Origin of the sequence: Novosphingobium album (ex Liu et al. 2023) (assembly GCF_029076845.1) — a bacterium.
Taxonomy (GTDB): Bacteria; Pseudomonadota; Alphaproteobacteria; order Sphingomonadales; family Sphingomonadaceae; genus Novosphingobium.
Genome location: NZ_JARESE010000001.1, coordinates 115344 through 227002, shown reverse-complemented (window position 1 = coordinate 227002; position 111659 = coordinate 115344). Strand labels below are relative to the sequence as shown.

Below are 111659 nucleotides of genomic sequence, written 5' to 3'. Positions count from 1 at the left end.
TCGAACCGTAAGGTGTCAGTCGCTCAGTCATGGAAAACTCCTCTTGAACCATTGCTCCCGCAGGCTGGAGACTGCCTGATCGCCACGAGCCTGACAAGCTTCGATCCGCCCTGCCCGTGCCGACGGCGCGGGACGATCAGCCCCGCGCGTTGCGGCGCACGACGCGAAGGCCGATGGTACCACCGCCGCCAGTGCCGGGATCGCCACCCATGCCCACTTTCGCGACCAGCTCGGGCGAAGGCATACGCCCGGCCAGGCTGCGCGGTGTCTTGCTCTTGCCGACCTTGGCGATGTTGCCGGCGTTTTCGGCCGAGCCGTAAGGTGTCAATCGTTCAGTCATGCGGAAAGCCTCCTCTTGATCCGTCACCCCGCAAGGACCGATGCTGCCCCATCGGATTCCCCGTGGCAAGCTTCGTGTACGAACGGAACGGTTCAGCGGGCCTCATCGGGCAGCGCGCTCCCGGCCGGTGCGGCCATCGCCCGATGCGGCAGGCTTTCGCATAATGCACGCCGGCCCGCGCGGTCTGTCGAGAAACCGGCGGAAGCCCGGCATAATCGCCGATGTTCAGGAGAAGATGGCCCGAGAGGAAAGCCGCGATGTCCTTCGAACTCAACCGGAAGCTTGCCGCCCCGCGCGATCCGCTGCCGACCACGGCGACGATCGACCAGGTGACGGCCGATATCATTCGCGGCGCTTTCGAGACCGTCTGCTTCGAATCCGCCACGTTCCTGGGCCGCGCCGCCTCGTCCCCGATCATCAACCAGTCGAACGAGCGCAATGCCGCGATCGTCGATGCGCATGGCCGGCTGGCGATGGGGGCGGTGGGCACGCCGCACCTTACGTTCGTCAACCAGATGGAGACGCGCTGGGGGCTGATGAACCTCGATCGTTACGACTGGGGGCCGGGCGACGTGTTCCTGGCCAACGATCCCGATCACGGCGGCGGCCACTTGCCCGATTATTGCGTCTATGGCCCGGTCTATGACGACAAGGGCGAACTGATCTGCATCCAGACGTTGCAGGCCCACCAGGGCGATACCGGCGGCAAGGACCCCGGCGGCTTCTCGCTCGATGCCACCGACGTCTTCACCGAAGGGGTGATCTATCCCTGCCTCAAGCTGGTCCACCGGGGCGAGCTGCGCCAGGACGTGTTCGACTTCGTGGTGCGCAACAACCGCTTCGCCACCTTCGCGGGCGACATCGCGGCGATGATCGGCGGCGTCCAGCACGCGGTGCGGATGCTCGACGGGCTGATCGGCAAGTGGGGCGCCGAAACGGTGAAGGCCGCAATCAACCATTCGATCGAGCATACCGAGCGCCGCGTGCGCGAGGAAGTCTCGCGCTGGCCCGACGGCACTTACGAGGCGACCGTCCTGATCGACCATGACACCGCCGGCACGCGCGACATCAAGGTCCACGTCGCCTGCACCATCGCGGGCGACCAGCTCACCGTCGATCTTGCCGGCACCGACGACCGGCCGAACCTGGTGGGCGTGTGGAACACCTTCGCCAATTCCCGCAGCTATGTGATGACCCAGGTGGTCGCCGCGATGGACCCCACGATCGTCAAGAACGAAGGTTTCTTCAACGCGGTCGACATCGTCATTCCCGAAGGCTGCATCGCCCAGCCGCCCGCGAACAAGCCGGCCGCGCTGGGATCGTTCCACCCGGCCTGCGAGATCACCGAGGCGGTGTGCCTGGCGCTGAGCGCGGTCGCGCCCGAGCGATCGCAGCCCCAGCTCTACAAGATCGGGATGCCCAACGCGGTGATCGGCTTCGATGACAACGGCATGATGTGGATGGACCAGGGTGTCGATTGCCGGTCGATGGATACCAGCGCGGTGCAAGGCATCGATGGCTGGGGATCGTGCCCCAATGCGCTGGGCAGCCTGATCCTGTCCGAAGCGGAAGACGCCGAAAGCCGCTTTCCCATCCTCAACATCAGCCGCGAGATGACCACCGACGGCGGCGGCGCCGGCCAGTGGCGCGGATCGCCCGGATCGCTCAACGTCAAGCAGGTGCTGAAGCCGACGACGGCGATGGCCTGGATGGTTTCGGCCGACCACCCGTTGCGCGGCATGTGCGGCGGCGATGACGCGATCCCCTATACCAACCACTTCGAGGTCGGATCGCCCAACGAGCGGCAAGTGGCCCACACCGCGCAGGACCTGCTGCCCGAAGGCGCGGTGATCGCTTACCAGCACGGCGGCGGCGCGGGCTTTGGCCCGGCCCTGCTGCGCGATCCCGAAGCGGTGAAGGAAGACGTGCTGGACGAATACGTCAGCCCCGAGGCGGCGCGCGCGAAGTACGGCGTGGTGCTGACCGGGAGCCTGGCCGACTACACGCTGGCGGTCGACCATGCCGCGACCGAGGCGCTGCGGGCCGACATGCGCGCCATGGCCCAGGCGGCGGAATAAGCCCGGTTCATCATCATTGTCCACGCGATGCAGGCTGAATCCCCGCCTTCGCGGGGATGACGATCAGGGAGAGGTGCGCGAAGCCGCACCGGGAAAAGGCGAAGAGACATGACTTATCGCGTTGGTATCGACATCGGGGGCACCTTCACCGATTTCGCGCTCCTCAAGGGCGAGGACGTCATCCTCCACAAGAACCTCTCGACGCCCGAGGACCGCTCGGTCGGGGTAATGGAAGGGCTCGGCGCGCTGGCGGCCAGGGAAGGGCTTTCGCTGGGCGACTTCCTCGGCGCGTGCGAGGCGATCGTCCACGGCACGACCGTGGCCGACAACACCCTGATCGAGATGAACGGCGCGCTCACCGGCCTCATCACCACCGAGGGCTTTCGCGACGAGATCGAATACCGGCGCGGCTTCAAGGAAGATATCTGGGACGTTCGCCTCGAACCACCCCGGCAGATCACCCCGCGTCGCCGCCGCCTGACCGTGCCCGAGCGCATCCTGCACGACGGCACGGTGCACCAGCCGCTCGACGAGGAGGCGCTGCGCGAAGCCTGCCGCAAGCTGCGGCTGCAGAACGTGGAAGCGGTGGCGATCTCGTTCCTGTTCTCGTTCGTCAACCCGGAGCATGAGCGCCGGGCCAAGGAGATCGTCACGCGCGAGATCCAGAACGCCTATATCTCGGCCAGCCACGAAGTGCTGCCGCGCGCGCCGGAATACGATCGCACCTCCACAACCATCGTCAACGCCTATGTCGGCCCGCGCGTGACCGCCTATCTGGAACGGCTGGTCACGCGGCTGGCCGAAGGCGGATACCGGAACCAGCTCATGGTCATGCAGGCTTCGGGCGGGGTGATGACCAAGGACTATATCGACGGCGCGCCGATCCGCGTGCTGGCCTCCGGGCCGGCCGGGGGCGTCATCGGCTCGGCCCATTGCGGCAAGGCCAAGGGGCATCCGAACCTGCTGTGCGTCGACATGGGCGGCACGTCCTATGACATGTCGGTGGTGGTCGCTGGCGAGGCCCCGGCCGAGGCGGGGTGGAACATGCACCACCGCTATCTGATCGGCGTGCCGATGGTGAAAGTGGAAACGCTGGGCGCGGGCGGCGGCTCGATCTGCCACGTCAATGCCGGCGCGCTGGAAGTCGGGCCGAAATCGGCTGGGTCGGAGCCCGGCCCGATCTGCTATGGCCGGGGCGGCACGCGGCCGACCGTGACCGACGCGCTGGTCATGCTCGGCATCCTGTCCACCGACGAGGGCTTTGCCGGCGGCAGCTTCCGCCTGACGCGCGACGGCGTGGACGCGGCGTTCCAGGCGGTCGGCGACGAGATGGGCTATGGCGCCGAGGACGCCGCGTTCGATTGCTGGCGCGTGGTCAATGCCAACATGAGCCAGGGCGTGCGCCGCACCACCGCCGGCAAGGGCATCGATCCCAAGGATCTGGTGATGCTGGCCTATGGCGGCAACGGCCCGGCCTTCGCCGCGATCCAGGCCGAGGATCTGGGCATCACCAAAGTGCTGGTGCCCAAGGCATCGCCCACCTTCTCGGCGCTGGGCACGCTGGTGGCCAATCCGACGATCGACGAGGAGCGCTCCTACATCGCCTCGGCGCACGCGCTCGATCTCGATCGCGTGCGCCAGCTCTGGCATGACCTGTCGGAACGGGCGCGCAGGTATTTCACCGCCGCGCGCTTCACGCCCGAACAGATGCGGGTGAACTACCAGCTCAACATGCGCTATCCGGGGCAGAACTTCTCGCTCTCCTTCGATTTCCGGGCGGACGCGAAGCTGGGCGACCTTTCGTTCATGGACGATGGCTTCGGCGAACGGGCGATCGCGCTGTTCAACCAGCGCCACATGGCCGAATACAATCATATCCGGGAGCACGAAGTCCCCGAAGTCTCGGGCGTGCGCCTGGCCGCCCATGTGACGACGCCTTCGCCCAGAGTCACCGCCGGCTTCACCGCGAGCGCCGGGGCGCCCGTCCCGGCCAAGCACCGCCGCGCCAATCTGGGCCAGGGCTTTGGCGAAACGCCGGTGTACCTTGGCCGCGATCTCAGGCCCGGCATGGCCGTGCCCAGCCCGGCGATCATCGAGGAGACCTTCACCACGATCGTCGTCTACCCCGGCTGGACCGCGCGGGTGGACGACGCGGGCGACTACGAACTGGTGAAGGGCTGACGCCCCCTCAATACGGCCCGTCCCCGTCATGGCGCATCCCCGTCATGGCTTGAGCGCCCGTGCGCGCCGTGTAGTCTCGCGCGAAACCGACGAGAGAGGATTCGCGATGCCCCTGCCCATGGCCGTTCACACGCAAGACCGGCTGCTGTCGCTCAATATCCACCGGGAACCGGGCATCGACCTTGGCCACCTGATCCCCGGCATGAAGCTGTGGCCGCTGTTCCTCGATCCCGACAACGCGACCTGGGTGCTCTATGCGAAGTACGCGCCGGGCACGAGCCTGCCCCGGCACTTCCACACCGGCGCGGTGCACTTCTTCACCACCAGGGGCACCTGGGGCTACCACGAATACCCGGAGGACGCACAGACCGCCGGCTCCTATCTCTATGAGCCGCCCGGCACGATGCACACGTTCCACATCCCCGAGGATGCCGCCCAGGACGTCGAAGGCTTCATGGTGGTGACGGGCGTGAACGTGGTGTTCGACGATGCCGGCAATTACCTTTCGACCGACCATGCCGGCTCGATGGAGCAAATCATCCTGGAATGCGCCCGGCGGCAAGGGATCGCCATGCCGCGTTATATCCGGCCTTCGGGCCCAGCCGCCTACACCGTCTGAGGCCCCGCGATGGACGATCTGGCCACGCGCCTGCTCCCGCTCGAAGGCGGAATCAATTTCCGCGACATGGGCGGCTATGCCACGCGCGATGGCCAGCGGGTGAAGTGGCGCCATCTCTACCGTTCGGGCACGATGGCGCGGCTGACCCCGGCCGATCGCGCGCATCTGGACGGGCTCGGCATCCGCGCCGTCGTCGATTTCCGCAGCCTGCGCGAGCAGGCCGACGAACCCAATGCCTGGTGCGCCGAGGCTGGCGTGGCCTATTGGTCGCGCCCGCACAAGGAAGTGTTCGGGCGCCTGCACGAAATGGTCGAACGCGGGATCGAGAACGAGGACGAGGCGATGGCGGTGATGACGGGCGGCTTTCGCCATCTCCCCTTCCAGCAGGCCCCCGCCTATGCCGAACTGATCCGCCGCATCGCCGCCGCCGAAGTGCCGATCGCGTTCAACTGCACCGCCGGCAAGGATCGCACCGGCGGCGCGGCGGCGCTGGTGCTGGCGACGCTGGGCGTGCCGCGCGAGACGATCATCGCCGATTTCATCCTGACCGAGCGCGCGGTGGACTTGCGCAAGGCCTTCGGTGCCCGCCCGCAAGACCGTCATTCGCCTTACGCCAGGCTGTCGCAGCCGGTGATGGCCGCGCTCGCCGGCGCACGGCCGCACTACATCGCCGCGTTCCTCGACGCGCTGGACGAGACGTGCGGATCGGTGGAAGGCTACCTTGCCGAACTGGGCTTCACGCCGGACGATATCGCGCAAGTGCGCGCGCGCCTGCTGGAGCCGGCGTGAAGCCGCCGCCGGGGGGATTTCGACCGGGCGTTTCACTAACTTGCCATTCAGCCCTTCGCGCCTACATTGGCGGGATCGCAAAGGACGGTTTCCCGCAGTATGAACGACGATCAGCCCAATGGTAATCCCTGGTTGAAAAGCCTGCTTGTTTGGGGCGGCATTTTCCTCGCGCTGCTGATGGTGGTGTCGATGTTCGGCACGCGCACGGACGCGGGCCAGTCGATCCGCTATTCCGACTTCCGCGCCAAGGTCGCCGAAGGCACCGTGGCCGATGTGCAGATCGGCGAGGATCACATCGTCGGCAAGTTCAAGAACGGCGACAGCTTCAGCACGATCCCCATCCCCAACGACACCAGCCTGCCCCAGCTCCTCCAGGCCAATGGCGTCAACTATGCCGGCAAGGCGCCCGAAGAGCCGAACTGGATCGCCTATGTGCTGATCCAGGCGCTGCCTTTCGTGCTGATCCTGGGCATTGCCTTCTTCGCGCTGCGCCAGGTGCAGAAGGGCGGCGGATCGGGCGCGATGGGCTTCGGCAAGTCCAAGGCCAAGCTGCTGACCGAGCGGCAGGGCCGCGTCACTTTCACCGACGTCGCCGGTATCGACGAAGCGCGCGAGGAGTTGGAGGAAATCGTCGAGTTCCTGCGCGATCCGCAGCGCTTTTCCAAGCTGGGCGGCCAGATTCCCAAGGGCGCGCTGCTGGTCGGCTCGCCCGGCACCGGCAAGACCCTGCTGGCCCGCGCCATCGCGGGTGAGGCGGGCGTGCCGTTCTTCACCATCTCGGGCTCCGATTTCGTCGAGATGTTCGTGGGCGTCGGCGCCAGCCGCGTGCGCGACATGTTCGAGCAGGCGAAGAAGAACGCGCCGTGCATCGTCTTCATCGACGAGATCGATGCGGTCGGCCGCCATCGCGGCCATGGCCTGGGCAATTCGAACGACGAGCGCGAGCAGACGCTGAACCAGCTGCTGGTCGAGATGGACGGCTTCGAGGCCAACGAAGGCATCATCATCATCGCCGCCACCAACCGTCCCGACGTGCTCGACCCGGCCCTGCTGCGCCCCGGCCGCTTCGACCGGCAAGTCGTGGTGCCGATCCCCGATATCGACGGGCGCGAGAAGATCCTTTCAGTCCACATGAAGAAAGTGCCGCTGGCGCCCGACGTCAATCCGCGCGTGATCGCGCGCGGCACCCCGGGCTTCTCGGGCGCGGACTTGGCCAACCTGGTCAACGAGGCCGCCCTGCTCGCCGCGCGCCGCAACAAGCGGCTGGTGGCGATGCAGGAGTTCGAGGACGCCAAGGACAAGGTCATGATGGGCGCCGAGCGCCGATCCATGGTCATGACCGAGGACGAGAAGAAGATGACCGCCTATCACGAGGCGGGCCATGCCATCGTCTCGCTGAACGAGCCGGCGTCGGACCCGATCCACAAGGCGACGATCATCCCGCGCGGCCGGGCACTGGGCATGGTCATGCGCCTGCCCGAGCGCGACAGCTATTCCTATCACCGCGACAAGATGCTGGCGAACCTCTCGGTCTCGATGGGCGGCCGCGTTGCCGAGGAACTGATCTTCGGGCACGACAAGGTGTCCAGCGGCGCCTCCTCGGACATCCAGTACGCCACCGGCCTTGCCCGCAACATGGTGACGAAGTGGGGCATGTCGGACAAGCTGGGCCCGCTGCAATACGAAGAGCAGCACGAAGGCTATCTCGGCATGGGCGGATCGCAACGGCTGATGGCCTCCGACGAGACCAACCGGCTGATCGACAGCGAGATTCGCGATCTGGTCGATACCGCGCATGCCCGCGCCACCGATATCCTCAAGGCCGAGAGCGAGCACTTGCACCTGCTCGCCCAGGCGCTGCTCGAATACGAGACGCTTACCGGCGAGGAGATCAAGCACCTGCTCGAAACCGGCAAGCTCGACCGGCCGGACGAACCGCGCGGCGGCGTCGCCACCGGCGCGCCGATCCGCGGCTCGTCGATCCCCAAGGCGGGCAAGCGCTTCTCCGGCGGCACCGCCCCGCAAGGCGCCTGAGCCGGCGTTTCCGCGATCCTTCCAATAACCCTCTCCCCTTTAGGGGAGAGGGCTGGGTGAGGGGCGCGTCAGGGCTCCCATCCCCTTCTCAACTCCGGCTAGCTCGCTTCGCGCAAGCCTGCGTATCGTTCCCCTGAGGGGGAGAGAACAGCGGGATTTCCCGCCTCTATTCCACCTTGCCCATGATGGCGTCCAGCGCCTCGCTCGCTTCCAGCCAGCGCGCTTCGGCTTCTTCCAGTTCCCCCGCCAGCGTGACCCGGCGCTTGCCCAGATCGCCGATCGTCAGCTTCGCCAGATCGCCTTTCGCGCCGGCTGGATCGGCCAGCGCGGCATCGAGCGCGGTGAGCTGCGCGTGCAGGCGGGCGAGCCGCGTTTCCGCCTCGGTCACGCGCTTGCGTGCGGCCTTCAACTCGTCGCGGGCGATCGCGCCGGACTTGCGCTCGGCCTTGGTCGGCCCCTTGCCGTCATCGCCGCGCGGCTGGTTTCGCCCGAGCACGAAGTCGATGTAATCGCTCATCGAACCGGCATAGTCCTGCGCCAGCCCGCCATCGACCAGCACCAGCCGGTCGGCGGCCAGTTCCACCATGTGCCGGTCATGGCTGACCAGGATCACCGCGCCTTCGTAGGCGTTGAGCGCCTGCACCAGCGCCTCGCGCGCATCGACATCGAGGTGGTTGGTCGGCTCGTCCAGGATCAGCAGATGCGGCGCGTCGCGCGTCACCAGCGCGAGCGCCAGACGCGCCCGCTCGCCACCCGAAAGCGTGTGCGTCCTGGCCGTCGCGCGATCGCCGGAAAAGCCGAAGCGGCCAAGCTGGCCGCGCACCGCCAGCGGCGGCTTGCCTTCCATCGCCCGCGTCATCAGTTCCAGCGGGGTCGATCCCGCGGGCAGTTCCTCCACCTGATACTGGGTGAAATAGCCGATGCGGATCTTGCCCGAGAAATGGACCGATCCCTCCATCGGCTCCAGCTGGCGGGCGATCAGCCGCGCCAGCGTGGTCTTGCCGTTGCCGTTGCGGCCCAGCAGGGCGATGCGGTCTTCCGGGTCGATCCTGAGGTTCAGCCGGTGCAGCACCGGCTCGCCCGGGGCATAGCCCACCGCCGCGAGATCGAGCGTCACCAGCGGTGGGCGCAGTTCCTCGGGGCTGGGGAAATCGAAGCTCAGCGAAGGGTCCTCGATCATCGCCGCGATCGGCTGCATCCGCGCCAGCATCTTGGCGCGCGACTGCGCCTGCTTGGCGGTGGAGGCCCGCGCGCTGTTGCGCGCCACGTAATCGGCCAGCTTCTTGCGCTGCGCCTCCTGCTGCGCGCGCGCGGCGGCGACTTGCGCGGCACGCTCGGCCCGCTGGCGCTCGAAGCTGTCGTAGGAACCGGGATACAGCGTCAGCCGCCCGCCCTGCAGGTGCAGGATGTGATCGACCACGGTGTTGAGCAGGTCGCGCTCATGGCTGATGACGATCAGCGTGCCGGGATAGGACTGGAGGAAGTTCTCCAGCCATAGCGAGGCTTCCAGGTCGAGGTGGTTCGAAGGCTCGTCCAGCAGCAGCACGTCAGGCGCGGAAAACAGCAGGCCGGCCAGCGCCACGCGCATTTTCCAGCCGCCCGAGAAGCTGTCGAGCGGGCGCGCCTGCGCCGCCTCGTCGAAACCCAGCCCCACCAGGATGCGCGCCGCGCGCGCCGGGGCGCTGTAGGCGTCGATCGCCAGCAGGCGGTCATGCACATCGCCCAGCCGGTGCGGATCGGTGCAGGTCTCGGCCTCTTCCAGCAGCGCCTTGCGCTCGACATCGGCGTCGAGCACCGCCTCGAACGGGGTGCGTTCGCCGCTGGGCGCTTCCTGCGCGATATAGCCCAGCCGCGCGCGGCGCGGCATCTCGATGCCGCCGCCATCGGGCTCGATCTCGCCGATGATCGCCTTGACCAGCGTGGACTTGCCCGCGCCGTTGCGCCCGATCAGGCCGACCTTGCCGCCGGAGGGAATCGTCGCGGCGGCACGGTCAAGGATGACGCGCCCGCCAAGGCGCACGGTGATGTCGCGGATCGTCAGCATGGCGCGCGCCTAGCAGGTGCGGCGGCAAAGCCCAAACGTTGCGAACGCCCATGGCCCTCGCCCGTTCGGCGGAGAGGGTTGGGGGAGCGGCAGTGGCAGGCCCCGCCCCTCTCAACTTCGGCTAATCCCCGCCTTCGCGGGGACAAGCCTGCGTATCTCTCCCCGGCGGGGAGAGAAGGGCGTGGAAGCGTGCTATGGGCCTTTTACATATCCTCGTCGCGCAGCCAGTGCTCGGTCGGCGGCGCGAGGTAATGGGCCATGCGATCGAGCAGGGCTTCGGGTTCCTTCTCGATCAGCATCATCGCGCGGTGCCGGGGCTGGAGGAAGCCTTCGGCCACGACATGGTCGATGAAGGCCGACATGCGGCTGTAGAAGCCGTTGACGTCGAGCAGGCCGCAAGGCTTCTCATGATAGCCGAGCTGCGACCAGCACCAGGCCTCGAACATCTCCTCGAACGTGCCGATCCCGCCGGGCAGCGTGACGAAGCCGTCGGAAAGCTTGGCCATCAGCGCCTTGCGCTCGTGCATGGTCTGGACGACGTGCAGTTCGGTGATGCCCTGGTGATCGTGCTCGCGCGCGCGCAGCGCCTCGGGGATCACGCCGATCACCTCGCCGCCCGCCGCGCTGGCCGCATCGGCGATCACGCCCATCAGGCCGACCGTGCCGCCGCCATAGACGAGGCCAATGCCGCGCCGCGCCAGCAGGGTGCCGAACTGCTCGGCGGCTTCGCGATAGACCGGCCGGTGCCCCGGCGACGAGCCGAGGAAGACGCAGATGCGCATGGTTCCCGGCGCGCCCCGGCCCGTTTCGCCGCCGCCCGCGCTCAGGACAGCCGCTCGGGCACCGAGAGCGCTTCCTCCACGATGGATTCGCGCGTGCCGACCGCTTCCCACGGGAAGACGAACCAGCGCTTGTCCTCGTCACGGTCGATCATCTCGGCCCAGAGATCGACTTCGACCCTGGAGCGCTGGTTGTTGATGATCACCGCGAAGCGCAAGTTGCCGTTGGCGCAGCCGCGCGCTTCCAGCAGGTCGCGGATGTACTGGATAGTGCCGCCGCTGTCGTTGATGTCGTCCACGAACAGCAGGCGCGTGCCCGCCGCGCTCATCGCCGCGACTTTCGCCAGCAGCTCATCGGCAAAGCCGGGCACTTTGGCCGAATGGTCGATCGACAGCATCGGCAATTCAAGCTGGTGCGAGATATAGACCGCCGGCACCAGCCCGCCCCGCCCCACGCCGATGACGAATTCGGGGAGCCAGCCGGATTGCTCGATCTGCCGCGACAGCAGGCGGACTTTCGCCAGGAAGTCCTCGTAGTATTCGAGGTAGTGGAGTTGGGGCTCTGCGGTCTGGCTCATGCGTCGCGAATCCTGTGCGGAATGCGGGAAAGCCTATCGGTTATCGGGTTCGCCGCGCTTGGGCAATCGGGCTCGGCACATCATTCCCCGTCTTCCCCGCCGCCCTGCATCGATGCGGGATAGCTCAGCCGGGCAAAGCCGTTCTCGATCTCGTTGAGCACGATCCCCGCCGCATAGGACGGCGTGCGGGCCGAGGCGGTGCACAGCGCCAGCGTCATCGGCCGCAGCAAGGGGTCGGAAATCCGGGTGAACGCAAGCAGGCCGCGCTGCACTTCGGTGATGACGTCGAGCGAGGTGAGGATGCCGATGCCCAGGCCCTGCAGCACCAGCGACGTGACCATCTGGATGTTGTCCGATGTCGCCTTGCGGTGCAGCTCGATGCCGGTGGCGCCTTCCAGCACGGCGATCTGCTGGCACACCGCCAGCGGCTCGGCCGGAACGATCAGCGGCGATCCGGCGCAGACGGAAAAGCGCACCTCGCTTTGCCGGCCCAGCGCATGGCCCGCCGGCGTGATGAAGCCCAGCACCACCTCGACGAAGGCACGCACCGTCAGGTCGCGATAGGACTGCGGCTCGAACAGGATGCCGAAATCGACTTCGCCGGCCGCGACCGCGCGACGCACCAGATCGTTCTCCAGCACTTTCACGCCGATGGTGATGCCCGGATAGCGGCTCTGGATCGCGGCGATCGCGGCGGGGATATAGCCCTTGGCCAGCGCATCGATGATCGCCATCTCGACATGCCCGCGCTTGAGCCCGCGCAAATCCTCGATCTGGGCGCGCACATCGACCATGTTCTTGTGCCAGCGCGATCCGGCCGCCATCATGATCTCGCCCGCGGCGGTCAGCCGCAGGCCGGTGGGCAGCCGCTCGAACAGCGGCATGCCGATGTCCGCCTCGACATTGAGGATCTGGCGGTCGATCGCCGAGGCCGAGACGTTCAGCTCGTCGGCCGCCTTGCGGATCGAGCCGAGCCGGCCGACCGCCATGAAGTAGCGAAGGAAACGCGAAAAGGCGGGCATACGTGCTCTAATTTTTGCAACGGTGCGTGGGATTCATTGCGTTTGATCGCATCAAGTCAAGTCCTTACCACGGATCGAACACCGAATGCATGAGGGCAGGCGGCGTCTTCGAGGGTCGCAAGGAATGCGTAACGATGCCCGATCGCGCGGTGGCGGCGCATTCCGGATTGGGTTTCGCGGGGGAAGACCGGGGCATGATCGCCCGGCGCCGGCGCGGAAGCGCGGGGTGCCCGCCTGGACGGGGCCGGATACGATGACGTCGCGAATTGGCACGCACCTGGGCCGCGCGCGGGCTGCGCCATGGTGAAGCGCGCCCTCCTTGCCGGGCTGGCCGCTTTCGCCGCGTTCTGCGCCAGCGCCGCCCATGCCGACGCGGCGAGCGAGGCGGCCGCATCGGCGGTGTTTGACGATCTGGCCAGCAATCCGGCGCGGCTGCGCGTGTTCCTTCAGGCCATGCCCAAGGGCGGCGACCTGCACAACCATCTGGGCGGCACGCCCTATGCCGAGGACTATCTGGAAGTGGCCGCGCGCGCGGGCCTGTGCGTGGACGACACCGGGCTGCTGCTGGTCGCCCCGCCCTGCCCGGCCGAGCGCACGGTCAAGGCGCTGGGCGAGCGCCGGCCTTTCGCGTTCGCGCGGCTGATCGATTCGCTTTCGACGCGCGGCGTGCAGCACGGCGTCGGCGCGAACGAGGCATCGGGCCACACCCAGTTCTTTTCCAGCTTCGACAGGTTCGGTCCGGTCTATGCCGCCGATGTCGGCCAGTGGATGGCGGTCGCCCGGCGCGGCGCGGCGCGCGACAAGGTCAGCTATCTGGAACTGATGCACAATCCGCGCGCGCTGGTGGAATACGCGCTTTCCGCCAGCGACGAACCGCTCGACGAAGCGGGGCTGGCCCCGTTCTACGCGCGCGAAAGCGGCACGCTAGGCCCCCTGCTCGACCGGGCCGTGACCGAGCTGGACCGCGACGAGGCCGCCGCCGCCGCGACGCTCGCCTGCGGCACCGGCAAGGCCGATCCGGCTTGCGGGGTCGCGGTGCATTACCTGACGTTCGCCTGGCGCGGCGTGCCGCCCCGGCAGGCGTTCCGTTCGCTGATCGCCGGCTTCGCGCTCGCCCGCAAGGACAAGCGCTTCGTCGGCATCAACATCGTCCAGCCCGAGGACGATCCGATCGCGCTGCGCGACTATGACCTGCACATGGCGATGTTCCGCTTCCTGGAAGCGAAATATCCCGACGTGCCGGTGACGATGCACGCCGGCGAGCTGACGCTGGGCCTCGTCCGCCCGCAGGATCTGCGCGATCACATCGCCAGAGCCGTGGCCTCCGGCGCGCGGCGGATCGGCCACGGCACCGACATCGCGTTCGAGGACGACGCCATCGCGACGATGACGCGCATGGCGCGCGAGCGCATCGCGGTGGAAGTCAATTTGTCGAGCGCGGCCGTGATCCTGGGGATCAAGGGCGGCGACCATCCGCTGCGCCTCTATCGCAGCATGGGCGTGCCGATGGTGCTTTCGACCGACGACATGGGCGTGCTGCGCTCCGACATGACCAACGAATACCAGCGCGCCGCCAGCGAGCAGGGTCTGCGCTATCCCGACCTCAAGGCGCTGGCGCGCGCGAGCCTGGAATATGCCTTCGTACCCGGCGCCAGCCTGTGGCGCGACGGGCGAACGGGCATACCGGCACCGGACGCCGCAGCCCTGGTGAAGACGAGCGAGAAGGCGCGCCTCCAGGCCGATCTGGAAGCGCGGTTCGACAGGTTTGAGCAAAGCGTGGGACAGTTCCCGAGGGGGGCCATGCCCTGAGGGCCTATGCGCCATTTCCGCTTCGCGGCGATGACGCCATATGTCATGCTGCAGTGCAGCAGGCTTATAACGAATGTTGGAGAGGGCAACGACAGCAAGGACCGGGACCGGCTCAGGGCAGCCGGGCTTCGGTTCAATCAGGGGGTTATCGCATGACAAAGAAGAGCATCGCCGATCCGGGTTTTCAGATTGCAGCGCGCCATGGGCGGTTGAAGAGATCGTTGATGGCAGGCGTGGCGGGGCTGCTGGGCTGCACCGCGCTGACCGCGCCGGCCTTCGCGCAGGAAAGCGAGGATCCGAAGGAGGACATCGTCGTCACCGGCTCGCTCGACGCGCTGCCGCTCAAGGACGTGGGCACCGTGTTCGGCTTCGACAAGACGCTGACCGAGACGCCGCGTTCGGTCTCCACCGTCAGCCAGGCGCAGATCGAGCGTTTCGGCGTCACCAGCATCTATGATCTGATCGCGCAGGCGCCGGGCACCTTCACCAACTCGTTCTTCGGCGTCGGCGGCTCGCTCGACATCCGCGGCACGCCCGGCGAAGTCTATTTCCGCGGCCTGCGCCGGCTCGACAACCCGGGCAACTATCCCACGCCGATCGGCGCCGCGGACCGCATCGACATCGTGCGCGGCCCCGCCTCGCCGATCATGGGGCCGGCCAAGACCGGCGGCTACATCAACTTCGTGCCCAAGAGCGCGCGCGCCGGCAATGGCTCCTACCTTGCCGAGCCGAAAGCCGAATTCACCTACACGCGCGGCAGCTGGAACAACAACATGCTCTCGGCCAGCGTCGTCGGACCGGGCAGCATCGGCCAGCATGAGTTCGGCTACAGCCTTTACGGCGAGCTGACCGACTCGGACAGCTACTATGACTATATCAAGACGCGCCAGACGCTGATCCAGGCCTCGTTCGACACCGACATCACGCCCGATCTGCGGATCGAGTTCGGCGGCATGTACGACAATTACAAGGGCACGCAGAACGGCGGCTGGAACCGCGTGACGCAGGAGCTTATCGACAACGGCACCTATATCACCGGGCAGGCCAAGCCGCTCGACACCGATGGCGACGGCAAGATCTCCCCGGCCGAGGCGCGCGCGGCGAACGGCGGCCTGGGCCTGGGCACGTTCGGCGGCGCCTTCTGCACCGATCCGCCGTTCGACGTTCCCTTCGCCTTCGGCCTCAACAACACCTGCCTGGCGACGCTCTATCCCGATTCCGGCCTGACCAATGTCGGCACCACCAAGCTGAGCCGCCGGAAGACGCTGACCGGCCCGAACGACTTCCTCAACAACGTCGCCAAGACGCTTTACGCCGACCTGATCTGGGACGGCGGCAACGACCTGGAGATCAAGAACCAACTGTTCTACGATGGCTACAAGAACAGCAACGAGAACGCCTATGGCTTCTCGCAGTTCGCCGATTCCTATGTGATCGAGGACAAGATCGTCATCTCGAAGAAGTTCACCAGCAACGCTGGCACTTTCTCGATCCAGGCCGCTCCGTCGATCCGCTACACCAAGTTCAAGCACGCGGACGACTTCGGCTATGAATACTTCGGCCGTGTCGATCTGACCGAAGGCTATACGCCGCTTTCCACCCGGCTGCTTTCGACGCAGACCGATTCGGAATATTCGAGCTATTTCCAGGGCCACTATACCGACGCCGCGTTCAGCCTGCTGGCCGACCTCGATTTCGCCTTCGGCCTCGATGTGACGCTGGGCGGCCGCTATGACCGCATGAGCGTATCGTCCACCGCGGTCCTGCCGAAAATCGATCCGACCCAGTTCGGCGTCAACATCCCGCTCGAAGCGGTCAACACGCCCAACCGGGCCGACGGCACCAATCTCCAGAAGGACACCAAGGGCGTATGGTCGTGGACGGCCAGCGCGAACTACAAGCTGCCCTTCGGCCTGATCCCTTATGCCACGATCGCCAAGCAGTCGGTCATCATCACGGGCCAGGGCGCGGAAGTCGATCCTTCCAATGTCTATGGCGATAGCTGGATCACTTCCTCGAAGCTCTACGAGGGCGGCATCAAGGGCAGCTGGCTCGACAATCGGCTCTATGCGGCCCTGTCGATCTACAAGCAGAACCGCACCGACTATTCGATCCAGTCGCTCACCGTGAACCAGGCGATCAAGACCACCGGCATCGAGGCCGAGATGCGCTGGTCCGTCAACCGGCACCTGCTGCTGACCACGGCCTATACCCATACCAAGGTGGTCAACCAGGCGTTCCTCAACGGCGGCGGCGTGTTCTTCTACTACTACGGCGCCGATCTGCTGGCCGCAAACGGCATCGACCCGACGCTGATCCTGGGCGCCGCGCCCAACGGCCTCGTCCCGCTTGCCGACAAGAGCATGGCCGAGCGTCCCACACCCCGGAACATCTATTCGGGCACGGCCAGCTATGCCTTCGACAACGGCATCGCGCTGACGGCAAGCGCCTATCACGTCGGTTCGATGTGGGCGGACTATCCGCACACGCTGCGGCTGCCGGCCTATACGCTGGTCGACCTTGGCGTTTCCTATGAGACCGATCACTGGCTGTTCCAGTTCAACCTCAAGAACGCGCTGAACGAGCGGTACTTCCGCGCCAACTTCGTCGAGCTTTACGCCTCGCAGAACATCAAGCCGGAACTGCCGCGCAGCTGGCAGGCTTCGATCAAGTACAAGTTCTGATCCCTCGGCGCGGGGTGCCCGATCACCGGCACCCCGCGCCCCCGCAACAGTGAGGGAGCCGATCACAATGCATCTTCTGATCCGGGCGTCGATCACGATAGCGGCCATGGCGGCATCGCTTGCGCCCCTGGACGGAGCGGCGGCGAAAGCGCCCGCTCCCGATATTGCCGCCTGCCAGCCGGGCGGGCCCTGCGCGCATCCGCTGCCGGTCAAGGTGGTGGTGGTGACGCTGTTCGAGATCGGCGCGGACAGCGGCGATGCCGCCGGCGAGTTCCAGCTGTGGAAGGAGCGCCGTCATCTCGACATGCGCATCCCCTTCCCGCAATCCTACCATGACCTCTACTATGACCCGAAGACCCAGGTGCTGGCGATGGTCACGGGCATCGGCACCGCCCGGTCGAGCGCGGCGACGATGGCGCTCGGGCTCGATCCGCGCTTCGACCTGACCCATGCCTACTGGCTGGTCGCCGGCATCGCCGGGATCGACCCGCAGGATGCCTCGATCGGCTCGGCCGCCTGGGCGCGTTGGGTGGTCGATGGCGATCTGGCGCATGAGATCGACGCGCGCGAAATCCCGAAAGACTGGAAGACCGGCTATTTCCCGCGCCACACCAAGGGGCCCAACGATACCGCGACCCCGCCCGATCCCTCGGGCGGAGAGATGTTCGCACTCAATCCCGCGCTGGTGTCCTGGGCCTATCGGCTGACCAGGGACGTCAAGCTGCCCGATTCGCCCGCCATCGCGGCCGAGCGCGCGCGCTTTGCCGGCTATCCCAACGCGCAAAGACCGCCTTTCGTGCTGGAGGGGGAGCAGCTTTCGGCCATGACCTTCTGGCACGGCAAGCTGCTGACCGACTGGGCCAATGGCTGGGTCGATTACTGGACATCGGGCAAGGGCGAATTCGTCACGTCCGCCATGGAAGACACCGGCGTGGTCCAGTCGCTGACCTATCTCGATCGGATCGGTCGGGCCGACAAGGACCGCGTGCTGGTGCTGCGCGCGGGCAGCAACTACACGATGCCGCCGCCCGGCGAGGACGCGGCCACTTACCTGCTGCATGAGAACGAAGGCTATGCCGGGCTGCAGGCCGCGGTCGAAAGCCTGTACCTGGTCGGCTCGAAAGTGATCGACGAACTGCTGGCCGACTGGGGCCGCTATAAGGACAGCGAACCGCGATGACGGCGCGGCCGCCGACGCGGACGGGCCGCTAGCGCCCCATGCGCCTGACCGTCATCCGCGACGCCGACCGGATCGTCTGCATGGACGATGCGCGCCGCGAGATCGCCGGCGGCGCGATCGCCTTTCGCGGCGGGGTGATCGCGGCGGTGGGCACCACCCGGGAGCTTGCGGCCCTGATCGCCGAGGCGGATGAGGTGATCGGCGCGGCCGGCTGCGTGGTGACGCCGGGCCTCGTCAACACGCATCACCACCTTTACCAGACGCTGACCCGCGCGCTGCCCGGCGCGATGAGCGTCTCGCTGTTCCACTGGCTCCAGCGGCTCTACCCGATCTGGGGGCGCTACCGGCCCGAGGACGTCTTCGCCGCCACGCAGCTGGGCCTGGCTGAACTGGCGCTTTCGGGCTGCACGCTCAGTTCCGATCACCACTACCTGTTTCCCGACGGCGTGACGCTCGACGATTCGATCGCGGCCGCAGGCACCGTCGGCATCCGCTTCCACGCGACGCGCGGTGCGATGAGCGTGGGGGAGAGCGACGGGGGCCTGCCGCCCGACAGTCTGGTGGAACACGAACCGGCGATCCTGACCGATGCCATCCGGCTGATCGACCGCTATCACGATGCCGCCGACGGCGCGATGATCCGCATCGGCGTCGCGCCCTGCTCGCCCTTTTCGGTCAGCCAGGGGCTGATGCGCGATGCCGCGCTGCTGGCGCGCGACAAGGGCGTGATGCTGCACACCCATCTGGCCGAGGACGCCGACGATGTCGCCTTCTCGCTCGCCCGCTTCGGCTGCCGTCCCGGCCAGTATGCGCAGGACCTGGGCTGGACCGGCGAGGACGTGTGGCACGCGCACTGCGTCCAGCTCGACGGGGAGGAGATCGCCCTGTTCGCCCGCACCCGCACCGGCGTCGCGCATTGCCCCGGCTCGAACTGCCGCCTCGGCTCGGGCATCGCGCCGGTGCGCGCGATGCTGGCGCAGGGCGTGCCGCTGGGGCTGGGGGTGGACGGATCGGCCTCGAACGACAGCGGCAACCTGCTCATGGAAGCACGCCAGGCGATGCTGCTCCAGCGCGTGACGGGCGGCCCGGACGCGCTCGACCCGCGCGAGGCGCTTTACATCGCCACGCGCGGCGGCGCGCACATGCTGGGGCGGCGCGATTGCGGCTCGCTCGAACCGGGCAAGCGGGCCGACCTTGCGGTATGGGACATGACCGGCCCCGGCTCGCTCGGCGCGTGGGACAAGGTCGCCGCGCTGGTGCTCGCCCCGCCGCCCGGCGCGCGCGACGTCTTCGTCGAAGGACGCGCGGTGGTGCGCGATGGCGATCTTGCGCAAGTCTCGCGCGACGAAGTGCTGCGGTCGGCGGGCGCGTCGCTTACCCGCTTGATGAGCCTGGCCTGAAACGAAAGGTTGCGATGACCGCTGCGCCCCTCTCCTCCGCCGAAGCCGCCCTTCCCGGCGCGCTCACGCCTGAACAGGCGCGCGACCCGGACTATTTCCCCGGCATGGCCGTGGCGATCCCGCTGGGCATCCAGCATGTGCTGGCGATGTTCGTCAGCAACATGACGCCGGCGATCATCGTCGCGGGCGCGGCGGGCTTCGGCTATGGCTCGGCCGATACCGGCGAGATGATCTACATGATCCAGATGGCGATGCTGTTCGCCGGGATCGCCACCTTGCTCCAGACCATCGGCTTCGGGCCCATCGGCGCACGGCTGCCGCTGGTGCAGGGCACCAGCTTCGCCTTCATCCCGATCATGATCCCGATCGTCGCGGGCAAGGGGGTGGAGGCCATGGCCGCGCTGACCACGGCGGCGCTGTTCGGCGGGCTGCTGCACGCCGGGCTCAGCTTTTTCGTCGGGCGCATCCGCTTTGCCCTGCCGCCGATGATCACCGGCCTCGTCGTGCTGATGATCGGCCTCTCCTTGATGCGGATCGGGGTGCAATACGCGGCCGGCGGCGTGCCGGCGGTGGGAACGCCCGCGTTCGGCGCGTGGCAAAGCTGGCTGCTGGCGGGCGTGGTTGTGGTGACGACGCTGGGGCTGAACTTCTTCGGGCGCGGCATCTGGTCGAACGCGGCGGTGCTGCTGGGCCTTGCCGCCGGATACGGCGTGGCGCTGGCCATGGGGCGGGTCAGCTTCGATCCGGTCGCGACGGCGGGCTGGGTCATGCTGCCCACGCCGTTCCATTTCGGCTTTGCCGTCTCGGCCTCGGCGATCGTGGGCTTTTGCCTGACGGGCTTTGTCTCCTCGATCGAATCGATCGGCGATGTCGATGCGATCTGCGAAGGCAGCGCCGGCCGCCCGGCGACCGACCGCGAGCTTTCGGGCGCGGTCTGCGCCGATGGCGTCGGCACCGCGCTCGCAGCCGTGTTCGGGGCAATGCCCAACACCACCTTCAGCCAGAACGTCGGGCTGATCGCGATCACCGGGGTGATGAGCCGCCACGTCGTCACCGTGGGCGCGCTGTTCCTGATCGTCTGCGGGCTCGCGCCCAAGATCGGCGCGCTCATCACCACGATCCCGATCGAGGTGCTGGGCGGCGGCGTGATCGTGATGTTCGGCATGGTCGCCTCGGCCGCGACCGCGATGCTTTCGGGCGTCGCATGGACCCAGCGCAACATGCTGATCTTCGGCGTCTCGCTCTCGCTGGCGCTGGGGCTCCAGCTTGAACCCGAAGCCTTGCAGCATGTGCCCGAAACCCTGCGCATCCTGCTGACCTCGGGCGTCCTGCCGGCGGCCTGCACGGCGGTGGCGCTGAACCTGATCGTGCCGGGCCGCACCGGCAAGGCGCGGGCGTAAACCCTCCGTCAAGCACGGCGGGCTATCGGCGGGGTACGACTTGCCGCTATGGGAGGCATCATGGCATCGGACACCCCCGCAATTCTCGTCACCGGCGCCGCCGGCTTCATCGGCGCGGCGCTGGCCGAGGCGCTGATGGCGCGCGGGCAGCCGGTGATCGGCATCGACAATCTCAACGATTACTATCAGGTCTCGCTCAAGCGCGCGCGGCTGGGCCGTCTGGCGGAGCGCTTCGGCAACCTGTTCACTTTCGAGCAGCTCGATTTCTCCGACATGGCCGCGCTGGACCGGACGCTGGGCGCGCGCGAATTCGCCAGCATCGTCCACCTGGGCGCGCAGGCCGGCGTGCGCTATTCGCTGGAGAACCCGCAAGCCTACGTGCAATCGAACCTGGCCGGCCACGTCAACATGCTGGAACTGGCGCGCGCGCGGGGCGTGGCGCACATGGTCTATGCCAGCTCCAGCTCGGTCTATGGCGGCAACGCGAAGCTGCCTTTCGTGGTGGAGGACCGCACCGACCATCCCGTCTCGCTCTATGCCGCCACCAAGCGCGCGGACGAGCTGATGAGCGAGACTTACGCGCACCTGTTCCGCATCCCGCTCACCGGCCTGCGGTTCTTCACCGTCTATGGCCCCTGGGGCCGGCCCGACATGGCGATGTGGAAGTTCACCGACCGCATCCTCTCCGGCCGGCCGATCGAGGTCTACAACCATGGCGAGATGCACCGCGACTTCACCTATATCGACGATATCGTCGCCGGCGTCATCGCCTGCCTTGACCGGCCGCCCGCCGATGACGGCGCGGCCAAGCCCGGCGGCAGCGTCAAGCCGCACGCGCTCTACAACATCGGCAACAACCGCTCCGAGCACCTGATGCGCCTGATCGCGGTGCTGGAGGATGCCTGCGGCCGCAAGGCCGAGCTGGAGATGCTGCCGATGCAGCCGGGCGACGTGCCCGCCACTTACGCCGATATCACCGCGATCGCGCGTGACACCGGCTATGCCCCGACCACGCCGATCGAAGTGGGCGTGCCGCGCTTCGTCACCTGGTTTCGCGATTATCATGGGCTCGGGCGCGGGGTTTGAATCGGCCGCGCCCCGCGTGTAGGGGCTGTTTCCGCGTCAATTGACCGGATGAGGACAGCATGAAGATCGCGATGGTGGGTTCGGGCTATGTTGGCCTGGTATCTGGGGCGTGCTTTGCCGATTTCGGTCACGATGTGGTGTGCATCGACAAGGACCAGTCGAAGATCGACCGTCTTCGGGCTGGGGTGATGCCGATCTACGAGCCGGGTCTGGAAGCGCTGGTGGAAAGCAACGTCAAGGCCGGGCGGCTGACCTTCACCACCGACCTGGGCGAGGGGATCGCGGGGGCGAGCGCGATCTTCATCGCGGTGGGCACGCCCTCGCGGCGGGGCGATGGCCATGCCGACCTGTCGTTCGTCCACGCGGTGGCGCGCGAGGTGGGTGAGCGGCTGGCGAACGACGCGGTGATCGTGACGAAGTCGACCGTGCCGGTGGGCACGGGGGACGAGGTGGAGCGGATCCTGGCCGAAAGCGGCACGCCGTGGCGCGTCGCGGTGGTCTCGAACCCGGAGTTCCTGCGCGAAGGCGCGGCGATCGGCGATTTCAAGCGGCCGGACCGGATCGTCATCGGCGCCGAGGACGATTTCGGGCGCGAGGTGATGCGCGGGGTCTATCGCCCGCTGTTCCTCAACGAATCGCCGATCCTGTTCACCAGCCGCCGCTCGGCCGAGATCATCAAGTACGCGGCCAACGCGTTCCTGGCGACCAAGATCACCTTCATCAACGAGATGGCCGACTTGTGCGAGAAAGTGGGCGGCAACGTGCAGGACGTGGCGCGCGGCATCGGGCTGGACGGGCGGATCGGCGGCAAGTTCCTGCACGCGGGGCCGGGCTATGGCGGCTCGTGCTTTCCCAAGGACACGCTGGCGCTGCTCAAGACGGCGGAGGACTATGACAGCCCGCTGCGCATCGTCGAGGCGGTGGCCAAGGTCAACGACAGCCGCAAGCGGGCGATGGGCCGCAAGGTGATCGAGGCGCTGGGCGGGGCGGACAAGGCGCGGGGCAAGCGCGCGGCGCTGCTGGGGCTGACGTTCAAGCCCAACACCGACGACATGCGCGATTCGCCGGCGATCGCGATCGCGCAGACGCTGGAGGACGCGGGCGTGTCGGTGGCCGCGTTCGATCCCGAGGGGATGGAACAGGCGCGCCCGCTGCTGCCCCGAGTGGAGATGAAGAGCGATCCCTATGCCGCGATCGCCGGGGCGGACGCGGTGGTGATCGTCACCGAATGGGACGCCTTCCGCGCGCTGGACCTTGGCCGGGTGAAGGCGCTGGCGAACGCGCCGGTGCTGGTGGACTTGCGCAACATCTACAAGCCCGAGGACGTGCGCGCCGAAGGCTTCAGCTACACGTCCGTCGGCAGGGCCTGACGCCCGTTCGCCGGCAGGCGGGCAAAGTCCTCCCCGTTTGAGGGGGGCGCCCCGCGAGGCTGACGGAGGGGGGGTTCCCCGCTGGCGGTGATACCCCTCCGCCACCGCTGCGCCCCCCTCCCCCTACAGGGGAAGGATATGGCGGGGTCGGTGGTCGGCCTCAGCCGCAGTTGAAGTGATGGACGATCTTGCGATCGAGCGGTTCCTTGAAGCGCGCGGCGCTGTGGCCGTTGTCGCGCGGGATCGCGGTCGCTTCGAAGGGCCCCACGGCACCGATCCACAGCGCGCAGTCGCCAAGCACGGGCGTGCCGGAATCCGGGAACAGGTCGCATCCCGTATCGTCCAGATCCGATATCGTAACCGCGGCTCTCGAATGAGCGCCGATACACTCGCCATAAATGGCCATCTGAAGTCCGTTCCGCGCCGGTTCCGGCAATCACTGTCTCGCGTCAAGGGCCTGAAAGCTTGCGCCCCAGAGCCCTGAGGGGCCGCCGCCACTCTCCCAAATCCTATAAACGCCATAGATTATATAACGGTTGCACGCGAGATACGTTTTAATGACAAGTGATGAATAATCGCTGGGGATTTGGCTTGAAGCGCGCTTTCTGGCGCATGGCGCCGCCGATCCCGCCCATACGAAATGCGTTCTTCCACGCATTTCTGCATCGGCTCATCCCGGTGAGAGCCAGGCCCATCACGCGACTTTTTCCTTGCTGTACAGCGCGTTGACGAAATCCTCGCGCCAGCGCGCGACGTTCTCCTCGCGCACCGATTTGAGCAGGGCCTTGTGGCGGCGCTTGCGCTCGGCCAGCGGCATGGCCAGCGCGCGCTTGATCGCCTCGCTCACGTCCTCGGCGCTGTGCGGATTGACCAGCAGGGCATCGGCCATTTGCAGCGCCGCGCCCGCGAACTGCGACAGGATCAGCACGCCCGGGTTGTCGGGGTCTTGCGCCGCGACATATTCCTTGGCGACCAGGTTCATCCCGTCGCGCAAGGGGGTGACGATGCCGATGTCGGCGGCGCGATAGAACCCGGCCAGTTCGTCGCGCGGATAGCCCCGGTTGACATAGCGGATCGGCACCCAGGCGACATCGGCGTGGGCGCCGTTGATGTGCCCCGCCTTGCGCTCCAGATCGTGGCGGATCTGCTGGTAACTGGCGACCAGCTCGCGCGAGGGGGGCGCGATCTGCAGCAGCACCACGTCCTTGGCCATCTCGGGATTGTCGGTGAGGAAGCGGCCGAAGGAATCGAACCGTTCGCCCAGCCCCTTGGAATAATCGAGCCGGTCCACCCCGATCAGCATCTTGCGATCGCCCGCGCTGGCCCGCAGCCGGTCATGCGCCTCCCGGGCGGCGGCGCTTTGCGCCCCTTCGACGAATTCGTCGAAATCGATGCCGATGGGGAACGCCTGCGCCTGCACGTTGCGGCCTTCGTAGTCGATCGAGCCGTCCGGGTTGATCGTCAGGCCCAGCTCCTTCTCGATATAGTGGAGGAAGCTTTCCAGCCATTCGTGCGTCTGGAAGCCGATCAGATCGTATTGCAGCATGGATGTGACCAGCTGCTCGTGGTTGGGCAGCGAGACGAGCAGGCGGGCCGGCGGCCACGGCGTGTGCAGGAACAGGCCGATCCGGTTCGTCACGCCCTTGGCGCGCAGCAGCGAGCCGAGCGGCAGCAAGTGGTAATCGTGCACCCAGACCAGATCGTCCGGCTCGATCAGCGGCAGCACGCTGTCGGCGAAGCGATTGTTCACCCGCTGATACCCCTCGCCGAAGCTGCGATCGTATTCGGTCAGGTCGATGCGGTAGTGGAACAGCGGCCAGAGCGTGCGGTTGGCATAGCCGTTGTAGTATTCGTCGATGTCCTGGGGCTCCAGGTCGATCGTCGCGGTGGTGACGTCGTCGTTGCGCTGCATGTCGAGGTGGCCGGTGAATTCCTCGGTCTCCTGCCCGGACCAGCCGAACCAGATGCCGCGATGCTCGCGCAAGGCGGCGTTGAGCGCGACGGCAAGGCCGCCCTGGGCCCCGGCCGCGCCTTGGGAATTGGGCACCGAGACCCGGTTCGAAACGACAATCAGCCTGCTCATTGTACTCCCCCTCAGCGCCAGTCCCCCCAGGATCGCGAGAGCAATCCGGCGCAGTTGATGATACCAACCAGCGAATAGGTCTGCGGAAAGTTCCCCCACAGCTCGCCGGTTTCGAAGTCCATGTCCTCGGACAACAGGCCCGAGCGCGTGCGGTGGGCCAGCATCGCCTCGAACAGCGCCTTGGCCTCTTCGTCGCGGCCATCGAGGTGCAGCGCTTCGATCAGCCAGAACGTGCAGATGTTGAACGCGGTCTCGGGCAGGCCGAAATCGTCCTCGCTGGCATAGCGCAGCATGTGCTCGCCCCGGCGCAGGGTCTTTTCCACGGCCTTGAGCGTCGCCTGGAAGCGCGGATCGGCGGCATGGACATAGCGCAGCTCGACCAGTTGCAGCAGGCTGGCGTCAAGCTCTTGCCCGCCGAAGCTGGCGGCATAATGGCCGCCCTCGGCGAACCAGGCCTGCTGGTCGATATGCGCGCGGATCGCGTCGGCGCGCGTGCGCCAGAGCGCCTCGCGATCGTTGAGGCCAAGCAGTTCGGCCGCGTTCGCCAGCCGGTCGCAGGCGGCCCAGCTCATCACGCTGGAATAAGTATGGACGGCGGTGCGGGTGCGCAGTTCCCACAGGCCGGCATCGGGCTGGTCGTGCAGCTGCCACGCCATCTCGCCGACTTTTTCCAGGCTGGTGAAATCCTCCGCATTGGCCATGCGCAGCAGGCGATGGTCGGAAAAGGCCTGGATGTTGGGGATGATGATCTGGCCATAGCAGTCGTTCTGCAGCTGGTAATAGGCGGCATTGCCGATGCGCACCGGCCCCATGCCGCGATAGCCGGGCAGGCATTCGGCTTCCCATTCGATGATCTCGCGCGCGCCGCTGACCGAATAGAGCGGCTGGATCACCCCGGCGTGGGCATCGTCGACCAGGTTGCGCAGGTAGGCGAGGTACTTTTCCAGCACGTCGAGCGCGCCCAGCCGGTTGAGCGCCTGCACCGTGTAATAGGCATCGCGAATCCAGCAGTAGCGATAGTCCCAGTTGCGCCGCGAGTTCGGCGCCTCGGGGATCGAGGTGGTGAGCGCGGCGACGATCGCGCCGGTCTCCTCATGCTGGCACAGCTTCAGCGTGATCGCCGCGCGGATCACCGCCTGCTGCCAGTCGAGCGGAGTGGCCAGGCCCCGCACCCACAGCCGCCAATAGGCCTCGGTCTGCTGCAGCATGGCTTCCACCTCGCGCCCGACATTGCCGACGAAGGGCTCGTCCGGGCCGAGGTAGAAATGCAGCGCGCTCTCGACGCGGAAATGCCGCTCGTCCAGCACGTAGCCGACCGGGGCGTCGGTAGTCAGCCGCAACGCATGGCGATCGTTGAGGTAGCGGATATGGTTGGTGCCGTGGGTGATCGGCGCCTGCGCGGCGCCATAGCCGTTCATCGGCGTCAACAGCACGCGCAGCCGGGGCGATCCCGCGACCGGGCGCACGATCCGCGCGAAGGCGACGGGGCGGAACATGCGGCCGAGGCGCTCGAAACGCGGGCAGAAGTCGAATATGTCGACCTTGCCGCCCAGTTCATCTTCCAGCCGCGTGCGCAGGATCGGCGTGTTGCGCAGGTATTCCTGCTCCACCTTGCACTGCCCTTCGAGCATGAAGCGCCAGGTGCCCAGCTCATGCCCGTCCTCGCCGCGCAGCAGCGCGCAGAAGGTGGGATCGCCATCGACGCGCGGCACGCAGCCCCAGACGATGCTGCCGGTCTCGTCGATCAGGCCGCTGACCTGGCAATTGCCGATCGGCCAGAGTTCGAGCGAGGTCATCGCGGCTCCTCCCCCAGCGCGGCGGCCAGCCAGGCGTGCGTCTCGCGCACGCCGTCGAGGCGCCAGCGCGCCGCCGTGTGCCGCATCGGCCCCACCAGGATGCCGCCGCCAGCGAGCCGGGCGACGGCGGCGAAGGCATCCTCGTCGGTCGTGTCGTCGCCGGCGAAGAGCGGGCGGGCGCCGGCAAAGCCGGGCAGGGCCATGTAGCGCGCGACGGCGCTGCCCTTGTCCGATCCGGGCATGATCAGTTCGGCCACCATCTTGCCGTGCTTCAGCGCCAGCCCTTCGGCTCGCGCCAGTTCGCGTGCTGCGGCGAGCACCGCGCTTTCGGCTTCGGGCCGGTCGCGGTAATGGATCGCGGCGCTGAACGGCTTTTGCTCCACCAGCAGGCCACCCAGTGCTGCGGCCACGGCGTGCAGGCGCGCGACCACGGCCGTGGGGACCGGTTCGGCCAGCGCGATCGCCGCGCGCGCGCCGGCTTCGCGGAATTCGCCGCCGTGCGATCCGGCCATGGCCACCGCGATCGGCCCGAGGGCGCGGTCCAGGCTCGCGAGCGAGCGGCCACTGACGATGGCGAGCCGGCCCTCCAGTCGGATGCGCAGGCTTTCGATCAGCGCGGGCAATCCGGGCGCCACCCTGACCGCGTCGGGGTGCGCGGCGATCTCCACCAGCGTGCCGTCGAAATCGAGGAACAGCGCATCGCCCGCCCCCGGCAGCGGCGGCGGAGCAAGGGGCGCGGGGACAAGGGGCGCGGGGACAAGGGGGTGTTCGGGGCCAGCCTTCATGCGGCACACAATGCACGGGATCGGCTCTGGTGCCCAAGCGCGATTGAATTGCAGGTGCATCCTGCCCTATCGCCGGGGATGGACAGCGCGTGCGGCCGGGCGGGCCAGCGCGGCGGGGAATCGCAAGGCACGTGGCTAGCTTCTATTTCACTCTTCTGGCGGTGCTGCTTTCGGGCATCGGCGCGCGCGATCAGGTCACGGTTGCCGGGCTGGTGCTGCGGCAGGGCGCGCGGCCTGGCGTGCTGGTGACGGGCGCGCTGGTCTGCATCGCCTCGGCAAGCTTCGCCGCATGGGCGGCCACTTACGTGATTCCGCTGCTCGGGCCGCAAGCCCGGCCGATCCTGGCGGCGATCGCGCTGGGCCTGGCGGGGCTCGAATCGATGATCCTCGCCCCGCGGGCCAGCCCGCGCGAGCCGACCCATTCGCTGGGCGCGCTGGCGCTGGTGCTGGCCGCGCACCAGTTCACCGACGCGGCGCGGTTCCTGGTGTTCGGCGTGGCGGTGGGTACCGGCGCGGCGATCCCGGCGGGCATGGCCGGGTCGATCGGCGGCATCGCGCTGGTCGCCGCCGGCTGGGCGTTGCCCGAGGTGGTGACGTCCAGAGGCGCGCGGATCGGGCGGCGCATCGTCGGGCTCGTCCTGCTGCTGGCCGCTCTTATCGTGCTGATGCGCGCAAGGGGGATGCTCTGATCGGAAAAACCGATCGCCAACCCCCTTCTCATCTGCGCCGTCCATCACGATACTGGGTTCAACTCAACGGAAAGGGACTCACCATGACCAGCAAAGACAACTCCACGGGTGCCTTGATCGACAGCCTCAATGGCCTGCTCGCCGATACGTTCGCGCTCTATGTGAAGACCAAGAATTTCCATTGGCATGTGCGCGGCCCGCAGTTCCACGATCTGCACTTGCTGTTCGACACCCAGGCCACCGAGATCTTCGCGCTGACCGACCTCCTCGCCGAACGCGTGCGCAAGCTGGGCGGCACGACGATGACGTCGATCGGCGCGATCGCCGCCAAGACCCAGATCGCCGACGAGGACGATACCTCGCTTGATGCCATGGCGATGGTGAAGCAGCTTCTGGCCGACAACCTTTCCTATGTCGCCAAGCTGCGCGAAGTGAAGGCCGCCGCCGGCGAGGCGGGCGACAACGCCACCGAGGGCGCGGTCGACGACTGGACCGATCAGGCCGAACAGCGCGCCTGGTTCCTGCGCGAAATCGCCGCCTGAGCCGATGATCCGCCATACCGCCCGTCGCGCCGCGCGCGCGGCGGGTTCGGCGCGGCGAAACAGGTGCAAGGCCCGGCGGCTGGTGATAGGCTGGCCACCATGGCCGAACCTGACATCATCGCCGATGCCGACGACGCGGCGATCGCCCGCTGGCTGGAACAGCGCATCGCTGCCGCGCTTGCCGCCGCCCCGGGCGAGATCGCGCTGACCGTGCCTGGCGGCTCAACGCCGTTTCCGATCCTGGCCCGGCTTGCCGAGGCGCCGCTCGACTGGTCGCGCATCGCGGTCTGGCCGGGCGATGACCGCCTGGTTCCCGAGGATCATCCGGCCAGCAACGTCGGCCGCATCCGTGAGCGGCTGGAGCCGGCGGGCGCCCGGATCGTGCCCCTGACGCCCGACGCGCGGCCGCCGCGTTTCGCGCTGGCCTGGCTGGGCATGGGCGCGGACGGACATATCGCCTCGCTGTTTCCCAATACCGATCCCCAGGTCGATGATCCGCTGCGCGTGCGCCGGATCACGCCCGATCCGCTGCCGCCCGAAGCGCCGTTCGACCGGGTGAGCCTGACCATGCCCGCGCTGCTCGACAGCGACGGGATCGTCTTCGTGATTCGCGGCGCGGACAAGCGCGCGCTGTTCGAACAGGCCGCGTCCGGCGGCAACGACTTGCCCGTGGCGCGGCTCCTGGCGGCGGCGGCACGGGTGACATGCTTCACCTGATTCCGCCGCCGCTGCACCGCGCGCTCTATCGCTTCGCTTTCCTGCTTCGCGCGGTCTATTGGCGGCTGCTGCGCCCGACGGTGGAGGGCTGCCGGATCGTCGCGCTCGATGGCGAGGGGCGCGTGCTGCTGATCCGCCAGTCCTACGGTACCTCGCAATGGCAGGCGCCCAGCGGCGGCATGGCGCGCGGCGAAGATCCGCTGGAAACCGCATCGCGCGAATTGTTCGAGGAAGCGGGTTGCACGCTCGAACGCGCGCGCGAGGTCGCCCGGCTGATCGAGCATCCGCACGGCGCGCACAATATCGTCCACGTCGTCGTCGGCCGCTGCGTCGGCACGCCGCGCCCGGATCATCGCGAGGTGTGCGAAGCCGGTTTCTTCGCGCTCGCCGCCTTGCCCGCCGATCTGGCGCCGCGCAGCGGGAAGGGCCTGCACGGCTGGGTGGCGGCGTGGCAGGAGCAGGAAGCCTGAGAGTCTGTTTGGAAATGCGCGGAAGATCGCATTTCAAGGCCGGTGCGGCCTTGCGCCGAATGGCGCATTTCCAAACAGGCTCTGAGCGGGCGGGCGCTGCATCCCGGCCTGGGCATCAACTCCTAAAACAGCGGAAGCTGGCCGTCGCGCTCCGGCGGCGCCGCGCGCTCCTCGCCTTCGAGCGCGGACAGCGTCAGGCCCATCAGCCGGATCGGCTGGGGCAGGGGCATCAGCTCGGCCAGCAGGGCGTGGCCGATGCGGGCGAACTCGTCCTTGCCGGCGATCCGCTGCGCCACCGACCGCGCGCGCGTGATCGTGCGGAAATCGGCGTAGCGCAGCTTGAGCGTCACCGTGCGGCCATGCGCCCCGGCGCGCTCGATCCGGTCCCACACCACGTCGACGATGTGGCCCATCGTCTCGCGCAAGGTCTCGGCATCCTCGATATCTTCGAAAAAGGTGCGTTCGCCGCCCACCGATTTGCGTGGGCGGTTGGCGCGCACTTGCCTGAGGTCGATGCCGCGCGCGGCGCGGAACAGGTATTCGGCGAAGCTGCCGAAGTGCTGGCGCAGGAAAGCGATATCCTTCGCGCGCAAGTCCGCGCCTGTCTCGATGCCCAGCCGCGCCATCTTCTCGGCGCCGCGCGGGCCGACGCCGTGGAAGCGCCGCACCGGCAGCGTCGCGACGAATTGCGCGCCTTCGCCGGGGCGGATCACGCACAGGCCGTCGGGCTTGTTCTGGTCGCTGGCCAGCTTGGCCAGGAACTTGTTGTAGGAAACCCCGGCGCTGGCGGTCAGCCCGGTTTCCTCGCGGATGCGGCGGCGGATCGCCTCGGCAATGCGCGTGGCCGAGCCGATGCCCCGAAGATCGGCGGTCACGTCAAGGTAGGCTTCGTCGAGCGAGAGCGGTTCGACATGCGGCGTGTAATCGCGAAAGATCGCCCGGATCGCGTCGGACACCTGCTTGTAGACCTCGAAGCGCGGCTTGCGGAAGATCAGTTCCGGGCACAGCCGCGCCGCCCGGCTGGAGGGCATGGCCGAGCGGACGCCGAAGGCGCGCGCCTCATAACTTGTCGCCGCGACCACGCCGCGTCCCGACGATCCGCCCACCGCCACCGGCTTGCCGCGCAGCGTCGGATCGTCGCGCTGTTCGACGCTGGCATAGAAGGCATCCATGTCGACATGGATGATCTTGCGGATGCCGGCGTTGTCTTCATCGGCATCGCCGGGATGGTCGTCGGGCGAAGACATGCGCGTGCCATAGCCCAGCGCGAGACGAAAAGCCGCATCGCGCGCGCGAAATGGCCCTAGCCACTGCCCCTGCTTTGCGTCATTAGGCCGCCAATGCACTCCCCCCAGCCCGAAACCGTGCGGTTCCCCATGCGGGAGATCGAGTTCGTCGGCCTGATGGCGGCGCTGCAGGCGCTGCAGGCGCTGGCGATCGACGTGATGCTGCCGGCGCTGGGGCACATCGCGCGCGATCTGGGGCAGGCCGATCCCAACCAGCGGCAATTGATCGTCGGTGTGTTTCTGCTGTGCAGCGGGCTGGGCTCGCTGTTCCCCGGCTCGATTTCCGATCGCTTCGGCCGCAAGCCGGTCGTCATGGTGTGCCTGGCGGCCTATTTCTGCATCTCGCTGGCTTGCGCGCTGGTCACCGATTTCGCCACGCTGCTGATCCTGCGCGGTTTCCTGGGCCTGTTTACCTCGGGCCTGATGGTGCTGCCGATGGCGGTGATTCGCGATCGCTATTCGGGCGATCGCATGGCGCGCACGCAATCGCTTGTCGCCATGGTGTTCATGGTGGTGCCGATGATCGCGCCGATGCTGGGGCAGGGGCTGCTGTTGTTCGCGAACTGGCGCTGGATCTTCGGGCTGATGGCCGGGCTGGCCGGGCTCGTCGCGTTCTGGGCCTGGATGCGCCTGCCCGAAACGCTGCATCCCGAATTCCGCCAGGGCATCGCGCCGCGCGCGATCCTGGGCAACATGCGCGCCGCGCTGCTGTGCCGCGCGGCGGCGGGCTATTTCCTGGGTGCCGCGCTCGTGCAGGGCGCGATGTTCGGCTACATCAATTCCGCGCAGCAGCTTATCGCCGAACATTTCGGCGCGGGCACGGCTTTCCCGGTGGTGTTCGGGGTGATGGCGCTGATCATGTCGGGCACCAACTTCATCAATTCGCGGATCGTCGAGCGGTTCGGCGCGCGGCGCGTTTCGCACACCGCGATGTTCGGCTTCATCCTCATCGCCACGATCCATTTCGCCATCGCGCTGAGGGGGGAGACGCTGTGGGTCTTCGCCCCGCTGATGACGGTGAGCTTCTGCCTGATGTCGTTCATCGGCGCCAATTTCCAGTCGATCGCGCTCCAGCCCTTCGCGCGCACCGCCGGGGCGGCGGCATCGGTGATGACTTTCGTGCGGATGGTGCTCGGCGCGGCGTTCGGCAGCCTGATCGGGCAGGCTTATGACGGCACCGCGCGCCCGCTGCTGGGCGCCATGGTCGCGGCCGGCATCGGCGCGCTGGGCTTCGTGCTCTTTTCGGAGCGGGGGCGGCTGTTCCGCCGGCTGAACTACCCGCCCGGTCTCAAGCCGGCGCGCTAGCCGCTGATTCGGCATGGCTGAATCAGAGCGGCACCGGCCCGGTGCCGCTCCGACGTCAGGGGATCAAACTCCACCGCCGGAATTCACCGTGGTCAGGTGGCGCGGCCGCCGCGGAACAGGTGGACCAGCCCGACGACGAGGGCGATGATCAGCAGCACGTGGATCAGCGCGCTCGATACGTGGAAGACGACGAAGCCGAAGACCCACAGCAGGATCAGGATGGCGGCGATGGCAAGCAGCATGGCGTTTCACTCCGTGGATGATGCGAAGGAAACGCTCGAGATCGCCGCAGGCTCCCTCGCCGTGCCGCCCGGCGCGGCCGGGCCGCGTCAGAGCCGGGCGAGGGCAGCCAGTTCGCGGCGGGAAGGGCTGGCCTTTGGCGTCGGTCGCGGTGCCCGCAGCGCCTGGGTGAAAGCGCGCGCCACGAAGCCCAGCTTGGCCATGCGCGAGGTGTGCACGCGCTGGTCCCAGGCGCGCGGGCCGCGCCGCTCCACCTCGCGCCCGATCGCGCCATAGATGTTCGCCGCCGCCAGCACCGCCCAGCGCTGGCGGAAGCCGAGCCGGGCCGCGCCGATCCGCGCCGAAGCCTCATAGCCACGCGCCAGCGCGCAGGCGCGCGCCACCAGCGGGGCAAGCGCCTCGCCGCTCGCGCCGCCGCCTGCGATATGCGCCGCGGCCAGCCAGTCGCCCGGCAGGTAGCAGCGCCCCGCCGCCGCGTCCTCGCGGATATCGCGCACGATGTTGGCAAGCTGGAACGCGATGCCAAGGTCACAGGCGCGGTCCAGCGTGTCGTCGTCGCTCGCGGCAACGTCCATCACCGCCGCCATCATCACGCCCACCGCGCCGGCGACGTGAAAGCAATAGCGCAGCATGTCCGCCTCGCCGCGCGGCCGCCAGTCCGCCGCGTCGAGCGCGAAGCCGGCGATCACGTCATCGGCCATGGCGCGGGTGATCGGGGTTTCGCGCGCCAGCAGGCCCAGCGCGTCGAAGGCCGGATCGCCGGTGGGCTCGCCCGCCAGCGCCAGCCCGGTCAGCGCGCGGATCGTCGCGAGGCGCGATGCCGCGTCGGCGGGCGGGCCCAGCGCATGGCCATGGTCCTGCGCGTCGGCCAGATCGTCGCAGGCGCGGCACCAGGCATAAAGCAGCCAGACCCGTTCGCGCGTCTCGCGGTCGAACAGGCGGCTGGCGGCGGCAAAGCTCTTCGATCCGCGCCGGATCGAGCCCCGCGCATGGGCGATCAGCGCGGCGCGGTCATAGTTCGGCAAGAAGCGGATGTCCCGGTGCCGGCGGCATCACAGCGTCCCCGGGTTCATCGCGATGATCGGGATGATCGGCTCATGCGCGCGCATCCGTTCGAGCAGCAGGTCCAGATCGTGCTCGGCCATGATGATGCCCTGGTGCGCCGGGCGGATGAAGCCCACTTCGGCCATGTGCCGGTTGAACGCCAGCAGCCCGTCGTAAAAGCCGAAGGCGTTGAGGATGCCGATCGGCTTGGCGTGATAGCCAAGCTGCGCCCAGCTGACCGCTTCCCACAGCTCGTCCATCGTGCCGACCCCGCCGGGTAGCACCAGAAAGCCATCCGAATAGCGAGTGAAGGCGGCCTTGCGCTCATGCATGTTGGCCACGATGTGCAAGTCCGTGCAATCGTAATTGGCCACTTCGCCGCGCACCAGCGCTTCGGGGATCACGCCGATCACTTCGCCGCCCGCCAGCAGCGCCGCGCCGGCCACCGCGCCCATCAGGCCAAGCCGCCCGCCGCCATAGACCACGCCGATGCCTTGCGCCGCCAGCGTGTTGCCCACTTGCCGGGCAAGCTCGATGTAGCGGGGATCGGCGGGCGTGGCCGAACCGCAATAGACCGCCAGCCGCTTCATGCCGGGGCCCTCGTCCGCGCGGGAAGAGCGATCCTCATGGTCATGCCTGCAAATCCTCCAGCATCAGTTTCGCCGTCGCCTTGGCGCTGCCGACAACGCCGGGAATGCCCGCGCCCGGATGCGTGCCCGCGCCCACCAGGTAGAAGTTCTTCAGCTTGTCGTCGCGGTTGTGGCCGCGAAACCACGCGCTTTGCGTCAGGATCGGCTCCAGGCTGAAGGCGCTGCCGTGATAGGCGGAAAGATCCCGCGCGAAATCGGTGGGGGCGTAGTGGAAGCTGGTCACGATCCGGTCATGGATATCGGGCACCAGCCGCCGCCCCACCTCGTCGAGGACGCGCTTTTCCAGCAGCGGGCCCACTTCGTCCCAGCGGATCGGCAGCTTGCCCATGTGGGCCACGGGGATGAGGGCGTAGAACGTGCTCTTGCCCTCGGGCGCCATGGCCGGATCGGTCACGGTGGGGTGATGCAGGTAGATCGAGAAGTCCTGCGGCAGCACGCCGTGCTCATAGATGTCTTCGAGCAGGCCCTTGTAGCGCGGGCCGAACAAGATGGTGTGGTGGGGAATGCCCGGCCAGGTGCCTTCCAGCCCGAAATGGACCAGGAACAGGCTGGGCGAGAAGCGCTTGTCGACCAGCTTCCTCGCCATTTCCGGGCCGCGCCGGCTGCCCGCCAGCAAATCGCGATAGGTGTGCACGATATCGCCATTGCTGGCGATCGCGTCGAAGCGCTCCTTCCAGCCGCTGGCGGTTTCCACTTCGGTCACGCGATCGCCCAGGGTGTGGACCTGCACGACCTTGTCGGACAGGCGCAGCGTGCCGCCCAGCCGCTGGAAATGCCTGGCCATGCCGGCGGCCAGGCGATGGGTGCCGCCCTTGGCCCACCACACGCCGCCATCCTTTTCCAGCTTGTGGATCAGCGCATAGATCGCGCTGGTGGTCATCGGATTGCCGCCGACCAGCAGCGAGTGGAACGACAGCGCCTCGCGCAGCTTGGGGTGCTTCACATAGTGCGAGACCATCGAATAGACCGATCGCCACGCCTGATAGCGCGCCAGCGCCGGCGCCGCCTTGATCATGCTGGCGAAATCGAGGAACGCCTCGTGCCCCAGCTTGACATAGCCTTCCTGATAGACCCCGGCCGAATAGCGCAGGAAATCGTCATATCCGGCCAGATCCTCCGGCGCGACGCGGGCGATCTCGCGGCGCAGCGCGGTCTCGTCGTTCGAATAGTCGAACGTGACGCCATCGGGCCAGTTGAGCCGGTAGAACGGCATGACCGGCAGCAGTTCGACATCGTCGCGCATGTCGAGGCCGGAAAGCGCCCACAATTCCTTCAGGCAGGCCGGATCGGTGATGACCGTGGGCCCCGCATCGAAGGTGAAGCCATCGCGTTCCCAGACATAGGCCCGCCCGCCGACCTTGTCGCGCGCCTCGACCAGCGTGGTTGCCACGCCCAGCGATTGCAGCCGGATGGCCAGCGCCAGCCCGCCGAAGCCCGCGCCGATGATGCAGGCGCGCTTCACGCCCGTTCGCCGAGCGGCGCCAGCGGGCGGCCGCCGCCGACAAGGCTGGCCAGGGCCGCGCCGATCGGCACTGGCGGCTTGCCGGCCAGGATGCGCAGCGCGTCGGCGGCGGTCGAACGGCCGGCATAGAAGCGCTCGATCAGCGGGGCGGGCAGACCATAGAACCGCTCCAGCACGCGAAAACGCTGGGAAGGCACGGCGGCGCCGAAAAGCATGCGAGTCAACATCCGGTAGAAGCGTCCCTGTCGCCAGTGCTCGCGAGCCCATGCATACGAAACCCTTCCTAGGGCCTCGCCCGAGAGGTTGTCGAGGGTGCATAGCCGATCGGCGAAGCGTACCGCGATCGGCAGCGAATAGCTCGTCAGCGGATGGACCAGCGCGGCCCGGGCGCCGGCTCTGGCCAAAGCGGGGGCCAGCGCGGGGTCCGACGCGTGCCAGAACGCCTCGAAATCGCCGGTGGCGATCACCGGCAGCACGCCGGTTTCCTCGTAAGTCACCGCCTCGACGCGCCACTGCCGGGCCTGGGCATAAGCGGCGATGCGCTGGCGCATCGCGGGCAGATCCAGCTCCGGGCCATCGGCATAATAGGTATCCTCGACGAAGATGTCCCGGTCCGAGAAGGGCAGGCAATAGACGAAGCGGTAGCCGTCGACCTGTTCGACTCGCGCGTCCATCACGATCGGCCGGGTCAGGCCGTGCGGTGCGGCCAGGCGCAGCAGTTGCCCGGCGAACTTCTGCCAGCCGCCCGCCATGTGCGGCAGCGTGCCGGCGCCGCGCGCGTCGATCACACCGCCGCAGGCAATGTGCCGCCCATCGGCCAGCGTCACCGAAGTGGGCGTGGCGGCGGCGATCGCGGTGCCGGTCAGCAGCGCTTCGCCCGGCAGGCGGGCCCGCAGCGCGGCGTCGAGCGTTTCGCCGGTGACGCTATGGTAAGGCGTTGAAAGATCGCGCGAACGCCGGGGGAAATGCACGCAGTAGCCATCCCAGCGCGCGGCGATCAGCGGCTCTACCAGCCAGGTCTGCGCGGGCGCGATATCGCTGGCGAAGAACGACCAGACATGGTTTCCGCCGAAGCGTTCGCCCCGCTCGATCAGCAGCAGGTTCAGGTCCGGCCGCCGCGCCGCCAGCGCCAGCGCGATCAGGCCGCCGGCCAGCCCTCCTCCCAGTATGGAGATATCGATTGCGTGCCGGTTCATCGCCGCCTCGTTTAAGGGCAGGATATGCAAGCCGCAACTTGGCTTCGCTGCGGCTTTGCTGCATGTTTCACTTTGATGAATCACGAAATCACTCTCGGCGACGCTTCGCTGGACGATGCTCCCGCCATTGCGGAAATCTATTCCCATTACGTTCTGGAAAGCACGGCCAGCTTCGAAACCGAACCGCCCGATACGGATGAAATGGCCGGCCGCATCGAACAGACCCTGGCCGCCGGCTATCCCTGGCTGGTGGTGCGCGATCTTGTCGGCAAAGTGCTGGGCTATGCCCATGCGCACCGTTTCGGCCCGCGCAACGGCTATGCCTATAGCTGCGAGACCAACATCTACGTGCGGCAGGACAGCATTGGCCAGGGCGTGGGCACCACGCTGATCAACGCGCTGCTGGCGGCTTGCGAGGCGCGCGGATACCGGCAGGCCTTCGCGATGATCGCGGGGACGGAGCCGGCATCGGTGGTGCTGCACGCGCGCGCCGGCTTCCTGCCGGTGGGCACGCTGACCAGCGCCGGCTGGAAGCATGGCAAGTGGATCGACGTCTTCATCATGCAGCGCAAGCTGGGCGAGGGGGACGAAAGCCTGCCTGAAAGCGCCTGATCCGCCGGGGCGATCGGGCCGGGCAACCCCTGCGCCGCTGGCGCGTTGCAACCGGGTGAAGACGGCATTTGCCCAATACGGGAACCGCAATGAGAACGCTTGCCCTCCTTGCCCTTGCGGCGGTGCTACAGCCCGCCACCGCTTTCGCCCAGGCCGATCCGGCGGGCGAGGACGACGTCCTGTCCGGCGATCACGTGACCATCGGCGTCGGCGCGATCTATGGCCCCAGCTATGACGGGTCGAACGATGCGGTGGTCTCGCCCGTGCCGCTGGTGCAGGGCCGCTTCGAAGGCGTCACGCTGACGCCGCGCGCGGGCGGCCTGGCGCTGGACGTGATTCCCGATGCCGATGATGCCCGGTTCGGCTTTTCGCTGGGCCCGGTGGTCAGCTATTCGGCCAACCGCGCGCGCCAGATCAAGGACCCGGTGGTCCGCGCCGCCGGCAAGCTGGACGAGGCGGTGGAAGTGGGCGTCAACGGCGGCGTCACCGCGTACCGCGTGCTCAACGGCTATGACGCGCTGACGCTGTCGGGCGATGTGAAGTGGGACGTGGCCGGCGCCTACAAGGGCATGACGTGGAGCCCCGGCATCACCTATCTCACCCCGATCAGCCGCGCCGCGCTGGTGACGCTGTCGCTGAGCGCGCGCCATGTCGATGACGATTACGCGCGCTATTACTATTCGGTCACGCCGGCGCAGGGCGCGGCCAGCGGCTTGCCGGTGTTCGCCGCCAGCGGTGGGTGGGACAGCGCCACGCTGGGCCTGCTGGGCGGCTATGACCTGGACGGCAACATGCTGAACGGCGGCCTCGCGGTGTTTGGCCTCGCGGCCTATTCACGCATGTTCGGCGATGCCAAGGACACGCCTTATACCGCGCTTCGCGGCGATGCCGATCAGTGGACCTTCGGCGGCGGCCTGGCGTATACATTCTAGGGCCGCGCGCCATTTGCAGGCCGTCAGCGCGGTCGCCCGCCGTCCGCCTAGGCGCCGGTGGCGAAGGCGATCGTCACGCGCAAGGTGCCCACTACCGCCACGGGCACGCCGCGGATCGCGCTGGGGTGGCCGATGATCTGGACATCGGGTTGCAGCGTGACGAATTCGGTCAGCTTATCGGCATAAGTCGCTTCGATGGCGAATTCGCCGCCTGCCGCGCGATGGCCGTCGCAGCGCACCGACCGGCGGAATTCGCGGTTGGCGCGCGCGAAATGCGTGCCCAGCGAAAAGGCGCTGTCGGGCCGGGCGCCCAGCGCCGGGGCCAGCAGCACGCCTGCCTGGACGCCATAGGCGTAAGGCGTGGTGTGCCCGTCGGAAAATCCGGCGCGCGCGAAACCGTCAAGGCGCCGCTCGCCCCAGGTAGCGAGCGGCGCCTCCAGCCCGGCATAGGCGCCCCATGAGCGATGGCGCACGGGATCGCCGGCCGGGCCGATGGCGAAATAGCTGTCGCGCTTGCGGGTATAGGCCCACACGCCGCCGGAGAGCCTGGCCGGGCCCAGCGCGTGGCCCGCTTCGCCGATCAGCAGCAGCCCGTCATCGAAGCTGAAATCGACCCCGCCGTGATCGCCCAGCGTGGAGGCATGGGCATTGATCGCGGCGGCCTCGACATAGCCCGCATCCTCGCCGATCGGCGCGCGCAGCCGCAGGCTGAGCGCGGTGGAGGGGAAGATCGAGGGGCCGTTGGGGCCGGCCGCCGCCAGTTCGGACCCAATGCCGAAAGGCGGGGCGATCAGCAGGCCGGCGGTGTCGCTGGCATAGAATTCGCTGTTGAGATCATAGAGCCCGGCGCGCAGCGATGCCTTGCCGATGTCCTGCTCGATCCATGCCTCGTACAGCCGCGGCGCCGCCTTGCCGACTTCGATGTTGTCCACGCCTTGCAGCGTGCCCGCGCCATCGTTGGGCCGCTTGCCCATGTTGTTGAGCACATGGACATGCGCGCGCGCGCCCTGCCAGTCCAGCAGGGTGTCCAGATCGGTGTCGGCGGTGATATCCAGATTGTCGAGATAGCGCGCGCGGTGATCGGCCCCGCCCGAAAGCGTCGCGCCGATATCGGCGGTGTAGGTGGCCGAAAGCGCCACCGGCGCATCGGCCCGAGCCGGGGCGCCGATCAGCGCCAGCGCCGCGATCCCGCCCAGCGCGGCGGCGTGGGCGGCCCCGGACTTTCGGGCGCAAGGCGGTGCGTGCACGGGCGGTTTCTCCGGCCGGGCGCGCGTGGCGGAATGCCGGCCCGGTCCCCGGGTTCATGCCACCGTGCCTGCTCGCTTGGGGTTGCCGCGCGCTTCAGGGCAAAAACGGAGCACGCCGCCGGGCGCTGGACAGCGGCGGCGAAGCATCATAAGTTGCGCAGACCCCGGGGAGCCAAGCGGCTGAGAGGTGGGATTTGCGCCCCACGACCCGCAGAACCTGACCCCGTTAGCACGGGCGGAGGGAGGGACGAAAAGGCGCAATCGCGGGCTTTACGCCGGCGCGGCGCCGGTTCATTCTTCTCCCCGAACGGAAAAATGGGTGAGGAGAATGACGATGGTGGACCATTCCTTGATGCCGGAACTGGCGCTGGTGCCGGCATGGACCGCGCTGTTCTTGGGCGTCTTCGCGCTGTTCGCGGGGATCGGCGAATTGCGCAAGCCGGGCCACTGGGAACGGATGCTGGGCGAGATCGCCGGCTCCCCCGCGCTGCAACTGATCACCGCGCTGCTGGAACTGTTCCTGGGCGCGGTCGTCTATCTGGCCAATCCCTGGGCCTCGCCGGACTGGCTTTCCAGCGCGCTGAGCGTGCTGGGCGGCTTGATGTGCGTGGAGGCGCTGGCTATCCTGGCCTTCTCTGATGTATACATGGCATTCTGGCTGCGCCGCTTCGGCCCGCTGTCGAAGCTGTGGACCTGGGCCTCGATTCTGTTCGGCGTGGCGCTGATCGCGGTGGCCATCGAGCATTTCTCGAGATCTTCGCTCTAACCCCCCAAACCGAAAGACTTGAAGCATGGCAGATATCAATTCGAAGCTTGAGATCGGCGTTACCACCGGGCCGATTCGCGGATCGAAAAAGATCCATGTGGGCAAGAACCGCGTCGCCATGCGCGAGATCAGCCTGGAAGCTTCGAGCGGCGAGTTGCCCGTGCGTGTATACGATACGTCCGGCCCCTATACCGATCCCGACGCGGTGATCGATATCCAGGCCGGCCTGCCGCAACTGCGCCGTCCCTGGCAACTCGCGCGCGGCGATGTCGAGGAATACGACGGGCGCGCGGTGAAGCCCGAGGACAACGGCCAGCTTGGGCCGGATCGTTCGGGCGGCGTGCCCGCGTTTCCCAACGTGGTTCGCCGGCCGCTGCGCGCCAGGGCGGGCATGAACCTGTCGCAGATGCACTATGCCCGGCGCGGGATCATCACGCCCGAGATGGAATACGTCGCGACGCGCGAGAACCTGGGCCGCGAGATGGCGCGCGACCTGGTGCGTGACGGGCAGGATTGGGGCGCGGCCATTCCCGACTATGTCACGCCCGAATTCGTGCGTGACGAAGTGGCGCGCGGCCGGGCGATCATCCCCAGCAACGTCAACCACCCCGAATGCGAGCCGATGGCGATCGGCCGCAACTTCCTGGTCAAGATCAACGCCAACATCGGCAATTCCGCCGTCGCTTCCGACGTGGCGCAGGAAGTGGAGAAAATGGTCTGGTCGATCCGCTGGGGCGCGGACACCGTGATGGACCTGTCCACCGGGCGCAACATCCACGACACGCGCGAATGGATCATCCGCAACAGCCCCGTGCCGATCGGCACCGTGCCGATCTACCAGGCGCTGGAAAAGGTCGGCGGCGTTGCCGAGGACCTGACCTGGGAGATCTTCCGCGACACGCTGATCGAGCAGGCCGAGCAGGGCGTCGATTATTTCACGATCCACGCCGGCGTGCGGCTGCCCTATATCCCGATGACCGCCAGGCGCGTGACCGGCATCGTCAGCCGGGGCGGTTCGATCATGGCCAAGTGGTGCCTCTCGCACCACAAGGAATCGTTCCTTTACGAGCATTTCGACGAGATCACCGAGATCTGCAAAGCCTATGACATCGCCTATTCGCTGGGCGACGGCCTGCGCCCCGGTTCGATCGCCGATGCCAACGACGAGGCGCAGTTCTCCGAGCTTTATACCCTCGGTGAACTGACCAAGCGGGCCTGGGCGCAGGACGTGCAGGTCATGATCGAAGGGCCGGGCCACGTGCCGATGCACAAGATCAAGGAGAACATGGACAAGCAGCTCGCCGCTTGTGGCGAAGCGCCGTTCTACACGCTCGGGCCGCTCGTTACCGATATCGCGCCGGGATACGACCACATCACCAGCGGCATCGGCGCGGCGATGATCGGCTGGTATGGCACGGCGATGCTCTGCTACGTCACGCCCAAGGAGCACCTTGGCCTGCCCGATCGCGACGACGTGAAGGTCGGCGTGGTGACATACAAGCTGGCCGCCCACGCCGCCGATCTCGCCAAGGGGCATCCCGCCGCCAAGGTCCGCGACGATGCGCTGAGCCGGGCGCGGTTCGAGTTCCGCTGGCGCGACCAGTTCAACCTCAGCCTCGATCCCGACACCGCCGAGCAGTATCATGACCAGACGCTGCCGGCTGAGGGCGCCAAGACCGCGCATTTCTGCTCGATGTGCGGGCCCAAGTTCTGCTCGATGAAGATCACGCAGGAAGTGCGCGATTTCGCGGCGAAGCAGAACCAGCCGAGCGATGCCTTCATCGCCGCCGAGGAAGCGGAGAAGGGCATGGAGGAAATGGCCGGCAAGTATCGCCAGGGCGGCGATCTCTACATGCCGGCCGATCCGGCGGAATAAGCCTTCATGCTGCTGCCGCGCCGTGCCGGTGCGGCAGCAGCATGGCCAGCGACAGCTCGCCGCGCCACGCGCGTTCGTGGAAGAAGAACACCACCGCGTTCACGCAAGGCTCGATCAGCGCGATCCCGCCCGCCATGGCGACCGAGCCGGTCACCGCGAACGCGACCGTGAAGCCCACCAGCAAGTGCAGGGCAAGAAAGCTGGTCGTCTTGGCAAGATCGTGAGTCATCGGGGCGTCCTTTCGCGCCCGATTTAATGCGAATTGTTTGCAATAGTAAGCGAGCACTGCCGATGGCTGTGATCGGCCGGGGTGATCGGCGGAGGTGCCCTGCCGATCTGGCCTCGCGCGCGCGGGAATGGCACAAGCGCGTCATGACCGTCTTGCCCGCCAGCGCCGCCGAACTTGCCATCCGCGCCCGCCGCGCCGCCTTCAACCGCGCCATCGCCGAAGGCGACGCCGCCGCGATCCAGCCGATCCTGGCGCGCGATTGCGTGATGATCACCGGCACCGACAGCGCGGCGATCGCGGGCCGCATGGCGCAAGTGAAAGTCTGGCGCCGCGAATTCGCCGCGCCCGCGCGCATGGTCTACGCGCGCACGCCGGCCGAGATCGTCGTCTCCCCGGTGGAGCCGATCGCGCTGGAGCGGGGAACCTGGCAAGGCGTGGTTTCGGGTTCGGGCACAGTCGCGGCTTCGGGGATCTACTCGGCGAAGTGGCGCGAGGTGGGCGGCGCCTGGGTGATCGAGGCGGAGATATACGCGACGCTGGCATGAGCGCCGGCATGGGGCAGGGGAGTTGCCCCGGCCGCCGGGATGGCCCATCCTCCCTGGCGAACGGGAGGAGAGCAGGGCATGGAAACGATGGAACAAGCGCTGATCAAGGCGTACGGGCCCAATTCGCGGCGGGCGGTCACTTATTCCTATGTGATGAAGCGCATTCTCGATAGCGCCAAGGCGCCCGGCTTTGGCGATGAGGCATGGGCACCGCTGGGCGAACTGGTCGACATCGCCGCTTTCGCGCGCATGGGCAATTTCATGGAAGTGGTCGACTGGAACCAGTACGTGCCGCTGCTCTCGATGTGGTCGAAGGCGACCGACTGGACCTTCCATGTCCGCCGCGTGACCGAGGGTGAGGATTACGCGGTGCTCGAATTGCATGAGACCGCCGGCTATCCCGATCGGGATGAGGATTACAATTCGATCTCGGTCTATCAGTTCGGCCAGGACGGCCGGCTGGTCCATCTCGACGTCTATCTGCAGAAGCGCGAAGCGCCCGAGGCTTCGCGGCGGCATAGCTGGGATCTCGCAAAAGTCGGCGCGCGGACCTAGGCGGCGCGTGCCATGACCGCCCTTGCCTATGTCGGCGCCGCGATGGCCGAGATCGCGGGATGCTTCGCCTTCTGGGCATGGCTGCGCATGGGCAAGTCGGCGTGGTGGCTGCTTCCCGGCATGGCTTCGCTGGCGCTGTTCGCCTGGCTGCTGACGCTGGTGGACACCGATCACGCCGGCCGCGCCTATGCCGCTTATGGCGGGGTCTATATCGTTTCGGCGATCCTGTGGCTGTGGATCGTGGAAGGTGCGCGGCCCGACCGATGGGATCTGGCCGGCGCGCTGGTGTGCCTGGGCGGCGCGGCGGTGATCCTGTTCGGCCCGCGCGGCGGCTGAACCGCGCCCGGTTCCGGGGGCAGGGCGGCGATCGGTGCGAAGCGGCTTGCGGGACGGGGCGGGATTGTGTTATAACGCCCGTATGAACGCCACGCTCAAGATCACCCGCATCGGCAATTCGGCCGGAGTCATCCTGCCCAAGGAGGTGCTGGCGCACCTCAATGCTGAGGTGGGTGAGACGCTGTCGGTGGTCGTCACGCCACGCGGCATCGAATTGTCGCTGGCCGAGCCCGATTTCGAGGCCCAGATGGCGGCCGCGCGCGAAGTCATGGCGCGGCGCAAGCGTGCGCTGCGGGAACTCGCCAAGTAATCCGCGATGGCTCAGGGCTGGATCTGGCTTGCCGATGCGGTGGCGCTCGCGGCTCATGCCGAGCAGATTGCCGAGCATGGCGGCGGCGAAGGCGTGCGCGACAAGGGCGGGCTTGAAAGCGCCATGGCGCGGCCGTGCAACCTGGCCGAATATGGCGATCCCGACGCGGCCGCGCTCGCCGCGTCCTATGCTTTCGGGATCGCGCGCAATCATCCTTTCGTCGATGGCAACAAGCGCACCGCGGCAGTGGTGAGCGAAACGTTCCTGGCCTTGAACGGGCACGGGTTGACTGCCAGCGATGCGGAACTGGTGGTCGCCTTCGTCGCGCTCGCGGCCGACGAATTGTCCGAAGACGAACTGGCCGACTGGTTTCGCGCCCATCTGGCCTGATCCGCTTTGACACTTGGCCAAAGATGGCGCTGGCGCGGGGGCCGGGCGCGGGTTAGCATCGCTTTTGCCAGGCACGGAACGGAGCGCGTCGCTCGGGGGTTGTTCCGCTGCTTGCGCGGGGGATCTGATGACAGCACTTTCATGCAAGGCCGGCCTTGCCTTGTCGCTTACCGTGGTTTCCGGGCTGGCGTTGACGCCGTTGCGCGCGGAAACCGCCGATCATCGCGCGGCGCCTGCGACCACGTTCGATCCGGTGGCCTTCTTCACCGGGGCGACCGTGGGCAAGGGGTCGCTCAAGAAGATGATGTCATCGCCGCAGGATTCGCACGTTTCCAGCTTCGGCGCGATGCGGCGGGACGGCGTGCTGGTGCTCGATCAGACGGTGCGGATCGAAGGCGAGGCGGTGAAGACCCGGCACTGGCAGCTTCGCCCGGCCGGGCCGGGCCGCTTTACCGGCACGATCAGCGATGCGAAAGGCGCGGTCACCGCGCAAGTCTCCGGCGATCGGCTGACCATCCGGTACACGATGACCGACGGCATGACCGTCGATCAGGTGCTGACCATCGCGCCGGGCGGCCAGAGCGCGCGCAACGCGATGAAATTCCGCAAGTTCGGGATCGTCGCCGCCACGCTGAACGAGACCATCCGCCGCGAATGAGGCCGGATGGGGCAGCGCGGCGGCGTCCGGTCCCGCGCGTTATGCCACCAGTTCGCGGTCCAGCGTGATCTCGCAGTTGAGCAGCTTGCTGATCGGGCAGCCGGCCTTGGCCTCGTCGGCGATCCTGCCGAAGTCCTCGGCCGAGATGCCGGGCACCGATGCCTTCATCGTCAGTTCCGATTTCTTCACCGCGAAGCCATCGCCCTCCTTGTCGAGCGTCACGGTGCAGTCGGTGTCGAGCGTGCCGTCGGCATAGCCGGCGCGGGCCAGCGCGAAGCTGGTCGCCATGGTGAAGCAGGCGGCGTGGGCGGCGGCGATCAGTTCCTCGGGATTGGTGCCGGGCGCGCCTTCGAAGCGCGTGGCAAAGCCATAGGGCTGGTCCTTGAGCACGCCGGATTTCGTGGTGATTGCGCCCTTGCCATCCTTGCCGAGCCCTTCGTAGCGGGCCGATGCGGTGTTCTTCGTCATGTGGGTGCCTTTCTCTTGCGGTTTCGGGCTGGCGGGGCGGTTTCCGCCGCCACCCGCGCGCCCGGTCGGGGAGGACCGAGCTACACTGCCCGCAATTGCCCTGTCATGACAGGGGCATGGTGCTTTCCGGCTTGACAGCATCAGCGATCTTTCGAACATATCAGGAACAACTGTGAGGGTGAGGCGTCATGGCGGAAGGCGGGATTCGTGTGGGCATCGGCGGCTGGACTTATGAGCCGTGGCGCGGCACGTTCTATCCGGCGGGGCTGCCGCAGGCGCGCGAACTGGCCTATGCCGCCGGCCGGCTCACCGCGATCGAGATCAACGGCACGTTCTACAGCTCGCAGAAACCCGCCACTTTCGCCAAGTGGCGCGATGCGGCGCCCGCCGGTTTCGTCTATTCGCTCAAGGCCGCGCGCTTTTGCACCCAGCGCAAGGACTTGTCGCAATCGGGCGAGAGCATCGAGAAGTTCCTGGGCCAGGGGTTGACCGAACTGGGCGACCGGCTCGGCCCGATCCTCTGGCAATTGCCCGCGACCAAGCGGTTCGAGCCCGATCAGATCGCCGCCTTCCTGGCGCTGCTTCCGGCCGCGCGGGATGGCGTGCGCTTGCGCCACGCGATCGAGCCGCGTCATGAGACGTTCGATGATCCGGCCTTTTTCGCGCTGGCGCGCGCGGCGGGCGTCGCCGTGGTCTTCGCCGATTCGCCCCGGTATCCCTGCTTTGCCGAACAGACCGGCGCATTCAGCTATGCGCGCCTGCAGGACGCGCGCGAGGATTGCCTGACCGGCTATGACGCGGCGGCGCTGGACGGATGGGAAGCCCAGGCCCGTGCCTGGGCCGCCGATGGGCGCGATGTCTTCATGTTCTTCATCAACGGCGCCAAAGTGCGCGCGCCAGCGGCAGCCGAAGCGCTTATCGCGCGATTGCGGCGGGGCGGCGAAGGGGATATCGCGCGGGCATGAACCGCATTCCCGCCTTGCTCGGCCTCGCCCTGCTGTCGATGCTGGGCGCTTGTCATTCCGGCGGTGCCGGCCATGCCGAAGTGCCGGGCGACAGCTCTTCGCGCGAACCGTTTCGCGGCATCGCGGCCGATGAAGCGCTGCGTTTCACCGGGACCGAGCCGTTCTGGGGCGGCCAGTTGCAGGGCGGTCGGCTGACCTACACCACGCCGGGCAACCCGGCGGGCGTGGAGATCGCGATCCAGCGCTTCGGCGGGCGCAACGGCATGGGGCTGAGCGGTACGCTGGACGGCAAGCCTTTCGACATGACGGTCACGCCCGGAACCTGCAACGATGGCATGTCCGATCGCAGCTATCCCTTCGTGGCGACGCTGCGAGTCGCCGGCGAGACGCGGGAAGGTTGCGCCTGGTCGGATGCGCATCCGTTCAGCGGGCCGGAACATCCCTGATCCGCGTAACGCGACGGGCCCTCTTCCGATCGGCTGGCGATGATGCGAAAGTCATGGTTTCCGCATCGGTGCGGGCATGGGGGAACGGGGCTATGAAGAAATCGACGCGCGCGCTTGTCGGCATGGTGCTGATCGATGCGCTGGTCATGCTCGGCGCGGCCTATATGGTCGTGCAGACGCGCACTGGCGCCTGGCACGCGCCGGACCCGGCGGCGGCGATCTCCACGATCACTTCTGTCGCCGGCGGCGTGGTGGGGGTGGTGACGGCGGTGCTGCTGGTCGCGTTCTTCACGCACCGCCGCAAGGGCAATTGACCTGCGGGAGCGGGGTTCGGCTCTCCCGGCCGCGTCTCAGCGCTTCTTCACGAACTCGGCGCGCAGCACCAGGCCCTTGATGCCGGGATAGCGGCAGTCGATCTCCTGCGGGTCGCCGGTCAGGCGGATCGACTTGATCAGCGTGCCCTGCTTCAGCGTCTGGCCCGCGCCCTTGACTTCCAGATCCTTGATCAGCGTGACCTGATCGCCATCGGCCAGCAGGTTGCCCACCGCGTCGCGCACTTCGACAGTGTCGGCCGCCGCCCGTTTCGCGGCGAGTTCGGAGGCCGGCAGCCATTCGCCGCTGTCCTCGTCGTAGATGTAGTCCTCGTCTTCGCCTGCCATGTCGGTTCCTTCGCTTGTCCGGGTGCCTTGGCAGGCGGGAAGGGGCGATGTCCAGCCCCGCTATGGACAGGTGCCCGGCGCAACCCGCATAATCGCGCGGCAATGGCGCGAAGGGGAAAGCCATGGACTATGTGAAAGTCGCGGCGGTGGCCGATGTGGCGGCGGGGCGGATCGTGCCGGTGGAGGCCGGCGGGCTCAAGCTGCTGCTGACCCAGGTGGACGGCACGTTCTATGCGGCGCAGCGCAAGTGCCCGCACCTGGGCTTCAACTTGTGCCGGGGCGCGATCGAGGGCCGCGCGATCGTCTGCCCGCTGCACAAGGCCAGGTTCGATCTGGCGACCGGCGCGATCGAGCGCGATCCCAGGCTGCTGTTCATCGGCATGAAGGCCCGGACGGACCTGGCGACCTATCCGGTCAGGGTCGAAGGCGGGGAGGTGTTCGTCGGCCTGCCCGATCAGGACGGGCGAAAGCCGTAGCCACGGCCCATGCGGACCGGCTTGATCGGCTCGCTGAAGATGGCGCCCGCTGAAACGCGGCTGCCGCGAATGACCAGGATCACCGTGTCGCCCGCCTCGATCCGCACGTCCTCGGCCGGATGGACGAAGCTGTGGCCGCCCGCCCGGTCGATCTGGACGACGAAATAGGCGCCGTGCCCGCGCCGTTCGGCTTCGCCCACCGTCTCTCCGGCCATGGCCGAGCGTTCCTGCACGGTGACGGCTTCTATCTCCAGGCCGAATTCGTGGAGCCCGCGCTTGAGGTCGCGCACTTGCGGCGATTCGCCCAGGAAGCGCGCGGTGGTGGGATAGACGATCATCTCGGCGATGCGCTCGGCGCCGATATGGGTGGGCAGCACCACCTTGTCTGCGCCGGCGTGGATCAGCTTGCCCTCGGTGGAGGGAAACTCGCCGCGCGCGATGATCTCCAGCCGCGCGTTGAGATTGCGCGCCGACAGCGTGATGAAGACGTTGAGCGCGTCATCGGGCAGCACGGTGGCCAGCACGCGCGCGCGCTCGATCCCGGCGGCCTTGAGCGCGGCCTCGTCGGTGGCGTCGCCCGCCAGCGCGAGGTGGCCCGCCGCCTCGGCCTCGGCGATGCGCGCGGCGCCGCGATCCAGCACGATGTAGGGCGTGCGGCTGCGCGCCAGCTCAAGCGCGAGCTGCTGGCCGATACGGCCATAGCCGCAGATGATGGCATGGTCGGTCAGGCGGTCGATCTGGCTTTGCATACGGTCGATCCCGAGAAGGTTGCGGAGCTGGAAATGGGCGAAGACCTGCACCAGCGCGCCGGTGAGCACGATCATGCCGGTGCAGCCGAGCACGATCGTCGCCATGGCGAGCGCGCGCAGCCACGGCGTGTCGATCGGATGGACCTCGCCATAGCCGACCGAGAAGATGGTGAGCGTGACCATGTAGGCCGCATCGCCCACCGACCAGCCGGCGGCGACGAAGCCGGCGGTGGAAAACACGAAGACCACGGCGACGAAAGCCAGCGAACGGACGAGATTGTCGACCGGCGAGCCCAGCACCCGGCTGGCCGCTTGCTCGATGCTGTGATCCCTGCCGTTCATCGCGTTATGGCCAAGTCCCTTGTGCGCGCGAACCTGTCGGGGAACGGGCCGGTTGTCCAGCCGTGTGGCGCCCGGACATGATCGGTCCCGGATGCGTCGGCATCTTCGGGACGCGGGGTCATGCCGTCATCTTGGCGGCCAGGATCACGGCCCAGAGCGCCAGCGTGACGATGCCGCCAGCGACCGAGGCGATCACCGCGCGGCGCAGCAGGCCCTTTTGCGTGTCGATCGAATGGACGAACGTGGCCAGCAGGCGCTGGCGCAGCGCATCCTCGTCGCCCAGGCCATCGGCGTCGAACTCCTCGTCGTGGGTGATCGCCCGCAGCGCGAAATAGCACGATACCACCATGGGCGAGAGGCCGATGGCGCTGGCGATGGTCAGCAGCGGATGGCTGGCCGCGTCCAGGCTCAGCGGCGCGCCGGGGCTGGCCGAAAGCGGGTGCGTGCCCACGGTGATCAGCAGGATGTTGAACGCCAGCACCGCGCCAAGCTTGACCGAGAGATCGAGATCGCGGTTTTCGAGGAATTCCAGATCGGCGACGAAACCCGGATCGGGCGGATCGCCCCGCATGATCCTGAAGGCGCGCAGGCGCGATCGGAACGAGGAAAGCGCCATCTTCGCGTCTACTCCGGGCTGCGCGCGGCTTCGAGCACCATTTCCGCGCCCTTTTCGGCGATCATCATGACGGGCGCGTTGGTGTTGCCCGAAGTGATCGTGGGCATGACCGAGGCATCGATCACGCGCAGCCCGGCGATGCCCTGGACTTTCAGCCGGTGGTCGACCACGCTGCCCATGGCCGCCGTGCCCACCGGGTGGAAGATGGTGGTGCCGATCTCGCCGGCGGCGCGCACCAGATCGGCCTCGGTCTGGTAAGCGGGGCCGGGGCGCACTTCCCGGGGGCCATAGGCGGCAAGCGCGGGCTGGGCGACGATGGCGCGGGTGATGCGGATTGCCTCGGCGGCGACGCGGCGGTCTTCCTCAGCGGCCAGGTAATTGGGCCGGATGCTGGGCGCGGCCGCGGCATCGGCCGAGGCGATGCGCGTCGTCCCCCGGCTTTCGGGCCGCAAGTTGCAGACGCTGGCGGTGAAGGCGGGAAACGCATCCAGCGCGCCGCCGAACGCTTCGAGGCTGAGCGGCTGGACGTGGTATTCCAGGTTGGCGGTGGCGAAGCGCGGATCGCTCTTCGCGAAGACGCCAAGCTGGCTGGGTGCCATCGCCATCGGGCCGCTGCGACGCAGCGCATATTCCAGCCCGATCAGCGCCTTGCCCAGCAGGTTGCCGGCCCGCTGGTTCAGCGTAGGCACGCCGGCCACGCGATAGGCGCAGCGCAATTGCAGGTGATCCTGCAAGTTGGCGCCCACTTCCGGGCGATCGAGCACCGGGGCGATGCCGATCCCGGCCAGGCGCCGCGCATCGCCGATGCCGCTGCGTTCGAGAATCGCCGGAGAGCCGATCGCGCCGGCCGCCAGCAGCACTTCGCCGCGCGCCCGGGCGGCATGCGACGTGCTGGCCAGGCGCCAGGCGACGCCCACGGCGCGCCCTTGCGCGATCAGCACGCGATCGACCAGCGCGCCGGTGACGACTTTCAGGTTGGCGCGGGTGCGCACAGGCTTGAGGAAGGCATCGGCCGCGCTCCAGCGCCAGCCCTTGCGCTGCGTCACCTGGAAGAAGCTCGATCCCAGGTTGTCGCCGGTGTTGAAATCGTCGATCGCGGGCAGGCCGTATTGCGTCGCCGCCTCGCGGAAGGCTTCCAGGATATCCCAGCGCAGGCGCTGCCGTTCCACGCGGATCTCGCCGCCGGCGCCGTGGAAATCGCTGGCGCCGTCATAATGGTCCTCGGCCCGCTTGAAATAGGGCAGGACATCGTCCCAACCCCAGCCGGGATTGCCGGACTGGCGCCAGCCGTCATAATCGGCGGCCTGCCCGCGCATGTAGATCATGCCGTTGATCGACGAGCAGCCGCCCAGCACCTTGCCGCGCGGATATTTCAGCGCGCGGCCGTTCAAGCCTGCCTCGGCATCGGTGGACATGCACCAGTCGGTGCGCGGATTGCCGATGCAGTAGAGATAGCCCACCGGCACGCGAATCCAGATGTAATCGTCCTTGCCGCCCGCTTCGAGCAGCAGCACGCGGTTGCGCGGATCGGCGCTCAGGCGATTGGCCAGCACGCAGCCGGCGCTGCCGCCGCCGACGACGATATAATCGAATTCTTCCATCGCCGCATCGGCTAGGCCCGGCCGCGCCCGCGATCAAGCCTCCGCTCCGACGATGATGCGCACCCGTGCGTCGCAACCCGCTTGAAGCGCCTTGCCGGGGGGCCAGATTGCAGGCATTTCCGCAAGCGGGACATCGTTCGGGAGAGTGACGGATGCAGCCAGGATATCGCCACGCGCCGGCCGCCGGGCAGGTGGGGGCATGAGCGTGCCCGCTGTCGGCAAGGTTGGCATCTGGTCGCTCGAACTGCGCTTCGGCGACAAGGCGCAGGCGAACGAGGCCGCCGCCGAGCTGGATGAGCTGGGTTTTGGCGCGCTGTGGATTCCCGGTGGGGTCGATGATGGCGTGCCGGCCGATGTCGAACGCCTGCTGGGCGTGACCAGCCGCGCCACGATCGCCACCGGGATCATCAACATGTGGCGGCACCGGCCGGCCGATCTGGCGGCCTGGTTCGCCGCGCTGCCCGATGCGCACAAGGCCCGCACGCTGCTGGGGCTCGGCGTCAGCCATGGCCCGATCATCGGCGAGCAGTGGGGCAAGCCGCTGGAAGTGGCCCGCGCCTTCCTCGATGGGCTCGCCGCCGCCGGGATGGCGATGGACCAGACCTGCCTGGCCGCGCTGGGCCCCAGGATGGTCGCGCTTTCGGGCGAGCGGACGGCGGGCGCGCATCCCTATCTGGTCAGCCCGGAACACACCGCGCAGGCGCGCGCGATCCTGGGCCCCGGCAAGCTGCTGGCGCCCGAGCAGGGCGTGATCCTGGAAAGCGATCCGGCCAAGGCGCGCGAGCTGGCGGTGGGCGCGCTGGCGCAATACCGGCGGCTGCCCAATTACCGGAACAACTGGCAGCGGCTGGCCTTTTCCGAGGCCGAGATCGACAACCTGGACGACCGGCTGCTCCACGCGCTGTTCGCGATCGGCGATGCCGGCGTGGCGGCGGCGCGCGTGGCCGAACATCTCAAGGCCGGCGCGGACCATGTCTGCCTTCAGGTGATCGCGGGTGGGCCGGTGGGCGATTTCGCCGTGCTCCGGCCGCAGTGGCGCGATCTGGCCAAGGCGCTGCTGTAATGACCGCGCCGCCGCGCGATGACGATGATTTCGCGGGCGCGGGCGCGGCTCCCGGCCGGATCAAGGGACGCTGCGTGGGCCATCGCGTCACGATCGAGGCGCCGCCCGAGCTGGTCTGGGATTTCATCGCCGATTTCGAGGGCTGGGGAAGCTGGAACCCGCTCTACACGCAGACCGCCGGCGCGGCCGAGCCGGGCGCGACGATCCGCTTCACCGTCGCCGTGCCGGGGCTGAAGCCGCACAAGGGCAGTGCCGAGGTCTATGCCGTGCGGCAGAACGAGCTGCTCGAATACGGGGTGTCGTCGCTGGGCGGGATGCTCAAGGCACTCCGCTTCGTCGAACTGGACGAGATCTCGCCGACGCGGTGCGCGGTGGCCAATGCCGAGATCATGGGCGGGCCAGTGGGGCTGCTGCTCTCCCGCACGGTGGGGGAGCGGGTGCGGCAAGGGCTGGAAGCGATGAACCTCGCGCTCAAGGCGGTGGCCGAACGCAAGTGGCGCGGGCGCCCGGCCTGAGTTGAGCCTAAGCCCGCCGAGTCGGGATTGCTGACAGGCGTCTGCCCGGCAGCGCTTGTCCCGGCGAAGCGCGGAAACCCGGTCATTTAAGAATCGCGCAACCCTTTCAGCCTATCCCGACGGGCCTGGGGAACGGCGGCCATGTCGCCGTATCCGACTGGAGCCGCCGGCGCTGGCGCGACGATGAAGGGGATCGTCAGGCCGGGCCAGGGGGCTGGCTTGTACCGGGCCGCGTGGGCGGCCGTGGCACCAGCCGGCGGTTCCCGTCTTGCCGCTGGCAATTTTCCCTTTCCTACACGCCGCGCAGCCGTCACAAGACGGGCGGGCTGTTAGGAACATATCATGAACAGAAAGCCGATCTTCGATGCCGTTCGCGCCATCCTGGGGCGCGGGTTCACCCAGGCCGAAGTGGGCGCGATCGATCGGGCGATCGACCGGGCGCTGGAACCGACCGACGCCGCGCCCCGGCTCGGCGCACTGTCCGCCCGCTTCGAAAGCGGCACGCGCGGGCCGGGCACGGTTTCCAGCGGAACCGGCGATCCGGGCGGCGTATCCTATGGCCTCTACCAGCTTTCCAGCCGGGCCGGCACGGTCACGGCGTTCCTGGGCGGCGAGGGCGCGCTCTGGCAGGGGGACTTCGCCGGCCTCGCGCCGGGCTCGCCCGCCTTCGCGGCGGCCTGGCAAGCCGTGGCGGCGCGGGAGCCCGATGCTTTCGCCGAGGCACAGCACGCCTTTATCGAGCGCACGCATTACCGGCCGGTGGTGGCTGCCGTGCTGCGGCGCACCGGGCTCGATCTCGATTCGCGCCATGTGGCGGTGCGCGATGCTACCTGGTCGGCCGCCGTGCAGCATGGCGGCGCGGCCGGGGTGCTGGCCGAAGCGGTCGAGCGCGTGGACACCGCTTTCGCGCGCGAGGATCCCACTTATGACCGCGCGCTGGTGGAAGCGATGTACCGCCAGCGCGCGGACTATGTCTCCCGCGTTGCCGAGCGCAGCGCGGGCTCAGCCCGCCGCCTGCTGCTCTCGATCGTGGCGAAGCGCTATCCGGCCGAGCGCGAGGCGGCGCTGGCGATGTTCGGCTGAGCGCCGGGCCGTGGCCCGCTGCCGCGTCCGGTCAGTGCGCGTCGATCCGCCCGAGCATTCGGAAGAAGAACGCGGTGGACCAGCCCATCAGGAACATGCCCAGAATGCTTTCGAATGCGCCCAGCAGGCGCCAGCGCTCGGCGATGTGCAGATCGCTATAGCCCACGGTGGAATAGGAAATCGTCGAGAAATAGAGCGAGCGCTCCAGGCCCGGCACGGCATCCACGATCATGTAGAGGAAAGCGAAAGCCCAGATCTCGATCCCGTGCAGCGCCAGCATGGCAATGACGATGGCCAGCGTGAAAGCCGCGCCGCGCCGCGAAAGCGGATTGATGCGGCGCAGGCGCTCGATCGCCGCTTCGCTGTGCAGCCTGCGGTTGAGCGTGAACAGCCCCAGCCCGTGGACCGCCACGCAAAGCACCACCATCGCCGTGGAAATCGCGAATTCATTCAGAAGCTGGCCCATGGGCGCCAGCCATGCCCTTATTGGCCCAGCAGGGCCAGCGTCCTTTCGTCGCGCGCGCCGCCGTGGAACGCGGCGATGGCGCGCGCAAAGCGGACATCGCCGCCCGCCGCTTCGAACAGCGTCATCGAACTGGCGAACTTCAGCGCGTCGATCGGCCCCAGGATCGCTGCGGCATCGCGCTGGCCCGCCCAGCCGAGCATGGCATCGGTGCATTCGCCCAGCCTTGGCCCGAGCACGTCATGCGCCAGATAGGCGCGCGCCTCGGCCCGGTCGGCGATGGCGAAGAAGCGCGCGGTGGCCGAGTGGCCCAGGCCGGCGATCTGCGGGAAGATGAACCACATCCAGTGGCCGCGCTTCTCGCCCGCGCGCAATTCGGCCAGCGCTTGCCGATAGACCGGGGCCTGCGCCGCGACGAAACGCGCCAGGCCGCTCACATTATCCGCGCATTTCGGCCGCCGGGGCGGGGTTGGCCGCTTCGCCCGAAGTCTGCGGGCCGGTCAGCGCGCCAGTGATCCAGATGGTCGAAAGCGCGATGATCGCCAGCCCCATGCTGACGATCAGGACATAACGCACGATGTGCGGCGTGCTGCCGCCACGCGCGGCTTCCTCGTCGATGTGAATTTCCTGTCCGTGCTGCTCCATGACGCTTCTCCTCGATCCGCCGCGTTACGCGAGGGATAAGGATAGAACGCCCCAGGCGCGGCGCCGTTCCGCCGCGCGGCGCGGCAGGCACCCGGTCAGTCGCGCAGCAGCTCGTTGATCCCGGTCTTGGAACGGGTCTGCGCGTCCACCGTCTTGACGATGACGGCGCAATAGAGCGACGGGCCGGGCGTTCCGTCGGGCAGGGGCTTGCCGGGCAATGATCCGGGCACGACCACCGAATAGGGCGGCACGCGACCCATGTGCACGGCGCCCGTGGCGCGATCGACGATCTTGGTCGAAGCGCCGATGAACACACCCATCGACAGCACCGATCCTTCGCCCACCACCACGCCTTCGGCCACTTCCGCGCGCGCGCCCACGAAGCAATTGTCCTCGATCACCACCGGGCCGGCCTGCAGCGGCTCCAGCACGCCGCCGATGCCCGCGCCGCCCGAGATGTGCACGTTGCGGCCGATCTGCGCGCAGCTTCCCACTGTTGCCCAGGTGTCGATCATCGCGTTTTCGCCCACATAGGCGCCGATGTTGACGAAGCTGGGCATCAGCACCACGCCTTTGCCGATGAAGCTGCCTTGCCGCGCCACCGCGCCGGGCACGACGCGGAAGCCGGCGGCGCGGAAGCGCGCCTCGTCCCAGCCGGCGAACTTGGACGGCACCTTGTCGAACGCGGGGGCGCCGGCCGATCCTTCGGGCACGAGCACGTTGTCGTTGAGCCGGAACGAGAGCAGCACCGCCTTCTTGAGCCACTGGTTCACTGTCCAGCCGCCCGCGCCGTCCGGTTCGGCCACGCGCGCCTCGCCGGTTTCGAGCAGCGCCAGCGCCGCCTCGACCAGCTTGCGCACGTCCGCGCTTGCCGGGGTCACGCCGTCGCGGGCTTCCCAGGCGGCTTCGATCGCGGCTTCGAGTTCGGACATTTCGGGCTCCCCGGAAAAAAGGCGTGATTGCGCGCGGCAGCGCCTATCGCCTGTGCCGCGCGAGGACAAGGGGCGGTTGCGCCGGGTGGGTGTGGGTGGCCGGTTCTCAGAGTCTATTGGGAAATGCGCGGAAGAGCGCATTTCTTGCGGCCCCAGCCCGCTCCTCCATCCGGCCTCCCATCGGAATGATACTCTGTGGGAGGCCGGATGGAGGAGCGGGCTGGGGCCGCCATGCGCCGGGAGGCGCATTTCCCGTCCAGCCTCTCAGGGCACCGGATGCATCAGTTCGCGCACGAAACCGATCAGCCCGGTCTGGCGCGCGCGGCGCATCCGCTCGGCGGCAAGGATCTGCGTCACCTTGGCGAAGCAGGTGTCGATATCGTCGTTCACCACGACATAATCATAGCCGTCCCAGTGGCTGATCTCCGCCTGTGCGCGGGCCATGCGGCCGGCGATCACTTCGGCGCTGTCGGTCCCGCGCGAGGTCAGCCGGCGGCGCAGCTCGCCGATGCTGGGAGGCAGCAGGAACACGCGCACCACGTCGGTCTCCAGCTTCTGGTAAAGCTGCTGCGTGCCTTGCCAGTCGATATCGAACAGAAAATCGTGCCCTTGCCGCAGGCCCGCCTTCACTTCGGCCTTGGGCGTGCCATAGCAATGCCCGAAAACGAAAGCCCATTCGAGGAAGGCGCCGTCTTCCACCATCCGGTCGAATTCGGCCTGGCCGACGAAGTAATAGTCCTTGCCATCCACTTCGCCGGGGCGGGGCGGGCGGGTCGTGACCGAAACCGACATGCGGATGTGGCCGTCATGTTCCAGCAACATGCGCGAAACCGTGGTCTTCCCCGCGCCGGAGGGCGAGGACATGATCAACATCAGCCCGCGCCGCTGGAGCGTGTCGGGCTTCTGGGAGAGTGTGCTGGCCATGCCCGCTGATGACGACGCGGCGCGGTCAAATCAAGGGGGCTGGGCGCTCAATCCTCAGCGTCGTTGTCGCTGCCGGGGGTGATCGCTTGCGCGGCGCCGCGCTCGGCCATGTCCTGCAGCGCCGCTTCGCCTTCCCGCTTCGCCTTGCGCGCCTTGCCGCGATCGTAGAGCGTCTTGGCCAGCAGACCGCCGCCCACCAGCAGCGCGCCGGGGATAGAACTGGTCGCCACTCTCGCCACCGCCGTGTGCAGCAGCGTTTCGGACATGGTGCGGCCCTTGAGAATCGCCTTGGCCTTGTTCGGCGCGTATTTCGTGCCCAGCAGCCCGCGCTCGATCGCCCGGCGGGCCAGCATCGTGCCGCCGCGCAAGGCGATGTCGGCGATCACCAGGTTGGTGTGCGGGTTGGGGCTGGGCCCGTGCAGGTCGCTGGCGCTGTCCTTGATCTTCGCGGCAGCGCTGGCCTTGCCCTTGGCGACAACCGCCTTTCCCTTCGCGGCGGCGGTCTTGCCCTTGGCGGCAATGTCCTTCGCCACCGCGACCGCGGCATCAGGTACCGCCGCGACCGCGGCATCGGGTTTCAGCTTGAGCCTTGCTTTCGCCATCGGTTCACCCGTTTCCGGGTCCACCGCCCGGTTACTTCTTCTTGCCGAAGTCGACCGAAACCACGTTCGATCCATCCTCGCTGGGGGAAATGCGCGAAACGACATCGCGTTCCGCGCCGTCGTTTTCCGCGGCGCTTTTCGCGCTGGCCGTCTCATCATCGACCATGGCCTGGAACTGCAGCCCGAAATCGACCGCCGGATCGACGAAAGCGGTGATCGCGGCGAACGGGACCACCAGCTTGGCCGGGATCTGGTTGAAGCTCAGCCCCACGGAAAAGCCGGTGTCGCTGACGTTGAGATCCCAGAACTTGTTCTGCAGGACGATCGTCATCTCGTCGGGAAAGCGCTCGCGCAGTTCCTTGGGCACCGAAACGCCGGGCGCGGCCGTCTTGAAGGTGATGTAGAAGTGGTGGCTGCCCGGCAGCGTGCCGCTCGACGCCTCGACCTGGCCCAGCACGCGCCCCACCACCGCGCGCAGGGCTTCCTGCACGATTTCATCGTAAGGGATCAGGCTGTCGGGCGTGGTGTCGGTCATCGGGCCCTAGGTGCGCATCGCATATGTTCCGGTCAAGCTGATTTGCCGTTCAATTTTGACGATTCCCTGCACTTTTCCATAGTCACGTTAACTTAACCGCCGGCCAGGGGGCAAAATTCGCCCGATCTCTCGCCAAGATTGATTCCGGCACGCGCCGCACTATAGGCCACCCCATGCGCACTGGCCGGATCAACCGCAAAACCCACGAAACCGACATCGCCGTCGAAGTGAACCTCGACGGGACCGGCGCCTTTTCGGTCTCCACCGGCATCGGCTTTCTCGATCATATGATCGAGCAGTTCTCGCGCCACTCGCTGGTCGACATCGCCTGCACGATCAAGGGCGATCTCCATGTCGACCAGCACCATACCACGGAAGACAGCGCCATCGCCATCGGCCAGGCGATCGACCAGGCCCTGGGCGACAAGGCCGGGATCGGCCGTTACGGCTCGGCCTATTCGCCGATGGACGAGACGCTGGCGCGCGTCGCGCTCGACATTTCGGGCCGGCCCTACCTCGTGTGGCACGCGAAGTTCACGCAGGAACGCCTTGGCGAGATGGATACCGAGCTGTTCGAGCACTGGTTCCACTCGATCGCGCACGCTGCCGGCATCACGCTGCATATCGAACTGCTCTATGGCCAGAACAACCACCACATCTGCGAGGCGATCTACAAGGGCTTTGCCCGCGCGATGCGCGCGGCGGTCACGCTCGATCCGCGCAAGGGCGGGGCGATCCCCTCGACCAAGGGCCAGCTCGGTGGCTGAGTCGCGCCGTGGCTGAGGTTCTCGCCCTGATCGATTACGGCGCGGGCAATCTGCATTCGGTGGCCAATGCGCTCAAGGCGGCGGGCGCGCCGCACGTCACCGTCACCGCCAATCCCGACGTGGTGCGCGCGGCCGACCGGATCGTGCTGCCCGGCGTCGGCTCGTTCAAGGCTTGCGCTGCCGGGCTCTGGGGCATTCCCCACATGGTCGAGGGGATGACCGAGCGCGTGCATGTCGGCGGGGCACCATTCCTGGGCATCTGCGTCGGGATGCAGCTTCTCGCCACGCGCGGGCTGGAGCACGGCGAGACCGAGGGGCTGGACTGGATCGCGGGCGAAGTGCGCCTGATCGAGCGGACCGATCCGGCGATCAAGGTGCCGCACATGGGCTGGAACGACGTTTCGCCCGGCCTGCACGATCCGGCAAGCGGGCTGGTGGAAGCGGGCGAGGCCTATTTCCTCCACTCCTACCACTTCGCCCCGGATGATGGCCGCACGGTCGCGGCGATGACCGATCATGGCGGCGGCCTTGTCGCGGCGGTGGCGCGCGACAATGTGGTGGGCGTGCAGTTTCACCCGGAAAAGAGCCAGGCCTATGGCCTCGCGCTGCTGTCCCGTTTCCTCGAATGGAAGCCGTGAGATGATCGTTTTTCCCGCCATCGACCTCAAGCAGGGCCAGGTCGTGCGGCTGGCCGAAGGCGATATGGCGCGCGCCACCGTCTATGGCGACAACCCGGCGGCGCAGGCCATGCTGTTCGCCGAGGCGGGATCGCAATACCTGCATGTCGTCGATCTGGACGGCGCTTTTGCCGGCGCGGCGCAGAACCGCGAGGCGGTCGAGGCGATCCTCGCGGTGTTTCCCGGCTATGTCCAGCTTGGCGGCGGCATCCGCACGCCCGAGGCGGTGGAAGGCTGGTTCAACCTCGGCGTCGCGCGCGTGGTGATCGGCACCGCCGCGCTGAAAGACCCGCAATTCGTGCGCGACATGGCGAAGGAATGGGAAAACGGCATCGTCGTCGCGGTCGACGCGCGCGACGGCATGGTCGCGACCGAGGGCTGGGCCGAAGTCTCCGATGTCTCGATCGTCGATATGGCGCGCCGGTTCGAGGATGCGGGCGTCGCCAGCCTGCTGTTCACCGATATCGGCCGCGACGGGCTGCTGAAGGGCTGCAACATCGACGCGACGGTGGAACTGGCGCGCCACACCGACTTGCCGGTGATCGCCTCGGGCGGGGTCAAGGGGCTTGACGATATCCGCCTGCTGGCGCTGCACGCCGGGGACGGGATCGAAGGCGTCATCACCGGCCGCGCGCTCTATGACGGGCGGCTGGACCTGGCGACCGCGATTCGCATGGCCGAAGCGGCGTAGCGCTGCTCTCTCCCCTGAAGGGGAGAGGGCTTGTATGGAGGCAACCTTTTCCCTGAAAGGGAGGGGGTGTTTGTGGAGATTGCATGACGGTCCGCATCCGCGTGATTCCCTGCCTCGATGTCGCCGACGGGCGCGTGGTCAAGGGTGTCAATTTCGTCGATCTCAAGGACGCGGGCGATCCGGTGGAGCAGGCGCGCGCCTATGACGCGGCCGGCGCGGACGAGCTGTGCTTCCTCGACATTTCCGCCAGTCATGAAGGGCGCGGCACGCTGCTCGACATCGTTCGGCGCTCGGCCGAGGTGTGCTTCATGCCGCTGACCGTGGGCGGCGGCGTGCGCACGGCGGAAGACGCGCGGGCGCTGCTGCTGGCGGGCGCCGACAAGGTCGCGGTCAATTCGGCCGCCGTCGCCCGGCCCGAAGTGGTGGGCGAGATCGCCGAGCGCTTCGGCAGCCAGTGCATCGTCGCCTCGGTCGATGCGCGCCGGCAGGGCGATCACTGGGAGATCTTCACCCACGGCGGACGGCGCCCTACCGGGATCGACGCGGTCGAGCACGCGATCAGGCTGGCGGCGCTCGGCGCGGGCGAACTGCTGGTCACGTCGATGGACGGCGATGGCACGCAAAGCGGCTATGACCTTGCGCTCACCCGAACGATCGCCGACGCGGTCCCGGTTCCGGTGATCGCCAGCGGCGGCGTCGGCACGCTTGACCATCTGGTCGCCGGGGTGACGCAGGGCCATGCCAGCGCGGTGCTGGCCGCCTCGATCTTCCATTTCGGCAAGCATTCGATCGCCGAGGCCCATGCCGCGCTGCGCGCCGCCGGACTGCCCGCGCGCGGCTGAGTGTCGGAATTTCTGACAAGGCGGCTGGCTCCGCCTTGCGCGTTAACTAACGCATCCGTGTTGCAGCGCGGCATTCGCCTATATGGCACGGGGTTTGCGTTAACCTTGATGGCATGATGGTCCGAACGTTCTCTTTTCCTCTGGTCCGCGGCGTGCCGGCGCTGCTGGTCGCGGCCCTGACGGCTTCGCCCGCTTATGCGGCCGGCGTCACGGCCTTGCCCGAACCCAATTCGATCGTGCTGCTGTCGCTGGGCATCACCGGGCTGGTGGTCGGCCGCCGCATCGCGAGCAAGCGCGACAAGGATTGAAGGGGCGGCGCTGCCAGGAAATGCGCTCTTCCGCGCATTTCGCGACCACCGCCCAACCCGGGCTTGACCGGCGCGCGCGGGCAACGCATGGCCGTGGGCGATGACGGCTCCCGATACTCTGGCCCGCCTCGAAGCGACCATTGCCGCGCGGCGCGGTGCCGATCCGCAATCGAGCTATGTCGCCCGGCTCCATGCCAAGGGGCTGGGCAAGATCGCGCAGAAGCTGGGCGAGGAAGCTACCGAGACAGTGATCGCCGCGCTGACCGAGAGCCGCGAATCGCTGGTCGGCGAAGCGGCGGACCTGCTGTTCCACCTCATGGTGCTGCTGGGCGCGAAGGACGTGGCGCTCGCCGATGTCATGGCCGAGCTGGAACGGCGCGAGGGCACCTCCGGCATCGCCGAAAAAGCCGCGCGAAACCCCTGACAGCAGAAAGGCCGACCATGCCGATCGACCCCCGCGAGCCTTATGACGCGAACAACATCTTCGCGAAGATCCTGCGCGGCGAGCTGCCGTGCAGCAAGGTCTACGAGGATGAGCACGCGCTCGCCTTCAACGATATCCGTCCGCAAGCGCCGATCCACGTGTTGGTCATCCCCAAGGGTGCCTACGTGAGCTGGGACGATTTCACCGCCAAGGCCTCCGATGCCGAAATCGCCGGCTTCATGCGCTCGGTCGGCGCGGTCACGCGCCAGCTCGAACTGGATGGGCCGGGCTATCGGCTGATGATCAACATGGGCGGGCATGGCCATCAGGAAGTGCCGCACCTGCATGTCCACATCTTCGGCGGGCGCCAGTTCTTCCAGATGATCGCGGATTGAACGGCCCGCCGCGGCGCGGCCGAGCCGTGGCGCAAACGCCGTGGACGGCGCACGCCGGCTAGGCAGGCCGGCGCGCGGTCGTTAAACACGGCCGTCCATGACGTCATTTCCCGAACCCCCGGCAGGTATCCTTGAAGGCCAGGTCCATCGCTATGCCCTCAGGGTGTTCTATGAAGACACCGATGCCGGCGGCGTGGTCTATCACGCCAACTACCTGCGCTGGTTCGAGCGGGCGCGGTCGGACATCCTCGAACTCCTGGGGATCGACCAGCGCGCCGCGCTCGACACGGGCGTGGGGGGCTATACGGTGAGCGAGGTGACGATCCGCTATCTCGCGCCGGCCCGGCTGGGCGATGCCGTCATGATCGAGACGCGGGCCGAGGCGATCGGCCGGGCCTCGTGCGTCATGCTGCAATCGGCCTGGCGCAAGGACACGCGGCTGTGCGAGGCGCGGCTGCGGCTTGGCTTCATCGGGCCGGACGGCCGGCCGCGCCGCCAGCCCGATGCCTGGCGGCAGGCTTTCGCCGCCCTTGTTCCGCCTTCGGGCGATGTTTCACCTTCGGGAAGATAATCCATGACTTTCGATCTGCTCATGGCCGCGATCGGCGCGGCCGGCGCGCCGGACCGGCTCAATCCGGTCAAGCTGTTCCTCGATGCCGATATCGTCGTGCAAGTGGTCATGGTCGGCCTGCTGCTGTCGAGCGTGTGGACCTGGATGATCATCATCTCCTTCTCGCTGCGGATGGGCGGCGTGCGCCGCCGGTCCGACGCCTATGAGGAGGATTTCTGGGACGCGCCCAATTTCGAGGCGTTCCAGAAGGAGCGCGGGCGCGCCAACGTGCCGCTGGGCAAGGTCGCCGGCGAAGGGCTGGCCGAATGGCGGCGCAACGCCGGCATGAAATCGGTCGATCCCGAAGGCGCGCGCCAGCGCATCGGCATGGCGATGAACTCCACGGTGGCCGAAGAGGCCGACAAGCTGGCCGATCGGCTCAACTTCCTGGCCACGGTGGGCTCTGTGGCGCCGTTCGTCGGCCTGTTCGGCACGGTCTGGGGCATCATGAACAGCTTCTTCCAGATCGGCCAGCAGCAGAACTCGTCGCTGGCGGTGGTGGCGCCGGGCATTTCCGAAGCGCTGTTCGCCACGGCCATCGGCCTGTTCGCGGCCATTCCGGCGGTGATCGCCTATAACCGCTTCTCGCACCGGGTGAACGCGTTCGAGGCGCGGATGCAGCGCTTTGCCGATCGCTTCCTGTCGGCGCTGACGCGCCAGCTGGAGCAGGGCTGATGGCGATGGGCTTCACCGGCGGCCGTGGCGGCCGGCGCCGCGCGCGCGGCGGCCGCGCGCCGATGGCGGAAATCAACGTGACGCCGCTGGTGGACGTCATGCTGGTGCTGCTGATCATCTTCATGGTGACGGCGCCGCTGCTGAAGGCGGCGGTGCCGATCGAGCTGCCCGAAAGCCGGGCCAAGGCCATGGCCGAGGAAGCGCGCCAGATCACCATCACGCTACGCCGCGACGGGGCGATCTTCGTCGATACCGCGCAGCTTGCGCCCGGCGAGCTGGCCGACCGGCTGGCCAACGTACCGCCCGGCCCGGACGGCAAGCCGCCGCTGGTCACGCTGCGGGCCGACAAGGCGCTGGATTATGGCACGGTCATGGGCGTGATGGGGGAACTGAACCGTGCCGGCTTCACCTCGATCTCGCTGGTGACCGATGTCAGCGGCGGTTCAGGCGGCCAGCGCTAGCCCGGCAAGGATGGCAGTGCTCGCGCTTCGCAGAGAGGAAAGCCTGGGTCTGGGCATCGCGCTTCTGGCGCACGGCGCGCTTGTGGCCGTTCTCCTGCTGCGTCCCCAAGGCGCGCTGGTGGTGCCCCCGCCCGAGCGCATCGAAGTGACCATCAGCGACGATGCGGGCCTGACTTCCACGTCGCCCAATCCGTTAGCGCAGGCCGCGCCCGATGTCGCGCCCGAGATCGGCGAGGCGGCGCCCGCGCCCGAAGCGGCCGAACCCGCGCCGGCCGAGCCCAAGCCCGAGCCGCCGGCGCCCCGCGCGGTCGAGCGGCCGGAACCGCGCCCCGAACCCCGCCCCGAACCCAGGCCGCAGCCCCGGCCGGTGGTGAAGCCCGTGGCCAAGCCCGTCCCCCGGCCAACCGCGCGCCCCGCGCCGCCCAGGCCGGTCGCCAAGCCCGCGCCCAGGCCGGTGGCCAAGCCGGCGGCGAAGCCCGCTGCGGCGCCTGCGGCCAAGCCGGCCCAGAAGCCCGTGGCCAAGCCGGCCACGCGGCCCGGCGCGAACACCGCGACCAGGCCCGTGGCCAGGCCGGGCGGCAGCCGCATTGGCAACGATTTCCTGGAAGGCGTGCCGGGCGCCCAGTCCGCCACGCGTTCGAACAGCACGCCGGCCGCCGCGATCGGCCCGGCGGTGCGATCTTCGCTGGCGGGTGCCATCTCGCGCCAGCTCAAGCCGCACTGGCAAGCGCCGCAAGGGCCGGAGGCGGAGGAACTGGTGACGATCCTGGCCTTCACGCTCAACAAGGATGGCACGCTGGCCGGAACGCCGCGCGTCGTGCGCCAGCTTGGCATCAACGAGGTCAATCGCGCGCAGGCGCAGCGCCATGCCGAACAGGCGGTGCGCGCCGTCCAGCTTGCCGCTCCTTTCAATCTCCCGGCCGAATACTACGATGCGTGGAAGCGCGTATCGGAATTCCGCTTCGACAAAAGGCTTTCGCAATGACCGCCCGAACTCTTTCGCTCGTCCTCCTGCTGGCGCTTGCCGGGGCGGTGCCGGCCACGGCGCAGGATGCGCCCGCCGCCGCCACCTCGCCGGCCGCGACGGCAAGCCCGGATGCCGGCCCCGACACCGGCGTCGCCGTGGCCGAGGACGGCGGGTTGACCGGATCGGTCTCGGACGAGAGCGAGTGGCAGGATCTGGGCATCGCCATCACCACGTTCGCCACCGACGCGGACGTGCCCACGCGCACCAATGCCGGCACCACCGCCGATCTGGGCCGCGCGCTTTCGCAGATCATCGCGGCGAACCTGAAGAACAACGGGCTGTTCAAACCTTCCGGGCCGCAGGGCCTGCCGCAGCCGGCCTATGCGCAAGTGCAGGCGCCCGACTATCCGGTGTGGTCCATGCGCAGCGCCGACATGCTGGTGCAGGGCTATGTCCGCGCCAATGCCGACGGGCAGATCACGGTGGGCTGCTATCTCTATGACGTCGCGCTGAAGCAGCCGCTGGCCAAGGGCGGCTGGGTGGTCGCGCCGGCGGACTGGCGGCGCGCGGCGCACAAGTGCTCCGACCTTGTCTATTCGCGCCTCTCGGGCGAGAGCCCGTTCTTCGACAGCCGCATCGCCTATATCGCCGAAACCGGGCCCAAGGGGCATCGGATGAAGCGGCTGGCGGTGATGGATTCGGACGGGGCCAATCACCGCTATCTCACCAGCGGGCAGGCCACCGCGCTGACGCCGCGCTATTCGCCCGATTATCGCAAGATCCTCTACCTGTCGTACCTCAACGGCCAGCCGAGCATCTATGTCTATGACCTGGCGAGCGATACGCAGCAGCTCATCACCCGCAACACCAATCCCACGTTCGCCCCGCGCTGGTCGCCCGATGGCAAGTGGATCCTCTATTCGATGGCCACCAGCGGCAATACCGACATCTATCGCATCTCGTCCGCCGGCGGCGGCGCGGCCCAGCGGCTGACCGATACGCCCGGCATCGACATCGGCGGCAGCTATTCGCCCGATGGCGGCCAGATCGTGTTCGAAAGCGATCGTTCGGGCAGCCAGCAGGTCTATGTGATGAACGCGGATGGATCGAACCAGCGCCGCATCAGCTTCTTCGGCGGCCGTTCGGCCACGCCCGAATGGAGCCCCCGCGGCGATCAGATCGCCTTCACCCACATCGCCGGCAACTTGCGCGTGGCGGTGATGCGGCCCGATGGCGGCGGAATGCGCTATCTGACCGATAGCTGGCAGGACGAGGCACCGACCTGGTCGCCCAACGGGCGCATCATCCAGTTCTTCCGCACCACGCGCGATTCCGGCCTGACCTCGATCTGGCAAGTCGATCTCACCGGCCGCAACGAACGCAAGCTGCCCACGCCGGTCGGCGCATCCGACCCGGCATGGGGGCCGATCCGGCCCTGAGCCGCCACCAGGCTTGACCCTGGGGACGTTTGCCCGGAACCTGGCGGCGCCCCGTTGATTTCACGTTTCGCTAGCCGAGGAGATTGCCATGCATACCCCCCTGAAGACTGGACCGTCTCTTGCGATTCTCGCGGGCGCGCTCGCGCTGTCCGCCTGTGCCAGCAAGGCCCCCAAGGAACTGCCGCCCGAGCCCGGCCCGGCGACCAGCACCGATGCGGGCACCGGCACGCTGGGGCCCGTGCCCGGCAGCCAGGCCGATTTCGTGCAAGTGATGATGGGCGCCGATACGATCTATTTCGATACCGATCGCTATGACGTCGATTCGGCCGATCAGGTGGCCCTGGCCAAGCAGGCGCAGTGGCTGGCCCGCTATCCGGCCAAGCGCGCGACGATCGAGGGGCATTGCGACGAGCGCGGCACCCGCGATTACAACCTGGCGCTGGGTGAGCGGCGCGCCAACGCGGCGAAGAACTATCTGGTCAGCCTGGGCATCGACGCGGGCCGGCTTTCGACCGTCAGCTATGGCAAGGAACGCCCGATCGCGCTGGGGTCCAACGAGCAGGCCTGGGCGCAGAACCGCCGCGCCGTGACTGTCACCATCGATTGATCGCGGCGCCTGAGCGGGTTGCCTGTTCGGGTTGGGCGCTGGCCGGCCGCGTGCCGGTCAGCGCCAGCTTGCCAGGACCCGCCCCGCATCGCCGGGCCATGCCGGCGCGCTGGGTGAGGGGCCATGGCTGGTGGGGCTCAGCGGCACGCGCTGCGCCTCGGCGCCGAACAGCACGTAGATCGCCATCATCAGCACCGAAAAGGTGGCCGAAATCGCCAGGCGGTCACTCATCGCGGATCCTCAAAAAGCTAAGTCAGGTTACTATAAGTATGGCTGGTAGATATTGCAACGCAGCAATATGGCGATCGCAGTTAATCCGTCGTGAACGATTTGCAAGGGTTGCATCGCCTTCGAGTCGCGGACTATCGCAGAAAGGATGACCCGCGTTCGCCGATCCAATGACTGGGGTTTTCCACGCTGGCGCGGCTACGAAGGCGCGCGCGAGGCGGCGCAAGTGCGCCTGTGCGATCGGCACGGCTGCACCGAACCGGGTTCGTGCCCCGCACCCAAATCGCCCAACAGCCCGGAACGGTGGTATTTCTGCCAGAAACATGCCGCCGAATACAATGCCGGCTGGGACTATTTCGCCGGCCTTTCGGCCGAGGAAGCGGCCGAGCGCGAGACGACCGAGCGGGCCGAGGCGGGCGGCTACAAGGAATCGGCGCATTACGGCTGGGCCGGTTCCGGCGACGGTTCGCGCAGCCGTGACGAGATGCGCGCGCTCGAAGTGCTGGGGCTCGATCCCGATGCCGATTTCGAGACGGTGAAGAAGGCCTGGCGCAACAAGGCCAAGGAAGTCCACCCCGATGTCCGCCCCGGCGATGCCGATGCGGCCAAGGCGTTCCAGACCTTCCAGGTTGCCTACGAAGTCCTGCGCGCGGCCGAGGAACGCCGCGAGTGGCGCGGCTGAGCCATATCGTTCTGATCCTCCCCCGGCAGGAGGAGGATCTTGCGATGACAAAGTCGCATCTCGTTACGAACTTCCGCCCGACAGCATCGCCACGGCCCAGACCACGCCCACCAGCAAGGGCACACCGGCCAGATCGAGCAGGAAGCCGGCGCGCAGCATCCGGGGCAGGGAAATGCGCTCGGTCGCCCAGGCGATCGCGTTGGGGCCAGTGCCCGCCGGCAGCATGAAGCCCCAGCTTGCGGCCAGCGCGGCCGGCATGGCCAGCAGCAGCGGATCGGCGCCCAGGGCCACGCTGAGGCTGGCGACGACCGGCATGATGCCGCTGGCGGTGGCGACATTGCTGGCGAATTCGGTGATCAGGATCACCATGGCGACGATCGCCAGCGCGACCACCGGCAGGGGCACCGCGGAAAGCGGCAGCAGCGCCTGGCCCAGCCAGTCGGCGAGGCCCGATTCGCCCATGCCCTCGGCCAGCGCCAGCCCGCCGCCGAACATCATGATCACGTCCCATGGCGCGCGATTGGCTTCCTGCCAGGTCAGCAACATGCGCCCGGTGCCGTCGGGCACGATGAACAGCAGCAGGCCCACCGCCACCGCGATCGTGCCGTCGGTCAACGATCCCTTGGGCAGTTCCGGCGCGAGCAGCGGCGTGAAGATCCACAGCAGGAAGGCCAGCGTGACCAGCGGGATCAGCCGGCGTTCGGGCCGGGTCCATTCCTCGGCGACATGGATCGCCCGTCGGGCCGCCGCCACATCGAAGCGATGGCGCGAAACCTGCTGGGTGCGCGCGATGATCCAGGCGGCTAGCGGGATGCCCAGCAATACCACCGGCACGCCGATCGCGCTCCATTGCGCGAAGCTGATGTGCAGGCCGATCATCGTGTCGAGCAGGGCCACGGCAATCGCGTTGGTCGGCGAGCCGACGATCGTGCCGAGCCCGCCGATCGAGGCGGCAAAGGCGATGCCCATCGGCAAGGCGCCGGACAGGCCGCCATGCTCTTCCTCATGGATGCCGCCGGCTTCCAGCACGGCGATCGCCATCGGCATCATGATGAGCGCGGTGGACGTATTGGAAATCGCCATCGACAGAATGCCGGAGGCCAGCATGAAGGCGAACAGCAGCCGGCCCGATCCGCCGGCCGATCCGATCCGGTCCAGCAGCGCCAGCGCAAGCCGGCGGTGCAGGCCGGTGCGTTCGATGGCCAGCGCGATGAACGCGCCGCCCAGGATCAGGAACAGCGTGGGCGAGTAATAGCTCGACGCGGTCTCGTTCGCGGTCATCACCCCGGCGAAAGGCAGGACGACGAAAGGCAGCAGCGCGGTCGCGGTCAGCGGGATCGCCTCGGTCATCCACCAGGCCGCCATCCACACGACCAGCCCGGCAACGATCCAGGCCGGTTCGGGCATCCCCGTCGGCGCGGGCAGGGCCAGAGTCACGGCAAAGCCCGCCAGTCCGGCGAAAAGCCCGATCCATCTTGCCGTCATGCGCGCCCCTCTTGTGTCACCCGCGCGAGAACCTAGTCTGCGGGCAGGCAAGGGCAAGCACGGAGTGGCGGCGATGGGCGATGGAGCGCAAGGGCGCGTGCTCGGCATTGGGGGCGTATTCGTGCGCGCGCGCGATCCGGCCGCGCTGGCGGCGTGGTATCGCGATCATCTGGGTATTGCCGCGACCTGCTCTGGCGAGCCCGGCCCCGACGGGAGCTGGAGCTGGCGCCAGGATGCGGGCGAAACCGTGTTCGCCATGTTCGCCGCCGGCAGCGACTATTTCGCCGCCGACCGGCAAGTGATGCTCAATTTCCGCGTCACCGGGCTGGATGACCTCGCCGCGCGTCTGGAAGCGGCCGGAATCGCGGTGGAGCGGCGCGCGGAGTGGGATCACCCGGATGTCGGACGCTTTGCCCGGATCGGCGATCCCGAAGGCAATCCGATCGAATTGTGGGAACCGCCCGCCGCCGCATGAGGGCCTGAGGACGGGCGGGAGGGCAGGGCAGGCGCGGCGCGATTGCCCCGCGCCGCCGCCATTGCCTGATTTGCCTGGCCCCTTTGCGCCTTACTTGGGCGCCAGCACCATCAGCATCTGGCGGCCTTCCATGCGCGGATAGGCCTCCACCTTGGCGATTTCCTCGACATCGACCTGGACGCGCTTGAGCAGGTCCATGCCGAGCTGCTGGTGCGAAAGCTCGCGGCCACGAAAGCGCAGCGTGACTTTCACCTTGTCGCCATCGATGATGAAGCGGTGGATGTTGCGCATCTTCACATCGTAATCGTGATCGTCGATGTTCGGACGCATCTTGATTTCCTTGATGTCCTGCGTCTTCTGCGTCTTGCGCGCGGCGTTGGCCTTCTTCTGCGCTTCGTAGCGGTACTTGCCGACATCAAGGAACTTGCAGACCGGCGGGTCCGCGCTGGGCGAGACTTCGACGAGATCGAGGCCGACTTCGGCTGCCTGTTCGATCGCCTCCCGGGTGTACATGACGCCGAGGTTTTCGCCGTTCTCGTCGATCACGCGAACTTTATCGACCTGGATGAGACCGTTGTAGCGCGGTCCGCTCTTGGTAGGCGGCGCCATCATGCGCCGGGGTGGGGGTGCTATATGCGTTCTCCTGTATCGTTTCTGTTACGGTGCGATTGCGCGGGTCAATAGTGCGAATCAAGGGCACAAGCAAAGCGCGAATTGATGTTCGCCGGCTTGACGCGCGGTGAGCCTGCAAAGGCTTGCGGCCAATGTAGGGCTTCAGGCCGCCGCGCGCCAGAGCGGATAGCGGATCAGCCGGCCCGTGGCGGGCACGATCGCATCGATCGCGGCGGCCGGCTGCATCGCCGCCAGGATCGCCGGATCGGCCGCGTTCAGCCCGCCGGTCAACGCGCCGAACGCGGGCAGGATCATCCGCCGCTCGCTGCCCACCGCGCAAGGCCGGGCGATCCGCCGGCCGCGCGCGCTGATCGTCAGGCGCGGGTGGAAATGGCCGGAAATCTCCGGCTCGCACGCGCCGGGGCGGGCGATGTGGCGCAGTGCCACGCCCGCCACCACGATCTCCCCGATCACTTCGCCGCCGATGCCGCCGGCCAGGTCCGCATCGTGGTTGCCGGTGATCCAGACCCAGTCGACCGCGCGGGTGAGCGCGGCCAGCATCCCGGCCGCGTGCGGCTCGATCCGGTCCGTGCCGTGGCTGTCATGGAAATTGTCGCCCAGCGCGAAGACGCGCCGCGCGCCGGTCTGCCGGATCGCCAGCGCCAGCCGTTCCAGCGTTTCGCGGCTGTCATAGGGCGGCAGCATCTGGCCGGCGCGCGCGAAGAAGCTGGCCTTTTCCAGATGCATGTCGGCCACCAGCAGTGCCTGCTCGCGCGGCCAGTAAAGCGCGCGGCCGCCAACGAGGTGCATTTCCTGACTCGAGAACGAAAAGGGAACCATGGCTTCCCCTTGCCGCAGGCCGCCCGATTTGGCAAGCGGCCAGGCCATGACTGACTGGACTTCCCACACCGCCCGCGCGCGCGACTGGTTCGAACACTTGCGTGATGCGATCTGCGCCGAATTCGAAAGCATCGAGCGCGAGGCGGGGAGCGACGCCGCCTTCGCCTATACCCCGTGGAAGCGGCAGGCGGTGGATGGCGAGGCGGGCGAGACCGGCGGCGGCACGCGCGGGCTGATGAAAGGCGCGGTGTTCGAGAAAGTGGGCGTCAATGTCTCGACCGTGGCGGGCGGGCTGGCGAAGGACTTCGCCGCCTCGGTCAATGGCGCCAGTGCCGAGCGCAACGGCTTTTCCGCCACGGGCATCAGCCTGGTGGCGCACATGGCCAATCCGCACGTGCCCGCCGTGCACATGAACACGCGCTTCCTCACCACGACCAGGGCCTGGTTCGGCGGCGGCGCCGATCTCAACCCGCCGCTGCCTTATGACGAGGATACCGCCGAGTTCCACGCCGCGCTGCGGGCCGCCTGCGATGCCCATGGCGCGGATTACTACGATCGCTTCAAGGCCTGGGCGGACGAGTATTTCTATATCCCCCACCGCAAGGTGCATCGCGGCGTCGGCGGGATCTTCTACGATCACCTCGAATGCGCCGATGAAGCGGCGTGGGAAGCGCACTTCGCTTTCACCCGCGCAGTGGGCGAGGCGTTCCTGGCCGTCTTCCCGCGCCTCGTGCGGCGGCGCATGGGGCTGGCCTTCACGCCGCGGGACAGGGCCAGCCAGCTCGAATGGCGCGGGCGCTATGCCGAATTCAACCTGGTCTATGACCGGGGCACCGCCTTCGGCCTCAAGACCGGCGGCAATATCGACGCGATCCTGATGAGCCTGCCGCCCGAAGCCACCTGGAGCTGAAAGGTTGTCGGGAAATGCGCGGAAGAGCGCGTTTCGTTGCGGCACCGGCCCACGCCCCACCCGGCCTCCCATCAAGTATACTTCCGTGGGAGGCCGGGTGGGGGCGTGGGCCGGTGCCGCAAGGCGCCGAAAGGCGTATTTACCCACGTACGCGGCCGGGCCCGCGCCCGGCCGGTCCGCCAAGTCGCGATCAGCCGAAGTGGCTGGTCGAACTGAGCAGCGCCGCGGAATCTGGGGCGACGATGTGGATTTCCAGCGCGTTCGTCCCGGTCGTGGTGTTGCCGGCCAGGTCGGTCACTTTCGCGGTGATCGCGTGATCGCCGATGGCAAGATTGATGTCCTTGGCGAAGGAGCCGTCGGCCCCGGCGAAGAACGTGCCAACACTGGTCGACCCGTCGAACAGCTCGACTCGCGCGCCGGCCTCGGTCGTGCCCGAAATCGTCAGGTTGGTCGTCTTGGACGTGATGTTGTCGCTGTTCGAAGCGCCGTTGTCGTCATCGGCCGCGAGATCGAGGAGCGAGGGGGGCAGCGGCGCGGTGTTGTCAACATTGATGGTGATCGCGCCCGAGGCATCGCTCAGGTTGCCGGCGGCATCGGTGGTCTTGGCGGTCACGGTGTGGACGCCTTCGTCCAGCGCGATGTCGATGCTGAACTTGCCGTCGGTGCCGGCGGTGATCTTGCCCAGGCTGGTGGCGCCGTCGAACAGTTCGACCACGCCATTGGCCGAGGCGGTTCCGGTTACCGTCAGCCCCTCGCCCTTGGTGGTGATGCCGTCGGTCGAAGAGCTGCCGGTGTCATCGGCGGCGGCCAGCGCCAGCGCGGTCGGCGCGGCGGGCGGGGTGGTGTCGACCACCAGCGTGAACGTGCCGGAAAGCTTGCCGATATTGCCCGCCTGATCCTGCGCGATGGCGGTGATGGCGTGCGATCCCTCGGCCAGATCGGCATCGAGCGAGAACGTGCCGGTGGCGCTGGCGGTGGCGAAGCCCAGGCTCTTCACCCCGTCGAACACTTCCACCTTCGATCCCGATTCCGCGTTGCCGGTGATGGTCAGCCCGGTGGTGTTCTTGGTGATGCCGTCGGTGGTGGAGGTGCCGGTATCGTCCGCCGCCGCCAGGGCCAGGCCGGTGGGCGCGGCCGGGCCGATCGTGTCCTTGGTGCCGCCACCGCCGCCGCTCGACAGCGCGAAGGCGCCCACGGCCAGGCCGCCGCCGACAAGGCCGCCGATGATCAGCGTGTCCTTGCTGTAGCCCATGATCTGCCCTTCATGCTTGTTCGCATCGGTGGCATACCACTGGTCGGTCGCCGGCGCGGCGCTCGCGGTCGAGGCATCGGCGGCGTATTCGGTGGTCGGCTGCTGGGCCATGGTGTTGAGCCAGTCCTCGGCCACCGACCATTCCTGCACGGTTTCCACCGTGACCTGATCGTGGCCCGGCTGGCCATCCTTCGCGCCGCGATCGTCGCCCGAATGGGCGTTGATATACTGGCCGAGCGACATGCGCTGGCCGCTGTCCTTGTCGATGACATCGACATGCGCGCCGGCGGGAACCTTGATATGCGCAGGTAGCGCGGGAAGCACCTTGGCGATGACCTTCTTGCCGTCTGCCGAAGTGATGCGAACGATGATTGCCACTATACGATCCTTGTGATTTGGGCCTTAGTGATTCGGCTCAGGATGGCTGGCCCGTGACGGTTCCCGCCCGTGGACCGCCCCGGCCCCTCGGATCAGGCTTGATTCGCCAACGCGGTTTTGCGCCTCCCGGTCCATGCTCCGCAGTCCCACTCGGCGTGTGCAGCACTTTAATCACCCGAAGACAAGGCTCCGCCCCGATTTACCGTGGAAGGAGCCGGATGGATGCGCTCCTGTTGGCGCGAAAGCCTGTCTGCAAGCTTAACGGGCGGGCCGGCGCGGGCCGCGCGGCCGGGCGGGTTTTGCCGAACGCTTCACGCGCGGGGCTGTGTGAAGCGCCAAACCCATCGAATATCGGGCAAATCCGCCGATGGCCGCGCGCATAGACCTTGAACTTGGCGATGGAACAAGGCCATCTAGGCAGCGATGCTCCGCCAGTACGAACTCGTCGAACGCGTCAAGGCGTACAATCCCGACGCGGATGAGGCGATCCTCAACCGCGCCTATGTCTATACCGTGCAGAAGCACGGCTCGCAGAAGCGCGCCTCGGGCGATCCCTATTTCAGCCACCCGATCGAGGTGGCCGGCCTGATGACCGAGCTGAAGCTGGATCAGGAAACCATCGTCACCGCGTTGCTGCACGACACGGTCGAGGATACGCTGGCGACGATCGCCGAGGTGGAGGAATTCTTCGGGCCGGAAATCGCCCGGCTGGTCGACGGCGTGACCAAGCTTTCCAAGATCGAGACGCTGACCGAGAACGAGCGCGCGGCCGAGAACCTGCGCAAGTTCTTCCTGGCGATGAGCGAGGACTTGCGCGTCCTGCTGGTCAAGCTGGCCGACCGGCTGCACAACATGCGCACGCTCCACTTCATCAAGAGCGAGGAAAAGCGCCGCCGCATCGCGCGCGAGACCATGGATATCTATGCCCCGCTGGCCGAGCGCGTGGGCATGTACGAATACATGCGCGAGATGCAGCTGCTCGCCTTCGAGCAGCTTGAGCCCGAGGCCTATGCCACGATCACCGGCCGGCTCGCCCAGATCCGCAACGAGGGCGGCGGGCAAGTGGATGCCATCGCCTTCGACATCAAGCAGGCGCTGGCCGAGGCGGGGCTGCAAGTCGAAGTGGTGGGGCGCGAGAAGCACCCCTATTCGATCTGGCGCAAGATGTCGGAACGGCACGTCACGTTCGAGCAGATCACCGATATCATGGCGTTCCGCGTCATCACCGAAACGGTCGACGATTGCTACAAGGCGCTGGGCGTGCTGCACCAGACCTGGCAGATGATCCCCGGCCGGTTCAAGGACTATATCTCCACGCCCAAGACCAACGGCTATCGCAGCCTGCACACCGCGCTGATCTATGCCAATTCGATGCGCATGGAAGTGCAGATCCGCACGCACGACATGCACCGCACCAACGGCTTCGGCCTGGCTGCCCACTGGGCCTACAAGCAGGGCGGGGTGAAGCCCGACGGGCAAGTGGCCTGGCTGCGCGACCTGATCGAGATCGTCGATGCCAGCCACGATGCGGACGAACTGCTCGAACACACCAAGCTGGCGATCTATCAGGACCGGATCTTTGCCTTCACGCCCAAAGGCGCGCTGCACCAGTTGCCCAAGGGGGCGACGGCGGTCGATTTCGCCTATGCCGTGCACACCGATCTGGGCAATGCGGCGGTCGGCGCCAAGATCAACGGCCGGCACGTGCCGCTGCGCACCCAGCTTGCCAATGGCGATGTGGTGGAGATCATCAAGAGCAAGCGTTCCGGGCCGCAACTGCCCTGGCTGGGCTTCGTCGTCACCGGCAAGGCGCGGGCGGCGATCCGGCGCGGCGTGCGCGCCAAGGAACGCCAGGAAGTCGCCACGATCGGTTCCAAGCTGTTCGACGAGATCGCCGGCCGCATCCCCGGCCGGATCGGCCGCAAGGCGATCGGCGCGGCGGTGCGCCGGCTGAACCTGAAGGACGAGGAGGATCTGATGTTCGCCATCGGCTCCGCCCGCCTGACCGACCGGCAAGTGATGGAAGCGCTGGTGCCCGGCAGCACCGATGAACTGCCCGACGATCAGGACTGGCCGCGCCAGGAACAGGCGATCTCGATCCGGGGGCTGACGCCGGGCGTGGGCTTCGAACTGGCCGAATGCTGCCATCCCGTGCCCGGAGACCGCATCGTCGGCCTGCGCCGGCCCGACCAGAAAGTGGAAGTACACACCATCGATTGCATGAGCCTGGCCAATGGCGTGGACGCGGACTGGCTCGACCTGTCCTGGGGAGAGCGCACCACCGGCGCGATCGGCCGGCTGCGGCTGGTGCTCTACAACCGCCCCGGCACGCTGGCCGAAGTGACCCAGATCTTCGCGCGCAACCGCGCCAATGTGGCCAACCTGCAGATGATCCAGCGCGACGAGCCTTTCGGCACTTACGAGGTCGATCTGGAAGTCAGCGACCTGGCTCACCTCACCCGCATCGCCGGCTCGCTGCGCGCCAGCGAAGCCGTGGCCGACGCCGAGCGCATCTGAGGCACAACGCTTTCCCGCCGTATTCGCGGTTGGGCGGGGGAGCGGGCTGGTGCCGCCATGCGTCCATGGGCCCATTCCCGGACGCGCTCTCAAACTTCCAGCACGATCTCCACCGTGTCGCCCTCGGCGATGCCTTCCGCCTTGCGCACCGCGGCCTTGACCGGCAGCATCCAGCCTTCAGGATTGGACGGGAACACCGATGTGGCAAACCGGCTCCCGCCGATCGTGGCGACAACCCTGAGCGAGCCGAAACCGCGCGCCGTCCCTTCCAGCCGGCGCATCAGCGCCGTGGTGGAAAGCGCCTCGCCCGCCGCGCCGTCGATCGTCACGAAATGCCACGAGGCCGCGCCTGTCGCCCGGGTCCAGCGCCAGAGCGCGCCCCGGTGCGCGATGTGCTCGCTCACCGCGCGCGGCGCACCGGCACCGGCACGTTGCACACGTCAACGCCGCCCGCCGGCCGGATGAAGAAGTCATCCTTGCGGTTGGCGCGGGCGCGCGCATAGCGGGCGAAGCTCTCGCTGTCGGTGGCCAGGTATTCGTAGGCGGGCAGGCCCGGCACCTCGCTGCCCAGCCGCATCGCGACGATCGGCACGCGCTCCGCAGCCGTTTCGTAGAACCCCAGTTCCCCGGTGCCGCGCGGCAGCGAGGACAAGTGCTCGATCCCCTCGATCACCCGGCCCACCACCGCGATGTTGCGATCGAGCTGGCGCGGCGCATGGCCGATCACCGTGTAAAGCTCCGCCCCCGTTCCGGTATCGGGCGAAACGCTGCGGCCTACACCCACCGAGCCATAGCAATGCACCGGCCATGCCTCTCCCACCATGCGTCCGGTCGCGCCGCCCGCGCCGTCCTCATGCGGGCCGCGGGGCAGGTAGGCGATCGGCCAGCCCCCGGAAAACCCCGTCAGCCCCGCCGGCGAGGCGGGGGCGGCACCTTGCACGTAGGGATCGCTGGCCCAGCTGCCGCCGTCCGGGATGGCAAGCGCCGGATCGGTCTTGCCCGCGCCGGCGGAGCGCACCGGCACGACATAGTCGCGCTCCGCCATCGCCCGCAGCCCCGCCGGCAAGGGCCTGGCCTTGCGCGGATCGTCGCCATCGGGATCACCCCACTGGACGACATAGTTATCCTGCACGCGCACGATCGCCAGCCCATCCCACCAGTGCGCCGCAGCCAGCTTGCGGATATTCTCCACCCAGCCTTGCGAGAACGGCGGCGCGATCAGCTGGATCACCACCCGCCGGGGCGCCGATGCCCCCGCCGGACCCGCCGCCAGCGGCGCAAGGTCCATCACCACCAGATCGCCCGGCGCGATCCGCCGCCACTCCCCGGCCGCCGCCGCCGCGACCACGGCGCCGGGCGTCACCCCCGCCTCGGGCACGGCCGGCGGTGCCGCCAGGGCGGGCAGGGGAGCAAGGACAAGGGCGATGCCGGAAAGGAGTCGTTTCATCTTACCACCCTGCCATCCCGCCACGCCTTGCGAAAGCGCCCGCGTACCGCTAGGGGGCTTGCCTTGCCCGGCGGCTGAGCCACCTGGCATACGGAGCGGTGGCCGAGCGGTCGAAGGCGCACGCCTGGAAAGTGTGTATACGGTAACCCGTATCGAGGGTTCGAATCCCTCCCGCTCCGCCACATCTCACCGTATGTTATTGATTTAGAGAGATAATATACGCCGATTCGGCGTCGATCCTCGTTTCTACCTACAATCACTCGTTTCTACCTACAATCAGAAGGTGGCTTGCGCGAGCCGTGCCAAAATCTTCGTACCGTTCGGATGGCTACGATTTGCCACGCAGCTTGACAGATGGCTGGCGCTACGACAAAATTTCAACAGCTTCACGCGAATGGGCGTTGCGCCCTGTCCGGCGTTTCGCCAGACATGCATGGATTGAACGGTATTGTCGGCTCGGTTAGGCCTAGGCGGGATCGACATTCATGATTCCCAAAAGGTCTGAAGGCTGATTCATAGGGCTCCGTGTTGAGGCGCGGAGAGTATGATGGCAGTCAAGCGATACGAGTTGAACGATGGTCAGTGGGCGAAGGTGGCGCCCTTGCTGCCGGGCAAGGCGAGCGATCCGGGTCGGACAGGATCAGATAACCGCTTGTTCGTGAACGGATGTTTGTGGGTTCTACGCTCAGGGGCTCACTGGTGCGACCTGCCGGGGCGCAGGCCGATCTTGCGCCGGATGTTCGAGATGTGGGTATCGACGGTTCGCGTCTGGAGCGTCTTGTTACCACCCCAAACCGTCTCGAACACATAGGAACGCGACAGTGTTCTGTTCAGGTTGCGGAACAGCAGCAGGGCCAGGCTGAATTCCAGAGCGGTGAGCTGGACAGGATCGCCGTGAATGCTCAGCGTTTCCGTTCTCGTGTTGAACGCGAACTGTCCGTATTGCTCGAGATTGCTTAAGCCGGATTTCGGATAGGCAAGACGCAGCAAGGCGCGCACGCGCGCCAGCAGTACCGCCGGCGATACCGGCTTTGCGATATATTCATCGACGCCGGCATTGAGCGCGCGCACGATGTCGTCCTCGTCGATGCGGCTTGTCAGCATGATGACCGGGACATGGGTCGTATCGCGATGTCTTAACCACTTGACCAGGTCAATTCCGGATATTTCCGGCACATTCCAATCAATGATAAGCACGTCGAAACTGTCACGTACCAGGAAGCGCATGAGTTCTTGGCCGGTAAAAAAGGATCGGCAGCAATAGCCATCTTCAATTAGAATATTTTCGATTTGTTTTAATAGGGTAACATCATCTTCAAGGATGCCGATGCGCATGTTATGGTCTCAACAACACGATGCGGACCATTGCTCAATTTGAGTCATGGCCTGCCGTGCTATCCCCTCTCGTTGGATGTCCATGGTCGAGTAGTGCACAGGTCCGGGGCCTAACAGGGCGCCTTACATTCTTTGACATTTCCGGCCGCAACGAGCCCTGCGGCCAGCTTGCGGAACGAATGTCGGCAGACGTCAGGCGTTACTGCCGAGGCTCCGGGCACAACAGCGCTGCACACTTGCGAGCACAGACCGGCAATTTTCAAGCGCGCGGTGGTTTCGGTGTCCTTCACCGGGGCCGCTGGTCATGCCCCTGACGAGCATGTGCGGCGGGAGACCGATGAACCGGCCAACCTCCTCGCTTGCTTGGCGATCAGGCTTCGGGAGCCTGATGCTCAGGCCGCGCTCGGGGCCAGGCGGCCCGATGGCGCTGGCCAAAGAACGTCGACATGAACGCAATGCTTTGCAGACTCATTCGCGGCCGCTCATATGACGAATATGAGCGGTGCCTTACGCGTCAGTGGAGGCGGTCCGGGATCGCGCCAAGGCGCCCATCGGGCCATCCTAACCTCGCCGATCATGCAAACCTGGCATTGTTCTTCGGGCGTTTATGGCAAGCCATCCCCATGCATCCCTTCCCTTGTTCCCGACCGGTGCTCCCGATAGGGCGACTTTTGCGAACGCGAAACCTAAAGGCCCCGATTCTCGCGATAAAGCCGCCTATCCTGACTTCATATGTTAAAAAAGCTGAACAATTGGCTTCTCGCGGCGGAAGCGAGCTACCTCAGCCAGTCGGCCACGCACCAGCCAACCCCCAGGAAAACCACCCATAAGGCGATGGACAGCGGCAAGGCGTTGATCAGCCCGATCAGGAATGGTGAAGCGCAGTCGTCGGTCGCTTCCGATGTCTCGGGCTCAAGATCGGCGTCTGGCCTCCGCCACGGCGTTGGCCTGTTCGCCCCGACCGAATCCGCACTGTCGTACCGAGTTTCCAATCTGTCCAGTTTGTGAGTTCTCTTCACCGATGTTGTCCCATCCACGGGCGAATAGGCGTCGGAGGCTTCGGCCAATTACCCTGCAGCCATTCGACCCCGGCTTCCCGAGCCATTTGGTATTGTTCGGCTGTCTCAACGCCTTCGGCCACGACGAAGGCGGCGATCGCCTGTGCCAGTTCGACAATTCTCTGAAAGATCTGCCGGTCGCGGTCGGACAGGCCCGCGCGCCGCAGGAAGTAGCCATCGAGCTTGACGATATCGGCCGGCAAAGCAAGCAGGTTGCGGATCGAGGCAATGCCCGTGCCGAAGCCTGTCAGAACGACGCGGCACCCCAGCCGATGCATCCGGTCGGCAAAGCCGATGGCCCGGGAGATCAGCGTCGGCGAGATTTCCGGCAGTTCAATGAAGAGCCGGCGCGTAAGATCGGGTTTGCCTCTCAAGCTGCCTTCGATTTGCGCGGCCCAACGTTCTGCCACAAGGCTGGCCAGTGACACGCTCATGCCAAAAGCCATCGTCGAAGGCGCGGCATCGAGTTCGTCGAGCAACCGATCAAGGATATGCAGGTCAAGAAGCGGGGCGAAGCCCAGACGATCAAGCGCTCCCAGCGCTTCGTGCGGGACAAAAGGGGCCGTCGCCCTCTCGTCGACCGTGTACGGGGATGCCTTGTAATACAGGACGTTGGAACGGTCCGAGAAATGTTCGATAGCCTGCCAGGCCAGCAGCAGTTCCCGTTTGGCGGTCTTTGCCAGGAGCGCGGCCACCGACGCCATGTCAGCCCGATATTGACGGCGCCATTCCGTATCATAAGCCGCATGGACCGCCGCCGGGTCTGACGCGGCAAGGGCGTGCGGTGCGAAGGGCCCGGCGTGGCCATCGTGTTGCGGCGACACGTGCCAGGACGGCAATACGTGGACTTTTCGGCCGTCACAATCGAACGCCTGCATCGACAGTTCCGCGCAAAGGCTCGGCGCAAGGCGCTGCCAGGCCAGTTCCGGCGTTGCCCCTTGCGCGATCAGTGATGCGGGCAGGCATATCTCCAGCCAGTCGTCGTCGGTCGGAACGGCTTTTGCCTCAATGACTTGGTCCCGATCGCCGGGGCGTTGCGCCAGTTTCGCGATGACCAGTCGACGCACCTTGTCCGCCGCGTGGGATCCAAAGGCGGCCTTGATCTGATGCAGGTTATCGAGCCGCAGATAAGGGCGCGGATCCCCTGGGCAGATGACAGGATTGTGTTCAGCGTCCGAAGTCCGCTTGCTTTCGGGCTGTAACGGAAACTGCCCCAAGATTGTCCCCTACACGAAGTCTTCACGATCAGCGCGAAGGCGCGAACCAATGGCGTGCCCCTGGACGATAGCGTCCTCATCCACTGGGCCGTTCAGCCTATAGACGCTCTCTCCGGGGTTAACTGCAAATAATTGTCAGGATTAAGGGAGGGGAGATACTGGAACTCCCCGATAACTGAAATATAATGCCAAAATATTGAAACTTGATTTCCGATATTATTGGCAAATTTCCGTCATATCCGGCCTTTTAGGAGATAAATTTACAATATTTAACAGTCTTGCGGATTGTAACGACCTATCAGCGGGGAATGAATGCTGAGACTCGAATGAGCCTTGGGCACTTTGTGGTTGCATGATGGGGCAGGAACTATGAACAAGACATCGACCCGTGGGGGAATGGCCGGCGATCAAAGGACGGCCGCCTCAGCGCACTTCGGCGCGATCGTCGGGGTGGTCGGAGCAGGGTGGACGTTGCGCCGCCGGATCATGGCAATCCTTCGTCTTTCCTGCCTGACGCTGGGCATGGACCGTCGGCGATCGGGCATCGGTCCGCTCGGCTTCGGTGGCAAAGTCTCGCGCGTCCATGTCACGGGGCTGTCCGTCATTCGCTGGGCCGGCGCACGGCAATCGGGCTTTCAACCCCTGGTTCTGGCGGGAAGCCTGCTGCCGATACTGGCTCTGGCGGTGACGACACCGGCCAGCGCGCAATCGCAGGTCGTCATCAAGGGGGAAGGTTCGGGCATTGCGCTGTGCCCGAACGGGTCCTCGCCGTTGGGCGCGGCTGGCATCGGCACTTTCCAGCCCAATTGCGGTGTGCCCGGCCAGGAGGCGAATGTCAGGATCGGCAGCAGTGAAACCGGCGCGGCCATGCCGGACAGCCAGCGAGCCGTCTTGATCGGCACGGCGGCGGGTCAATACGTGACGGGTTCCGATGCTATCGCCATCGGAACCAATGCCGGGGGAGGTAGCGGTTCGGCTCATTCCCCCGCGATCGCCGCGATAAGCATTGGCGCCGATGCGGCGGCGACGGGTGACTATGCGCTTGCGGCAGGCGTCGGTGCATCGGCCACGAGCAATCGGAGCATCGCGATCGGGCCGGAAGCGGTGGCCACCAAGAACAGCGCAATCGCTCTCGGCAATGGTGCCATGGCGGGCGGGGTCAACACGATCTCGATCGGTACCGGTAATGTCGTGTCTGGCGACAATTCGGTGGCGATCGGCGACCCCACCACGATCACCGGCACCGGCACTTTCAGTGTGGGTAACAACAACGGCACGATCGCGGCCAATTACAGTGGCGTGTTCGGCAACAACAACGCGATCAATGGTGCGCTGAGCGACGTGCGCGTGATCGGGAACAGCAACACCGTCTCCGCCGACGGCGCCATGATCTTGGGCAATGGTGCCGAGGTGACGGGCGGCAGTGGCCTCGCGCTGGGCAACGGCGCGCAGGTCACCGTGGCCAACGGTGTCGCGCTGGGTTCGGGCTCGATCGCGACTACGGGCCCCGGCGTGGGCGGCTATGTTCCCACGGGCGCTAGCGTGGCCCATGCCGCTGCGGTCGCCGCCACTACCAGTTCTCTTGGCGCGGTGAGCGTGGGCGATGTCGATCAATACCGCCAGATCACCAATGTCGCGGCGGGCACCGCCGCCACCGATGCAGTGAACGTCGCTCAGCTTCAGGCCGCGCAGGACGCGGCGACGACCCACTACTACAGCGTCAATGACGCGGGCACGCAGCGGGCCAATTACGCCAACGATGGTGCCACGGGCATTGACAGTATGGCGGCCGGCGTGGGCGCCAGTGCCGCTGGGGTCAACGACACCGCTGTCGGAGCTTACGCGGGCGCCAATGTTACCGGCGGCATGTCTGGCACATACCTGGGCACAGCCGCAGGCATCCGTTCGACCGGTGGGCTCAACACCTATGTCGGCTTCAACGCCGCCGCCGATGCGCAAGGCAGCCAGAATGTGGCGTTGGGCTCCTCGGCAGGTGGCCTGGTGAACGGCGACGGCAACGCGGCCGTCGGCTATGGCGCGGGCGTCGGGGTTCAAGGCGATGGCAATTTCGCGCTGGGCTATCTTGCGGGCGGCGCGATGACTGGCGACGGCAACGCCGCCATCGGACGGTTCGCCGGACTGGCAGCCGTGGGCAATCGCAACTACATCTCCGGTGAGTCGGCCGGTATCGCCACCGAAGGCAGCGACAACATTGCAATCGGCACGTCGGCGGGCACCGGCTTCTCTATTGATCCAGCTTCCGGCGTCGTCACCGATCACGATGGCAATCCAGTCGGCAGCGCCGACCCTGTCCATGTCGCGCTGAACGACACCGTAGCGTTGGGTAACCGCGCCTATGTCGCGGCTGACCGGACGATCGCCATCGGTGCCAACAGTGAAGCGACTGCCGAGGATGCGCTGGCGCTGGGCACCAATGCGGCAGCGACCGGGGTTGATGCCATCGCCATTGGCCGGGATGCATTGGCCACGGGTTCGGTGGCCATGGGTGCCGGTTCCAAGGCGGGCGGTGGCGGCGCGGCCTTCGGCGACAATGCCGATGCGGGCGGCACCCCGCTCAGCGTGGCGACGGCCATCACCAAGGGGACGGCGCTGGGCAATGGCGCGGTGGTGACGCAGAGCGAGGGCGTCGCCCTGGGCTCGGGCTCGATCGCCGGCACGGCCGCAGGGGTCGCGGGCTATGTTCCGGCCGGGACCAACGCAACCCGGGCGGCGGCGATCAACGCCACCACCAGCACGCTGGCGGCGGTTTCGGTGGGTGACGCGGCGAACGGCCAGTTCCGCCAGATTACTGGCGTCGCGGCCGGCACTGCCGCCAGCGACGCGGTGAACGTCGCGCAGCTTCAGGCCGCGCGGGACGCGGCGACGACGCATTACTACAGCGTCAATGACGGCGGCACGCAGCAGGCCAACTACAACAACGATGGCGCGACGGGCCTCGACAGTCTGGCCGCCGGCGTCAACAGCACCGCCGCCGGCATCTATGGCGTCGCGCTTGGTGCCGGTTCCGAAGCGGCATCCGGCAACAACGTGTCCGTTGGGCGTGGCGCGGGCCAGGGTGCGAGCGGGAAGAACAACACTGCGCTGGGTGTCTTCGCCGGTCAGAACAACTCCGGTGAAGAGAATATTTCCATCGGCTTGGCCGCAGGCTCAGGTGGTGCGGGTAACGGCCAGATCAGCATCGGGACATTCTCCACACCGGGCATCGGTGCCGATCGTGCCGTTGCAATCGGCTATGGCGCGAGCACGGCTGCGAATGCAGTAGATGCCGTGGCGATTGGTTCAGCACAGGCGAACGTCGCGGGCTCGATCGCGCTCGGTTCGGGCTCGGTCGCGAGTACGGCTGCGGGCGTGGCGGGCTACGTGCCCACCGGCGCGAGCGGAGCGCAGACCGCCGCGATCAACGCCACCACCAGCACGCTGGCGGCGGTTTCGGTGGGTGACGCGGCGAACGGCCAGTTCCGCCAGATCACGGGCGTCGCGGCGGGCACGGCCGATAGCGACGCGGTCAACGTGGCACAGCTTCAGGCAGTGGCCGCCGACGCGGCGGCCGGCCAGTCGCATTACTACAGCGTCAACGACGGCGGCACGGCGGGCGGCAACTACAACAACGATGGCGCGACCGGCTTAGGCTCCCTCGCCGCCGGCATCGGTGCCGTCGCCACCGACAGCAATGATATCGCGGTCGGCTTCGGGAGCGCCGCGACGGGGAACGAGAGCCTCGCCGTGGGCAGCAGTGCCGCTGCGTCCGCCCAGGGAACCGTTGCGATCGGCAATCTTACTACCGCTTCGGGTGACTATGGCGTCGCGGTCGGCGCAGGCAGCAGCGCCTCGGGCGTCTCAAGTTCCGCGTTCGGCTCCACCGCCTATGCTTCCGGTTATTCCGCCACTGCGCTGGGCGCTATCGCCAATGCATCGGGCGACTACGCGGTTGCGCTGGGCACCGGCACCTCGGCGTCCGGTTACGGCAGCATCGCCAACGGTCTCTTCAGTTCGGCTACCGTGGACAACGGGGTTGCGCTGGGTTCGAATTCCGTTGCCAACACGGCGGCCGGGATCTCGGGCTATGTGCCCACGGGGGCCAACGCCGCGCAGGCGGCAGCGATCGCGGCCACCACCAGCACGCTGGGCGCGGTCTCGGTTGGCAATGCGGCGAACGGCCAGTTCCGCCAGATCACTGGTGTCGCGGCCGGCACCGCGGATAGCGACGCGGTCAACGTCGCCCAGCTCAACGCCGTCCAGGCGGTTGCTGGCGCGGGATTCAACGTGACGACGGGGGCGTCGGGCACCGGCACGGTATCGGGCACGTCGGTGGCGAATGTAGCGCCGGGGGCGACGCAGACGATTACGGCGGGCAACAACATCTCGATCGCCCAGAACGGCACCGGCCTGACGATCGCGACCAATCCCGATCTGATCTCGAACAGCCTGACCACCGGCAATACCACGGTCAACAACGCCGGCGTGGCGATCGCGGGCGGGCCGAACGGCACTGTGGCGCTCGCCAACACCGGCCTCGATAACGGCGGCAACACGATCACCAACGTTGCGGCGGGCGTGAACGCGACCGACGCCGTGAACGTCAGCCAGCTGCAAGCCGTTCAGGCGACAGCCGGGGCAGGGTGGAACGTGACCACGGCGGCGACGGGCACCGGTACGGTAACGGGCACGTCGGTGGCGAACGTGTCGCCCGGAGCGACGCAGACGATCACGGCGGGCAACAACATCTCGATCACCCAGAATGGTACCGGCCTGACGATCGCCACCAATCCTGACCTCATCTCGAACAGCCTGACCACGGGGAATACCACGGTCAACAACACCGGCGTGGCGATCGCGGGCGGGCCGAACGGCACCGTGGCGCTCGCCAACACCGGCCTCGATAACGGTGGCAACACGATCACCAATGTCGCCGCCGGCGTGAACGCCACCGACGCGGTGAACGTCAGCCAGCTCCAGAGCGCCGTGGCGGCGAGCCAGACGCATTACTACAGCGTCAACGATGGCGGCGCGGCGCAAGGCAATTACGCGAATGACGGCGCGACGGGCTCCGGCGCGCTGGCGGCGGGCGTTAACACCACGGCGAGCGGCGATCACGCGACGGCTATGGGCCAGAATTCGTCGGCCTCGGGCACAAACTCGCTGGCTCTGGGCACAACGGCGAACGCCAGCGCCGAGCACGCAACGGCGATCGGCAACAACGCCATGGCAACGGCGCAGGGCGCGATCGGTATCGGCTGGACCGATGGCGTCAACGGCGGCGCCAACGGAGTGGATTCGGTTGCCATCGGTTCCGGCAGCTCGGCGGCGCAGGAGAACAGCACCGCGCTGGGTGCCTATGCCGACGCAGCGGGTACCAACAGCCTGGCGCTTGGCGCCCATTCGAGCGCAACCGTTGACGATGCCGTCGCGATCGGCGCGAATTCGACAGCGAGCCTCGCCGGCGGCGTCGCGCTGGGCTCGGGCTCGGTGGCGGATACGGCGGCGGGCGTGGCGGGCTATGTTCCGACCGGGGCTAACGCCGCTCAGGCCCAGGCCGTCACCGATACGACCAGCACGCTGGCGGCGGTCTCGGTCGGCGATGCGGCGAATGGCCAGTTCCGCCAGATCACCGGCGTCGCGGCCGGCACGGCCGATAGCGACGCGGTGAACGTCGCCCAGCTCAAGGCGGTCGAGGCGGTTGCCGGGGCGGGGTGGAACGTGACCACGGCGGCTACGGGCACCGGCACCGTTTCAGGGACGTCGGTAGCGAACGTGGCGCCCGGAGCGACGCAGACGATCACGGCGGGCAACAACATCTCGATCACCCAGAACGGGATCGGCCTGACGATCGCGACCAATCCCGACCTCATCTCGAACAGCCTGACCACCGGAAACACGACGGTCAACACCAACGGGCTGACAATCGCGGGCGGGCCGAGCGTCACCACCACGGGGATCAATGCCGCCAATACCGTGATCACGAATGTCGCCGCCGGCGCGGTGAACGCCACCAGCACCGACGCGGTGAACGGCAGCCAACTCTATCAGGTACAGCAGGTCGCCAGCGCCGGGTGGAACATCAGCGCGCAGGGGGCAAATTCCAGCAACGTTGGGCCCGGTGGTTCGGTGGACCTGCGCAACTCGGATGGCAACATCGTCGTATCGAAGTCGTCGAGCAGCAACGATGTGACGTTCAATCTCGCCAAGGACATCACGGTCGATACCATCACGGTCAATGAAGGCGCGAACATCGCCAATACGCTGAACGTGACAAACAATAACGTGACGATCGCTGGGGGAACCACGATCAACGTCGGTGGCAACACGATCAACAATGTCGCGAATGCCACGCAGAACGACCAGGCGGTGAATCTCGGCCAGCTCAACGACGCGGTGGACAATGTTCACCTCGGTTTCTCGGGCAACGAAGGGGGCACGGTGACCCGTTACAACGGCGAGGTGCTTGCCATCCGGGGCGGCGCCACCACGGCCGGCACCTATTCCGCCGGCAATATGAAAACCGTCACCGATGCCGCGACAGGCACGGTGACCGTCCAGATTGCCGACAGCCCGAAGTTCGGCAACGTCGTCATCAACGACGGCGCGACCGGGAAGATCACGGGCGTGACGGCGGCAACGCTTTCGGAGACGAGCAAGGACGCGGTCAATGGCAGCCAGCTCGTCGCCCTGGGCAACAGCGTGGCCGATGCGCTCAGCCCGTCGTCCAGCTACAACCCGACGACCAACACCATCAACACCTCGATCTCGGTCGGTGGCACCACCTACACCAATGTCGAGGCGGCGATCCAGTTCGCGGGGCAGGGGTGGAACGTCACCACGGGCGCCGTGGGTACGGGCGTGGCCACCGGCACGAGCGTGGCCAATGTCGCGCCCGGCGCCACGGCCGCGATCATCGCGGGCGACAACGTCGTCGTCCATCAGGATGGGAGCAACGTGCAGGTCGCCCTCAATCCCGACATCAAGGTCAACAGCGTCAGCGTGGCTGGAGGCCCGACGATCAACTCGGGCGGGATCTCGCTGGCGCCCGGCGACACGCTCGACATGGGTGGAAACAAGATCGTGAATGTCGCGGCGGGGACCGCGCCCACCGACGCCGTCAACGTCAGCCAGCTTGCCACGGTGCTGGATCAGGCGAACGACTATACCGACGATGCCATCGCCGGTGTCCGATTCGATCTGTCGCGCTTCCGCAGGGATGCGAACGGGGGAACCGCCTCGGCCATGGCGATGTCGCAGGTACCGCAGGCCTTCGAACCCGGAATGGGGATCGCCGGCGTGGGTGTCTCGACCTGGCAGGGAGAGCAGGCGGTAGCCTTCGGGCTGTCGAAGGCATCGGACAATGGCCGTGTGATCATCAAGGCCACGGGCACCTACAACACGCGAGGCCAGGGCGGCGGTGCGGTCGGGATGGGCTTCCAGTTCTGACTCGGCCTGCTCGGGAGGCGAGCCGCGCCTCCTGGTTGTCAGCACTTCATCCCGTGAAAGGATTTCTGATGATAGTTCGTAAATCACTCGTTGCCCTGGTTGTCGCGGGCGCTTTGCCGGCCGCCGTTCAGGCAGAGACGCCCATGGGTCTGCCGGAATCTCTTCCCGGCACGGATTCGGCGGCGGTGTTTCCCGATCCGACCCATGCGACGCGCAAGGCCGGCGCTTTCGTCCCGCCTCGCAATGTGGCGATGGTCGTTGCCGGCCTGACTAAGCAGCAGGTCTATACCCTGCTGGACGTTCCTCACTTTCATGAGGGACTGTTCGGTGTTCGCCGGTGGAACTACATCCTCAACTTCTACACGGGTTCGGGCAACGACCATCGCTCGTGCCAGTACCAGATCCGGTTCGATGCCAAGGCACGCGTCGAGGCGGCCTATTTCCACGATCAGTCCTGCGCCGATCTGCTGGCGAGCACTTTCAGGGCGCCTGCCAAGGCCGTGACGGCGGCCTCTGCGGTCGAAGAGCACTGATCGTGCGAATGACCAGCGTGTTCCAGCAAGGGATTTCCCAGATGCGTTATCTATTGGCCTTTCTGTGCCTTCTCTTCGCGGTTCCCGCTACCGCCCAGGACGGCGCGCGGGACGTGTCCCATTTCCTCAATGCCGCGGTCGCGACATCGCAGAGCGCGGGGCAGGGCGGAGGAGCGCAACTCTGGGAAGGCGCATCGCCGATCCTGAAACGCTCGGTGACGCGCGACGCTTTCGCCAAGGCCCTTGCCAAGCGGACCGCCTTTGGCGCCGTGCGTGCCATGGACTGGAGCAATGTTTCCCATGTCCGCGTGACTGAGCCAGGCAGGAACTTGCCGATGGGCGAATACGTCACGGTATCGCTGGTCTGGGTTAATGCCACAAATACGGTGCTGAAAGAGCAAGTCTCCTTCGTGCTCGACACAGACAAGGTCTGGCGTCTTTGTGGATATTTTCTTGAATAGCTGAAAGTACCGCAATCTTGATGACGATCTCTCGCGAAGACATTCCGTGCCAATTTCAAGAAGCGACAACGGGTGTCGAGGGCGTCGGTCACAGGCCACTGCCCAGTGGGCTTGTCGATCCGATGGTGTCAACTGGCCGGGCCGCCGTTTTCAGCGTTCCCCCGTGCGGCCCGGCCCCTTGCTTCGCATTGAGGCCGCAAACAGCCTCTCGGATATGGTCCGCACGATCCGACGCCTCCGCAATTTCCCTTTCAGTTATTATTGTCAGCGCAACGAATTTGGGGTTTTGCTTATGAGCAGGGGGCGCTCTCGCGGTGAAACGGCCGCGATGGCAGGCGCGTTGCTGATCGCCGTGTTCGGCCAGGCCCGGATCGCTTTCGCCGGTTCAGGTCAATATCTCCAGTGCGTGCCCTATGCGCGAGCGACATCGGGAATCCAGATCCATGGCGATGCCTGGACCTGGTGGGAACAGGCGCAGAGCCGGTATGAACGCGGGACGAATCCGCGCGTGGGCGCCGTCATGGCGTTCGAACCCTATCGGAACATGAACCTGGGGCATGTTGCGGTCGTGAGCCGGATTGTCGATCAGCGAACCGTGCTGGTCCGGCATGCCAACTGGTCACCGATCAACGGCATGAGGGGGCAGATCGAAAACGATGTCGTCGTGCTGGATGTGTCGCGGCGGAACGACTGGAGCACGGTGCGCGTGTGGTATGCGCCGCTTCAAGGCCTTGGCAACACCGATTGGCCGGTATCCGGATTTATCTATCCCAGGCGGCCGGCCAAGCTGCCTCACGCCGATGCGATGCGCCGGCCGGACCCGATTGGCGAAATCATCGCGAAGTTCGAACGGGAGGAAGGCGCGGATCGAAAAGTCATTCGCGGGAACAACGATAATTGATCAATCGTCGTTGTCCATCCGGTCGCGAATATAGCCGTAATTTCGGCGAGAAATTCGGCTTCGAGGGTGAAAGGACCAAGGGTTGTTGATCGATTATCGCGGGCTGGGAGATTTTCTCGCGGCGGCCGGCGGCGATCCCGAAAGGGCCGAACGTATAGTCCAGGAACTGCTTCTCCACCAAAAGGGAACGCGGATCGAAGTGTCATACCTTGAGCAGATGCGCCAGCTTCGCGCATCTCTGGACCTGCGTCTTGCGGACTTTGCCGTGAAGCAGGCTAAGGATTCGGAAATCTTTAATTGCGGAATGATGCTCTTCCGCAATGATGTGGCTCTATATCACGCTGCTTTCGCCGCAAATGTTAAGTCAATGCGTCTGTATATGAAAGTTATTGCCGGAATTCAGCTTACTATCCTGCTTGTAATGGCTCTTCTTGTGAAACAGAGCTTTTGCTGGAGTTAACTGCTTCAGGGTGCGGCAGGCCGTACCGTTGCGATCGACTGGGCAAGCGCCGTGTAGAGCGCGTGGCTTTGGGCCTCGTTCAGCGCCTTTCGCACGGTTTTGCGCGCGCTGGCCTGGGCCAGAACTTCGTTCCCGCTGGCCTCCTCCGCCTTGACCTGAAGTACATATTCAACCCCCTTTCGCGGTCTGGTCGTCGGTGGTGAGGATGTGGTTTCGGGCGCCGGCGGAACCGCCACGGTGCGCGCATCGTGCTCGGCCAGGGCGATCTGCACCACGACCTGTGGCGGTGTGTCGGTCTTGCCGAAATTGCATTCAGGCAGGACGATTCCAGCAAGGCTGGGGGTGAACTGCGGATCGGCATCCGGCAGGCCGGAGCCGATGATGCTGCACGTAATCGCACCGGGGACGGGCCTTACGAAACCGGCGACCCGGACAGAGCCGTGGTGGCTGCAGCCGGCTAGCAATGCCGCGAATGCGCCAGCTCTGAGCGCGGTGCGCAACGCCCGCATTTTCTTCATAATTGGTCCGTGTTGCGGGAGCGTCATGCGGTTTCGTTGAACCGCGTGAACTGCGCTGTCAAATTCACGATATGTACGGTCGAAAGGGGCGACGAGGGCCTTTGTCAAACGAACGTGGTGTCGATGAGAAGTGGCGGCGGTGTTGTCAAAGGGGTGGCGGACAGCGGATCGGGATGAGCACGGCGCCAGTCGCCCCGTGCCGATATCTCTACTCATCGCCGGGCGCCATATGCGCGATAGCGGCCAATACGACTGGCGCGGAAGCAGATCACCGCATTGTCGCGGGCGTCATCCTATCGACTTCACCTGCCTGCGGTGAACCGGATCAGGACTGCAAGCACGGGTTTTTCAGCACAATCCGCCCAGTTGTGGACGATCCCACACGCGCGGAAGCGGAATGCGGCTTCCGAAGGGCGTTACACCGATGCGATGCGTCAGCCGGCGCGGGCCGGATGCACGAGGCGTGGGGCGGTTTCACGCGATGTGAGGAGGGCCGGCAAGCTCAACGCGGCCACGCCCATCATGATGAATGCCGGAACAAGCTCGTTTCCGGTAAGTCCGATGAGCCATTCGGCAAACAGCGGGGACGCGCCCCCGAACAAGGCGGCGCCGATGTTGAAGGGGAGGGCAAATCCGCTGTAGCGGATGTCGGTGGGGAAAGCCTCGATGAAGAAGGCGCCGAAGGTCGAATCGTTGAGGGCCAGGAACGTCGCCATCAGAAGCTGGACGACAAGGGCGACCGCGAACCCTCCATGCGGCAGGGCCAGGAACAGGGGATAGCTGAACAGCAGCAGCAGGACCGAGCCGGCGAGCAATATCGGCCGCCGGCCAAATCTGTCCGAAGCCGCGGAAAATACATACAGCAGAGGCAGATAGGCGATCAGGGCGATCGTCGTGATCGCTCCGGCCTGCGCCGAGGGCATGTCCATCTGCACCTCGAAGTACGTCGCCATGTAGGAGAGGATGATGTAATAGCCGGCGTGGTTGACCGAGATCACCATCAGCAGTGCGACAATAACCCGCCAGTGCCGCGCCATCAGCGTCTTTATCGGCGCTTCGGAAACAGCGTGCGCTTCCTGCAGCTGCGCGAAGTCCGGCGTCTCTTCCAGGCTCTGGCGTATTCCCAGGGCGATCAGCGTCAGTATGCCGCCCACCAGGAACGGCAGTCGCCAGCCCCACGCGAGCATGTCATCGACGCCGAGCGCGCCATGCAGCCAGCTCGTCAGCGCCGATGCCAGCATGAAGCCGGTCGCGCTGCCGAGCGGCACCACGCTTACGTAACGGCCGCGCTTCCGCGGCGGGGCGAACTCGCCCACCAGCACGGCGGCGCCCGAATACTGTCCGGCGGTGAAGAAGCTCTGCAGCAGCCGGATGATGACCAGGAGAAGCGGCGCGCCGATGCCGATCGTGGCGTATCCCGGCAGAATGCCGATCGCCAGTGTGGCCATCCCCATCCCGGCGATGGTCAATATCAGGCTCTTCCTGCGGCCGATGCGGTCTCCGTAATGCCCCCAGAACAGTCCGCCGATCGGGCGCATGGCAAACGACAGCGCAAAGATCGCGAACGTCTGGATCAGGGCCGCCGTCTTGTCGGCTTGCGGAAAGAACACGCTGGCGATCGTGGTCGCCAGATAGGAATAGGACGCGTAGTCGAAGAATTCGACGACGGTCCCCATCCCCGCCGCGGCCAGCGCCCGTCGCTGCTTCTTCCGCAAGGCGACTTCCGTACCGGATGGACTGGACTTGAGCATGGGGCGGACTCTGTTCCTCAAAAATCGGACAGGGCAAAGCCTGACGGGCATTTGACACGCTCGAGCGGATGGCAGCTACCGCATGGGCAAGCCGCCAGGCTCGAACTTCGTCTCCTTCCGGCAAGCCTGGCTGCGCAGCGTGCCGCATGGCGGCGGCGGCGCCTTGGCAAGCGCGCCGGGGATGACCGGCAGCAGGATGCGCGACGGGTACTTTTCCGAATGATAGACCCGGTTGATCGACGGCGCGCCGGCGGGAATGCTGGCGATGTTGGGGTGCGGAATGGGGTTGGGCGCCGCCACCGTCAGTTCCAGGCGGTGCCCCTGCCTCACCACATGCGCGATCGGTGAGAGCAGGGACAGGCGTATCTCATAGATCTTGCCCGGTTCCAGCATCTCGCTCTGGTTATAGAAGGGCACCACCTCGTCGGCGTAGCTTTGCTCCTTGTCGATCGCGCGCAGCGAGGCGCGCAGCAGGCCGGACTGGAGGAACAGCACGTTGCCGTCGGGATCGACGTCCTTCAGGGTGAGCGCGACGTCGGTATCGTCGCCATTGTCGATGCTGAGGTACAAGGTGACTTCCGGGTTTCCGAGCAGCGTCATGTCCGCGGTCATCGGCGCCGTCCGATAGTTCAGCACGCCGCTTTCATTGGGCACGAGCGCAAACTGGGTATTGCCGCCGACGAGCTCCGTTCCGATCGGGTAGAGATACGCGCGGGCGCCATCCTCCGCGCTGGCCGCCGGCTTGTCGGGCGAGAGCGCGGCGTCGGCGGTGAGATAGAAGGTCTGCCGTTCGACTTCGGGAGCAGGCCAGGCGGCGTGCGCCGTCGTCCACCCCGCGACCGACTTCCGGGGATCGCCGTCGGGTTCCTGGACTTCCCAATAGACCGCTACCGGCGGCTCGTTCTCGATCCCGTTCTTCACGCCTTTCAGCCAGCGCTCAAGGAAGCGCATCCGCTCGTTGTCGGCCAGGCTGTAGCCGCCCGGCCCGCCGTTGCCGTGATTGCCGTTCATCAGGACGAGCCGCTTGTTCTTCACGTTCGGCATCAGCCGGGAAAACAGGCGGGCGCTCTCGCGGGCGGCGCCCCCATAGTTGTCCTGCTCCATGGCGATGATCATCGTGGGAACCGCGACCTTGCCGGCAACGTCCTTGGTGGCGAGGTTGGCCGCATCCCACCATGCATCCTTGAGCGGATGCTTTCGCACCTCATCGAAGAACGCATAGGCGAGGGTTTGCCGGTCGCTGCCACGGATCGCGGCGCATTCCTTGTCGCCCCGGCTGATGCGCCATTGCGCGCCGCGGGCCTGGGTCACGTTCTCGGTGTGGATCACGTATCCCGCGGTCGATTCGATCTGCAGCATTCCGCCTGGCGAGAGCCAATATTCGTAGCCATCCTCGACCCCGCTCGCCACCAGGGCCCTGAGGTGCGGAGGCCGGTGCGACGCGACCCAGAACTGCAACGTGCCGAGCGACGAGTTGCCGATCATCCCGACATTGCCATTGCTCCAGGATTGCCGGGCGATCCATTCGACCACTTCGGCCCCATAGATTCCTTCCTTGGCATCGAAGCCGTCCACCCAGTGCCCGATGACCCCTTCCGAGCAGCCGGTGCCCGGGAAATTGGCCCCGACATAGGCGTAGCCGGCATCGAGAAACGCCTTGGCGGTCTCGAACGATGTCGAGTTCCCATTGTAGGGGGAATAGGCGAAGACGGTGGGATGCCGGCCGGTCTTGGGGCGATAGGAGACATAGGCGATGCGCGTGCCATCCTTCATCGGAACATAGGCGATATCGCGCACCACATCGGCTTCGGTGTAGTCCGCCGCGTGGCCCGCCGTCGCCGTGAGCATTGCCAGGGCAAGCGCGCACGCCGTGCCGATGCCGCGCAGGTGGCGTCGCAGCCACAGTCTAAACCGTCCGTCTTCCCGCATGTGCCGTGTCTCCGTTATTATTGCCGCGCGCTTCCTGAACGGGTGCATGTGAAGCCGTTCGGGAAGCGTAGCCCCACGGGGGGCGTCGTGTCTCAGGCGGATCGCCCGTTCCCCCTCACAGGTGGAAGCGGACGCCCAGCCGGAACACTCGCCCTTCCGCGTCGTAGAGCGTCGGGTTGGTTTGCCAGTCCTCGAGGTAGACGCCGCTCAGGCCGACGATCGCCGGATCCTTGTTGGTGATGTTCTTGATGTTGAGGAAGACTTCGGCGCTGCGCCGGCCATCTTCCGATGCGAGCAGCGCATAGCTGGCCGAGAAATCGAAATAGATCGCGCCGGGGATGTGGTTGTTGTTCACCGTGATGTTCGGCGAGACGGAGACGGGGCAGCCCGTCTCGCATTCGATCCAGGCGTTGTTGTACTTGCCCGCACTGATGCCCCGCGCGGCGAGCGTGAGGCTGAGCGGCTCGGCATCATATGTCGCCGAGGCCTGCCAGCGCCACGAGGGAGGACCGTTGCCGGCGTTCTCGCCCGCGGAGTCGGTGGGCACCGACACGCCCGATTCGAAGTAGTTCCTGATGTAGTGCGATGCCAGCCCGCGCACTCGCAGGGTCGCGCCGGAGCTGCTGAAGACCGATGGAACGGCCGTCGCATAGCTGACTTCGAAATCTATGCCGCGTGCGTTCTGCCGGGCGAGGTTGAACGGCTGGCGGTTGATCACGTTGTGCAGCGAACCGGCGATGAGATGGCCGACATCGGACGTGCCGGGATTGATCGCGGCGCACAGGTCCGCGTTGCCTTGGACACACAAGTCGACGATCTGCTGGGTCGAAATGTTGGCGATGACGTTCTTGATGTCGATGTTCCAGTAATCGACCGAAGCCTGGAACCCCCGGAAGAACGAGGGCCGGAACACCACGCCGATGCCGGTCGTATCGGCCTTCTCCGGGGTGAGATCGGGATTGCCGCGATTGATGCCGGTGACCTGGACCGTGGCGCCGAAATTCGGGCCGGGCGCACTGTCGACGACCGTGCCCAGGCTGGAGGTGCCGGCGTTGAACACCTCGGAGATGTTGGGCGCGCGAATGTCGCGCGAACGGCTCACGCGGATGGTCAGGTCGGAAATCGGGGTCCAGGTGAGCCCCGCTTTCCACGTCGTCACATAGCCCGCATCGGAATACTGGGTCGCGCGGACGGCGGCGTTAAGATCGAGGCTTTCGAGGAACCGGGTGCCCCGCGCGAGCGGGACGACGGTTTCGAGGAAGCCTTCGGTGACCTTGAATTCCCCGATGGTCGGTTGATAGTTGCCGGCATAGAACGCGCGCTGCAGGTCCAGGTCGCTGCTGTGGCCGGTCGATTTTTCGGCGCGGTGCTCGACGCCGGCCGCGATCGAAACCGGGCCCGCCCAGGTCGAGAACGGCTCGCCCTGGAGCGATCCGGCGACGACATCCTGGGTGAACTTCTGGAAGCGGTAGCCGTCGTCGAGGATGTAATCGAGCTGAGTCGGCGAGTTCACGTTCACGCCGAACGGATTGTAGGCGACGCAGCCGTCGTTGGGATTGGTGAGCGTCGAACGGCAGATGATCGCGCCGGTCCCGGGATCGCGAACCGAATCGAGGGCCTGGGCGAACTTGTCCTCGACGCGGTTGTTGATCGACCGCTCGGTGTTGCGGGTGATGCCTTTCTGGTAATAGGCACTCCACGTCCAGTTCGCGCCGAGCGCGTCGAAATCTCCGTTCAGGCCGAAGACGAAGCGGTTGGAGACCCGCTTGTTGTCCGTATGGACAAAGCCCATGTCCTGGTTGCTCGAGCCCATCGTCAGCGTCGTCAGGTCGTTGGCGATCGCCAGGTCGCGGATGGTCTCGTCAAGGAACGCGTTCGTCACCGGCACGGTGATGCCGCCGTTGTCCTGATAGCCATAGGCCCTGGACGAATAGCGATTGTCGGACCAGGCCCACTGCCCGAAGACATGGATCGAGTCGGTCAGGTCGTAGCTGAGCCGGGCGAACAGGTTGCGCATCGACATCTTCGGTTCGAGCGACTTGCCATCGGTGAGGTTGTAGTTCTGCTCCCGCCACTCGCCACCCTGCATCAGGTCGCCCGAAACGAGATCGCCATAGTTGTACTGATACGGCGTGCCGCCTTCGCCGAAGGCGATCCCCTTCAGCGGGCCCGAAACGATGATGCCGCCCCTGCTGGCGCGCGCCGGGCCGACCTCGTCGAGCAGGAGGCGCTGCGGAACGTCGCGGCTCTGGCCCGGGCCGGTTCCATAGGCCGGGTTGGTCAGGAACACGCGGCCGTGCGCGTTCCACGGGCGATCCACGATCGGGATGCCTTCCTGGTGGCTGGCCTGGCCGGAAACGATGACATGGCCGCGGCCGCCGGCAAACGCAGTGCCGGCGGTGAGCGACGCGTTGTAGTTGGCGTTCTCGCCATAGTTCGTGATGCCGCCCGAGAACTCGCCGCCGATCCCGGTGTAGCGGGTATCGAGCACGAAGTTGACGACGCCGGCGACCGCGTCCGAACCGTAGGCCGCCGAAGCGCCTCCGGTCACGACGTCGATGCGCTGGATGAGCTGCTGCGGGATCGAGCCGATGTCCACCCGGCCGTCGATGGTCGAAGGCGCGGCGCGCTGGCCGTCGATCAGGACCAGGGTGCGCGTGGCGCCGAGATTGCGCAGGTTGACCGAACTGACGCCGGCGGTTCCATTGTCGATGCTCTCGGTCGAATTCGATGGGGTGACGTTGCCAGAGAAGGCGGGCAGCGTCGTCAGGAAATCGATGACCTGTGACGACGTCTGCTGCTGAAACTGCTCGACCGTGACGACCGTCGTCGGCGTGGGCGCCTCGTACCCGTCGCGGATGACGTGCGTGCCGGTCACGACGATTTCCTTGCCGGGCGTGTCGTCCGCCGGCGCTTCGGGCTCGGCCGCAGCCGCGACATTCGCGATGACGAACGTCGAAAGCGCGCTTGCGGACATCAAGGTCGTCACAACACGGTGCAGCGGGAGTGGATTTGCCGTCCGGGCAGAATATCGTGTGCGCCTCATGGAATATTTCTTTCTTATTGGTTAGGACCCGTCGATTTTTCCCCCCTCCCTTGTTACCCTAATCTGCCGATATCTGTTCTGGCAGGTCAGGATCGATGTACGGAATCGATGGCGGGTATCGCCCAAATTCGCGTATTTCATCGAGCTGAAGAACGAAGTTTTCTTCCCGATTACGCACGGCCCCCGGACCGCAACGTCTCTACAGCTATTCATATTTCTGTAACTGAGCGGTTTGCAAAGCAACTGACGATTTTTCATCGTCCTGTGAATTTCTTAAACACCGGCAACGCAACAATCTTGCTCAGCAGGCGGCAGAGAAACAAGCCAGCCAGCATCACGACGCGGAGTTTTTGCTAAAGTATTCAGGGTTATGCGCGATGGTGAAGCACTCTCGCCATGCGTTCCGTCCGGCGGGTCGTCGGCGAGCGGCCCGTTCAAATGCATCACGGGCGGGGTTCATCTCGCTCTCACGCGCGCCAGCCTGTCGACGGCGGCGGCACGATCACGATCCCGGCCCGCGTGTCAGGATCGCGCCACGCGCTGCTTGCGATCGCCGGCTTTCGCGAAAGAGGTTTCATCCACCAGCCAGTTGCAGAATTCCTGCGCGGCGGTGGTGGGCGCATCCTGCCGGAACAGCATGTAGTTGCGCTCCAGGAATATCTCGTCGGCGAACAGCTGGGTGAGGTTGCCCGCGTCCAGATCCTCGCGGATGAGATCGGTGGGGCAAAGCGCCACCCCGTGCCCGGCGATGGCGGCGGTGCTCAGCAGATTGAAGTCGGCGAACACGGTCCCGACCTGGGCGTTGCCCGGCGCCATGCCTTGCGCGGCGAGCCAGGCGATCCAGGTCGAACGCTCCTCATCGTGCAGGAACGTCGCCTGATTGAGCGTCGCGATATCCGCGACGAACCCGTTCGCCTGAAGATACCCCGGGCTGCACACGGGCGCGAGCGCGCCGGAAAACAGCACCTTGCTGTGCAGGTTGCCGACATACTTCCCGTCGAAATAGGTTATCACCACGTCGAAGCCGGCAAGGTCGCCCTTGAAGTGCTGGGGCGCGTAACAGACCTCCAGTTCGATGTCGTGAAATTCCCTCTGGAACGTGGGTATCCTGGGGATGACCCAGCGCGTCGCGAAGGACGGGATCGCCGCCACTCTCACCGACTTGGCGCTGCCCAGCCTGCGCAGCCTGTTGCTGGCTTCGGAGATCAGGCCGAAACAGTCGCCGACGAGCTTGCTGAATTCGGAACAGGCGGGCGTTGATATCACCCCGTTGCCGGTGCGAATAAACAGTTCCTTGCCGAACCATGATTCCAGCAATTTGATCTGGTGGCTCACCGCCGAATGCGTAACGCACAGCTCTTCGGCGGCCTTGGAAAAACTACTGTGGCGCGCGGCGGCTTCCATGGCCCGCAGGGCTCCCAGGGGAGGCAGTGTGATCACGCTGTAAGAATCCCTCACATCAGGGCCAGAAATCGTCATTTGCATGTCGTTCAAAGCGATAGCAAAACCGCAGTTGTTCGCTGAGTCAAGGATCAATCAGAGCAACGCTTCAAAGCGGCGCGCAGCGACTTGACGTTTACCGAATTGCCTATGAAAGAGGGCCTGTCGCGGATTCCCGATCAATCGGCGATGGAGCATCTCTTTCCTGATTTTACTTGCGAAATTCAAATAAAGTTCTGGAAAAAGATGAAATCAATTTCGATTACGGATGCTCCGGCCGATGCTTGTACGCGCAAAGCCGTCAAGCCGGTCATCGCCTATCCGCCCGAAGGGCTGAAGCGGCTGGAGCTGGCGGCCTATCGGGCCGTGCGCGATGACCTGGCACTGGTGGACAGCGTGGTGATCCCGCCGCGCGAGGCCGGTTGCTGGACAGTGCCGCAGGGGCATTTCTGCCGCATCGTATGCACCGAAGGCTCGCAGGTGGGCGATCTCAACCTGTTCAACCTCGGCAATCTGGACGAGCGGCTCTACACCGGCAAGACGCGCGCGCTGTTCGGCTCGCATGTCGGCCCGGGCGATCAGCTCTTTTCCAGCCTGCCCTATCTGCGGCCGATGGCGACGATCACGCATGACACGCTGGACTGGTACGGCTTCGACGAGTTCGGCGCCGGGGTCCACGACGTGATCGGCACGCGCTGTGACCCCTATACCCATGCCTTGCTGAGCGATGGCGGCACGTATCATCATTGCTGCCATTCGAACCTCACCCGCGCCCTGGCGCAACGGACCGGCAAGACGCTGGACGAGGCGGAAACCTATGTCCATGATGTGCTGAATGTGTTCATGTGCACCGGCTTCACCCGCGACTCCGGCCAGTATTTCATGAAGGCGAGCCCCGTGCGCCCCGGTGATTACCTGGAGTTCTTCGCCGAGATCGACATCCTCGCCTGCATGTCCGCCTGTCCGGGCGGTGACTGTTCCACCACGCATTCCTCGGACATCGCGCGTTGCTATCCGATGAAGGCCGAGGTCTTCCGCCCCCGTGCCCTGCCCGATGGATGGCAGGCGCCCGCGCTGAACGGCTATGACCGGACCCATGGGACGGAACCCCCGTGGCGGGTGGCCGAAGGCGCGCGCTGAGGGGCCGAGCATGTCCGATACCGATGGCGCCGAGGGCAAGTGGGATTTCTGGATCGATCGCGGCGGCACCTTCACCGACATCGTGGCGCGCACGCCCACGGGCCGGCTGCTGTCGCACAAGCTGCTGTCGGAAAATCCCGAGGCATACTGGGATGCGGCGATCCAGGGCATTCGCGACCTGATGGGAATCGCCGCGAACGCGCGGATTCCGGCCGAGCGCATCGCGGCTGTAAAGATGGGGACCACCGTTGCCACCAACGCCCTGCTTGAGCGCAAGGGCAGCCGCGTGCTGCTCGTCACCAACCTGGGTTTCGGCGACACGCTCGAAATCGGGTATCAGGCCCGCCCGCGGCTGTTCGATCGCCATATCGTTAAGTCCGCGCTGCTCTACGAGCGGGTGGCCGAAGTGCCCGGCCGCCTGCTCGACGACGGCACCGAGGAAACGCCGCTAGACGAAGCAGCGGCCCGCGCGGCGCTGGCGAGCGCCCATGCCGCCGGCATCCGTTCGGTCGCCATCGTCTTCATGCACGGCTACAAATATCCCGGGCATGAGCAGCGCGTGGCCGACATTGCCCGCGAGATGGGCTTCAGCCAGGTCTCCCCGAGCCACAAGGTGTCCTCGCTGATCAAGTTCGTCGGGCGCGGCGACACGACCGTGGTCGATGCCTACCTGTCCCCGATCCTGCGCCGCTATGTCGATCAGGTCCAGGGGGAGTTGGACACCGCAGGCACCGGCTGCAGGCTGATGTTCATGACATCGTCGGGCGGGCTGACCGACGCGCGCCTGTTTCAGGGGCGGAACGCCATCCTCTCCGGGCCGGCGGGCGGCGCGATCGGCGCGGCGGAGACGAGCCGGATCGCCGGCTTCGGCAAGATCATCGGTTTCGACATGGGTGGCACCTCCACCGACGTGATGCATTACGCCGGCACGCCCGAGCGCGATTTCGAGACCGAGGTGGCGGGCGTGCGGATGCGCGCGCCGATGCTGAAGATTCACACCGTGGCGGCGGGCGGCGGCTCGATCCTGCACTTCGACGGGGCGCGCTTCCGCGTCGGGCCGGAATCGGCGGGCGCCAATCCGGGGCCGGCCAGCTATCGTCGCGGCGGGCCGCTGACAGTCACCGACGCCAATGTGATGCTGGGCAAGATCATGCCCGCGCATTTCCCGGCGATCTTCGGCCCGAGGCGGGACCAGCGGCTCGATGCCGGTATCGTGCGCGAAAAATTCGCCGCGATCGCCAGCGCAGTCGGCAAGAGCCCCGAAGAGGTTGCCGAGGGGTTCCTCAAGATCGCGGTCGAAAACATGGCCAACGCGGTCAAGAAGATTTCGGTGCAGCGCGGCTATGACGTCACGCGCTATTGCCTGGCCTCGTTCGGTGCCGCCGGCGCGCAGCACGCCTGCGCGATCGCCGACACGCTGGGCATGAAGACGATCCTCCTCCATCCGTTCGCGGGCCTTCTTTCGGCTTACGGGATGGGGCTGGCCGACATCCAGGCCGGACGCCAGGCGAGCATCGAGCGGGATCTGGACGAGGAATGCGTGGCCGCTATCGAGCGGCTGGCCGACCGGCTGGAGGCGGAAGCGAGGGCCGAAATCGAAGCGCAGGGCATCGCGCGCGACGCGGTGACAGTCTCCCGCACGCTGCATGTGCGCTACCGGGGCACCGACAGCGCGCTGGCGGTGCCGCTCGCCGATCTGGCCAGCATCCGCGCGGCCTTCGCGCAGGCGCATCGCGAGCATTTCAATTTCGTGATGGAAGGCGCGGTGCTGGTGGCCGCGCTCGTCGATGTCGAGGTTCGCGGCGGCGGTGCGCGGGATCTGGAAAGCGAAGCGCCGCCGGCGGCGGGCGAGGCCACTCCGTTCGAGCACACGCGCATCCATTCCGGCGGCGCGTGGCGGGATACGCCCGTCTTCCGCCGCTCCGACCTGGGGCCGGGCAACGCCATCGCCGGTCCCGCGATCATCCTGGAGCAGACCAGCACCATCGTTATCGAGCCCGGCTGGCGGGCCGCGATCAACCCTTATGGTCATATCGTGCTGACGCGCGGCGGCAGCGCCGCACATACCGAGAAGCTGTCGCTCGAGGCGGATCCGGTCATGCTGGAGGTGTTCAACAACCTCTTCATGTCGATCGCCGAGCAGATGGGCTACGCGCTGCAGAACACCGCCCGCTCGACCAACATCAAGGAACGGCTCGATTTCTCCTGCGCCGTGTTCGATGCCGCGGGCGAGCTCATCGCCAACGCGCCGCACACGCCGGTGCATCTGGGCTCGATGGATCGCTCGGTCAAAAGCGTCATCGCGGCGCACCCCCGGATCGGCGCCGGGGACGTGTTCGTCACCAATGCGCCCTACAACGGCGGCACCCACCTTCCCGATATCACCGTGGTCACGCCGGTGTTCGACGAGGATGGCAGCGAGCTGCTGTTCTTCGTCGCCTCGCGCGGGCACCATGCCGACATCGGCGGCATCGCCCCCGGCTCCATGACCCCGCGCGCGACGCGCATCGAGGAGGAGGGCGTCGTCCTCGACAACGTCAAGCTCGTCAGCAACGGCCGGCTGCTCGAAGCCGAAATCCGCGCCGCGCTCACGGGCGGGCCCTATCCCTGCCGCAACCCCGAGCAGAACCTGGCCGACCTCAAGGCCCAGATCGCCGCCAACGAGCGCGGCGCGAAAGAGCTACTCTCGATGGTGGCCCAATTCGGCCTGCCGGTGGTTTTCGCCTACATGGGCCATATCCGGGCCTTCGCGGAAGAAGCCGTGCGCCGCGCGATCGGCAAGCTTCAGGACGGCGCGGCGGAAGTCTTCTTCGACCAGGGCTGCAAGGTCGCCGCCCGGATCGTCGTCGATCATGCCGACCGTTCGGCCACGATCGACTTTACCGGCACCAGCCCGCAGCAGCCCGACAACTTCAACGCCCCCAGGCCAGTGGTCAACGCGGCGGTGCTCTATGCTTTCCGCTGCATGGTCGATGCCGACATTCCGATGAACTCGGGCTGCATGGTTCCGCTCCACGTCGTCCTGCCCGAACGATCGATGCTCTCGCCCGCCTATCCGGCGGCGGTCGTCGCCGGCAATGTCGAGGTGAGCCAGGCCGTGACCGATTGCCTGTTTGCCGCCATGGGTGCGCTCGCCGGCGCCCAGGGCACGATGAACAACTTCAATTTCGGCGACAGCGAATACCAGTATTACGAGACGATCTGCGGCGGGGCCGGCGCGGGCCCCGGCTTCGACGGCGCCTCGGCCGTGCATACCCATATGACGAACACGCGGCTGACCGACCCCGAAGTGCTTGAGCAGCGCTATCCCGTGGTTCTCGAACGCTTCGCGATCCGGCGGGGCTCGGGCGGAAACGGCCGGTGGCGAGGGGGAGACGGCGTCATCAGGGTTCTGCGCTTCTTGCGGCCCATGGAGGCATCGTTCCTGACCAACCGCCGCATCGTGCCGGCGCGGGGCCTGTGCGGTGGCAGCGACGGCGAGGTCGGCAGGAACCTTCGCGTCCGCCGCGATGGCGCGATCGAGACCCTTGCGAGTTGCACGCAAGTATCGGTGGAAGCAGGCGAGGCGATCGTTATCGAAACGCCGTCCGGCGGGGGATACGGAGAAGCTGGAGCGGCTACGGGCAGGCATGGTTGATGGCGGATCGCGATGAGCAACAAGTCCTGAACCCGGCGGCGCATCAGGTATCCACGCATTTCCTCAGCGCCGCCGCCAGCCGGGCCGGGCCGGGGAAATAGTCCCATTCAAAAGCGTGGGGATAAGGCGTGTCCCAGCCGGTGACGCGTTCGACCGGGGCTTCCAGATGGAAGAAGCAATGTTCCTGCACCAGCGCCGAGAGTTCCGCGCCGAAGCCGCAAGTGCGGGTCGCCTCGTGGACGACGACGCAGCGGCCGGTGCGCTTGACCGAGCGGACGATGGCATCGAGATCGAGCGGGATGAGCGTGCGCAGATCGAGGATCTCGGCATCGATTCCGGTTTCCTCGGCGGCGGCGAGCGCGACGTGCACCATCGTCCCATAGGCAAGCACGGTCACGTCCCGGCCTTCGCGCATGACCCGGGCCTTGCCCAGTTCGACCCGGTAGTGCCCCTGGGGGACCTGCGCGTCGGGATGCCCGGACCAGTTGCGCACCGGACGGTCGTGATGGCCATCGAAGGGGCCGTTGTAGAGGCGCTTCGGCTCGAAGAAGAGCACCGGATCGTCGTCCTCGATCGCGGCGACGAGCAGTCCCTTGGCGTCATAGGGATTGGACGGGATCACTGTCTTCAGCCCGGCGACATGGGTGAAGATGCCTTCCGGGCTCTGGCTGTGGGTCTGCCCGCCGAAGATGCCGCCCCCGTAAGGGCTGCGCACGGTGATCGGCGACCACCATTCGCCCGCGGTCCGATAGCGCATCCGCGCCGCTTCCGAGATCAGCTGGTCGGTGGCCGGATAGATGTAGTCGGCGAACTGGATCTCGACGACCGGACGCTTGCCGTAGGCGCCCATGCCCACGGCCACCGCCACGATCCCGCCTTCGGAGATCGGCGCGTCGAACACCCGATCCCGGCCATGCCGGCGCTGGAGCCCTTCGGTGGCGCGAAATACGCCGCCGAAATAACCGACGTCCTGCCCGAAGACCATCACTTGCGGGTCTTGCGTCAGGGCCACGTCCATCGCGCTGTTGATCGCCTCGATCATGCTCATTTCCGGCATGTCAGAGCCCCGATTCGCGAAGCTGGCGGACAAGATGCGGCGGCATGTCCTTGTAGACCTGCTCGAAGAAGCTGGCGGCGGGAATGCGTGGGCCGTCTTTCAATGTGCCGAGCGCTTCGGCTTCCTTGCCGGCGGCGCGGACCGCTTCGGCCAGCTCCTGCTCCAGCGTGGAATGCTGCTCGATCGACCAGGCGCCCAGTGTGACGAGGTGATCGCGCAGCCGCTCGATCGGGTCGCCGAGCGGCCAGGCCGAAGGCTCCGTGGTCGGCCGGTAGCGGGTCGGGTCGTCCGAAGTCGAATGGCCGTCGGCGCGATAGGTGAACAGCTCGATCAGCGTCGGCCCCAGGCCGGCCCGTGCCCGCTCGGCCGCCCAGGCCGTGACCGCGAAGACGGCGAGGAAGTCGTTCCCGTCGACCCGGAGCGAGGGTATCCCGAAGCCGATGCCGCGCGAGGCGAACGTGGATTGCTCGCCCCCGGCGATGCCCGCGAACGACGAGATCGCCCATTGGTTGTTGACGATGTTGAGGACGACCGGCGCCTGGTACACGCTGGCGAAGGTCAGCGCATAGTGAAAGTCGCCCTCCGCCGTGGCGCCATCGCCGATCCAGGCGGCGGCGATGCGGCTGCCGCCATCGGCGGCCGAGGCCATGGCCCAGCCCACGGCCTGGCTGTATTGCGTGCCCAGATTGCCGGAAATCGAAAAGAAGCCGGCCTCGCGGCTGGAATAGAACACCGGCATCTGCCGGCCCTTGAGGCGATCGCCGCTGTTGGAATAGACTTGGTTCATCATGTCGATCAGCGGCCAGTCGCGCGCCAGCAGCAGGCCCTGCTGGCGATAGGTGGGAAAGCACATGTCATCGCGGCGCAGCGCCAGGGCGGCCGCGACGGCCACCGCCTCCTCGCCGGTGCATTTCATGTAGAAGCTGCTCTTGCCCTGGCGCTGCACCCGGACCATGCGCTGATCGTAGGCGCGCGTGAGCATCATCGCGCGCAGGCCCCTGATCAGGACATCGGCGGGCAGTTGCGGATCCCACTCCCCCCGCGCGTGGCCGCCTTCGTCGAGGACCCTGATGAGCGAGAAGGCAAGCTCGCGGATGGCGGACGGATCGATATCGACGGACGGCCGGGCCACGGCGCCGGCGGGCGGCAGGCTGATCCCGGAGAAATCGGGCTGGTCGCCGGGGCGGAAGGCCGGCTCGGGAATGTGCAGCCCCGGATCGTTGCGCCGCAACGCCTGCGACCCGCTTTCGGTATCGTGCATTCCCTTCATCCCCGGCAACCCCAGTCAGGGACAGATTAGCATTGCCGTGGCAAAAGAAATTTGCGCAGATTTGCGGGGTTTTTGTTTTTATGGGGTAAATATTTCCAATGTTGGGCTCTTTGGGAATGAATTGCGCTGCTTCACCGGATGGCGATGGAGAATGCATCGTCCCTCTCTCCCAGGCCGATTCGGGATGAGGGCCGGCCAGCCGGACGAAACGTCGCTCCGGGAAAAGGCAAACCGAATGCGGGGCGCGAAAGAAATTGCCCTCTCGTTCACCGCACCGGTAAATGCCGATCACTTCTTTCCAGGATCACGCCATATGGGAAAGCTTCATGCCCACCGAGCTTGACGAATACGAGAAGCGCATCCTTGCGATCCTCCAGGTCGATTCATCCCGTTCGAATGCCGAGGTCGCCAAGGAGATCGGGCTGTCCGAAGCCCCGTGCTGGCGACGGACGCAGCGCCTGAAGAAGGAAGGCTACATCAGCGCGCAAGTCAGTCTGCTCGATCGGCGCAAGGTCGGGCTGAACACCCATGTCTTCGCGCTCGTGAAGCTGTCGGCGGTGGGGCGATCCAATCTTTCGGAGTTCTCCGAAGCGATCCGGCAATTTCCCGAAGTGCTCGATTGCTACGTGCTGATGGGCTCGGCGGATTTCATGCTGCGGATCGTCACCAGGGATATCGACGCCTATGAGCAGTTCTTCTTCGACAAGCTGTCAAAGCTTCCCGGCATCCAGGACGTGAACTCGATGGTGGCGCTCTCGGAGATCAAGTCCACCACGCGCCTCCCGCTGGAGACCATGCGCTGAGCTGACGGCCTGCGCATGGTCCCGTTGGCGGGATGTCCGGCCGCTGGCCTCAGGCCCGGGCGGCCGGAGGCGCGGCGCGACTCGGGCCGAGCAGCAGCAGCAGCGAGGAGCCGAGCAGGACCGCCGTGCCCACGATCACGAGGTACAACTCATAGCCTCCGGTCCGCGCCATGGTGAAGCTCAGCAGCGCGGCGCCCGAGGCGGTGGAGAACGAGATCGCGAAGGTCAGCAGGCCCATGACCGAACTGTAGATCGCCACCCCGAAATGACGCGCCACCAGGAAGCCGACGATGTCACCCTCGGCGCCGAACGAGAAGCCCAGGCAGAACACCGCGAAGGTCAGCACCGCAGGCGCATCGAGGCTGGAGGCGATCAGGAAGAGGCCGACGCTCGGCAGGCCGAGCGAAACGAACGAGACGATGTCGGCGCGAAACCGATCGAGCGCGAGCCCGGCGACAAAGCGGCCCGCCAACATGCCGACCGACAGGGCCGAAAGCATCACGGCGGTATCCTTGCCGCCCACGCCGTTCGCCATCAGCAGCAGTTTCAGCTGCACCAGCATGATCGTGGCCGGCAGGTTGCACAGCAACATGACCGCCAGGAGGATCCAGAACGCCTTGCTGCGCAGGATCAGCGGATAATCGTCGCGCGCGCGCCGCTTGGCCCTGGGGGCCTGCGTCTTCTGGCGTTCGGCGGGGATCAGCAGGAACGTGATCACGCTGGCGATCACCGAGAAGATCGCCAGCGCCTGATAGGCCTCGCGCCAGCCGTTCGCCTCGACATAGGCATTGAGAATGGGTGCGCCGATGGCGCCGGTGATCGCCGAGCCAGAAACCGCGATGGCCAGGGCCAGGCCGCGGGATCGCTCGACATACTGGACGACAAGCCGGCTGTAGACCGTCGCGGTCGTCGTCACGCACAGCACGCTCTGGATGAAGAAGATGGTGATATAGACCCAGAGCTGGCCGTTCATCATGCTGTAGGCGAGGTAGACCAGCGGCAGCGTCACCATGCCGATCAACGCGGTCCATCGCACGCCCATGATGTCCGCCAGCCGGCCCACGAAAGGAAAGGCGAACGAGGTGACGAGCGCAAGGCTGCCGACCAGCGCGAACGCGGCCCGCGACCAGCCGACATCGGCCAGCAGACTGGGGGCGATGGCGGTCGTGATGGTTCCGACCGTCGACATCCCGGTGCCGATGCCGATCGTCGCCGCGAGCAGCGGACGCCATGCGCCGCGCAGTTCCGCAAAGTAGCTGATGAGTGTCTCCCGCGTTCAATTCGTGCCCGGCGGCCGATCGTCCTGCCCGCTTTGGCGTCGCGTTCCGCACCGTGGCCGGGCAGCCTGTATCCAATCGGTTTTGCGGAGTCGATCGGACATTGTGCATCATGCATTGGTGTGGGCGGAGCTATCGCCGCGTTGCCGCGCTCTCGTCCGATGTTGGCATTCCGCCCGGCGTCGAGGAAGCCTCGCCGTCTTCGGCGATGTAGCCGATGCGATCGTGCTTTGGCGCGTTCCGCTTGATCGCGGTCAAGTCATGGCTTTGGCGATGTGCTATCAAGGCAATGCCAGAGGGTGAGTCGGCTAATCCGGCGCCTTTTTTGGGGAAGCGCGGCTTTCCCCGAATGTCGCGGGCTGAACCGGCAAGGCTCTGGCTGGTTCGGCTCGTGGCGGCCATCGTCTGACCCTGTCCGCAAGGCAGCCGGTACAGTGATGGCGCCGCCGCGGGCCGACTGCCGGGCGTCGGGTGCGACGCGGTGCAATGGTCCGCTCCGAAAGAGGGCGGGAAAGGTCAAGGCGATGAAGCTGGTTCATGACATGATCGTCCTCGTCGTGGACGGTTCGCGGATGCTTTTGCTGCGCAACCAGGGTGACGAGGTCTATCCCGACCTCAGGGTGATCGAGCACCGTCAGTTCGAGAACCTGCCCAATCGCGACTTGCTCAGCGATGCGCCGGGCGTGGATTTCTCCGCCGGATACCCCGGACGCAGCACGTTCGAGGAAAGCGATCCGCACCAGGCGAACGAAGACCTGTTCATCGCCGCGGCGGCCGACACGCTGGCATCGGTGGCGGCGAACGGGCAGGATCGGCTGATCGTCGCCGCGCCGCCCCGCGCCCTTGGCGAGCTTCGCCGCCATTATACTCAGGACGTGCGGGCCAGGCTCGTGGCCGAAATCGACAAGGACTTCACCAGGCACACGGTCGACGAGATTGCCCGCCTGCTTTCCGTCCATGGTGAACCGGCCGGCGCGTGATACCGCTGGTGCGCGGCTGGTGAGTAGCGACGCGCTTCTGCCGATGCGTTCGAGGCTGGCCTTGCCGGCGCGGAGCCGGTCGATCCGTCGCCGCATCGCCGGTTCGATCATCGGCCGGTAGCGGGCTCATGGAACCGGGCCGGGCCCCCTGTTTTCCTGCGTCGCCTGCCACGATCCGCGCATTGTCCGGGACAGATGCCTGGCATCGGGCCCCAATGTCGGCCATGTCGCGCGTGGGACGCGCGTGATCGTGCGCGCGTCTCATCGCGAAAAGAGCGCAAGCTGATTATCGAGGCAGAACGATCATGGCCGAACCCGACGCGCAGCGGCGATACCGATCCAATCTTCAGGGCGAGGTCGATGGCGCGGCGATCTATACGGCGCTGGCCGATAGCGAGGCCGATCCCAAGCTTGCCGAGGTCTTCCGCCGGCTCGCCGCCGTCGAGGACGCGCATGGCGATTTCTGGCGCAAGCGGATCGCGGGGAAGGGCACGCATTTCGCGCCTTCGCCGT

Annotated in this window: 111 protein-coding genes, 1 tRNA gene and 1 riboswitch (2 of these 113 cut by a window edge); of the genes, 64 read left to right on the top strand and 48 right to left on the bottom strand. The window is 66.7% G+C overall.

Annotated elements, in window-relative coordinates; all coding sequences use genetic code 11:
* Together PYV00_RS01040 and PYV00_RS01035 are read right to left on the bottom strand one after the other, a co-directional pair.
* A protein-coding gene (locus PYV00_RS01040; protein WP_275226383.1) for a hypothetical protein crosses the window boundary here: on the bottom strand, positions 1-31 show its beginning. The gene continues 161 nt to the left of window position 1, outside the view; only the first 31 of its 192 coding nucleotides appear in the window; it begins with the start codon at positions 29-31; its stop codon lies beyond the left edge, outside the window.
* Between the two features lie 105 nt (positions 32-136).
* Entirely contained in the window at positions 137-340 is a 204-nt protein-coding gene (locus tag PYV00_RS01035) for a hypothetical protein (RefSeq protein ID WP_275226382.1), read from the bottom strand.
* 257 nt (positions 341-597) lie between these two features.
* Between PYV00_RS01035 and PYV00_RS01030 the strand changes: the two genes are divergently transcribed.
* The 5 genes from PYV00_RS01030 (at position 598) to ftsH (ending at position 8041) form a co-directional block, all read left to right on the top strand.
* On the top strand, positions 598-2418 hold the full coding sequence (locus PYV00_RS01030; RefSeq protein WP_275226381.1) for a hydantoinase B/oxoprolinase family protein: 1821 nt from the start codon (positions 598-600) through the stop codon (positions 2416-2418).
* A gap of 108 nt (positions 2419-2526) precedes the next feature.
* Positions 2527-4599, top strand: a complete 2073-nt coding sequence (locus tag PYV00_RS01025) for a hydantoinase/oxoprolinase family protein (RefSeq protein WP_275226380.1) — start codon at positions 2527-2529, stop codon at positions 4597-4599.
* Between the two features lie 118 nt (positions 4600-4717).
* The gene (locus PYV00_RS01020) at positions 4718-5218 is read left to right on the top strand and encodes a 2,4'-dihydroxyacetophenone dioxygenase family protein (RefSeq protein ID WP_275226379.1); all 501 of its coding nucleotides are present in this window, start codon (positions 4718-4720) and stop codon (positions 5216-5218) included.
* 9 nt (positions 5219-5227) lie between these two features.
* On the top strand, positions 5228-6007 hold the full coding sequence (locus PYV00_RS01015; protein ID WP_275226378.1) for a tyrosine-protein phosphatase: 780 nt from the start codon (positions 5228-5230) through the stop codon (positions 6005-6007).
* A 99-nt stretch (positions 6008-6106) separates the two neighbouring features.
* Positions 6107-8041 (top strand): ATP-dependent zinc metalloprotease FtsH, encoded by a 1935-nt coding sequence (gene ftsH / locus PYV00_RS01010; RefSeq protein ID WP_275226377.1) that lies wholly within the window; start codon positions 6107-6109, stop codon positions 8039-8041.
* A 166-nt stretch (positions 8042-8207) separates the two neighbouring features.
* Here ftsH and PYV00_RS01005 read toward each other — a convergent pair whose 3' ends face one another.
* The 4 genes from PYV00_RS01005 to PYV00_RS00990 all read right to left on the bottom strand — a co-directional run bounded on the left by PYV00_RS01005 (position 8208) and on the right by PYV00_RS00990 (position 12464).
* Positions 8208-10085, bottom strand: coding sequence for an ABC-F family ATP-binding cassette domain-containing protein (locus PYV00_RS01005; protein ID WP_275226376.1), 1878 nt, complete (start codon positions 10083-10085; stop codon positions 8208-8210).
* 203 nt (positions 10086-10288) lie between these two features.
* Positions 10289-10867 carry a TIGR00730 family Rossman fold protein gene (locus tag PYV00_RS01000; protein WP_275226375.1) on the bottom strand — a complete coding sequence of 193 codons (579 nt, stop codon included), beginning with the start codon at positions 10865-10867 and terminating at the stop codon, positions 10289-10291.
* A 41-nt stretch (positions 10868-10908) separates the two neighbouring features.
* On the bottom strand, positions 10909-11442 hold the full coding sequence (locus tag PYV00_RS00995; RefSeq protein ID WP_275226374.1) for a phosphoribosyltransferase: 534 nt from the start codon (positions 11440-11442) through the stop codon (positions 10909-10911).
* An 80-nt stretch (positions 11443-11522) separates the two neighbouring features.
* Entirely contained in the window at positions 11523-12464 is a 942-nt protein-coding gene (locus PYV00_RS00990; protein WP_275226373.1) for a LysR family transcriptional regulator, read from the bottom strand.
* A 303-nt stretch (positions 12465-12767) separates the two neighbouring features.
* Here PYV00_RS00990 and PYV00_RS00985 point away from each other — a divergent pair, with 303 nt between their 5' ends.
* The 7 genes from PYV00_RS00985 (at position 12768) to PYV00_RS00955 (ending at position 23393) form a co-directional block, all read left to right on the top strand.
* Complete coding sequence (locus tag PYV00_RS00985) at positions 12768-14273, top strand: adenosine deaminase family protein (protein ID WP_275226372.1); 1506 nt, start codon at positions 12768-12770, stop codon at positions 14271-14273.
* 224 nt (positions 14274-14497) lie between these two features.
* Positions 14498-16957 carry a TonB-dependent siderophore receptor gene (locus PYV00_RS00980; RefSeq protein ID WP_275226371.1) on the top strand — a complete coding sequence of 820 codons (2460 nt, stop codon included), beginning with the start codon at positions 14498-14500 and terminating at the stop codon, positions 16955-16957.
* A 67-nt stretch (positions 16958-17024) separates the two neighbouring features.
* Positions 17025-18137 carry a purine nucleoside permease gene (locus tag PYV00_RS00975; protein ID WP_275226370.1) on the top strand — a complete coding sequence of 371 codons (1113 nt, stop codon included), beginning with the start codon at positions 17025-17027 and terminating at the stop codon, positions 18135-18137.
* Between the two features lie 38 nt (positions 18138-18175).
* Positions 18176-19537, top strand: a complete 1362-nt coding sequence (locus PYV00_RS00970; protein ID WP_275226369.1) for an 8-oxoguanine deaminase — start codon at positions 18176-18178, stop codon at positions 19535-19537.
* A gap of 14 nt (positions 19538-19551) precedes the next feature.
* A complete protein-coding gene (locus PYV00_RS00965) occupies positions 19552-20937 on the top strand; it encodes a nucleobase:cation symporter-2 family protein (RefSeq protein ID WP_275226368.1) in 1386 nt (461 codons plus the stop codon).
* A 60-nt stretch (positions 20938-20997) separates the two neighbouring features.
* Positions 20998-22023 carry an NAD-dependent epimerase/dehydratase family protein gene (locus tag PYV00_RS00960; RefSeq protein WP_275226367.1) on the top strand — a complete coding sequence of 342 codons (1026 nt, stop codon included), beginning with the start codon at positions 20998-21000 and terminating at the stop codon, positions 22021-22023.
* 59 nt (positions 22024-22082) lie between these two features.
* Positions 22083-23393, top strand: a complete 1311-nt coding sequence (locus PYV00_RS00955) for a UDP-glucose dehydrogenase family protein (protein WP_275226366.1) — start codon at positions 22083-22085, stop codon at positions 23391-23393.
* 160 nt (positions 23394-23553) lie between these two features.
* On the opposite strand, the gene PYV00_RS00950 is transcribed toward PYV00_RS00955, so the two are convergent.
* From PYV00_RS00950 to otsB, 4 genes are all read right to left on the bottom strand, one after another.
* A complete protein-coding gene (locus PYV00_RS00950; protein ID WP_275226365.1) occupies positions 23554-23799 on the bottom strand; it encodes a hypothetical protein in 246 nt (81 codons plus the stop codon).
* A 288-nt stretch (positions 23800-24087) separates the two neighbouring features.
* Positions 24088-25476 (bottom strand): alpha,alpha-trehalose-phosphate synthase (UDP-forming), encoded by a 1389-nt coding sequence (gene otsA, locus PYV00_RS00945; protein WP_275226364.1) that lies wholly within the window; start codon positions 25474-25476, stop codon positions 24088-24090.
* A gap of 11 nt (positions 25477-25487) precedes the next feature.
* Entirely contained in the window at positions 25488-27272 is a 1785-nt protein-coding gene (locus tag PYV00_RS00940) for a glycoside hydrolase family 15 protein (protein ID WP_275226363.1), read from the bottom strand.
* Positions 27269-28057 (bottom strand): trehalose-phosphatase, encoded by a 789-nt coding sequence (gene otsB / locus PYV00_RS00935; protein ID WP_275226362.1) that lies wholly within the window; start codon positions 28055-28057, stop codon positions 27269-27271. The genes PYV00_RS00940 and otsB overlap by 4 nt, the downstream gene beginning before the upstream one ends.
* A gap of 131 nt (positions 28058-28188) precedes the next feature.
* On the opposite strand from otsB, the gene PYV00_RS00930 reads away from it, so the two are divergent.
* The 4 genes from PYV00_RS00930 to PYV00_RS00915 all read left to right on the top strand — a co-directional run bounded on the left by PYV00_RS00930 (position 28189) and on the right by PYV00_RS00915 (position 30475).
* Entirely contained in the window at positions 28189-28746 is a 558-nt protein-coding gene (locus tag PYV00_RS00930) for a hypothetical protein (RefSeq protein ID WP_275226360.1), read from the top strand.
* Between the two features lie 83 nt (positions 28747-28829).
* Positions 28830-29288, top strand: a complete 459-nt coding sequence (locus PYV00_RS00925) for a Dps family protein (RefSeq protein WP_275226359.1) — start codon at positions 28830-28832, stop codon at positions 29286-29288.
* A gap of 99 nt (positions 29289-29387) precedes the next feature.
* Positions 29388-30005 (top strand): 6-phosphogluconolactonase, encoded by a 618-nt coding sequence (locus PYV00_RS00920; RefSeq protein WP_275226358.1) that lies wholly within the window; start codon positions 29388-29390, stop codon positions 30003-30005.
* On the top strand, positions 29993-30475 hold the full coding sequence (locus tag PYV00_RS00915) for an NUDIX hydrolase (protein ID WP_275226357.1): 483 nt from the start codon (positions 29993-29995) through the stop codon (positions 30473-30475). The genes PYV00_RS00920 and PYV00_RS00915 overlap by 13 nt, the downstream gene beginning before the upstream one ends.
* A gap of 122 nt (positions 30476-30597) precedes the next feature.
* Here PYV00_RS00915 and dinB read toward each other — a convergent pair whose 3' ends face one another.
* Positions 30598-31722, bottom strand: coding sequence for a DNA polymerase IV (gene dinB / locus PYV00_RS00910; RefSeq protein ID WP_275226356.1), 1125 nt, complete (start codon positions 31720-31722; stop codon positions 30598-30600).
* Between the two features lie 129 nt (positions 31723-31851).
* On the opposite strand from dinB, the gene PYV00_RS00905 reads away from it, so the two are divergent.
* On the top strand, positions 31852-33066 hold the full coding sequence (locus PYV00_RS00905) for a multidrug effflux MFS transporter (RefSeq protein ID WP_275226355.1): 1215 nt from the start codon (positions 31852-31854) through the stop codon (positions 33064-33066).
* A gap of 92 nt (positions 33067-33158) precedes the next feature.
* Here PYV00_RS00905 and PYV00_RS00900 read toward each other — a convergent pair whose 3' ends face one another.
* The 5 genes from PYV00_RS00900 to crtY form a co-directional block, all read right to left on the bottom strand.
* Positions 33159-33308, bottom strand: a complete 150-nt coding sequence (locus tag PYV00_RS00900) for a lmo0937 family membrane protein (RefSeq protein WP_275226354.1) — start codon at positions 33306-33308, stop codon at positions 33159-33161.
* An 87-nt stretch (positions 33309-33395) separates the two neighbouring features.
* Positions 33396-34331, bottom strand: coding sequence for a phytoene/squalene synthase family protein (locus PYV00_RS00895; RefSeq protein ID WP_275226352.1), 936 nt, complete (start codon positions 34329-34331; stop codon positions 33396-33398).
* Positions 34332-34358: 27 nt separating this feature from the next.
* Positions 34359-34940: a TIGR00730 family Rossman fold protein gene (locus PYV00_RS00890; protein WP_275226351.1), complete on the bottom strand. Its 582-nt coding sequence runs from the start codon at positions 34938-34940 to the stop codon at positions 34359-34361.
* Positions 34941-34980: 40 nt separating this feature from the next.
* Positions 34981-36462 (bottom strand): phytoene desaturase, encoded by a 1482-nt coding sequence (locus tag PYV00_RS00885; RefSeq protein ID WP_275226350.1) that lies wholly within the window; start codon positions 36460-36462, stop codon positions 34981-34983.
* On the bottom strand, positions 36459-37658 hold the full coding sequence (gene crtY, locus PYV00_RS00880) for a lycopene beta-cyclase CrtY (RefSeq protein WP_275226349.1): 1200 nt from the start codon (positions 37656-37658) through the stop codon (positions 36459-36461). The genes PYV00_RS00885 and crtY overlap by 4 nt, the downstream gene beginning before the upstream one ends.
* Before the next feature lie 75 nt (positions 37659-37733).
* On the opposite strand from crtY, the gene PYV00_RS00875 reads away from it, so the two are divergent.
* A complete protein-coding gene (locus PYV00_RS00875) occupies positions 37734-38270 on the top strand; it encodes a GNAT family N-acetyltransferase (protein WP_275226348.1) in 537 nt (178 codons plus the stop codon).
* Between the two features lie 89 nt (positions 38271-38359).
* Positions 38360-39202 carry a MipA/OmpV family protein gene (locus tag PYV00_RS00870; protein ID WP_275226347.1) on the top strand — a complete coding sequence of 281 codons (843 nt, stop codon included), beginning with the start codon at positions 38360-38362 and terminating at the stop codon, positions 39200-39202.
* A 47-nt stretch (positions 39203-39249) separates the two neighbouring features.
* Here PYV00_RS00870 and PYV00_RS00865 read toward each other — a convergent pair whose 3' ends face one another.
* A complete protein-coding gene (locus PYV00_RS00865) occupies positions 39250-40449 on the bottom strand; it encodes a carbohydrate porin (protein ID WP_275226346.1) in 1200 nt (399 codons plus the stop codon).
* Positions 40450-40604: 155 nt separating this feature from the next.
* Positions 40605-40710: riboswitch (TPP riboswitch) on the top strand.
* Between the two features lie 73 nt (positions 40711-40783).
* On the opposite strand from PYV00_RS00865, the gene PYV00_RS00860 reads away from it, so the two are divergent.
* A complete protein-coding gene (locus PYV00_RS00860; protein WP_275226345.1) occupies positions 40784-41215 on the top strand; it encodes a hypothetical protein in 432 nt (143 codons plus the stop codon).
* Positions 41216-41240: 25 nt separating this feature from the next.
* On the top strand, positions 41241-43091 hold the full coding sequence (thiC, locus tag PYV00_RS00855; protein ID WP_275226344.1) for a phosphomethylpyrimidine synthase ThiC: 1851 nt from the start codon (positions 41241-41243) through the stop codon (positions 43089-43091).
* A 4-nt stretch (positions 43092-43095) separates the two neighbouring features.
* Here thiC and PYV00_RS00850 read toward each other — a convergent pair whose 3' ends face one another.
* A complete protein-coding gene (locus PYV00_RS00850) occupies positions 43096-43320 on the bottom strand; it encodes a DUF2061 domain-containing protein (protein WP_275226343.1) in 225 nt (74 codons plus the stop codon).
* A 143-nt stretch (positions 43321-43463) separates the two neighbouring features.
* Here PYV00_RS00850 and PYV00_RS00845 point away from each other — a divergent pair, with 143 nt between their 5' ends.
* From PYV00_RS00845 to PYV00_RS00820, 6 genes are all read left to right on the top strand, one after another.
* Positions 43464-43865: a nuclear transport factor 2 family protein gene (locus tag PYV00_RS00845; RefSeq protein ID WP_275226342.1), complete on the top strand. Its 402-nt coding sequence runs from the start codon at positions 43464-43466 to the stop codon at positions 43863-43865.
* A 78-nt stretch (positions 43866-43943) separates the two neighbouring features.
* A complete protein-coding gene (locus PYV00_RS00840) occupies positions 43944-44420 on the top strand; it encodes a hypothetical protein (protein ID WP_275226341.1) in 477 nt (158 codons plus the stop codon).
* Between the two features lie 12 nt (positions 44421-44432).
* A complete protein-coding gene (locus PYV00_RS00835) occupies positions 44433-44756 on the top strand; it encodes a YnfA family protein (protein ID WP_275226340.1) in 324 nt (107 codons plus the stop codon).
* An 82-nt stretch (positions 44757-44838) separates the two neighbouring features.
* Complete coding sequence (locus PYV00_RS00830; RefSeq protein ID WP_275226339.1) at positions 44839-45066, top strand: AbrB/MazE/SpoVT family DNA-binding domain-containing protein; 228 nt, start codon at positions 44839-44841, stop codon at positions 45064-45066.
* A 6-nt stretch (positions 45067-45072) separates the two neighbouring features.
* Entirely contained in the window at positions 45073-45456 is a 384-nt protein-coding gene (locus PYV00_RS00825) for a type II toxin-antitoxin system death-on-curing family toxin (protein WP_275226338.1), read from the top strand.
* A 127-nt stretch (positions 45457-45583) separates the two neighbouring features.
* A complete protein-coding gene (locus PYV00_RS00820; RefSeq protein ID WP_275226337.1) occupies positions 45584-46114 on the top strand; it encodes a DUF3833 family protein in 531 nt (176 codons plus the stop codon).
* A 39-nt stretch (positions 46115-46153) separates the two neighbouring features.
* Here the strand turns inward: PYV00_RS00820 and PYV00_RS00815 are convergent, their stop codons facing one another.
* Positions 46154-46582, bottom strand: coding sequence for an OsmC family protein (locus tag PYV00_RS00815; RefSeq protein ID WP_275226336.1), 429 nt, complete (start codon positions 46580-46582; stop codon positions 46154-46156).
* A gap of 188 nt (positions 46583-46770) precedes the next feature.
* Between PYV00_RS00815 and PYV00_RS00810 the strand changes: the two genes are divergently transcribed.
* From PYV00_RS00810 to PYV00_RS00800, 3 genes are all read left to right on the top strand, one after another.
* Positions 46771-47547 (top strand): DUF72 domain-containing protein, encoded by a 777-nt coding sequence (locus tag PYV00_RS00810; RefSeq protein WP_275226335.1) that lies wholly within the window; start codon positions 46771-46773, stop codon positions 47545-47547.
* The gene (locus PYV00_RS00805; RefSeq protein ID WP_275226334.1) at positions 47544-47993 is read left to right on the top strand and encodes a COG3650 family protein; all 450 of its coding nucleotides are present in this window, start codon (positions 47544-47546) and stop codon (positions 47991-47993) included. Before PYV00_RS00810 ends, PYV00_RS00805 begins: the two co-directional genes overlap by 4 nt.
* A 92-nt stretch (positions 47994-48085) precedes the next feature.
* A complete protein-coding gene (locus PYV00_RS00800) occupies positions 48086-48307 on the top strand; it encodes a hypothetical protein (RefSeq protein ID WP_275226333.1) in 222 nt (73 codons plus the stop codon).
* A 36-nt stretch (positions 48308-48343) separates the two neighbouring features.
* On the opposite strand, the gene PYV00_RS00795 is transcribed toward PYV00_RS00800, so the two are convergent.
* Positions 48344-48652, bottom strand: a complete 309-nt coding sequence (locus PYV00_RS00795; RefSeq protein ID WP_275226332.1) for an alkylphosphonate utilization protein — start codon at positions 48650-48652, stop codon at positions 48344-48346.
* Between the two features lie 122 nt (positions 48653-48774).
* On the opposite strand from PYV00_RS00795, the gene PYV00_RS00790 reads away from it, so the two are divergent.
* Positions 48775-49128 (top strand): Rieske (2Fe-2S) protein, encoded by a 354-nt coding sequence (locus PYV00_RS00790; protein ID WP_275226331.1) that lies wholly within the window; start codon positions 48775-48777, stop codon positions 49126-49128.
* On the opposite strand, the gene PYV00_RS00785 is transcribed toward PYV00_RS00790, so the two are convergent.
* The 3 genes from PYV00_RS00785 to PYV00_RS00775 form a co-directional block, all read right to left on the bottom strand.
* Positions 49107-50219 carry a potassium channel family protein gene (locus PYV00_RS00785; RefSeq protein WP_275226330.1) on the bottom strand — a complete coding sequence of 371 codons (1113 nt, stop codon included), beginning with the start codon at positions 50217-50219 and terminating at the stop codon, positions 49107-49109. The genes PYV00_RS00790 and PYV00_RS00785 overlap by 22 nt on opposite strands.
* 118 nt (positions 50220-50337) lie before the next feature.
* Complete coding sequence (locus PYV00_RS00780) at positions 50338-50835, bottom strand: hypothetical protein (protein WP_275226329.1); 498 nt, start codon at positions 50833-50835, stop codon at positions 50338-50340.
* A gap of 8 nt (positions 50836-50843) precedes the next feature.
* On the bottom strand, positions 50844-52436 hold the full coding sequence (locus PYV00_RS00775) for a GMC family oxidoreductase (protein ID WP_275226328.1): 1593 nt from the start codon (positions 52434-52436) through the stop codon (positions 50844-50846).
* 199 nt (positions 52437-52635) lie between these two features.
* On the opposite strand from PYV00_RS00775, the gene PYV00_RS00770 reads away from it, so the two are divergent.
* The 3 genes from PYV00_RS00770 to PYV00_RS00760 all read left to right on the top strand — a co-directional run bounded on the left by PYV00_RS00770 (position 52636) and on the right by PYV00_RS00760 (position 55097).
* Positions 52636-53499, top strand: a complete 864-nt coding sequence (locus PYV00_RS00770) for a TIGR03620 family F420-dependent LLM class oxidoreductase (protein WP_275226327.1) — start codon at positions 52636-52638, stop codon at positions 53497-53499.
* On the top strand, positions 53499-54014 hold the full coding sequence (locus PYV00_RS00765; protein WP_275226326.1) for an SRPBCC domain-containing protein: 516 nt from the start codon (positions 53499-53501) through the stop codon (positions 54012-54014). Before PYV00_RS00770 ends, PYV00_RS00765 begins: the two co-directional genes overlap by 1 nt.
* A 342-nt stretch (positions 54015-54356) precedes the next feature.
* Positions 54357-55097, top strand: a complete 741-nt coding sequence (locus tag PYV00_RS00760; RefSeq protein WP_275226325.1) for a hypothetical protein — start codon at positions 54357-54359, stop codon at positions 55095-55097.
* Between the two features lie 31 nt (positions 55098-55128).
* Here the strand turns inward: PYV00_RS00760 and PYV00_RS00755 are convergent, their stop codons facing one another.
* From PYV00_RS00755 to PYV00_RS00725, 7 genes are all read right to left on the bottom strand, one after another.
* The gene (locus tag PYV00_RS00755; RefSeq protein WP_275226324.1) at positions 55129-55563 is read right to left on the bottom strand and encodes an ion channel; all 435 of its coding nucleotides are present in this window, start codon (positions 55561-55563) and stop codon (positions 55129-55131) included.
* A 17-nt stretch (positions 55564-55580) separates the two neighbouring features.
* Positions 55581-55997, bottom strand: coding sequence for a DUF1810 domain-containing protein (locus tag PYV00_RS00750; RefSeq protein WP_275226323.1), 417 nt, complete (start codon positions 55995-55997; stop codon positions 55581-55583).
* A gap of 1 nt (position 55998) precedes the next feature.
* On the bottom strand, positions 55999-56205 hold the full coding sequence (locus tag PYV00_RS00745) for a hypothetical protein (RefSeq protein ID WP_275226322.1): 207 nt from the start codon (positions 56203-56205) through the stop codon (positions 55999-56001).
* 95 nt (positions 56206-56300) lie between these two features.
* Complete coding sequence (gene dapD / locus PYV00_RS00740) at positions 56301-57137, bottom strand: 2,3,4,5-tetrahydropyridine-2,6-dicarboxylate N-succinyltransferase (protein ID WP_275226321.1); 837 nt, start codon at positions 57135-57137, stop codon at positions 56301-56303.
* A 264-nt stretch (positions 57138-57401) separates the two neighbouring features.
* Positions 57402-58061: a guanylate kinase gene (gene gmk, locus PYV00_RS00735; RefSeq protein ID WP_275226320.1), complete on the bottom strand. Its 660-nt coding sequence runs from the start codon at positions 58059-58061 to the stop codon at positions 57402-57404.
* Between the two features lie 47 nt (positions 58062-58108).
* On the bottom strand, positions 58109-58663 hold the full coding sequence (locus PYV00_RS00730; RefSeq protein WP_275226319.1) for a hypothetical protein: 555 nt from the start codon (positions 58661-58663) through the stop codon (positions 58109-58111).
* Between the two features lie 31 nt (positions 58664-58694).
* Positions 58695-59198, bottom strand: coding sequence for an SspB family protein (locus PYV00_RS00725; protein WP_275226318.1), 504 nt, complete (start codon positions 59196-59198; stop codon positions 58695-58697).
* 173 nt (positions 59199-59371) lie between these two features.
* Between PYV00_RS00725 and hisB the strand changes: the two genes are divergently transcribed.
* The 13 genes from hisB (at position 59372) to pal (ending at position 68061) form a co-directional block, all read left to right on the top strand.
* Positions 59372-59965 carry an imidazoleglycerol-phosphate dehydratase HisB gene (gene hisB / locus PYV00_RS00720; RefSeq protein ID WP_275226317.1) on the top strand — a complete coding sequence of 198 codons (594 nt, stop codon included), beginning with the start codon at positions 59372-59374 and terminating at the stop codon, positions 59963-59965.
* 8 nt (positions 59966-59973) lie between these two features.
* Entirely contained in the window at positions 59974-60603 is a 630-nt protein-coding gene (gene hisH / locus PYV00_RS00715; RefSeq protein ID WP_275226316.1) for an imidazole glycerol phosphate synthase subunit HisH, read from the top strand.
* Position 60604: 1 nt separating this feature from the next.
* Complete coding sequence (hisA, locus tag PYV00_RS00710) at positions 60605-61333, top strand: 1-(5-phosphoribosyl)-5-[(5-phosphoribosylamino)methylideneamino]imidazole-4-carboxamide isomerase (protein ID WP_275226315.1); 729 nt, start codon at positions 60605-60607, stop codon at positions 61331-61333.
* Between the two features lie 83 nt (positions 61334-61416).
* Positions 61417-62175, top strand: coding sequence for an imidazole glycerol phosphate synthase subunit HisF (gene hisF / locus PYV00_RS00705; RefSeq protein WP_275226314.1), 759 nt, complete (start codon positions 61417-61419; stop codon positions 62173-62175).
* Positions 62176-62291: 116 nt separating this feature from the next.
* Positions 62292-62483: a PEP-CTERM sorting domain-containing protein gene (locus PYV00_RS00700; protein WP_275226313.1), complete on the top strand. Its 192-nt coding sequence runs from the start codon at positions 62292-62294 to the stop codon at positions 62481-62483.
* Between the two features lie 100 nt (positions 62484-62583).
* Positions 62584-62907 (top strand): phosphoribosyl-ATP diphosphatase, encoded by a 324-nt coding sequence (locus PYV00_RS00695; RefSeq protein ID WP_275226312.1) that lies wholly within the window; start codon positions 62584-62586, stop codon positions 62905-62907.
* Between the two features lie 17 nt (positions 62908-62924).
* A complete protein-coding gene (locus PYV00_RS00690; RefSeq protein WP_275226311.1) occupies positions 62925-63302 on the top strand; it encodes a histidine triad nucleotide-binding protein in 378 nt (125 codons plus the stop codon).
* Between the two features lie 97 nt (positions 63303-63399).
* Positions 63400-63873: a YbgC/FadM family acyl-CoA thioesterase gene (locus PYV00_RS00685; protein ID WP_275226310.1), complete on the top strand. Its 474-nt coding sequence runs from the start codon at positions 63400-63402 to the stop codon at positions 63871-63873.
* 3 nt (positions 63874-63876) lie between these two features.
* Positions 63877-64587, top strand: coding sequence for a protein TolQ (gene tolQ / locus PYV00_RS00680; protein ID WP_275226309.1), 711 nt, complete (start codon positions 63877-63879; stop codon positions 64585-64587).
* A complete protein-coding gene (locus tag PYV00_RS00675; RefSeq protein ID WP_275226308.1) occupies positions 64587-65048 on the top strand; it encodes an ExbD/TolR family protein in 462 nt (153 codons plus the stop codon). Before tolQ ends, PYV00_RS00675 begins: the two co-directional genes overlap by 1 nt.
* A gap of 10 nt (positions 65049-65058) precedes the next feature.
* Complete coding sequence (locus tag PYV00_RS00670; protein WP_275226307.1) at positions 65059-66033, top strand: hypothetical protein; 975 nt, start codon at positions 65059-65061, stop codon at positions 66031-66033.
* Entirely contained in the window at positions 66030-67454 is a 1425-nt protein-coding gene (gene tolB / locus PYV00_RS00665) for a Tol-Pal system beta propeller repeat protein TolB (protein WP_275226306.1), read from the top strand. The genes PYV00_RS00670 and tolB overlap by 4 nt, the downstream gene beginning before the upstream one ends.
* Positions 67455-67542: 88 nt before the next feature.
* Positions 67543-68061: a peptidoglycan-associated lipoprotein Pal gene (gene pal, locus PYV00_RS00660; protein ID WP_275226305.1), complete on the top strand. Its 519-nt coding sequence runs from the start codon at positions 67543-67545 to the stop codon at positions 68059-68061.
* Positions 68062-68118: 57 nt separating this feature from the next.
* Here pal and PYV00_RS00655 read toward each other — a convergent pair whose 3' ends face one another.
* Complete coding sequence (locus PYV00_RS00655; RefSeq protein WP_275226304.1) at positions 68119-68292, bottom strand: hypothetical protein; 174 nt, start codon at positions 68290-68292, stop codon at positions 68119-68121.
* 145 nt (positions 68293-68437) lie between these two features.
* On the opposite strand from PYV00_RS00655, the gene PYV00_RS00650 reads away from it, so the two are divergent.
* Complete coding sequence (locus PYV00_RS00650; RefSeq protein WP_275226303.1) at positions 68438-68971, top strand: J domain-containing protein; 534 nt, start codon at positions 68438-68440, stop codon at positions 68969-68971.
* A 63-nt stretch (positions 68972-69034) separates the two neighbouring features.
* Here PYV00_RS00650 and PYV00_RS00645 read toward each other — a convergent pair whose 3' ends face one another.
* Positions 69035-70456 carry an SLC13 family permease gene (locus PYV00_RS00645; protein ID WP_275226302.1) on the bottom strand — a complete coding sequence of 474 codons (1422 nt, stop codon included), beginning with the start codon at positions 70454-70456 and terminating at the stop codon, positions 69035-69037.
* 73 nt (positions 70457-70529) lie between these two features.
* Between PYV00_RS00645 and PYV00_RS00640 the strand changes: the two genes are divergently transcribed.
* Entirely contained in the window at positions 70530-70931 is a 402-nt protein-coding gene (locus PYV00_RS00640) for a VOC family protein (protein ID WP_275226574.1), read from the top strand.
* Positions 70932-71021: 90 nt separating this feature from the next.
* On the opposite strand, the gene infC is transcribed toward PYV00_RS00640, so the two are convergent.
* A complete protein-coding gene (gene infC / locus PYV00_RS00635) occupies positions 71022-71543 on the bottom strand; it encodes a translation initiation factor IF-3 (protein WP_275226301.1) in 522 nt (173 codons plus the stop codon).
* A gap of 162 nt (positions 71544-71705) precedes the next feature.
* Positions 71706-72383, bottom strand: a complete 678-nt coding sequence (gene pdeM, locus PYV00_RS00630) for a ligase-associated DNA damage response endonuclease PdeM (RefSeq protein WP_275226300.1) — start codon at positions 72381-72383, stop codon at positions 71706-71708.
* A 46-nt stretch (positions 72384-72429) separates the two neighbouring features.
* Between pdeM and hemF the strand changes: the two genes are divergently transcribed.
* Positions 72430-73293 (top strand): oxygen-dependent coproporphyrinogen oxidase, encoded by an 864-nt coding sequence (gene hemF / locus PYV00_RS00625; protein ID WP_275226299.1) that lies wholly within the window; start codon positions 72430-72432, stop codon positions 73291-73293.
* 190 nt (positions 73294-73483) lie between these two features.
* Here hemF and PYV00_RS00620 read toward each other — a convergent pair whose 3' ends face one another.
* A complete protein-coding gene (locus tag PYV00_RS00620) occupies positions 73484-74923 on the bottom strand; it encodes an Ig-like domain-containing protein (protein WP_275226298.1) in 1440 nt (479 codons plus the stop codon).
* A 423-nt stretch (positions 74924-75346) separates the two neighbouring features.
* On the opposite strand from PYV00_RS00620, the gene PYV00_RS00615 reads away from it, so the two are divergent.
* Positions 75347-77440, top strand: a complete 2094-nt coding sequence (locus PYV00_RS00615) for a RelA/SpoT family protein (protein ID WP_275226297.1) — start codon at positions 75347-75349, stop codon at positions 77438-77440.
* Between the two features lie 89 nt (positions 77441-77529).
* Here the strand turns inward: PYV00_RS00615 and PYV00_RS00610 are convergent, their stop codons facing one another.
* Together PYV00_RS00610 and PYV00_RS00605 are read right to left on the bottom strand one after the other, a co-directional pair.
* Positions 77530-77844 (bottom strand): DUF1905 domain-containing protein, encoded by a 315-nt coding sequence (locus tag PYV00_RS00610; protein WP_275226296.1) that lies wholly within the window; start codon positions 77842-77844, stop codon positions 77530-77532.
* Positions 77841-78887 (bottom strand): peptidylprolyl isomerase, encoded by a 1047-nt coding sequence (locus tag PYV00_RS00605; RefSeq protein WP_275226295.1) that lies wholly within the window; start codon positions 78885-78887, stop codon positions 77841-77843. Before PYV00_RS00605 ends, PYV00_RS00610 begins: the two co-directional genes overlap by 4 nt.
* A 92-nt stretch (positions 78888-78979) precedes the next feature.
* Here PYV00_RS00605 and PYV00_RS00600 point away from each other — a divergent pair.
* Both PYV00_RS00600 and PYV00_RS24385 read left to right on the top strand, forming a co-directional pair.
* Positions 78980-79069, top strand: a tRNA-Ser gene (locus PYV00_RS00600).
* A 362-nt stretch (positions 79070-79431) separates the two neighbouring features.
* Positions 79432-79698: a transposase gene (locus tag PYV00_RS24385; protein WP_428981598.1), complete on the top strand. Its 267-nt coding sequence runs from the start codon at positions 79432-79434 to the stop codon at positions 79696-79698.
* Here PYV00_RS24385 and PYV00_RS00590 read toward each other — a convergent pair.
* The gene (locus tag PYV00_RS00590) at positions 79581-80222 is read right to left on the bottom strand and encodes a response regulator transcription factor (RefSeq protein WP_275226294.1); all 642 of its coding nucleotides are present in this window, start codon (positions 80220-80222) and stop codon (positions 79581-79583) included. The two genes, PYV00_RS24385 and PYV00_RS00590, sit on opposite strands and share 118 nt — an antisense overlap.
* 732 nt (positions 80223-80954) lie before the next feature.
* On the opposite strand from PYV00_RS00590, the gene PYV00_RS00585 reads away from it, so the two are divergent.
* Positions 80955-81230 carry a hypothetical protein gene (locus tag PYV00_RS00585; protein ID WP_275226293.1) on the top strand — a complete coding sequence of 92 codons (276 nt, stop codon included), beginning with the start codon at positions 80955-80957 and terminating at the stop codon, positions 81228-81230.
* A gap of 7 nt (positions 81231-81237) precedes the next feature.
* Here PYV00_RS00585 and PYV00_RS00580 read toward each other — a convergent pair whose 3' ends face one another.
* Positions 81238-82497, bottom strand: a complete 1260-nt coding sequence (locus PYV00_RS00580) for an EAL domain-containing protein (protein WP_275226292.1) — start codon at positions 82495-82497, stop codon at positions 81238-81240.
* A gap of 486 nt (positions 82498-82983) precedes the next feature.
* On the opposite strand from PYV00_RS00580, the gene PYV00_RS00575 reads away from it, so the two are divergent.
* The 5 genes from PYV00_RS00575 (at position 82984) to PYV00_RS00555 (ending at position 92298) form a co-directional block, all read left to right on the top strand.
* Complete coding sequence (locus PYV00_RS00575; RefSeq protein ID WP_275226291.1) at positions 82984-89943, top strand: hypothetical protein; 6960 nt, start codon at positions 82984-82986, stop codon at positions 89941-89943.
* A gap of 53 nt (positions 89944-89996) precedes the next feature.
* Positions 89997-90476: an outer membrane protein assembly factor BamE gene (locus tag PYV00_RS00570; RefSeq protein ID WP_275226290.1), complete on the top strand. Its 480-nt coding sequence runs from the start codon at positions 89997-89999 to the stop codon at positions 90474-90476.
* 8 nt (positions 90477-90484) lie between these two features.
* Positions 90485-90937, top strand: a complete 453-nt coding sequence (locus tag PYV00_RS00565; RefSeq protein WP_275226289.1) for a DUF4019 domain-containing protein — start codon at positions 90485-90487, stop codon at positions 90935-90937.
* A 214-nt stretch (positions 90938-91151) separates the two neighbouring features.
* Entirely contained in the window at positions 91152-91838 is a 687-nt protein-coding gene (locus PYV00_RS00560; protein WP_275226288.1) for a CHAP domain-containing protein, read from the top strand.
* A gap of 85 nt (positions 91839-91923) precedes the next feature.
* On the top strand, positions 91924-92298 hold the full coding sequence (locus PYV00_RS00555) for a hypothetical protein (protein WP_275226287.1): 375 nt from the start codon (positions 91924-91926) through the stop codon (positions 92296-92298).
* A 5-nt stretch (positions 92299-92303) separates the two neighbouring features.
* Here PYV00_RS00555 and PYV00_RS00550 read toward each other — a convergent pair whose 3' ends face one another.
* The 5 genes from PYV00_RS00550 to PYV00_RS00530 all read right to left on the bottom strand — a co-directional run bounded on the left by PYV00_RS00550 (position 92304) and on the right by PYV00_RS00530 (position 101027).
* Positions 92304-92843: a hypothetical protein gene (locus tag PYV00_RS00550; RefSeq protein WP_275226286.1), complete on the bottom strand. Its 540-nt coding sequence runs from the start codon at positions 92841-92843 to the stop codon at positions 92304-92306.
* Between the two features lie 407 nt (positions 92844-93250).
* A complete protein-coding gene (locus PYV00_RS00545; protein WP_275226285.1) occupies positions 93251-94567 on the bottom strand; it encodes an MFS transporter in 1317 nt (438 codons plus the stop codon).
* A 75-nt stretch (positions 94568-94642) separates the two neighbouring features.
* Positions 94643-96415 (bottom strand): CocE/NonD family hydrolase, encoded by a 1773-nt coding sequence (locus PYV00_RS00540; RefSeq protein WP_275226284.1) that lies wholly within the window; start codon positions 96413-96415, stop codon positions 94643-94645.
* A gap of 196 nt (positions 96416-96611) precedes the next feature.
* The gene (locus PYV00_RS00535; RefSeq protein WP_275226283.1) at positions 96612-99473 is read right to left on the bottom strand and encodes a TonB-dependent receptor plug domain-containing protein; all 2862 of its coding nucleotides are present in this window, start codon (positions 99471-99473) and stop codon (positions 96612-96614) included.
* Positions 99474-100064: 591 nt separating this feature from the next.
* Positions 100065-101027, bottom strand: coding sequence for a LysR substrate-binding domain-containing protein (locus PYV00_RS00530; protein ID WP_275226573.1), 963 nt, complete (start codon positions 101025-101027; stop codon positions 100065-100067).
* A 201-nt stretch (positions 101028-101228) separates the two neighbouring features.
* Here PYV00_RS00530 and PYV00_RS00525 point away from each other — a divergent pair, with 201 nt between their 5' ends.
* Together PYV00_RS00525 and PYV00_RS00520 are read left to right on the top strand one after the other, a co-directional pair.
* Positions 101229-102122: an urea carboxylase-associated family protein gene (locus PYV00_RS00525; protein WP_275226282.1), complete on the top strand. Its 894-nt coding sequence runs from the start codon at positions 101229-101231 to the stop codon at positions 102120-102122.
* 10 nt (positions 102123-102132) lie between these two features.
* Positions 102133-105759, top strand: coding sequence for a hydantoinase B/oxoprolinase family protein (locus PYV00_RS00520; protein WP_275226281.1), 3627 nt, complete (start codon positions 102133-102135; stop codon positions 105757-105759).
* A 43-nt stretch (positions 105760-105802) separates the two neighbouring features.
* Here PYV00_RS00520 and PYV00_RS00515 read toward each other — a convergent pair whose 3' ends face one another.
* Positions 105803-106807, bottom strand: coding sequence for an alpha-ketoacid dehydrogenase subunit beta (locus PYV00_RS00515; protein ID WP_275226572.1), 1005 nt, complete (start codon positions 106805-106807; stop codon positions 105803-105805).
* Positions 106808-106817: 10 nt separating this feature from the next.
* Complete coding sequence (locus PYV00_RS00510; protein WP_275226279.1) at positions 106818-108077, bottom strand: thiamine pyrophosphate-dependent enzyme; 1260 nt, start codon at positions 108075-108077, stop codon at positions 106818-106820.
* 335 nt (positions 108078-108412) lie between these two features.
* Here PYV00_RS00510 and PYV00_RS00505 point away from each other — a divergent pair, with 335 nt between their 5' ends.
* Positions 108413-108889, top strand: a complete 477-nt coding sequence (locus PYV00_RS00505) for an Lrp/AsnC family transcriptional regulator (protein WP_275226571.1) — start codon at positions 108413-108415, stop codon at positions 108887-108889.
* Positions 108890-108938: 49 nt separating this feature from the next.
* Here PYV00_RS00505 and PYV00_RS00500 read toward each other — a convergent pair whose 3' ends face one another.
* Positions 108939-110078 carry an MFS transporter gene (locus tag PYV00_RS00500; RefSeq protein WP_275226278.1) on the bottom strand — a complete coding sequence of 380 codons (1140 nt, stop codon included), beginning with the start codon at positions 110076-110078 and terminating at the stop codon, positions 108939-108941.
* A gap of 220 nt (positions 110079-110298) precedes the next feature.
* Positions 110299-110568, bottom strand: a complete 270-nt coding sequence (locus PYV00_RS00495; protein WP_275226277.1) for a hypothetical protein — start codon at positions 110566-110568, stop codon at positions 110299-110301.
* A 122-nt stretch (positions 110569-110690) separates the two neighbouring features.
* On the opposite strand from PYV00_RS00495, the gene PYV00_RS00490 reads away from it, so the two are divergent.
* Positions 110691-111146, top strand: a complete 456-nt coding sequence (locus tag PYV00_RS00490; protein ID WP_275226276.1) for a host attachment family protein — start codon at positions 110691-110693, stop codon at positions 111144-111146.
* A gap of 305 nt (positions 111147-111451) precedes the next feature.
* Positions 111452-111659 carry the start of a VIT1/CCC1 transporter family protein gene (locus PYV00_RS00485; protein WP_275226275.1) on the top strand. The gene runs 908 nt beyond the window's last position, so 208 of the gene's 1116 nt are visible here — the first part of the coding sequence; its start codon is at positions 111452-111454; its stop codon lies off the right edge, out of view.

Bases quoted from the DNA above. Each gene is read 5' to 3' on its own strand.
- PYV00_RS01035 (WP_275226382.1), bottom strand. From the start codon at position 340: ATGACTGAACGATTGACACCTTACGGCTCGGCCGAAAACGCCGGCAAC.
- PYV00_RS01030 (WP_275226381.1), top strand. From the start codon at position 598: ATGTCCTTCGAACTCAACCGGAAGCTTGCCGCCCCGCGCGATCCGCTG.
- PYV00_RS01025 (WP_275226380.1), top strand. From the start codon at position 2,527: ATGACTTATCGCGTTGGTATCGACATCGGGGGCACCTTCACCGATTTC.
- PYV00_RS01020 (WP_275226379.1), top strand. From the start codon at position 4,718: ATGGCCGTTCACACGCAAGACCGGCTGCTGTCGCTCAATATCCACCGG.
- PYV00_RS01015 (WP_275226378.1), top strand. From the start codon at position 5,228: ATGGACGATCTGGCCACGCGCCTGCTCCCGCTCGAAGGCGGAATCAAT.
- ftsH (WP_275226377.1), top strand. From the start codon at position 6,107: ATGAACGACGATCAGCCCAATGGTAATCCCTGGTTGAAAAGCCTGCTT.
- PYV00_RS01005 (WP_275226376.1), bottom strand. From the start codon at position 10,085: ATGCTGACGATCCGCGACATCACCGTGCGCCTTGGCGGGCGCGTCATC.
- PYV00_RS01000 (WP_275226375.1), bottom strand. From the start codon at position 10,867: ATGCGCATCTGCGTCTTCCTCGGCTCGTCGCCGGGGCACCGGCCGGTC.
- PYV00_RS00995 (WP_275226374.1), bottom strand. From the start codon at position 11,442: ATGAGCCAGACCGCAGAGCCCCAACTCCACTACCTCGAATACTACGAG.
- PYV00_RS00990 (WP_275226373.1), bottom strand. From the start codon at position 12,464: ATGCCCGCCTTTTCGCGTTTCCTTCGCTACTTCATGGCGGTCGGCCGG.
- PYV00_RS00980 (WP_275226371.1), top strand. From the start codon at position 14,498: ATGGCAGGCGTGGCGGGGCTGCTGGGCTGCACCGCGCTGACCGCGCCG.
- PYV00_RS00975 (WP_275226370.1), top strand. From the start codon at position 17,025: ATGCATCTTCTGATCCGGGCGTCGATCACGATAGCGGCCATGGCGGCA.
- PYV00_RS00970 (WP_275226369.1), top strand. From the start codon at position 18,176: ATGCGCCTGACCGTCATCCGCGACGCCGACCGGATCGTCTGCATGGAC.
- PYV00_RS00965 (WP_275226368.1), top strand. From the start codon at position 19,552: ATGACCGCTGCGCCCCTCTCCTCCGCCGAAGCCGCCCTTCCCGGCGCG.
- PYV00_RS00960 (WP_275226367.1), top strand. From the start codon at position 20,998: ATGGCATCGGACACCCCCGCAATTCTCGTCACCGGCGCCGCCGGCTTC.
- PYV00_RS00955 (WP_275226366.1), top strand. From the start codon at position 22,083: ATGAAGATCGCGATGGTGGGTTCGGGCTATGTTGGCCTGGTATCTGGG.
- PYV00_RS00950 (WP_275226365.1), bottom strand. From the start codon at position 23,799: ATGGCCATTTATGGCGAGTGTATCGGCGCTCATTCGAGAGCCGCGGTT.
- otsA (WP_275226364.1), bottom strand. From the start codon at position 25,476: ATGAGCAGGCTGATTGTCGTTTCGAACCGGGTCTCGGTGCCCAATTCC.
- PYV00_RS00940 (WP_275226363.1), bottom strand. From the start codon at position 27,272: ATGACCTCGCTCGAACTCTGGCCGATCGGCAATTGCCAGGTCAGCGGC.
- otsB (WP_275226362.1), bottom strand. From the start codon at position 28,057: ATGAAGGCTGGCCCCGAACACCCCCTTGTCCCCGCGCCCCTTGTCCCC.
- PYV00_RS00925 (WP_275226359.1), top strand. From the start codon at position 28,830: ATGACCAGCAAAGACAACTCCACGGGTGCCTTGATCGACAGCCTCAAT.
- PYV00_RS00920 (WP_275226358.1), top strand. From the start codon at position 29,388: ATGGCCGAACCTGACATCATCGCCGATGCCGACGACGCGGCGATCGCC.
- PYV00_RS00915 (WP_275226357.1), top strand. From the start codon at position 29,993: ATGCTTCACCTGATTCCGCCGCCGCTGCACCGCGCGCTCTATCGCTTC.
- dinB (WP_275226356.1), bottom strand. From the start codon at position 31,722: ATGTCTTCGCCCGACGACCATCCCGGCGATGCCGATGAAGACAACGCC.
- PYV00_RS00905 (WP_275226355.1), top strand. From the start codon at position 31,852: ATGCGGGAGATCGAGTTCGTCGGCCTGATGGCGGCGCTGCAGGCGCTG.
- PYV00_RS00900 (WP_275226354.1), bottom strand. From the start codon at position 33,308: ATGCTGCTTGCCATCGCCGCCATCCTGATCCTGCTGTGGGTCTTCGGC.
- PYV00_RS00890 (WP_275226351.1), bottom strand. From the start codon at position 34,940: ATGAAGCGGCTGGCGGTCTATTGCGGTTCGGCCACGCCCGCCGATCCC.
- crtY (WP_275226349.1), bottom strand. From the start codon at position 37,658: ATGAACCGGCACGCAATCGATATCTCCATACTGGGAGGAGGGCTGGCC.
- PYV00_RS00875 (WP_275226348.1), top strand. From the start codon at position 37,734: ATGAATCACGAAATCACTCTCGGCGACGCTTCGCTGGACGATGCTCCC.
- PYV00_RS00870 (WP_275226347.1), top strand. From the start codon at position 38,360: ATGAGAACGCTTGCCCTCCTTGCCCTTGCGGCGGTGCTACAGCCCGCC.
- PYV00_RS00860 (WP_275226345.1), top strand. From the start codon at position 40,784: ATGGTGGACCATTCCTTGATGCCGGAACTGGCGCTGGTGCCGGCATGG.
- thiC (WP_275226344.1), top strand. From the start codon at position 41,241: ATGGCAGATATCAATTCGAAGCTTGAGATCGGCGTTACCACCGGGCCG.
- PYV00_RS00850 (WP_275226343.1), bottom strand. From the start codon at position 43,320: ATGACTCACGATCTTGCCAAGACGACCAGCTTTCTTGCCCTGCACTTG.
- PYV00_RS00845 (WP_275226342.1), top strand. From the start codon at position 43,464: ATGACCGTCTTGCCCGCCAGCGCCGCCGAACTTGCCATCCGCGCCCGC.
- PYV00_RS00840 (WP_275226341.1), top strand. From the start codon at position 43,944: ATGGAAACGATGGAACAAGCGCTGATCAAGGCGTACGGGCCCAATTCG.
- PYV00_RS00835 (WP_275226340.1), top strand. From the start codon at position 44,433: ATGACCGCCCTTGCCTATGTCGGCGCCGCGATGGCCGAGATCGCGGGA.
- PYV00_RS00830 (WP_275226339.1), top strand. From the start codon at position 44,839: ATGAACGCCACGCTCAAGATCACCCGCATCGGCAATTCGGCCGGAGTC.
- PYV00_RS00825 (WP_275226338.1), top strand. From the start codon at position 45,073: ATGGCTCAGGGCTGGATCTGGCTTGCCGATGCGGTGGCGCTCGCGGCT.
- PYV00_RS00820 (WP_275226337.1), top strand. From the start codon at position 45,584: ATGACAGCACTTTCATGCAAGGCCGGCCTTGCCTTGTCGCTTACCGTG.
- PYV00_RS00815 (WP_275226336.1), bottom strand. From the start codon at position 46,582: ATGACGAAGAACACCGCATCGGCCCGCTACGAAGGGCTCGGCAAGGAT.
- PYV00_RS00810 (WP_275226335.1), top strand. From the start codon at position 46,771: ATGGCGGAAGGCGGGATTCGTGTGGGCATCGGCGGCTGGACTTATGAG.
- PYV00_RS00805 (WP_275226334.1), top strand. From the start codon at position 47,544: ATGAACCGCATTCCCGCCTTGCTCGGCCTCGCCCTGCTGTCGATGCTG.
- PYV00_RS00800 (WP_275226333.1), top strand. From the start codon at position 48,086: ATGAAGAAATCGACGCGCGCGCTTGTCGGCATGGTGCTGATCGATGCG.
- PYV00_RS00795 (WP_275226332.1), bottom strand. From the start codon at position 48,652: ATGGCAGGCGAAGACGAGGACTACATCTACGACGAGGACAGCGGCGAA.
- PYV00_RS00790 (WP_275226331.1), top strand. From the start codon at position 48,775: ATGGACTATGTGAAAGTCGCGGCGGTGGCCGATGTGGCGGCGGGGCGG.
- PYV00_RS00785 (WP_275226330.1), bottom strand. From the start codon at position 50,219: ATGAACGGCAGGGATCACAGCATCGAGCAAGCGGCCAGCCGGGTGCTG.
- PYV00_RS00780 (WP_275226329.1), bottom strand. From the start codon at position 50,835: ATGGCGCTTTCCTCGTTCCGATCGCGCCTGCGCGCCTTCAGGATCATG.
- PYV00_RS00775 (WP_275226328.1), bottom strand. From the start codon at position 52,436: ATGGAAGAATTCGATTATATCGTCGTCGGCGGCGGCAGCGCCGGCTGC.
- PYV00_RS00770 (WP_275226327.1), top strand. From the start codon at position 52,636: ATGAGCGTGCCCGCTGTCGGCAAGGTTGGCATCTGGTCGCTCGAACTG.
- PYV00_RS00765 (WP_275226326.1), top strand. From the start codon at position 53,499: ATGACCGCGCCGCCGCGCGATGACGATGATTTCGCGGGCGCGGGCGCG.
- PYV00_RS00760 (WP_275226325.1), top strand. From the start codon at position 54,357: ATGAACAGAAAGCCGATCTTCGATGCCGTTCGCGCCATCCTGGGGCGC.
- PYV00_RS00755 (WP_275226324.1), bottom strand. From the start codon at position 55,563: ATGGGCCAGCTTCTGAATGAATTCGCGATTTCCACGGCGATGGTGGTG.
- PYV00_RS00745 (WP_275226322.1), bottom strand. From the start codon at position 56,205: ATGGAGCAGCACGGACAGGAAATTCACATCGACGAGGAAGCCGCGCGT.
- dapD (WP_275226321.1), bottom strand. From the start codon at position 57,137: ATGTCCGAACTCGAAGCCGCGATCGAAGCCGCCTGGGAAGCCCGCGAC.
- gmk (WP_275226320.1), bottom strand. From the start codon at position 58,061: ATGGCCAGCACACTCTCCCAGAAGCCCGACACGCTCCAGCGGCGCGGG.
- PYV00_RS00730 (WP_275226319.1), bottom strand. From the start codon at position 58,663: ATGGCGAAAGCAAGGCTCAAGCTGAAACCCGATGCCGCGGTCGCGGCG.
- PYV00_RS00725 (WP_275226318.1), bottom strand. From the start codon at position 59,198: ATGACCGACACCACGCCCGACAGCCTGATCCCTTACGATGAAATCGTG.
- hisB (WP_275226317.1), top strand. From the start codon at position 59,372: ATGCGCACTGGCCGGATCAACCGCAAAACCCACGAAACCGACATCGCC.
- hisA (WP_275226315.1), top strand. From the start codon at position 60,605: ATGATCGTTTTTCCCGCCATCGACCTCAAGCAGGGCCAGGTCGTGCGG.
- hisF (WP_275226314.1), top strand. From the start codon at position 61,417: ATGACGGTCCGCATCCGCGTGATTCCCTGCCTCGATGTCGCCGACGGG.
- PYV00_RS00700 (WP_275226313.1), top strand. From the start codon at position 62,292: ATGGTCCGAACGTTCTCTTTTCCTCTGGTCCGCGGCGTGCCGGCGCTG.
- PYV00_RS00695 (WP_275226312.1), top strand. From the start codon at position 62,584: ATGACGGCTCCCGATACTCTGGCCCGCCTCGAAGCGACCATTGCCGCG.
- PYV00_RS00690 (WP_275226311.1), top strand. From the start codon at position 62,925: ATGCCGATCGACCCCCGCGAGCCTTATGACGCGAACAACATCTTCGCG.
- PYV00_RS00685 (WP_275226310.1), top strand. From the start codon at position 63,400: ATGACGTCATTTCCCGAACCCCCGGCAGGTATCCTTGAAGGCCAGGTC.
- tolQ (WP_275226309.1), top strand. From the start codon at position 63,877: ATGACTTTCGATCTGCTCATGGCCGCGATCGGCGCGGCCGGCGCGCCG.
- PYV00_RS00675 (WP_275226308.1), top strand. From the start codon at position 64,587: ATGGCGATGGGCTTCACCGGCGGCCGTGGCGGCCGGCGCCGCGCGCGC.
- PYV00_RS00670 (WP_275226307.1), top strand. From the start codon at position 65,059: ATGGCAGTGCTCGCGCTTCGCAGAGAGGAAAGCCTGGGTCTGGGCATC.
- tolB (WP_275226306.1), top strand. From the start codon at position 66,030: ATGACCGCCCGAACTCTTTCGCTCGTCCTCCTGCTGGCGCTTGCCGGG.
- pal (WP_275226305.1), top strand. From the start codon at position 67,543: ATGCATACCCCCCTGAAGACTGGACCGTCTCTTGCGATTCTCGCGGGC.
- PYV00_RS00655 (WP_275226304.1), bottom strand. From the start codon at position 68,292: ATGAGTGACCGCCTGGCGATTTCGGCCACCTTTTCGGTGCTGATGATG.
- PYV00_RS00650 (WP_275226303.1), top strand. From the start codon at position 68,438: ATGACCCGCGTTCGCCGATCCAATGACTGGGGTTTTCCACGCTGGCGC.
- PYV00_RS00645 (WP_275226302.1), bottom strand. From the start codon at position 70,456: ATGACGGCAAGATGGATCGGGCTTTTCGCCGGACTGGCGGGCTTTGCC.
- PYV00_RS00640 (WP_275226574.1), top strand. From the start codon at position 70,530: ATGGGCGATGGAGCGCAAGGGCGCGTGCTCGGCATTGGGGGCGTATTC.
- infC (WP_275226301.1), bottom strand. From the start codon at position 71,543: ATGATGGCGCCGCCTACCAAGAGCGGACCGCGCTACAACGGTCTCATC.
- pdeM (WP_275226300.1), bottom strand. From the start codon at position 72,383: ATGGTTCCCTTTTCGTTCTCGAGTCAGGAAATGCACCTCGTTGGCGGC.
- hemF (WP_275226299.1), top strand. From the start codon at position 72,430: ATGACTGACTGGACTTCCCACACCGCCCGCGCGCGCGACTGGTTCGAA.
- PYV00_RS00615 (WP_275226297.1), top strand. From the start codon at position 75,347: ATGCTCCGCCAGTACGAACTCGTCGAACGCGTCAAGGCGTACAATCCC.
- PYV00_RS00605 (WP_275226295.1), bottom strand. From the start codon at position 78,887: ATGAAACGACTCCTTTCCGGCATCGCCCTTGTCCTTGCTCCCCTGCCC.
- PYV00_RS24385 (WP_428981598.1), top strand. From the start codon at position 79,432: ATGATGGCAGTCAAGCGATACGAGTTGAACGATGGTCAGTGGGCGAAG.
- PYV00_RS00590 (WP_275226294.1), bottom strand. From the start codon at position 80,222: ATGCGCATCGGCATCCTTGAAGATGATGTTACCCTATTAAAACAAATC.
- PYV00_RS00585 (WP_275226293.1), top strand. From the start codon at position 80,955: ATGTTAAAAAAGCTGAACAATTGGCTTCTCGCGGCGGAAGCGAGCTAC.
- PYV00_RS00575 (WP_275226291.1), top strand. From the start codon at position 82,984: ATGGCAATCCTTCGTCTTTCCTGCCTGACGCTGGGCATGGACCGTCGG.
- PYV00_RS00565 (WP_275226289.1), top strand. From the start codon at position 90,485: ATGACCAGCGTGTTCCAGCAAGGGATTTCCCAGATGCGTTATCTATTG.
- PYV00_RS00560 (WP_275226288.1), top strand. From the start codon at position 91,152: ATGGTCCGCACGATCCGACGCCTCCGCAATTTCCCTTTCAGTTATTAT.
- PYV00_RS00550 (WP_275226286.1), bottom strand. From the start codon at position 92,843: ATGACGCTCCCGCAACACGGACCAATTATGAAGAAAATGCGGGCGTTG.
- PYV00_RS00545 (WP_275226285.1), bottom strand. From the start codon at position 94,567: ATGCTCAAGTCCAGTCCATCCGGTACGGAAGTCGCCTTGCGGAAGAAG.
- PYV00_RS00540 (WP_275226284.1), bottom strand. From the start codon at position 96,415: ATGCTCACGGCGACGGCGGGCCACGCGGCGGACTACACCGAAGCCGAT.
- PYV00_RS00535 (WP_275226283.1), bottom strand. From the start codon at position 99,473: ATGTCCGCAAGCGCGCTTTCGACGTTCGTCATCGCGAATGTCGCGGCT.
- PYV00_RS00530 (WP_275226573.1), bottom strand. From the start codon at position 101,027: ATGCAAATGACGATTTCTGGCCCTGATGTGAGGGATTCTTACAGCGTG.
- PYV00_RS00525 (WP_275226282.1), top strand. From the start codon at position 101,229: ATGAAATCAATTTCGATTACGGATGCTCCGGCCGATGCTTGTACGCGC.
- PYV00_RS00520 (WP_275226281.1), top strand. From the start codon at position 102,133: ATGTCCGATACCGATGGCGCCGAGGGCAAGTGGGATTTCTGGATCGAT.
- PYV00_RS00515 (WP_275226572.1), bottom strand. From the start codon at position 106,807: ATGAGCATGATCGAGGCGATCAACAGCGCGATGGACGTGGCCCTGACG.
- PYV00_RS00510 (WP_275226279.1), bottom strand. From the start codon at position 108,077: ATGCACGATACCGAAAGCGGGTCGCAGGCGTTGCGGCGCAACGATCCG.
- PYV00_RS00505 (WP_275226571.1), top strand. From the start codon at position 108,413: ATGCCCACCGAGCTTGACGAATACGAGAAGCGCATCCTTGCGATCCTC.
- PYV00_RS00500 (WP_275226278.1), bottom strand. From the start codon at position 110,078: ATGTCGACGGTCGGAACCATCACGACCGCCATCGCCCCCAGTCTGCTG.
- PYV00_RS00495 (WP_275226277.1), bottom strand. From the start codon at position 110,568: ATGGCCGCCACGAGCCGAACCAGCCAGAGCCTTGCCGGTTCAGCCCGC.
- PYV00_RS00490 (WP_275226276.1), top strand. From the start codon at position 110,691: ATGAAGCTGGTTCATGACATGATCGTCCTCGTCGTGGACGGTTCGCGG.